The sequence below is a fragment of the Polycladidibacter stylochi genome, assembly GCF_001562055.1.
GTDB classification, from domain to species: Bacteria; Pseudomonadota; Alphaproteobacteria; order Rhizobiales; family Stappiaceae; genus Pseudovibrio; species Pseudovibrio stylochi.
In genome coordinates, this window is sequence record NZ_LLWE01000027.1 from 1 (window position 1) to 115343 (window position 115343).

The window sequence follows — 115343 nt, forward strand, 5'->3', positions numbered from 1 at the left end:
TCGATGCTTTCATATTCTGCTCCTTCCCAGCCAGGAAATTCGTCACAGAAAATTCTAACTCAAATCGAGGGACTTTTCAGGGAGCACATCAGCATAGATTCAACATGTCTCTGGTCTTATCAGAGACTTTAGCAAGACTAGATTTTACCATGCTATCATAACCAGTAAAATGAGTTGAGTATTCACAGGTCATATCAGCATGCAAAAGTGAAGACATTTTATCATTATATTTTATATATTGAACCGCACCATTAAAATGTTGCTTTCTTTGTGCTTCTACCCTGACCTTTTCAGCAAAATCATCAAAGTATTTAAAGTGTAATAATGGGCACCAATCTAATGCTAAATTATCAATGCTATAATTATCGCTTGCCTCTAGAAAGTGAGCTCCTGCGCTAATTTTGAAACCTTTTTTCCAGTAGACTAATGGAACTTTGTGCATCAAAAAAGAGCTAGCCCACTTCTTCTTCAAATAGAGTTTTGCTATTCTCTTTAGAGTTTTTGATCTGGGCTTAGGTGAAAGTGAATAAAAATACTCATGGATTTTTTTCTCAAAAGCCGATAACTTATTATAAGAATTGCCGAAAAATCGTTCTCTAGGCCCTCCATATAAACTAAAATTAGGGATCTTACTAAATTTTCTATTATTACGAATATCCAGTCTATATCCAAAATTATCAAATAAATCTGAGCATTGCCAGAATTCGTCACCTGACTGGTATTTAACTTCAGATAATGGTTTTGAAGAGTACATGTCAACCATTGGGGTGAAGATTACATACCAATCATTTGACTTCCACCATTGGCAGATTTTTGTAAGACTGATTTTACCTTGCCCTGGATAGATAAATAGCTCATCAATATCTGCGAAAAGTAACCACTGATTATCAAAATACTTATTTGCTAAATCAGTCCGCCATTTTGCTTCAAGATCCTTGTATTCTAATTCAGTATATATCCTTTGGACATCACCTTGGTTATCAAGATACTCGCCCATTCCATCATCAGAGCCATTATCGATGATAATGAAGTCTTTAACACCAATTCTTCTATAATACTCTAAGAAGAATGGCATACGTAGCATTTCATTTCTTGCTATTGCCAAAACGGTTATATCTTCTTTAGTTCCGTTTAGAAATATTTTTGAAGGTAAGTAATCCATTTTAATTACTTTCTTTTTGTGAATTGTTTAGTTCGTCTACGTATAATCCAGCCTTTTGCAATGACTTAACAAGGTGTTCATTACGTAAATGATTGGAATTATTAATAGGTATGAGTTTTGAGCGGTCTGATTTCCAACTAGTACTAATAGATCTGAAGTGAAAATGTTTGCACATCTTTGCAAAGGGCCTTAGTCGCGAGTATAAAGGATGCCAAAGTGCTTTAATTTTTGGCTCAGGCCGCATTCCATGAATTTTAAATTGTACGGCACGTGGTATTCTAGAAGGTTTTACAACCCATTTTCTTGCTGTTTTTGACGGCGGGTTATTTGTGTGTAGAAACATGCTATGTTGTAACTTATTAATATCTATAGGATTATCGATTTTTGTATTTGTGGCTGGTTCTACCCATACGCCCTGTATCAGAAGGTATCCTAACCAACATTTGTTTAGTTTTTCAAAGATTGTTTTATCATCTTCACAAACGACTAGTTCATCTATGTCACAAACAAGAAGACCCTGAGAATTTTGTACATATTTCCATCTCAGGAGCTGATGAAGTGATGGTTGTAAAAACATTAGGTTTGGAACGCAGTTAGGTCCGTATTTAAAAGGAACATGAACGACTTCGATTTCAATGTTCGGGAACTCATTTGTTAAATGACTAAATATTTGTTGCGCATATTTTGGGTCATCTGAATTCTCAAATAGGATAAGAGCGTCAACATTATGATTATCGACATGAAATCGCAGCCAGTCAGATATCCATGAAATGGGAGTATCCTTACATAAAGTAGAAATTACTCTTGCCCCTTTGAAGCGAGACGCTTGGTTTTGAGATATACTAATAACTGCGCTTTTCGAATTTATGTTTACTGTAATATTACTTATTTTTTCAGAAGTTGGCGCTTCTAACCAGATTTCATAGACTTTCTTTAATCTTCTATGGTGAGCAGAAAGTTTATTATTATCATAATAAAATGTTGCTTTGAGTAAATGGTCTTCGTATCCATATGGTGGGGCTGCCATTATAATAATATATTTATTGTCATGAGAATAGAAAGCGTCATAAAATAATGTTGTTTCATCGCAAATATCTTTATATTCAGATAATTTATACTTGTTTGTTAGATTTAAATTTCTTTCTAATTGAAATTTACTAAGCATTAGTGCACTATTTGCGAAACTTACTACCATTTTTTTCTCGTTTAATTTATTATTCATCCCTAATAATAATTATTATTGAATTCATTAATCTGCTACAATTTTTTTATAGTTTGTAGCCAAAAATATGATTTAAACCTGTGTATATAGTGTTGGGTATAGAACAAATAGTTCGGGTAATTAATGAATTTAATTACCATGGATTTTTTTGTAGAGGTTTGGTAGATTGCTAAATAGACCTTTAATGGACCCTAAAGAATAGGCCAATTTTTTACTTGAGTTAATTATTAGTTTGCTTGATTTTTCCTTCCTGATAGGGCTGAGAGTTATATATAAGGCTAGGAATATCATACCTAAAAAAAATCTTGTAATTACTTTAGGGAGCATTCTAGCAATAGCTTTACTTTTGCCATGTCGTTGTGTGGCAATATATGCGTGCACAGCAGCTACTGAATATGCGCGTTTAGCTTGATACCTAATGGTTAAGCGACTTTCAGGAATACGTTCTCGCGTAATAGCCTCAGGAACCCAAATAATCTGACCGCCTTGATCTGTTACCCTATAAAAGAATTCAATGTCCGTACCACCACTGAATTGCATTTTTTCGTTGAATTTCAAGTTGGATTTCTCACCATTTACCAAACAGGATTTAAATAAAACGTTATCTGTCCCCGCTGTTTTTAAGATGGAGCCACTTGGTCGCTTATTTTTTAATTTTATAGTTTGTACGTTTGTACTCGCTGCTGGTAAGGATTGTGTCCAACCGTGATAGACATCAGCATCCCATTGACTTATGGCCTTTGACATCTCTATCAACCATTGACTATCAATTCTTTCATCATCATCAATGAACGCTATCCAATGCGGTTGCTTATTTATCGCTGTAAGTAGCGCCTTATTTCTCGCAAAAGGGATACCAGGTATGGGTTGATGGACAAACTCTATAGGTAAGAAGGGCGGCACGCAGTTTTTTAATTCTGTGAGTACATCGCTATTAAGTGGTTCTGAATTGTTATCACAAACAATCAAGAATAATTCAAAATTATCAGGTACAATCAGCTCTGCAAAAGACTTTAGACAATTTTTGAGCATTTCAGGGCGCCCTTTGGTGCAAACAGCGAGCGCAAGCTTATTCAATTCACGACTATTATAACGAATATTCACTTTAATCGTTTGCTTTCTATTTGTTGCTCGAGCATTTTCAAAATTCGCATAAATCTAGAAAATGATTGTGTCGTTGCAAATGCAATTCCTTTCCAACCTGCAAAAATAAAGCGGCGTACAAAAAGATATTTTAGCATTTCAATTGGAATTTCAGTTAATAGACGCACCCTCAAAACCCAAATAGGTTTTTCCTTTTGAGTTTCTGCTGCAAGTTGAGAAGTGTAGTTTAATTTCGAAATTGTGTGTCCCCAATTTCTGAAAGAATAATGAAATTGGCGAGATTTCAAAAGTCCAATAGACTGCCCTTTGTCAACATCCATTCTATCATATGAAGGATCCAATTTTATTCTTGCAAATCTTAGGTTGTATAGCCTTGGTACCTTACGATAGTCAGCTAACAGGCGCGGCTTAGTATCTCCTGGTAAAACCATTGTGTTTTTTATTAGGTAGCAAGCATGCTGTGGCTCACCATTTTTAAATAATTCATGGATTTCTTTTTGAAGTTCGTTTGTAACTACCTCGTCAGCATCAATATAAAACACCCAATGATTTTGACAGTGTTTTTCGCCAAAACTTCTTTGTGGGCCAAAGCCTGACCAAGGATTAAAAATAACTTTTGCTCCATAGGTTTCTGCTATCTCAGTAGTTTCATCACTCGATCCAGAATCTATGATAATTATTTCATTACCAATATGCTTGACAGATTCTAATGTCCTGGACAAACGATCAGCTTCATTAAGTGTACGGATTAGAACTGTTATCGGGAATTTTCGTGCAAGCATGTTATCGGTTCACTACTAGAAAGCAATGTGCATAATAATCGCTTATTAGTCACATTGACTCAAGTATATTTTATTGATTTATGGTTAGTGAATGGGGAAAAAAACATGACGATTTCGAAGTCTATTGCGTTATGCATCACTAGCTGTGGCAGAAAAAATGTTTTAGAGAAGACTCTGGATAGCTTTATGCCATACCATTCAGGTTCTTTTTCTGAAAAATATCTAGTTGAAGATGCTGGGAGCGTTGATATCGCTCAATATATGAAAAAAGCATACCCTGATGTAAAAGTACTTCTGAACAATGAACAACTTGGCCAAATGAAGTCAATTGATAAAATGTACTCATTAGTGAAAAGCGAGTACATCTTTCATGGGGAAGATGATTGGTTATTTGAGGCTAAAAACACAATCAATGAATGCTTTGAGGTATTAGCTGCAGAACCTATGGTAAGTGTCGTTTGTGTGAGGAAACTCTCTGACTTACAAGAAAAATTCCAACGTAATTGCATCCGTAAAGAAGTGAATGGGGTAAAATATGCTCTAATGCCGCTTGATATACACCCTGAATGGTTAAGTTTTTCATTTAACCCTGGCCTCGTTCGAAAAAAACTATGGGATAAATACGGGCCGTATGAAAAGTATAAGACTGAAGAACGTATATCTATCGTAATGAAGCGAGAGGGGTTGATGGTGGCTTTTCTGGATCCAGGTTATTGCCATCATATTGGAGATGGAATGCATGTAAATGATCCTAATCAGCCAATTAGAGCTAAAACTTTTCTACAGAGGATGAAAAGGTCAATAATGAAACGTATTAAGCGATTCATCCGTAGATTCGGTTATGATATTTGATAGGAAGTAAGGTTAGTATATGACTATATTGGTAACAGGTGGTTGTGGTTACATCGGTAGCCATATGGTATGGCGATTACACGATGCTGGTGAACAGGTAATTGTACTCGATAATCTATCTACTGGATTTGATTGGGCTATTCCTGAATCTGTAAAACTAGTCGTGGGTGATATTTCCGATGGTGAGCTTTTAGAAAGAGTATTCTCCAATAATAGTATAGAGGCGGTAATTCACTTTGCTGGTTCAATTATTGTTCCAGAGTCTGTAAGTAACCCCATGAAGTATTACCGCAATAATACAGCAGCTTCTATGGCTTTGATTGAGGCATGCGTACAAAATAATATTGAAAACTTCATATTTTCATCAACAGCAGCTGTGTATGGTAATCCTGAGATAGTTCCAGTTACGGAAAATGCTGTTCTGGAGCCAGTTAGTCCTTATGGCACCTCAAAGCTAATGACTGAGCAAATGCTAAAAGATGCGGCTAATGCGCATAATTTTCGCTTTACAGCGCTTCGCTATTTTAATGTTGCTGGTGCTGATCCTTTAGGTCGCACAGGGCAATCGACTTTAAACGCAACACATTTGATTAAGGTTGCTTGTGAAGCTGTACTGGGATCGCGCTCCCACCTTAGTGTATTTGGTAGTGATTACAATACCCCAGATGGAACTGGCGTGCGCGATTATATTCATGTGAGCGATCTGGCCGATGCGCACTACCTCGCGCTAAAGCGGTTGTTAAATGGTGGCGATAGTTTGATAATGAACGTCGGTTATGGTGAAGGTTATTCTGTAAAGCAAGTAATTGAAGCCGTCAAAAAAGTATCTGATGTTGACTTTGAGGTACGTTTACAGCCTAGACGAGATGGCGATGCGGCAGAAATAATAGCTGATAATAGTCAAATTCAGGCAAACCTAAATTGGCAACCACAATTCGATGACTTAAAAACGATTGTTTCTCATGCATTGGAATGGGAGAGAAGCCTGCAGAAAAAAAATAGTCATTTTTAATCTACTAGCTAAAGTAAGTAGCGAGTAGTTCACTTTAAATGATTAAATATCACTCAAGTGAGTAGCTTTGTTTAGTTAGGGTGTACTATTAACTTATTGTAAGTCTTTAAGTTAATATTACTTGGGTAAACTATACGTAAGTGGTTATCTAATATAATAACTCTTATTGGTAATGTTAGATAACCACTCACCTTATACACCCTATTAAATGTGATGATGATGAGCGCCTGAAAAAATCATTATCAGGCCTAACAAGCAAATTAGAATAGCTGAGAGAAGAGGTGCTTTTTGTAGAGCTGAGTCAAGCCAAGGAGCACGATGCGCTGCAAATCGAATGCCCAATGCAGCAATGACACCTACAATTACTAGTGTAGCAGCGAGGCCGATACTAAACGCTGTGACGAGCGTTAAGCCAAGCGCCATTTTTTTCAATTGCAAACATAATAGCAGGACTGTTATTGCCGCAGGACAAGGGATCAGCCCCCCTGATAGACCAAAGAGAATGGTCTGCCAAGTGGATGTACCTCCGCTTTCTAAGCGGGTTTCAATTTCTTTTGCATGGGCTAATGCATGGGCATCCATATGAGCGTGCGAATGGACATGATCATCAGTGTGATGGGTATCGTGGTGGTGAGAATGGTTATGAGGGGCATCCCCATGTACATGGGGCTTGTGCGCGTTGGCGCCTGCTTCCTTATTTGTTTTGGTGGCTTGCCAGAGCACCCAAAGCCCGACGGCCAAGATGATTATGCCAGAGGCACTCATAAGGATAGGCTCTAAATCCTCGCCAATATACTCTTCCCCATATTGTAGCCCTATAATTGCCAATAGCCAGACGATTATGACGTGCGAGGTTGCAGCTGAGATGCCCAGAAGTGTGGCTTGAAAAGCTGAACCACGAATAGCAATGATATAGGCAGCCATCATAGTTTTGCTGTGTCCGGGCTCCAAGCCGTGTAATGCGCCCAAAACAAGTGCCATTACAAACAATAGTAAAGGGTTATTGGTACCGGCTGAAATTGCTGCCGTTATATCCATAATGAATGACTCCTAAAGGTATTTCGATATTTCACGAAATTCGGCGACAAGCTGCTTTTGCTCTTTGGGCTGCGCTGCACTGCCTTCGAGGCAATGGTCAATATGATCGTGAATGAATACCCGCTTTGCTTGCTCAATTGCTTTGCTGACAGCATGCAACTGCTGAGCAACGTCAACGCAAGAACGGCCATCCTCGATCATGGTGATGGTTTTTTGCAAGTGACCAGACGCCCGTTTCAGGCGCTTGACCACGTCATTGTGTGTTTCATGAGTCATGCCATAACCTAACCCCGGGGAGGGGATAGTAGCAAGTTTTAAAAAGCTGCAATAGTGCAGCACTCAATAATAAGTTATGAATGGGGAATGAGCAGTCCTTCTTGCAATTTAAGGGCCCTAGTACCAACATTTTGGCGAAAATCGGCATCATGTGAAACGATGATCATTGCTTGCGGTAAGCTGCAAAGAATTTCCAGTAGTCGGGCTTCATTTTTTTCATCAAGTGCGTTGGTTGGTTCATCAAGCAAAAGCACGTCGGGATCCATTGCAAGTACACATGCGAGTGAAACTAAGCGTTTTTCCCCCCCCGATAGTCGATAGGTGATACGGTCTTTTAAGAAAGTGAGATCCAGTTGCTGTAGAACTCTATCAACAATGGTGGCAGCCTCACGACGGCTTTTGCCAAGGTTTAATGGACCGAATGCAATGTCTTCTGCTACCGTTGGGCAAAAGAGCTGGTCGTCGGGGTCTTGAAAAACAAATCCTGCCCGGCGACGAACACTATGAAAATCTGCCTCCTTACTACAGCTTTGCCCAAAAGCAAGAACTTGCCCGCTTTGGGGCTTCAGTAGACCAACTATCATGCGCAGCAGTGTGCTCTTTCCTGCGCCATTATGACCGCTAATGGTTAGCTTCTCTTCTGGTGCAAGTGTGAGTGAAGCGCCTTTTAAAACGACGCTATGGGCCGGATATGCAAAATGCAAATCGCGAAGTTCAATAAGTGGTGTCAATCATCCACTCCATTACTATCAATAGGAGCGCAAAGAAAAGCACCATAAGTGCAAAGACCTTGTCTCTTTTTGTGAATTGCATTGTGTCGAGTAGTGGAATTGTGCCCGTAAAACCTCGGCACTTCATGGCAGCTAATATGCGTTCAGAACGGTCTAGCGAACGTACCAGCATCATACCCACCAAATAACCAACGCTTTTGTATGTATGCAAAGAATTTGACAGTTGGAAAGAGCGCACTTTCATTGCTGCCCTTAAGCGTAAGTACTCTTGGTGTAAAACGCTTATATATCGCACTGTGAACATGAGTAGGTGAACTAACACTTGTGGTGTGCGCAGGCGGTGCAAAGCGTGCCCAATGGTTACTGGCTCTAACGTCCCTACCAAAACCATAAGCATGAGAATAATGGCGTTGGCTTTAAGCGCAATATCAATGGCTTTCATCAGACCTTCTATAGAGAAACCATAACCAAAGAGCGAGAAGATAGGTGTTCCTGGCATGGTAAAAGGCAACAAGGCAAGCGTAAAGAGAATGAAGCCATCCATTGCCAGCATTCGACGTAGTGTTGCTTTAACAGGTGTGTTGGTAACTTGCATTGCTGCCAATGAGAGTGCTAACCCGCAACTTAACACAACAAGACTTTTAAACGAGACAATCAAGACTGCATACACACATGCTGTAATGATACGCGTTCTTGGGTCCAGCTTATCAAGAAGTCTGTTCCCTCCCGAAACCTGAGCGTTAACCAGCACTTGTGGGCCTGAAGTAACAATATGACCCATGGTTTACCTCTTGGCCAGTTTACGGCGTGTTGAGAAGTAAAACCAAAAGCCGAACAAACCAACAATATAGCCAATACCGCCGAGAATGGTTTGCAGGTTATTTTTTTCCTTATAGGCCGCTATTTCACGGCGCAAAGGCTTAACCTCTCTATGGATCATCTCGCGCATAACATTGCGGGTTTCTTCCAAAAGTGCCGCGTTAGCCTCTGTGAGTTCTGCCATGGTAATGTTAACAGAGCCGTTCGTTGCTATTGTTTGTGTTGGCAATACCTTGGCTGTTGAGCCTAACTCAGGTATTGGCGAGACCGACCTATCTGTATTGCTAGAGCCTACTTGCGGCATATCGGCTAATTCCAGCTTTACCTTCGCAATATGCCCAGAGCCTAAGTTCGCACTAAACACATGAGGTATGGCCTTTTTTGGGGTAAAGACAAAAAAGCCTTCTTCATCTGTTCTTGTTTCGCCAAGTTTGTTGCCGTCTTCATCAAACACTTCTACCAGCGTTTTCTTTGCCATCTCGCCATTGGAAAAACCGATTTCTCCTTCAATATCGGAGCCGCTGGCGAATACCGAGGCGATGACCTTGTGAGCGAGAGCTGGTGTTGTACTGCAGCTTATAACTAAGGCTATGACGGTGAGTAAAATGTGAGGCTTCATGATGTAGCCTCGGCAGAAACAGTTAATTCTGCAAATAACTCAGGCTTGACCTTGCGGGCAAGATAAACGGCAAATCCGGTTAAAAGACCTTCTATGATCATTACAGGTATATGTGTTACGAAAACCAGTTTTGCAGCTGGAATGAATTCATCACCGCTTAAAGCTAGCGATGCGCCGACTAATAAGGTGGTGAGGACAATAGAAAGTGTTCCCCCAATTCCGCCCCAAACGGCTGAGGTAATTGCAGAACGGGCTGCAACCCCTTGCCGGCATATATAAAAAACGAGAACCGCTGGAAGGGCGATGTTGAGTGTATTGACCCCCAATACAGTCAGCCCGCCAAAGCCGAAAAAGACAGCTTGTAGCAGTAGGCCAACAAATAGTGCCGGAAAGGCGGCCCAGCCGAGCATAAGCCCGGCCAAACCATTAAGGATCAAGTGCACACTGGAAGGCCCAATCGGGACATGAATCAAGGAGGCGACAAAGAAGGTTGCACTCAGCATGCCGGCTGCAGGTATCTTTTCGATATCCAGCTTTCGTAAGCCCAAAGCGATGCCACCAGCAGCCAAAACTGAGCCGGCGATGACAACCTCGTTTGATAGGGCGCCGTCAACAATATGCATCGGTTATTCCTTTATAGAAGACCTAGTTCATGTCAAAGGCGCGAATCCAGATGACTGCGTCTTGGCTTAATTCCTTACCCTCATGCTTTTTTGACGGACCAACACCAAGTGCGGCAAAACCCCAAAAGCCAGCTTTTGGAATACCAAAGGAGAAATAGCCGTTGTCATCGGAAATCGCGACAACAGCGCCGCCTGGCATTGGTGAAGCTGTTGGTTCTTGTGGCTTGTTTTCGGCCATATCTGGCTCGGCTGCCATGTACTCAATCTCTATTTCAGCACCTGCAACAGGTTTTCCAGCTGATAATACACGGCCTGTAAAGGTGGAGCCGGCGATGATGTTGGTCGGGCGGTTCAAGGGTAGAATTTCTGTAGCCAAACCTTGCGGTTCCATCCAGTCGGTGGGCATTTCGTTTTTGTTGATGTACGACTTGGTGATTTGCTGGATGTATATATCTTCACTCTCTTCATAGTAAGGAGCAGGCTCTACAACCAAAACATAATCACCACTACGTTTTACAGGTAATGTGATATCATAGGCAGCGGCTTTGTTACTGGCACCATTGAAGGTGATTGGCTTTAAACTGCTTTTCAGATCAATTTCTTTACCGCGATGTACAGCGTAAACCTTTTGCGGTTCACCCATGTCCATAACATGGCCGTTTTCAAAGGGATGCCAGAAAACAAGTTTCACCGGAACATTGGCAGCTTTTTCGTGGTTCACAACAGGCGTGTAGGCCAACTGAAAATGAGCCTGTGCTGTCAGTGGTGTCAATAGTAATGCAGTGCAAAGGGCTGTAAAGCCAAATCTACGAAATGTCATTGTCGTCTCTCTCAATGGCCGCCGGGTATTATCCGGTTAGCTCACGTGAAAGGACGGTCGGGGAAACAAGCGGAAGTGCATAAGAACAATTGTTTGCACTCTGTCGCGTGACGCTCACCCCGGCGTCCGGTTGCGGTGTCACACCAAATAAAAGCAGGCATGACAAACAATGGCAGGTCTCCTGGCTTATGGGTCATTGTTAGAACCGGCCTTCCCATCGCTTTCGCGTCAGTGGCATAGTTGATTCTAACTCTCCATATACAGTTGCGGGGGCAGCCACGGCTTCGGTCCCTGTTGGGTACGCCTTACCGTGTTCCCTTTTAATCCCAAACTCAGTCATGATTTTGGGAACCAATGATGGTGTTAGATGGACTCAATTTGTTTGGTTTGTCAATTCTCGGTTGCTTCGTTTTTTTTACGACTCTCGTATATGATCGGCGATTTTTAATAGGCTACGTAGAGATATATGATTTTGAAATTAGCTGGTTACTACATATGTTGTAAACATTCTAAAGTAAAATTTGGCTTCAATAGAATTAGCTAGGTTGTTTGAAGCCAAGCAGCGATTTTCAGGAAGTAACACTTAAGTAAATAACCTAATTGTGCTGTTTGGTATTTTATCGCTATTGCTTGTGAGAATAAGTTGCACAATTGCTATCAATGCGATTGGAAGTTTGCAACTTAAGCTAAAGTTGTGATCGTCCCATGATAAAAAAAATAAGAAATCTGATTTTGCATGCGGTTATTGCTCTATTTTTCTCAAGCTGTTTTGCGCAGGCCGCCCCGCATACAGCCACTGACTATAAAGATATGATTTCGCGTATAGTTAAGCTAGAGCAAAAGGCAGGTGCTTCATATGCAGTGGGTGATGCAGTTGCGGCCAAAAAATCATTGCAATCAGCCTATTTTGAAATCTTTGAAAACCTTGAAGGCCCTATAAGGGTTAATGTTTCGGCGGCGAAAAGCTATGAGCTGGAAAGTGAGTTTGCTGCGATTAGAGCCTTGATAAAACAGGGGGCTCCTGTCTCGCAAGTGCAACAACGTTTGCAAGCTCATAGTGAGGATATTCAGGCGGTGCTACCGCTTTTGGCGCAAACAGGGCATGTCATTGTTGCTGAAGATGCAACGCAGACGCGTAGTAAACCAAATGAGCCCATAGAACCGCGTTGGAACGAAGTGGTTACAGCACTCTCCGAGCAGCTGCACCAAGCAAGTGTGGCCTATCAAAATGGTGATGCTGAAAAGGCTGCGGCTCTAATCAAGTCTGCAAAATTTGATAATTATAAAAATGCTTTGTTGGAAACGGCCGTACGCCGCCATGTCAGTCAGCGTGTGGATGGTGAAATACAAAGTGAGATGGATCGAATTCGTCAACTTGTTCTGGATGGGCAACCTTCGCGGTTGGTGTTTGGCTCAACAGCTGTGTTGATTGATCGGCTACATAGCCTTTTGCCCGGATTGCCATTGCTGGAAGGTATGCAACCAGCAGTGCAACAAGAAACGACTGTTGCGGATAATAAAGACTGGGCAAAGGTGAAACGCTCGGTTATTGCGGAAATCAATGCCGCCAAAAAACTTTATTTACGCGGGCAAAAAGACGAAGCAGTCAATTCTGTTCAAGATGCCTACTTCGATGTGTTTGAGGCATCTGGAATGGAAAAGCTGCTTGCGACCCGTGATATGGACTTGATGGTGCAAGTTGAGGGGCATTTTTCGAAAATCATAAGTCTTATGAAGGCGGGGGCTGATGCGAGCCGGTTGGACCAGCAACTAAGCATTATGATCAGCGATTTGGATCGGGCGAGCTCGCTACTTGGTGGAAGCTCTCAAACACCTTGGGACCTATTGGTTTTCTCTCTCATGATTATCGTGCGCGAGGGGTTTGAGGCAATCTTGATCGTTACGGCGATGATGGCGTACCTCATCAAGACAGGGCATAAAGATAAGCTCTCCGTGATTTATAACAGTGTTGCGGTTGCGCTGGGATGTAGTTTTGTTACCGCGATTGCTTTGGAATGGGTTTTCGATATGTCCGGGGCCAGTCGGGAGCTGATTGAAGGCTTCACCATGCTGGTTGCTACAGTCGTTCTGTTCTCTATGAGTTACTGGCTAATTCCAAAAGCCTCAAAGCAAAAGTGGAACCAATTCATAAAACAAAGCGTAGGGAGCTCATTATCTAGTGGTTCTGTGAAAGCGCTTTGGTTTACCTGTTTCCTTGCTGTTTATCGTGAAGGTGCAGAGACGGTTCTCTTCTACCAAGCGCTTTATGCCGACGCGATAGGACGTGCTGCAAACCTTTATATTTCTGCTGGTTTCGCAAGTGGGTGTTGTTTGCTGGTGGTTTTGTACCTTGTACTAAAACTCGGGGCTATGCGATTGGCGATACGCCCATTCTTTCTTGTGACTGGTGGTCTCCTTTACTACATGGCGTTTGTATTTGCTGGCAAGGGCGTGATGGAGCTGGTTGAGGGCAAGATGTTTGTACCTAGCTTAATAGAAGGTGCGCCGCAAATTACTTGGCTTGGCATATATCCATATTGGGAAACAATGGTGCCTCAAGCTTTTCTGGTGCTGGCTGCACTGATTGCGGCATTCACACTCACACGTCGTTCATTACAAAATTCGCAAAATGAAAGCGGAATGAACTCAGGCTTGACCTGAGGAAAAGCTCTGAGGCGAGGTGTTGAAAAGGGTCTAAGTTTTGCAACACCTCGCCCACTGAGACAGGATTTTAAAAATCCTTAGAGGCTTTGTAGCGCACTTTTGGAATGCGCCGCAAATTGAAAGCTAACCTTTTTGGAAAGAAAAGAGACAATCATGAAAAAAGTACTCGCAGGCACCGTTGCTATTGTGGGGTTATGTGCGGCAAATGCAGCCTTGGCGCAAGAGTTCAAAGAATACCCGATTGGTGATGCGCAAACAGTTGCAGGCATGGAAATTGCGGCTGTGTATCTTTCACCCGTGGATATGGAACCACGTGGTATGGGCCTTCCTTCCTCCCAGTCTGATATTCACTTGGAAGCCGATATTCATGCCGTTAAAGGCAATGTGAATGGTTTTGGCGCAGGTGAGTGGATCCCTTACCTATCCATTTCCTACCGTTTGGAAAATGTTGATACGGGCAAAATTCAAACCGGTAACTTTATGCCAATGATCGCTGTTGATGGCCCGCATTACGGTGCGAACATTAAAATGCCGGGTGCTGGTAACTACAAGCTTTCCTATCATATTGAAAACCCTATGAAGCAGGGATTGATGCGCCATACGGACAAAGTTTCCGGCGTTGGTAAATGGTTCCAGCCTGTAGATGTTGACTATGACTTTACATATGTACCGTTGAAGTAAGAGCCACCAAAGCGCGGCCTTCTGCAAGAGGCTGCGCTTACTTCTTTTACCGCCAATTGCAGAAAAGCAATAGAAAGCGCCAAGCGCAATGTCGTTTTACCTTTCGGTTATCGCCCAATCTTTCATGCCTGTTTTTCTGGTAGTGGCTTGCTTAGCTGCCAGTTTGCAACTTCGGCTAACAAAAAAAACAACCGTGATTGGGCTTAGTGCAATAGCTGTTATTATTGTGGCAGCTGGCATACTTTATAGAACCTGTACAATTGCATCTGATCTCATTGAGCTAAAAATGCTCGTGCAGGTGTTGGCTCTTGGCGGTGCTATACTGTGTTTTCTTGTGCTTTTCTGGAGTTGGCGCTTTTCGGCCACTAAGAGGCAACCATCAAGCTATACAATTGCTATAACAATTCTTGTTGCTATTGGGCCTATGTTCTTGCAAGGTGCATTGATGTATTTTGATGTTACATCAGTGCATACGATGTCCGCTACGGCAGTATTGAATAGTGAACTTATTATAAATGGCTCCAGTATTATTCTGGGTGTGATTGCGTGCTTACTTACTTTTTTCTTTTGTTTTGTCTTTTGTAAAAAACAACCAAATTTCATTTTTCCTTTTGCGAGCATACTCCTAGTCATAATGAGCTTGTTTTGGTTGGCGCAACTGGGGTTATCTGCACTGCAAACCGGTAGTATAGAGATTACTGCAGAACGGGTGAGCTTCATTGCCAAACTGAGTGATTTGGAAGCGTATCGACTTTATATATTAATTGCGGTTCTGCTTGTATTTGCTGTTTGTTCCTATCGTTATAGTGTGTGGCAACAAAAACGCATACCTGCTGGCGTTACGAGGGCTCAAAAGCGCAAAGATCGAGCGGTTTATTTGCAAAGTCGCCGCCAGTTTAACCAATTATTACTAACTGGTGTTTTTTGGGGTGCCACTGCCAGTTACTATGATTTTTATGCCTCACTACCACCCCAGCGATCTGAGGCACTACCAGTAACACCAGATGCCAACGGCAATGTTATATTACCGATAGAAAAGGTTAAGGACGGGCGCTTACATCGCTTTTCATACATATCCTCTGATGGCCACCGTGTTCGTTTTTTCCTTATTAATCGCTTCGATGAGCAAAATGTCAAAATTGCAGTTGTCTTTGATGCCTGTATGATTTGTGGCGATGAGGGGTATATACAAGAAGGCAACGAGGTCTACTGCATTGCCTGCGGTGTAAGGGTATTTGTTCCTTCCATTGGTAAAGAGGGAGGTTGTAATCCCATTCCTCTTAAGCACCGTGAAGAAAACGGGCAGATCGTTATTAACCGCCGTGCCCTTGAAAAAGGGGCCACCTACTTTTCCGAGCAAATTGAAATAACCGTTGAGGATCCAGTCTCTAAGGCCGAACTCAGCAATATGAGTGCGCCTTATAGTTATGAACACGACGGTTTCAGCTACTTTTTTGCTTCAGAGCATAATTATGATTTGTTTCGCGAAAACCCCGAGCGCTATCTGCCTGTAAGCGGGGCAAAGCATCCTAAGCAACTATCTACGCGAGGCTAGGATATGTTTCTGACAATCATAAGTGAATCATTTAAGCAAAATATGCGTCGCAAACTCCTTGCGATAATAACGGTAGGGCTTGCTGCAGCACTGGTGACTACACTGCTTTCGCTTGTTGTTGGAGTGGGGGACAAAATGGCCGGCGAAATGAAGTCTTATGGCTCGAATATTCGCGTTGTTCCCCGTTCGGATACCATTAATCTCAATGTGGGTGGTGTGGAATATAACCCTCTGGAAGGGCGCGACTATTTAGAGGAAGATCAACTATCAACGATTAAAGAGATTTTCTGGTCTAATAATATTGTTGGGATTACACCTTTTTTGAAAGTGCCAGTTTTTCTCGAGGGGGCTACTTCGCATCAGTCCAACGCCCCCTACAAACTTAACTTTATTGGAACCTATTTTGACCATGTAATCCCCATTGAAGCCGATGCCTCTTATCGTAGCGGGGCAAAAATAACCCATAAATACTGGCGGATTAAAGGGGCTTGGCCTCTTGACGATAAAACCGATCAAGTACTGATTGGTGAGGCTTTAGCGCGTGCGATAAAGGCGAATATTGGCGACAAGCTTGCCTTAATAATTGATAATCCATCTCTCTCTAGCGCTGAGAAACAAAAGAATGCAGCTACTCTTGTAACCGTAAGCGGTATTGTGTCGACAGGAGAAGCGGAAGATGATGCTATCATAGGCAGCTTAGCGATGGCGCAGCAACTATCAGGCTTACAGGGCAAAGTTCAATCAATTAGTGTTAGCGCTCTGACAATCCCTGAAAATGAATTGTCAATGAAAGCGCTCAAAGATGAAGATTCTCTTAGCCCAAAAGAATATGACACATGGTATTGCAGTGCATTTGTTAGCGCTATTGTGCATCAAATTGAGGAGGCAATGCCAAACGCATCGGCTAAAGCTGTGTGGCAGGTCACTTCTGGTGAAGGGGCGGTTATTCAAAAGCTTCAAACACTATTGCTGGTCATTACCTGTGCTGCCTTCATATCAGCCTCACTAGGCATTTCATCTCTTATGAATACAACAATCATGGAGCGGGCAAAAGAAATTGGTCTTTTGAAGGCTCTTGGGGCCTCAAATTGGAAAGTCTATTCGATTTTCTGGAGCGAAGCGCTGATTATTGGTGCTGTTGGCGGTTTGTTGGGGCTCCTTTTGGGTGCAGGCATGGCCTATGAAGTAGGGCGCATGGCTTTCAGCTCGCCTTTAATTTTAGAGCCAATTATTCTCCCGCTTGTTGTTGTCCTGTCAATTCTGACCGCATTAATCGGGGTAATTTTACCAACGCGCGCTATTGCATCCTTACAGCCTGTGGAGGTGCTTTATGGACGGTAACTTCAAAAAACAGCTACGTTTTAAGGCACAGCTAATCTTTAAAGCGCTTAGTGTGCGGCGCACACGTTTGGCAGCGGCGGTTCTTTCAATAATGGTAGGCGCTGCAGTAGTTTCAGCTCTTGCAAATCTGTATCTGGATATCTCCATAAAAATGAGTGAGGAACTGCGCGCTTATGGAGCTAACTTTTATATCGGACCAGACCGGGCAAGTGGCTACAAAAGCCTCACTGATAATCAGGCGCAAGAAATACTTGAAGCTCTCGCACAAGAGAAACTTGCAGGTGCCACACCATATCTTTACGGCGTTGTGCCGTTAGATAGTACTGATGCGGTATTGGTGGGTGTGAATTTTAGTGGCCTCAAGAAAATGTCACCTTACTGGCAGATGGATGGGCGTTGGATTAATGCTGACTTCGATGATCGCAATGCTTTAGTCGGGAAAGTGCTGGCCGAAAAACTTGATGTTAAAGTGGGTAGTACTTTGCGTATTAATGCGCCTGACCAAGGTGTATATAAGCTTAGAATTAAAGGCATTATGGAAACAGGTGGAGCTGAAGACGAGCAAATTTTTGTCAGTATGGGGCTTGCCAGAGAGATATTGAAGGCACCACATCGTGTGGATATTGTTATGGCTTCAATCGTTACAGAAGGTGCACAAGCCACGAAATTTGCCAAAGGGTTATCTGAGAAGTTTACCGGTATACAAGCACGGCCGGTGCGGAAAATTGCACAGTCGGACGGTAAAATCCTAGATATAATTAAAGGGTTTATGGCTGTTGTTGTGGTGGTTATTACCATAATTACCAGCTTATGCGTCAATGCTGTGCTTACGGCTATGGTCTCGGAACGGGCAAAAGAAATTGGTCTTCAAAAAGCTATCGGGGCTGATAATTCCAGTATTATTGCACAATTCATTTCTGAAACTATTTTAATTTGCTTGGTTGGCGTCATTCTCGGGCTGGTTCTTGGTTTCTTTCTTGCGCAGCTCATGGGAATTTCTGTTTTTAATTCTACAGTTACTTTCCGGCCGATTGTTATTCCTGGCAGTATGGCACTATCGCTCTTTGCAGGGATTGTTGCTGCAATTGTACCCATCAAAAAAGCTTTGCGCGTGCTACCAGCCCGTGTATTGAAAGGAGAATAACGATGCTGGAAGTGGCAGTACAAGCACAAACGTCAGCAGCACAAACAGCGCCGGTACAAAGTGACCAAAAGGTTATAGAGGTGCAAGGGCTTTGTCGGTATTTTGGCTCTGTTAAAGCCCTTGATAATGCAGACTTTTCCATATCCAAGGGTGAGTTTGTTGCCATTATGGGGCCATCGGGCTCGGGCAAAACGACCCTGTTGAATATTCTCTCTTGCTTGGACAGCCCAACAGCAGGGCAGTATTATCTGGATGGCGTTGAAGTTTCGCAGCTTGAAGAGCAAAAGAGAGCTGTTATTCGCCGCGAAAAGATAGGTCTTGTGTTCCAGCAGTTCCATCTTATTCCATACTTGAGTGCTGTCGAGAATGTCATGTTGGCACAGCATTATCATTCGGTGCCAGACAAAGCTGAGGCGCTGCAAATGCTGGAGACCATTGGGCTGGGTGATCGGGCAACACACTTGCCCTCGCAATTATCCGGCGGTGAGCAGCAACGAGTTTGTATTGCTCGTGCACTTATCAACGATTGTGCCATTATTCTTGCAGATGAACCGACCGGCAACTTGGATGAAGAGAATGAACGGCTCGTTATTTCCCTGTTAAAAGAACTAAATGCGCAGGGCAGGACTATCGCCATGGTGACGCATAATCCCGAGTTGGGTATGGTTGCAGATCGTATTATCAAAGTACGGTACGGGCATATTGAATCTGAAGGGTTGGATGATGCTTGAACAAACCCGCAAAATACTGCCGATACTACTCATTAGTTTGGGAATTAGCGCTTGCCAGCCGCGGCAAGAAGTTAAAACAGGCCAAGTTGCGCCAAAAACCGTACTGCTGGATTTAGCCAATCAGGAGCGGAAGCTTACTGACTATCGAGGCGATGTGCTTTTTGTTAATTTCTGGTGGGCGGGTTGCGGACCCTGCTTGCGTGAGATGCCCGAGCTGGATGAAGTCTATCAAGCTCATAAAAGCGAAGGCTTTAAAGTTTTGGGCGTTAACATGGGGCAAACATCGAGCGTCATTCGCAATGTAAACAGGCGTATTGGTGTAACTTTCCCGCTTTTTGTTGATGAGTTGAAAATAACCTCTCAACAATACGGCGTAAAATTTGCCCCGACTTCTTTTTTGATAAACAGAGAAGGAGTAATAGTTGAGAAAATAATGGGCCCGGTATCGAAAGACGAACTGGAAGAAAAAATATCGCATTTACTTTAAAATGAAAGGCATGTTGCAAATCGGCTTTCCATAAAATGGAAGATACCTAGAGTTTGTGAACTGCGGTTATGTTTAGCCAACTTATTATTAAATTGTGTTTACGCTCGCTTTTGTTATGACTGTCGATTATAAGGGGCTGCCCAATTTTATATGAGTAGCTGAATGACCATCAAAAATGATCCGACTATTGTCTTTGATTCCGTATCAATCAAACGTGATGGGCGTATGGTTGTTGAGGACTTTTCGGTGACATTGGCAGGCCAGCGTATTGGAGTTATTGGCCGCAATGGCTCTGGTAAAAGTAGTTTGGTACGCACTCTAAATGGCTTGTTGGTACCAGCAGCCGGTAATGTGGTGGTACATGGGCAAGATGTTGCCAAGCTTAAATCGAAGGCAACTCAGCTAACCGGTTTTGTTTTTCAAAATCCGGATCATCAGATTATCTTTCCAACTGTTGTCGAGGAAGTAAGCTTTGCATTGAAGCAGCTAGGCTTTTCGAAAAAAGATGCTGAAGTGAAAGCGCTGGATTACTTGAAAGATAATGGCTTGGAAAACATGGCCGAAAAGCCTGTCCTCTCTTTATCCGAAGGGCAAAAACAGCTTGTTTGTATTCTGTCGGTTCTTATTGGTGAGCCGAAAGTTCTGGTGTTGGATGAGCCGTTCTCATCGCTTGATTTTCGCCGTACACGAATACTCGCTCGTGAAATTGATAGGCTGTCGCAACAGGTTGTTTTTATAAGCCATGATCTGGATTTGCTCGCGCATTATGATGAAGTCCTATGGATAGAAGCAGGCAAGCTCCGCCAGCATGGAGCACCTCGCGAGGTTATAGGCAATTATTTGGAATACGAAAAAAGCCAGCTTGAAATGTCATCGGTTGGGGGGAAAGGCCTATGATATCTATCTACTTTGAAGGTAATAGCTGGGCGCATCGTATGAATGCCCGCCTGAAACTTGGGATACTATTTATTTTAAGTACGGCCACAATTGTTTTCGATGGCATGCTGTTTCCTCTTTTTCTACTCGCGATATCATTAGGTGCCTATACATCGCTTGGACCGCGTGGCGTACAAGCTATGAAGGCGGCAGGCCCACTGTTACCGGTTTTGGCGATTATTATCGTTTTTCATTGGGTTTTAGGGAGCTTGGGGCTGGGGGTAACTGTTGCCATTCGTATGTTGTCTATGGTGCTTTTAGCAAATTTCATCAGTATAACAACGAATATGGATGCAATGATGCTTGCTGTTGAGCCATTATTTTATCCGTTACGTGCTTTGGGGCTTTCGTCGCGGAAAATGTCGCTTGCAGTTGCATTGGTCATTCGTTTCGTGCCTGTGCTGCTTTCTGTCTACAGCTCTTTGCAGGAGGCCTACTGGGCACGAACAGGAAAAAGAAATAGTTGGCGATTGATTGCGCCGTTTTTACTGCATGCCCTAGCCATGGCAACAAAGGTTGCCGAAGCCATATATGCGCGCGGTGGTGTTGACGGCTATCGCCATAGGCTTAAAGGCTAAACCGAGGATAGCAATATATGCAAAAAGAACTTTCACTAGTTTACATTTGTTTTTTTGCGGCTTTAACCGCCGCGCTGGGCCTAATGCCTAAATTTGATATAGCTTTTTTAGGGGGCGTACCCATTACAGCGCAAACACTTGGCATTATGCTTGCGGGTGCTATGCTGGGCCCATGGCGTGGTAGTTTGTCCATTGCCCTTTTGCTTTTGCTTGTTGCTGTCGGCCTGCCTTTGCTTGCTGGTGGCCGTGGGGGCATAGCCGTTTTTTACGGGCCATCCGGTGGTTTCTTGGTTGGTTGGATTTTTGGCGCTATGGTAACGGGCTTTATTATGCAGCTTACCAAAGGGTGGAATTTGATGTTGGGCACAGCCTTTGCGGCCATCATTGGCGGCATTGGTGTGGTATATTTGTTTGGTATTCCTTACCTTGCACTCAAGGCAAACTTGACAATGTGGCAAGCATTTACAGGCTCTTTGGTCTATATCCCAGGAGATTTGGTCAAGGTTGTTGCTAGTGTTGCGATTGTACAGACTGTGGCAAGGGGCATGCCTTCTGCCATTCTTACGCGTGCTCAGGCATGATTGTTGGTCAACAACTTGCTGACTATGCCAGCCAATGCCCTAGGGCATTGGCTGTTTGCATTTATGATCTGGAGTTGAATTGCCGAAAGTTTTCCTATGAGGATTTTTTGGGAAACGTTGTTCGGTGCGAGCGAGAACTAACCACGCATAGCCAAGTTGGTGACCCAATATCGCTTTGCAGTGCAGAGCCATTAGCCGTAATGGAGCAGTTTTTCGCCATTGCCAGAACAGAGCGTGTGGCCTGTGTTGTTGACCCGCGAATGTCAGCTGAAAATACGAGCAGGCTCTTAAATGAAGTTGGCGCTGCATTCGTTTGGGAGACGCAAGATAATAAGGCAAATGCCTTTTTACAAAGTTCTACAGTACCCTCTGATTTAGTTGATTTTGCAAGCCATCCAGGTGGTGACAGGGCATTTTATGTCGGCTTTACATCTGGCTCAACCGGTATGCCAAAAGGGTATTGTCGAAATCATAACTCATGGCTAGAGAGCTTTCGTGTTTCCAAGCAGTATTTTAAGTTGAGTGCAGGCGATGTTGTTGCGGTACCTGGCCCGTTTAGCCACTCTTTACACCTTTATGCTGCTGTTCAAGCATTGGAAATGGGCGCAAGTGTTGTTGCCATGAAGCAGTTTGCACCACGAAGTTTTCTAGCTGCAATGAGAGAGCAAAATGCAAGTGTATTGTACGTAACACCAACCCAACTAGAAATGCTGTGTCTTGAAAACGCGCAACTTCCAAGTCTACGCAAATTGCTGGTAACGGGGGCACGTTGGCAGCCGCATTTACTGGAGCGTGTTAGGCACTGTTTCCCCAATGCAATAACCTATGATTTTTACGGAGCCTCTGAGCTGAGTTTTGTTAGTGCTCGCGAAATTACTGGGAAAAACGTCAATAACCAAAGTGTTGGATTTGCACTGCCAGGTATTACAGTTTCAGTTCGCGAGCGTAGCGGAGCGCGTGTACCATACGGTGTGCGCGGTAAGATATTTGTCCATTCAAAGCAAATCATGCAAGGCTACGTTTGTGGAGAAGATCAGACATTTCAACGATACAAGTCGTGGGCAAGCGTGGGTGATTATGGCTATCAGAATGATGAGGGGGAGATATTCTTAGCGGGTCGTGAAAGCCGAATGCTTAATATCGGCGGCGTTAATGTTTATCCTGAAGAAATTGAAGTTCAGCTTGCTAAACTTGTCGCTCACCAGCCCGTTGCAGTTCTTGGTATGGCTGATCGGCAACGTGGTGAAGTTCCGGTTGCTGTGCTGTCGCAAAGTTGTTTAGAGGTATGCAGCCTTCAGCAAGTCGCAAGTGCAATGCGACAAAGGTTGGGAAGCCTTCGAGCACCCAGAAGGTACGGTGTTTATTGCGGGGAGTGGCCCTTAACCCGCTCTGGCAAAACAGATTACATGTATCTTGAACAGTGGCTGTCTGCAAAAATGGAGCCATAAGATGCCAAAGGCGGTAATTATTGGAGCAAAGCGCACACCGGTTGTGCCAAAGGGACAAGAGCTTGCATTTTACGATGCCTACGAGCTATGGGCCTTGGCTGCACGCAATGTGTTAAGCGAGGCTGGAGTTTTACCTCAAAAAGTAGATCAGGTGCTGGTTGGCAACGGCATAGGTGGTGGTGGCAATATGGCCCGACTTGCCTCCTTCGCTGCAGGCTTGGAAGCAAGCTGCCCAGCAATGACACTAGATAGCCAATGCTGTTCGGGCCTAGATAGCGTGGGGTTGGCGGCGTCGCTTATTGAAAGCGGAGCTGCGAAGATTGTGTTATGTGGCGGTGCGGAAAGTTACAGCCGTAGGCCCTTGCGGGCCACAGCAGACGCTGGAGCACATGGAGCACATGGAGCAAAGGGGCAGGAAATAAAATTCTACGAGCGCCCTCCCTTTTCTCCTGACCCCGAGCGTGACCCCGATATGCTCGAAGCGGCGGCCGAGTTAGCTTTAATGCGAGGCTATACAGAACAAGAGCTGGCAGCCTACGCGGTTTTATCGCACCATAAAGCCACCATAGCACAGGCTGAAGGCCGACATAACGATGAGTTGGTGACATTACCAAATGGTCAGCTCCTGCAAGATACGTATACGCGTGAACTGCGAGAGCGAGCTGCATTACGTTCACCCATTGTTGCGTATGGAGCAGCTGGAAGCAGTTTGCGAAGTGCTTTTTGTGCGGTTGAGGCCGACGGTGCTGCAGCTTTACTTGTTGTTGATGAGGAAACAGCACAGCTAATGAAATGCAAAAGTACTGTCCGTATTCGCGCACAATGTCGAATTGGCGGGGATAGTAAACAGCCAGGCTTAGTACCAATTCAAGCAATATCGCGTCTGTTGTGCGAAGACACAAACCCGGGTCAGAACTTTTATTGTATTGAGTTGATGGAGGCATTTGCGGCACAAGCATTGGCCTGCATTGCGCCCTTCTCATTTCAAATGGACAAAGTGAACGTCGGCGGCGGCGCATTGGCACGTGGGCATCCAATTGGCGCTTCAGGTGCGATATTAGCAACGCGGCTGTTTCATGAGCTTAAAACAGCTCCATACCAAGCTCAGGGATTGGCAGCGATTGCGGCGGCTGGTGGCCTTGCTACCGCAATGATTTTGGAGCGTAGCTAATCAGTTTAGCGCTTCGCCAATAGCTTTTTGTCTAACCGTTGCATTGCCTTGGCAACAATGCCGCGCTCGATCAAACTTTCGTCACCTTGTAAGACCTCTATCGACAACTCGTTGTCGAGTGAAGAAACTAGGGACTCATCTAAACTGTTTACCAATGAATCTTGCATAAGGTCATAGGCTGAGGTGGTTCTGCCTGTAAGGTAAATTTTCTTGATATCAAGAAGAGCGATCAGGCGCGTAATTCCGATACCAAGAGTTTTGCCTAGGTTTGAAAATACTTGTTTGGCCTTTTCATTTCCTGCTCTTGCAGCCTGGATTATTTCCTCGATATCCTTCCACTCTACGCCGACCTGTTGTGGGGCGCTATCAACAGGCATGTCGTTGTATTGCCGAATAATAGCATAATCACCCATGTATGCTTCCAGACAACCGCGGCGGCCACAGCTGCATAATGCGCCATCTGGTATATGTAATGAATGGCCGAATTCGGCTGCGGCACCGGTTTGCCCTGTATATAATTGCCCATCGATGATGAAGCCTGCACCGACACCTTGGTCCATATAGATAACCACGAAGTTTTCGCCATATTTATTGGGGTTAGCTCTATAAAGTGCTTCTGCAATCATATTTGTGTCATTGGACAGTAGACAGTTTACCCCAAAATGGGTTTTTATCGTCCTGACGATATCAATATCTCTATCTGTCAGCGCGGGGCTCCAGACTATGGTGCCTTTTTGTGTATCGACCACACCTTGTACAGCCAATCCAATTTCGGCCAAGTGTTTTGCCTCAATAGGGTTCTCGTCCAGAAAATCTTGGAGCTCTTCAATTAGTAGCTGGGTAAAGTGTTCACGTGTTGCTTTGCGAGATGAGAAATTTACGATCTTTTGCTGGGTGATTTGGCCGGCAAAGTTGCATAATAGAAATTGAATGTGATCAACAGATAGTTTTACGCTAACAATGCAAGCCACATTCGGTTGGAGGCCAAGCATACAGCGTGGGCGCCCCCTTCCTTTGGGTTCTTTATTGGCAATTTCATGATGTTCGACAATAAGGCCCAGTTCCAGAAGGTCGGCAGTAATGGAGGTAACAGTTGCTGGTGATAAGCCGGTTATCTGCCCGAGTTCAATTCTCGCAATGAGCTTTTCCTTTCGTAAGGTGCTCAGGATATAATCTCTGTTTTGCTGTCGTATTTGTTCTCGGCTGCCTTTTTCTGACATACCATCTCCCCAAAGTGATAGGTGAGAATTAAGTGATTCCCCAGTCATGTCTTTTTGAGCTGAAGAGAGAATAGAGGGAGTTTCGAAGGATCGCACCATTTTTTTTGTAACCAAAATAAATTTCTGAATTAAAAGGGCAAACTCGTACAATACGAGTAAGTTAAACTGCATTGCTAAAAGCCTATTAGATTGCTCTAATAAGTCTAGTATAAACAAAGTAAATAGAAAACCTATACGGCAGCCTGCTTAGGATATAAAACACCACCCTTACTTTGACAGGTGCCTTTACTTTCAAATAGTGCTTAATAATTGCCTTGGTTAATCCGATTTCCTGTTTGCAGTGAATGAGGTTTCAGAAAAAAGGAGGAGATGCGCTAAGGTGAAAACCGAATAATATCAATATTATATAGGGTTTTAAAAGGTGCATCCTCGTTTTTTCTAGTAAATTATTGTATAGGTCAAGAGGACATTGAATTGTTGAGACTACGGATATCTGAGCGCTTTTAATATATATTTAGTAAGGGTGATCTGAACCTTAGACCGTCTGGGCTGGGCGGATCTGTCGCATTAGAAATATCGCCAGTCGTTCTGGTTAAATGGTGTATTCAATTATAAAACCTGTGTCAGCCAACTGAGATAAGTAGTCCAGAGTCAGCCACAGGAAGGGGAATGATTGTTTTTTGTGAACTGCAAAGTTGTATTATGTGAAGCTAAAATTGTGAATTGAACGAGCGTTAATTGTAACTTGGATAAATTAGTAATGCTCGCTCAAGTTTAGCAATAGAAAATATGAAGAACGATAATATTTTACCGATTCATATGAGAGCGTAATTAATTCGCAAAACAAATGATTTATATGAATATTTTACTCCACAGGGATAATTATATTATTTTGGATTTATTTAAAACGCTGATTACTTAAAATATTACACTTGGATTCCTAATATTAGTATTTTGTCATATTGAAAGTATTAAAAATTGGTATGCATCGTTGCTTTATGGTCAGTGCACCATCTTCCTTAACGGCTTTCTAGTTTGAAAGAGAAAGGGCAGAAAAGTAAATATTAAAATCTATAGATACTTTAAAGATTTCAATCATTATATTCATCAATTGTAGACTAGCGCTAAGCTAGCAAGCTGATTAAAGCAAACCACTAATACAGCGATAAGCGTCATAATTATTTAACAAAATATGTTAGTTAAATAATAATTAGGCCAAGTTTCCTAATAATTTTTGACAGTTGTCGACTACGAAATAATATGTAATTTAGTTTTTCTTAATCATGACTAATGCATAGGGAAAGTAAAAAATGAGTAATTCATATTTATATCGAAATTTAATCGATTAATTGACTTGTGCTATTCAGTATAGCTGATGTAGTCTTACCGTGTTCATTTATTATCATCAGGTATCATAGAAGCCTTTCATGAATCGTTTGCCACCATTAAACGCATTAGTTGCATTTAGAGCTGTTATGGAGACCGGTAGTCTAGTAGCTGCTGCTTCAAAACTGGCCATTACAGCAAGTGCAGTTAGTCATAGACTGAAAGCCCTTGAAGATCATTTGGGGCTTGAGCTCTTCGAGAGGCGCTCGCGCGCTGTTTTTCCAACCGCTGCCGCGCATCGTTATGCCGCAGAAATTTCTGATGCTTTTGACCGAATTGCCGCTGCGACCAAAGCAGTAGAAACAGTTGGAAATAGAGATACTCTAACAATTTTTTGCCCGCCAAGCTTAGCGGAGTTATGGCTTATGAAACGTGTGCGCCAGTTTGCTGCAGCAAACGAGGGCCTCACGACAGTGGTTTCATGCCTTTCTGAAAAATCAGTTAAGCTTGATAACGGCCAGTACGATGTGTACTTTTTGCCCAAGCAAGACCTTGAGGAAGGATATGAGACGCTATCACTTGGCCGCGCTAAAGTGCGTCCGCTAATTTCTCCAGTATTGTTAGAGCGTCTTGGTTACCCGCGTAAGCCGCAGGAACTAATGGAGCTCCCTACAATTATGAGTGTAGACGCGCCCATGAGTTGGGAGACTTGGCTTGCTCACGCTGGTGTTCAAGATGCCGTAATGAAAGAAGTTATGGTTTCAGACAGTTCATCTTTTGCGATTAATGCTGCTATTGCTGGAGATGGAATTGTGCTTGAATCTAGCTTATTTAGTGCTGATGCAGAAGCAGGCGGTCAACTTGTTCCCCTCTTTCCAGAACATCAGCAAGAGGGTGTGAGCTTTGATATGATTTGGCGTGAAAAACGTCGAGATGAAGAAAAAATATCAAAATTTTGCAACTGGCTTGAGCGACAAATGGAGCTAGGTAGCGACCCGAAAGTTACAGCCGGTAAAAACCTCAAAGAACTAGTGGGCGCATAAAAGCCCACTATATTTTAAAGGGCGTGATGCTTCGTTTTAAATCACGCTCACTTTAATTCTGCGATGAAATTCTTTTGTTTTCTTCTATGGATCTGAGCAAAATGCTTAGTTTTCGTTTTTCTCTGTTCAAACTCTGTAAAATCGCTTAAAACCAACGACATGTTGGAATATGCCAGCGCAATATGAGCAATGCCATGAATTGCCTGCGCCACTTGGAGCCCACCGCTCTTGGCAGCTAAAAAAAAGCCTAGTGTCATGAAGAGAACATCTGAACTGCTTATGCCTGCGGGCAATTTGCAGAAATTGAAAACTGCTGTGCTTTACGGTGCTGATGCCATTTATCTTGGTACACCGGATATGTCTTTGCGTACCAAATCAGAATTCACACTTGAACAAGTGGTTGAGGGGATTGCCTTTGCCCATGCGCATGGCAAGCGAGTTTATCTGACTTTGAATCTGTTTTCACATAACAAAGACGTGCCAAAATTGGATGAATATGCCGAGACAATCCGCGAGATAAATCCTGATGGGCTGATTATCGCGGACCCTGGCGTCTTTCAGTATATGCGTAAAAAACTACCAGATGTCCCGCTTCATATTTCGACACAGGCGAACGTGTGCTCTTGGCTCTCTGTCGACTTTTGGAAAGAGCAGGGGGCAGATCTTGTTGTACTTGCGCGCGAGGTCTCCTTCCCCGAGTTGGAAGAAATTCGCGAGAAGTGCCCGGATATTCGCTTAGAGGCTTTTGTGCACGGTGCTATGTGTATGACTTACTCGGGGCGCTGTTTGCTTTCTAACTTTATGGCAGAACGAGGGGCAAACCAAGGGAACTGTGCCAATTCTTGTCGCTGGAACTATAAAGTTCGTATGCGTATGAAAGATGGCACAATCGAGGAACTAGAGCTTAACGAAAACAACATCGATATGTTCGAGTTTTTGCTCGAAGAAGGTTGTCGTCCTGGCGAGTTGATGCCAATTTTAGAAGATGGCCGTGGCTCTTATATTCTGAATTCAAAAGATTTATGCTTAATGCCCAAACTTAACGACTTCCTGCGAATTGGTGTCGATTCGCTAAAAGTCGAGGGGCGAGGCAAATCCATGTATTATGTGGGTGTGGTTGCGCGTGCCTACCGCATGGCGATTGACGATTACTACAAGGATCCGGAAAACTGGAATCCACAGCCATATATGGACGAGATGTATTCGGTTGCTAACCGCGGCTACACCACAGCGTTCCATGATGGCCGGTTAAACAATTTTGCGCATAATTATGAAGATACCCACTCAATTGGGGAATGGGAATTCGCCGGTATCATTGAAGATATTACCGATGATGCAATTTTAATGCAGGTAAAGAATAAGTTACAAGCTGGTGATGTGCTTGAGTTTTTACCGCCATTAGAACGAGATAGTGTTTTGCTGCGCATTTATGAATTTGAAAATGTGCGCAAAAATGGCGAAATTACCAGTGAAATTCATGCGGGTGCCCAACCGTTAATTCGCATCCCACTTTCTTTGTTCGATCATGAAGATGTGGAGAGCTTTAAAGCCCGCTTCCCACAAGGCACCTTGGTACGCAAGGAAAAATCACTCACTGCCCAGCAATGGAATCGCTTGAAGCTTGACCGCATTAGCGAGCGTATACAGGCACGTGGCAATGCAACCGAGGCGCAGCAAGGAAAGTATGAAGGCCAGCGTGAGAAGCTAGTTGAGGCGATAGCCGAAAAGAACGAGGACAAAAAACCGAAATCACCACGTTTAGGTATTGAAGGATGTTGCGGCCGAGGCTGTAATGGCTGCATGATTTTCTGGCAGGATCCAGAATTCGAAAAGGCCCGTGAAATTCTACTAACGAAAAAGCAAGGTGAAATGTTGGCGAAAAACGCGCGTAAGCATGAAGTGAGTTAAATAGCTCGATACGTGAGGCCTGCATTGTTAAGAGGTGCGACTAAGCACCCACTGTGGGCTGTTCACCTAAATATTCTAATGGATTTTGGCAGGCGATGGTTTTAAAAATGCCATCGCCAAGTTCAGCGCGTAGCCTCATCGAGAGAAATCGTTCTTCAAACTCTTCTTGCTCGGCCATATAGTAATCAGAACCAAACAGCGTGCGCTTGCGAAGTGTTTCGTCCCATAAAAAGACCTTGAGTGCCGGCATGTATTTAACCATGTAAAACACTGTGTATGATATGTCGGTGTATAGGTTGGGGTACTCACCAGACTTAATCATCTGCATGATTTTTGTCAGCCAATTCATGTGCCTGCGCTCATGGTCAGGTGCATGCAGAGCTGCCTCTTGTCGGCTCCGGACATCTTTAAAGTACATATCCCAGTCTTGCGCGCCGCCAAAGTGGGCTAAGCATAGCCTCATTTGGGGGTACTTTTTCAATAATTTCCTGTAGTGGTCCGGATCAGCGTAACTGGCGGCCACATCCTTTTGCAAATCTTTAGATTTAACACCACCTCGTGAGCAGTGCGTCATCACGGGTAATTGGTAATCGTTGCAAAGTTGCCATACCGCCTCAAGTGAGGGATCGTTAGGCAAATACCCCAGAGGTGGATAGAGTTTTATACCCCTGAAGATACGGGCCCCATCAAGATGCTGCTTTTCAAGTAGCTTGGTAATCATCTCTTCAAGGTTTTCTCCCCCGTGTGTTTCCCGGCGGGGGTCTACAGCGATAAATGGGATTAGCCTTTTAGGATACTTGAGGGCAAGTTCTGCCAGCTCGTGATGTTGCTGTGCCAGCGTTTTGGCAGGCGTGCCAGCACCCATATACGCCATATCCATGGGCAAAATGATAAAACGTGTATTTGCTGGATAGTAACCGTTCAGCTTTTCAAAAATCTCTTCTTGTGTGGCTTTCGCGCCAATATCAAGGAAATTGGCGTATCTGCTAAACAAATCATTGCCATCAAGCGGGCTGATAAGCCTTAAAGCCCAAGAAGTTGTACGGTGAAAGGGTAGAGTTCGAAGCAGCCTTGTAAGCCCAAGTGGCAGGAAGCCAGATGGTACGTGATCCATCGTGAAGCTGTGACAGTGACAATTAACTATTTCCAAGGGCAAGTTGCTAGGATGTGGCATCTTCAACCTTTCACTGTTAATCGCTGCGATTTCTATTTTACGGCGTATTCCAAACCGGCAGTTTGCATACAAGGTGAGTTCTTAGGCTCTCATAGTTTTTAACTTAAAGAACCCCCGATTTTCCCGATAATTATAGCTTTAGCTGCCACCCGACCAAGTCGTATGCGACTTTAGAAGAGTTACAAAATATTTGACATACTAATATATTTGTAACATATTAAAAACCAACCGCACGGTCGAAAGTGCGAAACTATCACCGGAATTGGGAGAAAACCGGGAATGGATGCTTTTATTTGCGATGGCATACGCACGCCGATAGGGCGATATGGGGGAGCTCTATCCAGCATTAGAGCGGATGATTTGGCAGCGCTGCCTTTGCAAGAGTTGGTCAAGCGAAACCCTGGCGTGGATTGGTCGCTGGTCGATGATGTGATTATGGGCTGTGCCAACCAAGCTGGTGAAGACAACCGCAATGTGGCCCGTATGGCAGCGCTTTTGGCCGAGCTGCCCGTTGATGTTCCGGGTACGACAATCAATCGTCTTTGCGGTTCTGGCCTAGATGCTGTGGGCATGGCTGCGCGTGGCATTAAAGCAGGTGATTACGAACTTGTGATCGCTGCAGGTGTTGAAAGTATGAGCCGGGCGCCCTTTGTAATGCCTAAGGCCGAAACAGCTTTTACACGGGCGAATGCAGTTTATGACACCACAATTGGATGGCGGTTTATAAATAAAAAAATGGATGCAGCTCATGGCACGCATTCCATGCCACAAACCGCAGACAATGTGGCTGCTGACTATAACATCTCGCGCTCCGATCAAGACGCATTTGCAGCGCGTTCGCAGGCACGTTGGCAGGCAGCTCAAGAAGCTGGGATCTATTCGGAAGAGACGTGTGCAGTCACGATCCCGCAGCGCAAAGGCGATCCGGTTGAGGTACGTGTCGATGAGCACCCGCGCCCAGGCACAAGTGCAGAAAAGCTTGGTGGTCTGCGCGGTGTAAACGGACCAGATCTGACAGTCACAGCCGGTAACGCCTCGGGCGTGAATGATGGTGCTGCTGCGTTGCTTTTGGCTAGTGAAAGCGCAGCCAAGTCTCATGGGTTAACACCCAAAGCGCGGGTTGTAGCCATGGCTGCTGCGGGTGTGCCTCCGCGTATCATGGGTATGGGGCCATTGCCGGCAACAAACAAGGTTTTGAAGCTTGCAGGTTTGACGTTGGATCAAATGGATTTGATCGAGTTGAATGAGGCGTTTGCAGCCCAAGGACTGGCAGTTATGCGTGAGCTGGGTTTGCCAGATGATGCGCCGCACGTGAACCCCAATGGCGGTGCAATAGCGCTTGGTCATCCTCTGGGTATGAGCGGGGCGCGTATGGCACTTACAGCAACGAACCAGCTGCAACGTACTGGTGGGCGTTATGCGCTGTGCACCATGTGTGTGGGTGTTGGTCAAGGTATCGCGATGATTATTGAGCGCGTTTGAGCGGAAAGGAAGAGCTATGTATGCACAAATGGTTAAGTCCACCGGTCATGCGGTGCGAGCATTAGAGGATATGGAACCGCAAGAGCGCGCCTTCCAAGAGCGGATTAATGCGGGCGAGAAAATAGAGCCCAAAGACTGGATGCCAGAGGGCTACCGCAAAACACTGGTGCGGCAAATATCGCAGCACGCCCATTCCGAAATTGTGGGCCAATTGCCAGAGGGAAACTGGATTACCCGCGCACCAACGTTGGAACGTAAAGCGATTTTGCTTGCTAAAGTGCAAGATGAAGCAGGACACGGGCTTTATCTTTATTGCGCTGCTGAGACGCTCGGTGTCAGCCGTGATGAGTTATACGAGCAGTTACATAGCGGCAAAGCAAAATACAGCTCGATCTTCAACTACCCAACGCTAAACTGGGCTGATATCGGTGCTGTTGGCTGGCTGGTTGATGGTGCGGCGATTATGAACCAAGTACCCTTGCAGCGTACATCGTTTGGACCCTACTCACGGGCGATGATCCGTATTTGTAAAGAGGAATCCTTCCACCAACGCCAAGGCTATGACATCATGATGAAAATGGCGTTTGGCAGTGAAGCACAAAAGCGCATGGCGCAAGATGCGCTTAACCGCTTTTGGTGGCCTTCGCTCATGATGTTTGGTCCATCCGATAAGGATTCAATCCACTCTGCTCAGTCAATGGCTTGGAAAATCAAACTGAACACCAACGATGAGCTACGCCAGAAATTCGTCGACCAGACAGTGCCGCAAGCCGAATATTTGGGACTGACCATTCCGGACGAAAACGTCAAGTGGAATGAAGAGCGCGGTCACTATGATTACACTGACCCAGACTGGAACGAGTTCTTTGAAGTTATCAAGGGCAACGGACCTTGTAACAAAGAGCGTATGGATGCGCGGGTCAAGGCATGGGAAGACGGCGCTTGGTTCCGCGAAGGTTTGATGGCTCATGCGGAAAAAGCAAACACTGCCGAAGCGGCGGAATAATAGGACAGGTTTAGGGAGAGAACCTATGAAAAATGAATGGCCTCTTTGGGAAGTCTTTATTCGTGGTCAACATGGTCTGGCACATCGCCACGTTGGTAGTTTACATGCACCTGATGCGGAAGTGGCGTTGAAAAGTGCCCGTGATGTTTATACACGCCGTAATGAAGGTTTAAGCATTTGGGTGGTGAAAGCTGAAGATATTACAGCCTCCAGCCCAAGCGAGAAAGGTCCACTATTTGACCCGTCTCAGGACAAGGTTTATCGCCATCCGACTTTCTTTCCAATGCCTGAGGAACTGAAAGGGCTTTAACATGAGCGACGATACATTAAATAAAGCCTTGTTTGAGTTCCTCTGCCGTATGGGTGACAACACACTGGTGCTTGGCCATCGGGTATCTGAATGGTGTGGCCACGCGCCTGTACTGGAAGAGGACATTGCGCTTGCCAATATGTCGCTGGATTTGATTGGCCAAACCCAGCTTTGGCTTGGACTTGCCGGAGAACTGGAAGGTGCCGGGCGTAGTGCCGATGACTTGGCATATCTGCGAGATGCTTTTGATTTTAGAAATCTGCTACTTGTCGAATTACCAAATGGTGACTTTGGCAAAACTTTAATGCGGCAGTTTTTGTTTGATGGCTTCCAAAGCTTGATCCTTACCGAGCTGACACGCTCTTCAAATGAGCGGGTTAAAGAGATTGCCCTAAAGGTAAAAAAAGAGGTGACTTACCATCTCGAGCGTTCTAGCGATTTGGTGGTACGCCTGGGGGACGGCAATGAAGAGAGCCATCGCCGGATGCAGCAAGCTTTAAATGAGCTGTGGCCTTATGTGGGTGAAATGTTCATTGATGAGCCAGAGGATAAATTGCTGAGTGAGGCTGCTATTGCACCTCTTCCTAGCAGTCTGAAAGCACGTTGGGAAACCTTGATGCGCCCCTATTTTGCACAGGCCAAGCTAAATGTACCCGATGAAGGCTATGCCCATAAGGGGGGTAAGCATGGCACGCATAGTGAACATCTCGGCTTCATTTTGGCTGAAATGCAATTCTTGCAACGGGCATATCCCGGTTCGACTTGGTAAGTTAGGCGGGAGAGTGTCATGAGTATGGTTCAAGCAAGTGCGGTAAATGAAAGCGAAATCCGCCAGTGGCTGGAAGAAGTTCCAGATCCCGAAATCCCCGTGGTTTCCCTCGTTGATTTGGGGGTGATCCGCGAGATCAAGCGCGATGGCGATACATGGCTTGTAAATGTTGCGCCCACCTATAGCGGTTGTCCGGCGACACGTATCATTCACGATGATGTTCGGGCTAAACTCTATGAAAAAGGGTTGCGCCCTAGTGATTTTCAAGTGGTCTCAGTGCTTTCGCCGCCCTGGTCTACGGATTGGATTTCTAAATCAGGCCGGCAAAAGCTCGCAGATTATGGCATTGCACCGCCGCAACCCAGTGGCAAGCCTAAAGCCTGTCCGCAATGCGGCAGCTCGGATTTGGAACTGGTGAGCCAGTTCGGTTCAACGCCTTGTAAAGCAAGCTGGCGTTGTCGCTCTTGTCTTGAACCCTTTGACTACTTCAAATGTATCTAGGATAGATGATGGCTAGATTTCATCGATTAACTGTTACAGGTTTGGAAAAAACCACGCGTGACGCGGTGGTTCTCACATTACAGCCCGAAGCAGCAGACACAACAGATTTTCATTTTACGCAAGGACAGTACCTCACTTTCAAAAAAGACTTTGATGGTGAAGAGGTCCGGCGTTCTTATTCCATTTGCTCTGGTGTGAATGAGGATAAGTTACAAGTAGGCATCAAAAGGGTGAGCGGGGGCTGCTTCTCTAGTTTTGCCAATGAGGAGCTAAAAGTTGGAGACACCTTGGAAGCCATGTCTCCGGCAGGTCGGTTTTATACCGAATTAGATGCTAAAAACGCTAAGGATTACATAGGGTTTGCGGTTGGTTCTGGTATTACGCCAATTCTTTCGATCTTAAAAAGCGTGTTGGCACGCGAACCACATTCATCGTTTACTTTGGTTTATGCAAACCGCTCTGTGAATTCGATTATGTTCCGCGAAGAACTTGAGGACTTGAAAAACCTCTATATGGGACGGCTTACGGTAATTCACATATTGAAGGCCGATGCGCAGGATATTGACCTGTTTACAGGGCGGCTTTCGCCAGAAAAACTAAAAGAACTATTTGCCCATTGGGTACCTGTTGATGCTGTTGACACCGCATTTATCTGTGGTCCTGAGCCTGTCATGCATATGATTAGCGATAGTCTGCAAGAGCACGGCATGGAGAAAGGGCAAATTAAATTCGAATTATTTGGCGCACCTCAACAAGGCCAGCTCAAGCAGGCGAAAGCAGCACATACCACGGGCGAAGCTGATGAGGAATGTGAAGCCGTCGTAAAACTCGATGGGACTTCTCGTAGTTTGAGTATCCCTAAAAGCGGCATGTCAATTCTGGAAGCAGCTTTGGCGGCGAATATGGATGCGCCATATTCTTGTAAGGGTGGTGTTTGCTCCACTTGTAAGGCCAAAGTGATTGAAGGTGAAACCGAAATGGTCGCCAATTATGCATTGGAAGACTACGAGGTTGAAGCAGGCTATGTGCTTTCTTGCCAATGTTACCCAGTGAGTGACAAGGTCGTTATTGACTTCGACCAATAGCTTAAGATTGCAGCTCTCTTAATTCCCGGAGAGCTGCACACTTACTGGTACTCCCGTGTATATCTTGTAGCCCAACAAGCATAACCAGCTAAGTGTGCTGAAGCCCGCTTCGTTATCGGAGCGGGCTTCAATGCAATTGTTTTACGTTAATAATACTGGATGCTGGTGATAGCGAAAAGCTAGACCCCTTTTATGCCGTTCATAATCAGGTTTGCGACTACGTTTGCATACTCTATACGGGCCTCTTCCCGAGCATCTTTGTTCCACATATAGAACCAGTTCAACATACCGAAAACCGACATGGTTGTGGCTTTGAGCTTACGCTTGTCACTCGTGAGCGTATCCGGTGATAATTCAATTAAGCAATCTGAAACCAGTTGAACGAGCGCGTGTTGATAGGATCTTAGTTGTGTTTGTTGTTCGGGTGGCAAATAGGCCATAGCATCAATTTGTACGCGGTGCTGAAAATCGGCACCGCGGTAAGCAAGAAGTATTTCCTCTAGAAGCTCTTGTAGGTATTTTTGTGGGTCACTGCCATTGCGCGGGACCGACAAAACGCGGTCCCTTAATGCTTTTAAATGATTATCGAGGATGTCAAATAATAGCGAATCTTTACTATCGTAATAGTGATAGATTGCTGCCTTTGATAATCCACATTCTTTAGCCAGTTGACTCATCGACGCCCGGTCAAAGCCGGTTTCGGCAAAAACGCGGGCGGCTGTATCTTGAATCAACTGGCGTTTCACATCGTGATCTTTTGCGATCGTACGAGCCAATTGTTACTCCTTAGCGCGATTATCGACGACGCGCTTTGCTTTCCCCTGGGAGCGTTCCACAACACCAGGATCTGCTACTACGACTTGGGCACTAATGCCAACAGTATCTTTTATGCGTTTGGAAAAATGATAGGCGGACGTGTCTTTCGCTTCTGAACTGGTGGCATTTGGCATTGCTTCAACATGAATCCGCATCGCATCCATTCGGCCCTTTTTATAAAGCTCGATTTGGAAGTGCGGCGATAGTCCATCAGTAGCAATCAGTTGTTCTTCGATTTGTGTTGGGAAAACATTTACACCACGAAGAATAATCATATCGTCCGAACGACCGGTGATTTTTTCCATACGCCGCATTGAGCGGGCAGTGCCAGGCAAAAGCCTTGTCAAGTCACGGGTTCGATAACGCACAATTGGTAGTGCCTCTTTAGTCAGCGAGGTGAATACCAGTTCACCTATTTCACCATCTGCGACAGGTTCACCTGTTTCCGGGTTGATAACTTCAGGGTAGAAGTGATCTTCCCAAATATGCAGGCCATCTTTTGTTTCGACGCATTCGTTGGCAACACCGGGCCCAATTACTTCCGATAGCCCGTAGATATCCACAGCATGCATATCAAAGGCTTCTTCAACTTCTTTACGCATGGCGTTGGTCCAAGGCTCAGCACCAAAAATGCCGACCTTCAAGGAGCTTTTGCGTGGATCTAGGCCTTCACGGTGATACTCTTCAAGAATATTGAGCATATATGAAGGTGTCACCATAATTGTACTTGGTTTAAAGTCTTCAATTAAAAGCACTTGGCGTGATGTCATACCACCGGAAACGGGTACGACAGTACAGCCAAGCTTTTCAGCGCCTGCATGTGCACCCATGCCACCGGTGAAAAGACCATAACCATAGGCGTTGTGTACGATGTCACCAGGGCGGGTTCCTGATGCTCGCAGCGAGCGAGCAACAACACTTGCCCAAACATCTAGGTCATTTTGTGTGTATCCAACAACAGTTGGTTTTCCTGTGGTGCCAGATGAGCCATGCAAGCGGACAATTTTATCTTGAGGGACTGCAAACATACCAAATGGATATGTGTCGCGCAGGTCCTGTTTATAAGTGAATGGAAACTTTGACAGATCACTAAGTGATTTCAAATCATCTGGATGCACGCCAGCTTCGTCAAAGCGCTGTTTGTAAAGCGGAACATTATCATAGGCATGTTGAAGCGATTGCTTCATACGCTTTAACTGTAATGTGCTTATTTCATCACGCGATGCAATTTCAATTGGGTCTAAATCTTCACGTCTTGGTGTTAAATCTTCCATATGTCCCTCCCAAGGTCATTAATAATTGTTGGCCGCCTTGTTATTCCTGAAAATGTTGGCCTTTGATAACGCGTGAAAAACCGCGGAATTCTGCAATCTTTATTCCGTCCTGATTGCAAACGGAGACATCAGTAATTCCTGAGCGCCCGGTTTTTGATAGTTCTTTTGCTGTCGCAGTAAGCGTATCGCCGAGCCTGCCGGGGCTAAGGTATGAAATGTTGGCGTGTTGGCCGACAACCTGCTCGTTGTAGCTGTTACAAGCAAACGCGAATGTGCTGTCAGCTAACGAGAAGATGACGCCGCCATGGCAAATTCCGTGCCCATTGGCGTGGTGACTTTCGATGGTCATTGATAGGGTTGCCTCTCCCGGAGCAACTCTTTCAATTTTCATACCAAGCCATTTTGAGGCTTCATCACTAGACCACATGGCTGTGGCGCTTTTTTCTGCCCTTTGCTGTGCAGTGAGAGCCATAATTTATACTCCCTTGAAATTTGCGGGGCGTTTTTCAAGAAAAGCACTTACGCCCTCTGCGTAATCTTGGCTGCGTCCTGCCTGTTGTTGGCTCGCGGCTTCCAACTCTGCTTGTTGTTCAAAACTATTTGTTGCTGCCTGGTGCATGGCTTTTTTAGTGAGAGCAAAGCCAACTGTTGGGCCACTAGCGAGCTGTTTTGTGAATGCTTGCGCAGTGGCTAGCAAAGCATCGTCAGCTGTGGCTTGCCAAATCATGCCCCACTCTTCGGCCTGCTTGGCGGAGATAGGTTGTGCTGTTAGTGCAATCGCCTTAGCTCTTTGCTCTCCGATAAGGCGAGGTAGCAACCAGGTTCCACCTGCATCTGGTACCAAGCCAATCTTGGCAAAAGACTGAATAAATTTCGCCGATTCGGCAGCAAAAGTTATGTCGCAACCAAAGGCGATATTGGCGCCGGCTCCAGCTGCAACACCATTAACAGCACAGATAACTGGCTTGGGCATATTACGGATGAGCGACACATTAGGATTGTAGAATTTGCTAAGTGTTTCTCCTAGGTTAGGTGGCTCCGTCATTTTGTTCGGGTCTCGATCTCCCAAATCTTGCCCCGCACAAAAACCTCGCCCTGAACCCGTCAGCAAAATTGCTCTACAATTTGCATCAGCTTGTGCATTTTGTAATGACTCGCGTAAAGCTAAATGCATTTCATCATTAAAAGCATTCAATCTTTCAGGTCGGTTTAATGTTATCTGAACCCAGTTTTCATGGGTTTCAGTAATAATAGTATCACTCATACTAATTATCCATTCCAAATGTTTCAAAATACGGTTGCATAACCCGACCGGTTGGTCAATAGTTCTTTGTGTTAGGGTTTCCTTTTAAAAAACCTGTGATAGGTATTTATGTGATATTTCTGGGATTGATGGAAGTGATGGCTGCTAAAGGCCAGCTAGGGCAGAGAGTGAATGGGATCGCAATCAGTAGTAACAGTTCGTTTTGAAGATGAAATCGCTTTCGTCGAGGTGAATAACCCTCCGGTTAATGTTACCTCACAGGCTGTACGTGCAGGACTGCTTCAGGCGGTAGAAACTGTGAATGCTCAGAGCGGTGTTAAGGCGGCTGTGCTGTTTTGCGCAGGCTCCACATTCATTGCGGGTGGCGATATTACAGAGTTTGGAACGATAGCCAAAGAGCCCCACTTGCCTGATGTTGTTTCAGCTATCGAGCGGTCGGTTATTCCGTTTATTGCTGCGATGCATGGGACTGTACTTGGGGGTGGTTTTGAAATTGCTCTGGGTTGTGCTTTTCGTATTGCTGATGCAAAAACGCGCTTCGGTTTTCCCGAGGTTAATATTGGCCTTATTCCTGGGGCTGGTGGAACGCAACGACTACCTCGCCTAATAGGCGCACTTCACGCTATCGATATGTGTGCTTTAGGTGTTCAGTTAAATGCTGAAAAGCTCTATGAGTTGGGCGGGCTAGATCTTGTCACAGGACGTGACTTGCTTGTTTGCGCAAAAGAATTTGTAGAGAATATGCCCGAGCGTCCGGTTGCTCTTTCGCAACAAGAAACGCCGTATTGTCTAACTGCCGATTTTGAGGGAAAGCGCACTCAAATCGAAGCACGCTCTAAAGGCGCGTCAGCCCCCTTTCATAATTATGAAGCAGTAAAGTGGTCCTGCGAGTTTTCATTTTCTGAAGCAACACAAAAGGAACGAGCTCTACACCTTGCTCTTCGTGATAGTGCAGAATCCCGCGCATTGCGTCATGCTTTCTTCGCAGAAAAAACGGCAGCCAAACCTGCAATATTGAAGGAAGTTGAAGCAAAAGAAATCAACGCTATTGCTGTGGTTGGTGGTGGGCTTATGGGTTCAGGAATTGCTCTATCCGCCTTAATGGCTGGGCTAGAAGTGATTATGCTTGAAAGGGATGCCCAAGCAGCTGAAGCGGGTGCAAAGCGTGTTGCAGGCTTAATTGAAGGGGCTGTAAAACGCGGCAAGGTCAGCGCCGAAAAATCAGCCAAAATGCTAGAGGCTTATCGCTCAAGTCATGATTATAGTGATGCTGCACATGTTGACTTGGCGGTTGAAGCTGTTTTTGAAGATTTAGAGGTGAAGCGGGCAGTTTTTGCAAAGCTTGCGCCTGTCGTTTCTGAGAAGACCATACTGGCGACGAATACCTCCTACATTGACCCGATGGATATCTTTGAAGGAATTGATGGTGCTGAGCGTTGTATTGGGATGCATTTCTTTTCCCCTGCACACATCATGAAGCTTCTTGAGGTTGTTCAGTTACCAACAACCGGTAAGCAGACGCTAGCCAGTGCTTTGCAACTGGGTAAGCGCCTGCGAAAAACTAGTGTGGTTTCAGGTATTTGTGACGGATTTATTGGTAATCGGATGTTGGCAGCGTTCCGCAGACAAGCCGATTACTTGTTGGCTGATGGCTGCTTACCCGAGCAAATTGATGCAGCATTACGACGGTTCGGTATGCCTATGGGGCCTTTTGAACTGCAAGATTTGACAGGCCTACAAATAGCATGGGCGAACCGTAAGCGGCAAGCTGCAACGCGGCCAACGCAAGAACGCTACATTCCATTTGGTGATCTACTTTGTGAAAAAGAGCATTTTGGACAACGCAGTGGTCGTGGCTGGTATCAGTACGTTGAGGGAGAGCGTAAGCCATTAGCTGACCCGGAAGTTGAAGACATGATTATGGCGTGGTCCGCTCGTCAAGGTGTTGTACGGCAAACATTTACTGGCGATGAAATTACCGAGCGCATGCTTGCGGTTTTGGTGAATGAAGGTTTCTGCATTCTAGAGGAGGGGATTGCTGAGCGGTCTCAGGATGTGGATTTGGTGCAATTGCATGGCTACGGCTTTCCACGTTGGCGCGGTGGTCCGATGCAGTATGCACAGGAAGTCGGCATTGAGCGAATTGCATCTGCAATGCAGCGCGTTGCCGAACAGAGCCCGCAATCTTGGGAGATTGCTAAGGCGCTGAGCTAAAAATACTTAAATCTCATTCAGGGAGGGAATGAAATGAAAACTAATCGGATTACATCTTTAATTATTGGTGCTGGTTTGGCTGTGGCAAGCTTTGGTGCATCTGCGGCCGAGTATACATTGCAAATATCTAGTTGGGCTCCACCAACACATAACATTAACGCCAAGATGTGGCCCACTTTTACCAAAATGGTGGAAGAGGCTACAGGCGGGCGCGTAACAACAGAATTGAAACTGGGCCTAGCGCCGCCACCAGCTCAAATGGATCTGGTTATGGATGGTGCCGCCGACCTTTCGATTATTTTCCATGGCTATCAGGCCGGACGGTTTACAACAACAAAGCTTATCGAATTGCCTGGTTACGAAGGCTCTGCCGAAGCAGCTTCAGTTGCGTATTGGCGTACCTACAAAAAATACCTTGAAAAAGCGAATGAACATCGTGGCGTGAAAGTGGTTGCGTTGCATACGCATGGTGCTGCACAACTCATGAGCCACGAGAAAATTACAAGCCTTAAACAAATTGCAGGCTTGAAGCTTCGTGTTCCAGGTGGTGTTGGCGGTGACATTGGTAAAGTTTTGGGCGCTACAGGTATTTCAGTACCAGCTCCAAAAGTTTATGAAACGCTTGCGTCGAAATCTGCGGATGGTGTTGTTATGCCTATAGATTCTCGGCTTGGCTTCAAGCTTACCGAAGTTGCAGAAAATGTTTACGATATGCCAGGCGGGCTTTACCGCGGTTCTTTTGCCTTCATTATGAACGAAGATACCTTTGCAAATTTGCCAAAGGATATCCAGGAGGCATTGGAAAGCAAAGTGTTTGGCGAACCTGCTAGCCGAGCAATTGGCAAAGTCTGGGATATGGGTGATGCAGCATCAATGGAAGCAACATTGAAGGCTGAAGGCAACAGCATTAACAAAGCAAGTCCACAAGACATTGAAGACTTTAAAGATTTAAGTGCAAGCGTTGTAGCAAGCGTTCTGGCTGAAGTTTCTAAAGAAGGCGTTGATGCAGAGGCAGCCTATCAAATGATCAAGGACGAAATGGCCAAGAATTAAAGGCTGTTAGAGGTCCTGGCGACAGGGCCTCTAAAACCCGGGAATTTTTTCATGTCACAACTACATAGTTTCTCGGAGCGGCTGATTAAAATGCCGGTCTGGCTGGCTTCGCTCGCTCTTTTTACGCTTATGGTCATGACATTTTGCGATGTGATGATGCGTTCACTTTTTAATGCTCCGTTTGAACCGGCAACAGAGTTGACGCGTATCTTAATGGCGATAATTGTTTTTGCTGTTATGCCGATAATTTCTGTTCGTGGGGGCCACATCAATGTGGATCTGCTGGACGGGTTTTTCCTGAGGTTACGGCTCCACCGGTGGCGTGATGCACTGATTAGCCTCGTATTTGGCGTTCTCATGTATTGGCCGGTTATGCGTGTATGGGTTTTAGCCGAGCGCGCGCGTTCTTACGGAGATGTAACCGAGTATGTGGCCATACCAGTTTATCTTATCGGATGGTTTATTGCATTTGCAGCAGGGCTGACTGGCATTGCAATGGTTGTGCAAGGCTTGGCACAGGTTGCCAATATTCTTCGGGGGAGGAGCTAGGTATGGTTGCTGCACTTATAGGGTTCGGGGCTGTCTTGCTCCTGGTATTATTGCGTGTACCTATCGTTTTTGCCATGGGGCTGGTTGGTACGTTAGGTTATATGAGCGAGCGGGGCTATAATGGCACCATGTCTATGGTTGGCCGACAGGTTATGGACATGTCGCAGGACTATGGCCTTTCTGTTGTTCCCCTGTTCATTTTGATGGGTTTATTCGTCAATAAAGGCGGGTTAAGCCGAGAGCTTTATGCAGCGTCAAACGCATTTCTTGGCCATATGCGCGGTGGTTTAGCCATGGCAACAGTTGTGGCTTGTGGCGGATTTTCTGCAATTTGTGGTTCTTCACTTGCAACAGCGGCAACAATGTCAAAAGTGGCAATGCCTGAAATGCGACGCTATAAATACGATGATGGCCTATCAACAGCGTCAATCGCAGCTGGTGGTACGCTTGGCATTCTTATTCCGCCCTCCGTGATTTTGGTGCTTTATGGTTTGCTGACAGAAACATCAATCGGCAAGCTGTTTATTGCCGGTATTATTCCAGGCACGCTTGGGATTTTGTTTTACCTTTTTGCTGTGCGCTGGACCGTTTATCGCAATCCTGAGGCAGGGCCTGCTGGTGAAAAGTCATCGTGGCGCGAGCGCTTGTTAGCGATTAAGGGCGTTTGGGCTGTCCTACTGTTATTCTTCATTGTTATTGGCGGGCTTTACGGGGCTTTTGATTTTGCACCGCTTAACCTGACGTTTTCTCCAACTGAAGCGGCTGGCATGGGGGCTATGGGAGCCTACTTGATCGCGCTTTCACGCGGGAATCTGAGCTTTAAAGATACATTGGATGTCTTGAAGGAAACGGCTTACACCACTGCTGCACTATTTGCTGTTCTTATTGGCGCGCAGATTTTTTCCAATTTCGTTAACCTTGCTGGTTTGCCCGAGGCTTTGATTGAAATTGTGACTGCTTACTCTGTCTCGCCTATGATCGTTATGCTGTTGATCATCGCGGTGTATATTGTGCTGGGTTGTGTTTTTGAAAGCATGTCCATGTTGCTACTCACAGTCCCGATTTTCTTCCCGCTTGTCACATCGCTGGGTTTTGATGCCGTTTGGTTTGGTATTGTTGTAGTTGTTGTTACGGAAATCAGCTTAATCACGCCGCCAGTTGGTCTGAATGTGTTTATCTTGAAAGGTGTTGTTGGCAACGTTTCGACAGCCACAATCTTTAAGGGTGTCACCCCGTTTTGGGTTGCTGACTTATTCCGCCTGGCCTTACTCGTCGGAGTGCCAGCGCTGACCTTGTTCTTACCGAACCAAATGTAGTTCGCAGATGGAGCACCTCATCGGTGCTCCCAACGATTGTTATTGTCCCAACGCCATGAGGTGATCTGTGATCGTCCTTTGAGAAAACTAGCTGGCGGTTGGGCCGTTTTGATATGGGATCTTCCCTAGAAATGAGGGTTTTGTTATGGGCGTAATGGAATTGCAAAGTTTTGCGGCAGGCAAATGGGTTGGTCCTGATGCCAGTGCACGTAAAATTCAATCTGCAATTACGGGTGAGGAAGTCGCGCTTGCAGGCAACAATGGAATAGACTTTGGTGCAATGCTTGCATTTGGCCGAAATGTTGGTGGTCCAGCGTTACGAGCCATGACGTTTCATCAACGTGCTCGTAAACTTAAAGAGCTGGCGACTTACCTGAGCGGGTATAAAGATAAGCTCTACGAGCTCTCATATCTTACTGGTGCCACCAAAGCAGATAGCATGATAGATATCGATGGCGGTATTGGCACCATGTTCGTTTTCGCCTCGAAGGGGCGCCGCGAATTGCCTGATGCGCATGTTTATCTTGATGGTGATGTTGAGCAGTTATCGCGTTCTGGCAGCTTTTTAGGTCAGCATATTTGCACGCCGCTCCAAGGTGTCGCTGTACATATTAATGCGTTTAATTTTCCTGTATGGGGTATGCTGGAAAAGCTCGCGCCAACACTGCTTGCTGGTGTTCCGGCCATTATAAAACCTGCAACGGCAACATCTTATGTTACCGAGGCATGCTTCCGGTTAATGGTTGAAAGTGGTATTTTTCCTGAAGGCTCATTTCAGCTGATTACTGGTGGCACTGGCGACTTGCTCGACCAGCTGGGCTGTCAGGATGTTGTAAGCTTTACCGGTTCCGCTTCAACAGCACTGATGCTGCGTCAAACCGAGAATTTACGGGTTAACTCTGTACGTTTCCATTCCGAGCAAGATAGCTTGAATGCCTCGATTCTTGGACCGGATGCTGTGGTTGGTACTCCTGAATTTGATTTGTTTATCAAGGAAGCTTCACGCGAGATTACCGTTAAGGCTGGGCAAAAATGTACAGCGATCCGCCGTATGATTGTGCCTCAATCACTTATAGATCCTGTGAGTGAAGCTTTGATTGCCCGCCTGCAAAAAACGGTGGTTGGTGATCCGCGGCTAGAAAACGTACGTATGGGTGCATTGGTTTCTGCTAGCCAAAAACGCGATGTTTTGGACAAGGCTGCTGCAATTGGGCAAGAAGCCAAACAGATATTCGGGGGCGACGGCAACTTCAAGCCTGAAGGGGAAGGGACCGAAAACGGTGCGTTCGTTTCTCCAATGCTGTTCCGCCTGGATGATCCGGACCACGCCACGACTGTGCATAGTGTCGAGGCTTTTGGGCCAGTATCCACCTTGATGGGGTATCGCGATATCGCTCATGCGGGTGAGTTGGCCAATCGCGGGGGGGGCTCGCTGGTGGCATCTGTTATCACGCATGACCCTGCTGTTGCTCGTCAAATGGCGCTGTCTTCTGCTGCATATCATGGGCGATTGTATTTCAATAACCGTGATAGCATGAAAGAAAGTACCGGTCATGGCTCTCCGTTACCCCACATGGTGCATGGCGGGCCGGGTCGCGCTGGCGGTGGTGAAGAGCTTGGCGGTGTGCGCGGGGTCATGCATTATATGCAGCGTACCGCTATTCAAGGAAGCGCAGATATACTTTCTGCGGTTGGTGAAACATGGATATCCGGAGCTGCAGAAAAAACACCACCTGCTCACCCATTCACACTAAGCTTTAATGCTCTGGAACTGGGAGAAACCCTATATACTCCGGAACGAGAGATAACACTGGAAGATATTGAAAAGTTTGCCCATTTTTCGGGTGATACTTTCTATGCCCACATGGATGAAGAAGCCGCTGCGGCAAATCCATTCTTCCCTGGTCGTGTAGCTCATGGCTATTTGTTGCTCAGCTTTGCTGCCGGACTTTTTGTGGAGCCAAACCCGGGGCCTGTACTTGCGAATACAGGGCTTGAGGGCTTGAGTTTCCAAAAGCCAGTGGTTGCAGGTGACAAAATTTCAGTTCGCTTAACCGTAAAACGTAAAACCAAGCGAACAGATGAATATGGAGAAGTCCGCTGGAATGTAACTTTATTCAACCAAGATAAAGAGCAGGTTGCCAATTACGAGTTGCATACGATGAATGCGTATGGTGATGAGGCCTAAAAACTTACAGGGGCAAGCCGAATTGGTTTGCCCCTTGTCTAGGCAATTAATGTTGGTGATAAGTAAAATATGACTGTACTTTCCTTTCGTCCTTTGGGCAATTGCGATGCGTGAGGAAGGACTTATAGTTCGCGTATGGTCGATCAAGAACAACCCGACCCTTGCCTTTCCCTGCTTATGGATAAAAGCGAGTGGAAAGTATGGTCGGTTATTATAAGTATTTTTGGAGATGCAGTGCTGCCGCGTGGTGGCGCTATCTCTAGTGGTGCATTGGCACAGCTAACAAGCGTTTTGGGTATAAAGTCTGAAGCGCAAAGGGTGGCGATTTCGCGGCTTGCTAAAGATGGCTGGTTGACGAGAAGCAAAGTTGGCCGTAGCAGTTTGTATCGTCTTTCGCCATTGGGGCTTGAAACCTTTGGCGGAGCGAGTAAACGGATTTATGCCACGCAGCCTGAAACAGCACCAAAGCAGTGGCGGCTGGTTATGTGTCCGCCGGTTAGGGCATCTGAGCGCGCGCAACTTGAACAAACACTGTCCAAGGCTTCTTATTTAAAACTATCCTCGGAAATCTACTTAGGCGGCTGTCACCTAGAAATTCCAGATTTAAAAGATATCTTGATAGTCGAGGGTGATTTAAAAACGATACCGGAATGGGTGAAACAAATATGCGGTAAGCCAGCGGTATTTGAAAGCTATGCAAATTTAGTTTGCCAGCTTGTAGAGCTCAAGTCATGCCTTGCAGAAAAGGCAGAATTGACCCCGCTATTGGCTATCGCACTTCGCACTTTATTAATCCACCGTTGGCGACGTATTCTTTTACGTCACCCGGATTTGCCGCCTCACTTTTTTCCATCCGGTTGGCAAGGGGAAACGAGCCGAAAAATGGTATTGGCACTTTATGCAAGGCTCAAACCTATGAGCGAATTGTGGTTAGACGAGAACGTACCTTAGGTGGGTATCGTCGCCCAGTAATCTAGTTCAAGTATAACGCCCTCGTCGTATTTGCCCTCTTGATCTTTATAGGGAAAATCTTCGCAGCTGCGATTTTTGGTGGCAATTGTGCGAATACGTAGAGCACCTATCTCATCTCTGTTTTTTAGTCGGGTGCTGTCGATTATCTCGGACCAGCTATAAACAGTATCACCAGCAAATAATGGGGCGATGTGCCTGCCTCCATTAATTGCTGTTATATTGCAAGCGTTGGCGAGACCGTTAAAGGACTGTGCGCGGGCTATGGAAATGACATGCCCGCCATAAATGAGTGGGCGGCCAAAGCGCGAGTTTGCAGTGTAGTGGGCATCGAAGTGAACTCTAGCGGTGTTTTGGTACAAGCGGGTGGCCATTTGGTGCTCGGCCTCTTGAACTGTTGCGCCATCAATATGGTTTATGCGCTCGCCAACATGATAATCGCCAAGAAGATACTCACTACCAGAGAGGGTTGAGTTCCAATGAACCGGCCCAAAGTGTGGGATAGCTAACCCTAATTCGTTCGTTGAAACAACTTTTGGCATTGGGGCAGGACTATGTTCTTTTGTACTTGCTGCTTCATCGCGCTTTTTCACCATTACCCAACGGTTGAATGATAATACAGTTTCATCCCGTTGGTTTTTCCCTGTTGTTTCAACATAAACAACACCTGTTTTGCCGTTGGAGTTTGGCTTTAAGCCAATCACTGTCGATTGAGCTGTGAGTGTGTCCCCCGAGTACACAGGTTTGATGAACCGGCAGTTGGCATACCCCAAGTTTGCAAGAGCATTGAGGGAGATATCAGGCACGCTTTTGCCAAAAATGACATGAAAAACCAGCAGGTCATCAAGTGGTGCCTGCGTGTGGCCCATGTGGCGTGCAAACTCGGCTGAAGATTGCAAAGCAAAGCGAGAACCATACAAAGCGGTATAAAGGGCTTGGTCTGCATTTGTTAGTGTGCGCGGGGTAGCATGTCCAATAACCATTCCTATTGTGAAGTCTTCGAAAAAGTTACCGGTTGTTGCTTTTTCCGATTTATCACGAGGCAATGTTGTGGTTTGGCAAGCCATGCTATGTCTCCTAAACACTTAAATTAGCGCGCAATTATATACTATTTGGTATATGTTATTGCGGTGCAATATATTTACACTGTTTTTGCAAAGTCTTTGAAAATGAGCAACTAGTACCTTTGGGGGGCGTATAAATGTCGAAACGTAAGCTAATTTCTTCTGGATCGCCATTTGAAAAGTCAGCCGGTTATTCGCGTGCTGTTGTGCAGGATAACTTTATTCACCTATCTGGAACAACTGGTTACGATTACAAAACCATGCAGATGCCAGAGGATGTGGCCGTTCAAACAGTGAATACCTTAGAGACTATAAAAAGTGTGCTGGAGCAAGAGGGCAGCTCTCTACGAGATATTGTGCGTTGCCGATATATTGTTACTGACAGAGCTTATGTTGCCGCAGTCTTTTCAGTTTTAGGGGAGTATTTTGGCGAAATTCGCCCGGCTGCTACAATGATTATTTGTGATTTAATTGAGCCGGAAATGAAAGTAGAAATTGAAGTTACCGCGCAAATACCTGAAAGGTAATTTCAAACAAAAGCAATGTGCACTTGATTTGCCAAGCAAACCACTTAATTTATAGGGGCATATGTAATTAACCGTGTGCTTGTGTTTGTTTGCTAACAGGAAAGCTATGACATTGTTTCCAGAGGAATTGCTTGCTGGCTACAGCCAATATCGCAAAAAAATGTACCGTAAGTATCAAGAGGATTACGAAAACCTTGCTATTTACGGTCAAGAACCCAAAACCATGGTGATTTCTTGCTGCGATAGCCGTGTGACGCCCGAGGCAATTTTCCACTCTGGTCCCGGTGAGCTGTTTGTGGTGCGTAACGTGGCCAATCTGGTGCCACCATTTGAAGATGACAAGGGCACACACGGAACAAGCGCTTCTATTGAGTATGCAGTTAATGGCCTAAAAGTGCAGAATATTGTTGTTCTTGGGCATTGTAAATGTGGTGGTGTCACCGCGTTTCGCAATAGTGGCGGTAATCTGGGCGGCACTGGCCAGTTTGTCGGGCCTTGGATTAAAATGCTGGAGCCTGCGGCGATCTCATTGGCATGTGATCCGGTTGAGCCGAATAACGATCCGCAATTGGGGTTGGAATATGCAGGTGTACGCCAGAGTCTAAAAAATTTGATGACCTTCCCGTTTGTTGAAAAAGCGGTCACTGAAGGGGCTTTGAAAATTCACGGTGCTTGGTTTGATATTGGCTCCGGTGAATTACGCGTGATGGACCCTAAAACCCGCATTTTTTCTCTGGTTAAAGATACAGAAGAAATTACCGGGGGTGCATAGAATTCAGCCCTGCCACGCAAGTTCGTGGCAGGGCTTTTAAAGTGGTTATTTTATCTAGTCCTTACTCGTCACTAAAGGTGGGCTTCGCACCTTTGTTCAGTTTCACACGCGTGATAATTTCTTTATCACGCTGTTGTTTAAAGGCCTTGCTATCGCGCTTGTGCCAATCGTAATAGCCTTGACCAGACTTCATGCCCGTATGCCCTTGCGCATTGAGCGCGCCTACGGATGACTGCGCGGGGTCAGTGTGGTTACAAATGTCAGCCCAAACAGCTTTCGCGCCTGCGCTGTTGAGCAAATCAAGGCCCGCCAAATCGGCATGCTCAAAGGGGCCCATGGCAGGTAAGCGTGCTGCATAGCCTTGACGCATGATTGTGTCGCAAGCCTCGGCACTCACCAGACCCTTCGATTGTAAATCGGCAAACTCACGTAAAATTACATGCTGGATTCGGGCGAACAGAAAGCCGGGAATATCCGGGCATTCAACGGGTGTTTTACCTGTTTCGGCAAGTATGGATTTAAGCTGTTCAACGGTGCCCTTTGATGTTTTCTGGCCCGCGACCACTTCAACCAGTGCCATGAGGTGGGCTGGCTGGATGTAATGCGCCACGCAAAACTGCTCGGGTCTTTTCAGGGCCTTTTGTAAATCACTGGCGCACAGGGCCGAGGTGGTTGAGGCGAGTATTGCCTGTTCGGGGCAAAGCGCCTCTACCCTTTGTAGCAGCTCTTGCTTTAGCGCCATATCTTCGGCAATCGCTTCAATTATAAACGAGGCACCATTAACACTTGTGGCAAGGTCATCACTATAACCAATCAAGGCCAGTGTATTTTCTTTGTCCTCTGCGCGTGCCAACTCTTCGGATACGAGGAAATCATAGGTATCCGCCATTGTTTGTTGCGCCTCTATAAGGGCCGCTTCACGTCGCGCCCAAAGCATTACTGGTTTTCCAGCAAACGCGTATGAAAATGCAATTTGGCACCCCATGGTACCAGCACCAAGTACGCAATAATTATCCGATTGAGACACAGCCATTCATGAAAGCCCTTTTTATTATTTTCTTGTGTGAGCTTACTATAGCAGAGTGCACACATAATGGTGTGATTACTCAAATCATAGGCCTATGACTTTTTGTCATAGTCATTTTTATAGGGAATGCTATAAAGTGTAAGATCGTTATATAGATTATTTATCGTTGAAATATCAATAGAGTAGGAATTTCCATGTCCAAAGCCATTCACATGATGGTGCGTGTTTTAGAAGAAGAACGTTCGCTTGCTTTTTACGAAACAGCGCTGGGCCTTAAAGTCGCTGATCGTTTTGATTTCGAAAGCTTTACCCTTATTTACCTACGCAATGAAGCGGCTGATTTTGAAGTTGAACTCACCGTGAACAAAGACCGCAGTGCTCCCTATGAACTGGGGGATGGTTATGGTCATATCGCGTTTTGTGTTGATGATGTTGCGGCAGAGCGCGAGCGTATGGCGGCGGCAGGTTTGGCTCCGGAAGAGGTGAAAGAATTCTTCCGTGAGGGCAATCTTATGGCACGTTTCTTCTTCATTACCGATCCCGATGGCTATCGTATCGAAATACTTGAGCGCCACGGGCGCTATCGTTGAGGACAATTGCCCGTTAATAGCCTTGCTCTCAAAGCGTTAAAGCGGCACAAAAGGCCACCTATTTTTTAACACTTGGAGCATTGAGAGCAATGGCAACCAACAAGCTACTTCTTCTGCCGGGCGATGGTATCGGTCCTGAAATCATGGTGGAAGTAAAGAAAGTGATCGCGTGGTTCAATGAGCGCGGCACAAATACTTTCGAGTATGACGAAGGGCTTGTGGGCGGTGCGGCCTATGATGCGCACCAAGTAGCCATCTCCGAAGAAGACATGGCCAAAGCAATGGCAGCAGACGCTGTTATTTTCGGTGCTGTTGGTGGCCCTAAGTGGGACAGCGTGCCTTATGACGCCCGTCCGGAAGCTGGCTTATTGCGTTTGCGTAAAGATTTGGGTCTGTTTGCCAACTTGCGTCCGGCTATTTGCTATCCGGCTTTGGCTGATGCCTCTTCGCTTAAATCCGATGTGATTGAAGGACTTGATATCCTGATTGTGCGCGAGTTGACTGGTGGTGTTTACTTTGGTGAGCCAAAGGAAATTACCGATCTGGAAAATGGTCAAAAGCGCGCGGTTGATACACAGGTTTACGACACCTATGAAATCGAGCGCATTGCCGAAGTTGCATTCGATTTGGCGCGTACCCGTGGCAACAAAGTTTGCTCCATGGAAAAACGCAATGTGATGGTTTCTGGCTTGCTGTGGAACGAAGTTGTGAGCGCAACCCACAAAGCCAAATTCTCCGATGTTACTTTGGAGCATATGTTGGCAGATGCGGGCGGTATGCAGCTGGTGCGTTGGCCAAAGCAGTTTGACGTTATTGTCACCGACAATTTGTTCGGCGATATGCTGTCTGATGTTGCTGCCATGTTGACTGGATCGCTTGGTATGTTGCCATCTGCTTCACTCGGTGCGCCAGATGCTGCCACCGGCAAGCGTAAAGCTATGTACGAGCCGGTACACGGTTCTGCACCTGACATCGCAGGCTCTGGCGCTGCAAACCCGATTGCCATGATTGCCAGCTTTGCCATGGCGCTGCGCTATTCTTTCCAGCTTATTGAAGAAGCGGATATGCTGGAAAAAGCCATTTCCAATGCACTGGATAAGGGCCTGCGCACTAAAGATATTGCGAAGGAAGGTGAAGCGACACTTTCTACCAGCGAAATGGGTGATGCGATTTTGGCCGAGCTGAAAGCTCTGGCGAGCTAATTCGCGCACGAATATTTTGTAAAAGGCGTGTCAGAAATACACTGGCACGCCTTTTTTTGTATTTTGAAAGGCTAAGGGTTGCGTAGTTCAAGCTGCTCCGGCATAAGCTGCTTTTCAATAAAACCGACACTGCCGCAGCGGAGAGATGATGATGGACCAACGGTTGGAGCCCTTCTTAGGCACATGGATTTTGGATCCCGATCAATCACAATACGAGCAAGGTGCAGCGCCACTTGGTGGCAGCTTGAGAATTGTCGCCAAAGATGAAGAAATCGGCTTCTTCATGAAAACTGTTGAAGCGGATGGGGAAACTTTGGAAGCGAATTTTTCGGCAATTGCAGATGGTGTGGATCGGCCCATGCCACAAAACCCATTTGCCGATACTATGTCGCTTACACTGGAACCGGGGCAGGTGCTTACAAGTGAAGCCAAGCGCGGCGGCTTGACAATTATGACCGCAAGGCGTGCATTAAATGAAAGCGGAACGGAGCTGACAATTAGTCAAACTGTACATTTGCTGGATGCTGGTTCGTTTACTAACGAAGCAGTTTATCTGCGCGGTTTAATCCATTAGTTTTTGAGACCTGCTAGTCTTGTGATGTGACAAGAAGAGGTAGGTCATGCGCTATTCACTATTTATCAAAACAGCTTGTCTTACGGCCGGAGTGAGCAGTTTATTGCTGTCACCAGCTGGAGCGATAGAGTTTCCCTCGGCCACCGGTCAGGGCAACATTGAGTACATGGATGATCGCAGCAGCCCGCAAGCTGTCATTGCCAGCTTTTATAATGCCATCAATAGCAGGCAATATCCCAGAGCCTATAGTTATTATGAGGGCGGCGTCGCACCCGCTGATTATTCTAAGTGGGCGCAAGGCTTTGCCCAAACAGCTCATGTGCGGGTGATCACAGGCTCTACTCAGCCATCACCCGGGGCTGGGCAAATTTACTGGTCGTTACCAGTGGCGATTGAAGCCACACAAAAAGATGGTCACAAGCAAGTGTTTGCTGGCTGCTATCAATTTCATATGGCCAATCCGGGCATGATAACCAGTCCGCCCTATAGCCCTATCGCAATTCAAAAAGGCAATTTGAAACCTGTTACAAAACCTCTTGATCAGGCATTGCCAACGCAATGTGATCCTTTATAGAACGGCAGCTAAATCCCATTGTATTGTGCTTATGCTAGCTGGCTAGCTGGTTAACTGGCTAGCAGGTGCTATTTTTGCATAATACATCGTACCTGAAAACTGTTGATTTGAGCTCAAATCTGATGGGGGGTGTTCTGTTGCTCCCTTAAGAAACAGTTGTGGAATTGTGGTATTTGCACCGTATTTTGCGGCCATTATTACATCATTTTGGTAGCCATTTTTTGATAACTCCTGACCGCTGATGGAGGCAAGCATTAACTCGGGTGCAGCGCTACAAGCTGCATTATATATGGCTAATGCACCTCTTGCCTCTGGGCTGAGTTGGCCTCCTATGGCTTTAATTATCGCACCTGCTGTAAAGTAATCTTCAAATGCAGGACGAAAACTACCATCAGACCACTGCTCGCCTGCTGCGATTATCAATACCCTCTCCAATGGACCAAGGTTTAATTTGGCAAAACTTGGGGCGTTGCGATAGCAGCCCAGTAAGACGCGCCCCTCTCTTGTTATGGTTGAAAGCTTTGCACCATTGGGTGAGGCCAATATAACCGGTTGTAGCTCTTGGCAAAGTGCAAACGATTTGGGAGATAAAGAAAGCCCACCTTGAGAGCGTTTTCCGGCCAGCTTTAGGCCTGTCTTTAAGGCGAGTTGCTGAGCTATTGATCTGTTGGAGACAGGTATTATCTCGATACCTTTCGATACTGCAATTGTGGCAGTGGTCGAAAAGCAAAGGCAGTCAACAATGATTGTTGTGTCAAAATTTTCAGTTGGGGCATTTGCGCCCCATTCAAGGTGTAGCTTGGGCAATGACTTCTCCATATAAGGCGCGAAAAAAGTAAATATATCTGGACAATCAGTTTTTGATAGTAAACTGATGTAGCTTGACTAAAAGTGAAATCACGGGGCACTTAAATGGAATTGACAGGTTTTTTAGCTGTGATTGAACAGCAAATTCACCAAAGTGGAGTTGCAGGTGTTTTTTCGCAAGGCACTTGGGTTCTGCCATTCCTTACGCTCGTTTTTCAAATGTCCTTAGCCTTATTATGGGGGAGTATTGTCCCCATGAACCTAAGGTTATTGGGGGTGTGGCGCTCTGTTCCACTGTATGAGTTGAAAAGAGTTCTGGTGCCTTGTTCCATAATTTCGTTTTTGTTGATTGCTTGTTGTGGAACTTTGCTAATTTCCCCAAGTCCTGGAAGTGTTTTGTACTCTAAAGCATTTCAAGTTGCTTGCAGTTTTATAATTGTTGCTTGGCTAAATGCGGTTTTGCTAAGGTTTGTGCCTGCTTGGCGGTATTTGGATAGGGTGGATTCACGCGGTACTATTCGCCGTTTTCGCTATGCTGGAGGGGTGTCACTTATATGTTGGAGTGGCGTATTTGTGTGCTATCATATGCCCACATTCGTCAATGATTTATGGTAAAGGTCATGAATAAATGCCTTGGCGGGAATAATTTTAGTGTAAAGCGTGCAACAGATTTTACTTTTTATAGCAATAAGAAGATTTGATAAATTTATGATTATATAAAAAATATGTAAAAATAGGTTTTTGTTTTTTTTTACTAAGTTGACGCGTATACCCTGTGAAATAATTTATAATTACATCACAGGGTAGCTATTTTTATTATAAAAATAAAGTGCAATCACTCGGCTTTAGGCATTTCAAAAGGTTCGTTCCAAGCGGCAGCCTCTATCTTATTCCCGTCCAGATCCCGTACAAAGCACCCATAGTATGGTTCACCATAATGGGGTCTTGGCCCAGGCTCTCCATCAGGGGTAGCACCTGCAGCAAGGGCTGCTTCCCAAAATGCATTTACAGCATCATTATTGGGGGCAATGAAGCCAAAGTGTGTGCCATTACCCACATTGGCTGGCTCGCCATTGAAGGGTACTTGTACCCAAAATTCAGGAAACATTTTGCCATAGGCTATGGCACCGGGATGCTCCAAAATCCGCTTTGCGCCGATGCTTGGCATTACTTTGTCATAAAATTCAATGGCCTTTTCGAAGTCGTTTGTACCAATAGAAACATGGGACATAATGCTGGGAATATCCATTTGCTTATCCTTTTAACTAATATAATTTGCAAAGAGTGCTCTAGCGAATCTAGCAATATTGAAAGTATAGATTAGGAACATATAGAGAACAAATGAAAATTATTCATAAAAGCTATACCTACTTAACCTATGGCGATAAGCTACTTATTTTTACTGAGCCTGAGAAACCCGAATATGGCGCTCAAACGCCTGGTGGAACGGTTGATGCGCATGAAAGCCACCTTATTGCTGCACATAGAGAATTTATTGAAGAAACCGGGCGGCCCTTATTGGGTGCAGTTATGCCTTTGATGGATCAAAAGATTAACTACTATGATAACAGGGAGCCAGAGGTTCATTACCGGCGCTTTTTCTACAGTGTACTCAAGCCGTGCCATTTGGAGGTATGGCAAGAGTTTCAGGAGTTTAATTGGTACGAGACAACACCAAACCAAGGTGGAGGGCCCATATTATTTCGTTTTGAGTGGATTAGCTTACTGGACCGGAAAATCGCAAAACCGGGCTTTTTCTATGAAGGTTTTGGGGAGCCGATCGAACGCCTTAAAGAAATTTGCCAGTTAAGCTAATAATTATACGGCTTGTAGGTGGAAAACTTGCCCCATGGCCTAAGAAAATTCTCATAATTGGGTTAAGCAAGACTCCTGTTTAAATGGGTGGGAGCGCAGTTCATGGCCAATTACAAGAATATCTGTGTTTTGGGTGGTGGCTCATGGGGCACGGCGTTGGCATTAACTGCGGCCAAGGCAGGGCGGCATGTTCAACTTTGGGCGCGCGATGAAGCTTGCGTTCACACCATAAATGAAACGCATCAAAACCCACGCTATCTTCCAGGTATTACATGGGATGTGGCGCTAAATGCCACGACAGAGCTGGCGAAGGCCGTTGCTGGATGCGATGCTGTGCTTATGGTAACGCCAGCGCAAACCACCCGCGAAATGGCGCGTCAACTCGAACCGTTCTTACCGGCCGGGACGCCGGTGTTGCTTTGTTCTAAGGGAATAGAAGCTACCAGCGGCCAGTTGCTTTCCAAAGTGATCGAGGAGGAACTGCCGCAAGCGGTCCCCTGTATGCTCTCGGGGCCAAGTTTTGCTGGCGATGTGGCACGGGGACTGCCAACGGCTGTAACCATTGCCGCAACAGATGGCGCTATTGCCGATAATCTGTGTAAAGCACTGGCCTATGAAAGCTTTCGACCTTATGCCTCGGAGGATCTGGTGGGTGTACAAATTGGCGGCGCTTTAAAGAACGTACTTGCTATAGCTTGTGGTGCAGCAATTGGTGCCGGACTGGGTGCCAGTGCGCAAGCAGCGCTTACAGCGCGTGGTTTTGCCGAACTCACCCGCCTTGGTAAGGCGCTTGGGGCGCAAGCAGAGACATTGACCGGTTTATCGGGGCTAGGTGACTTGGTGCTCACCTGTAGCTCGAGCCAATCGCGTAATTTTGCTTTTGGACATCAAATTGGTACGGGTAAGAAGCCGCAGGATTTGGTTGCGCCGGGGCAAAAACTTGCCGAAGGGGCATATTCGGCGCAAATAGCCGTGGAATTGGCTGCAAAGCATAATGTGGAAATGCCGATTGCGGCAGCAGTATCTGCTGTTATTACCGGAAAAATAAGCATAAATCAGGCTTTGAGCGACCTAATGACGCGCCCTCTTAAGAGAGAGGTTCACTAAAAATAGAATTGCTTTAATCTCGTGGATATCTGGTTGAGAGCCAGTCTTAAAATCTATAGGCTGCAGGCCGGAACAGGGAGATCTAATAGATGCTATATGCAATTATTTGTAGTGATAAACCGCATAGCGAGGAATTGCGCTTGGAACACCGTCCAGCGCACCGCGAATACCTTGCTGGCCTTGGGGATCGTGTTAAGATTGCCGGGCCTTTTCTTTGTGATAATCTGACAACATCCACCGGATCTCTTATTGTTATTGAAGCTGCCAACCGCGATGAAGCGCTCATGGTGGCTAATGAAGACCCTTACGCTCATGTATCCCTCTTCGAAACTGTCGAAATTCGGCCGTGGGACTGGGTGTTTAACAACCCGGAGAAGTAGAGCTTGCAATACTGGCTGTTTAAATCCGAACCCAATAAATGGTCTTGGGAACAACAGAAAGCCAAAGGCGCTGAAGGCGAAGAATGGGATGGTGTGCGCAATTACCAAGCACGCAATTTCATGCGCGCCATGAAGCTGGGAGATAGGGGCTTTTTCTATCATTCCAATATTGGCAAGGAAGTTGTTGGTATCATTGAGGTCTGTGCTTTGGCGCATCCCGATTCCAAGGCCGATGACCCGCGCTGGGAGTGTGTGGACATCAAAGCGGTTTGCGATGTACCCCAGCCAGTTACACTGGCGCAAGTGAAGGCGACGCCGGAGCTTGAAGAAATGGCGCTGGTGAAAAGCATGCGTTTGTCTGTCCAGCCGGTAACCGAAGCCGAATGGCGGCAGGTTTGCCAAATGGGCGGGCTGGATGCCGACAAAATATAAACAGGTACAAATCAAGCGCCGGGCATTGTCCGGCGTTTTGCATTAAATGGTGCAAGCGATGGTTAAATTCGCCCCGTTGGCCCTGCGTTGCACATCTGGTGGCGCTGGGTATTTAAGCACCCACTCTGGATCTCACGATAATTATAATGAGGCCTTCAGAGACTTCTTGAATTGAGTTGATAATATAAATGTTTCAGATTCTACCACGAATAACCCTTTGGCTGAGGGGATCGAGAGATCACGGCATACGTTACTAAGTGGAAACCCTCCCTTAAGAAATAATAATGGGGCTACTGTTGATGCTTGGAACAAAATCTTTAATAAGGTGGGACAATGATATTAGATTTTTTTCCGATACGAGATGAGTCAAAACGAGCAGACTTGCTCAAAATAGATGAGCTGATCCGCAGCGACGATTTTCTGCGCGGTGTCGGGGTTCATGCGCAAACATCAAGTGTTGCCCTAGATATACCTTTGGTTCGTGATGTGCCGAAAGCCTTTGACATGATGACATCACAAGAAATTTGGGATTTGCCTGAACCATGGCCCTATCAGTATTTTCCCGGGATCGTGGAGGATGAATCGGGCAGGATCCAATTCAAAGCGGGTCTCGATAATACTGAAAGACTAAGTATATCGCAGATATGCAGCGAAGGAATGGATCAGTTCGGTCAATATATAAATAGATGTATTGATGATGCTTGCGCTCGCCATAATATCGAAAAATTTCTCTTAAGTGCTCCTTTTGAAAAATCAACCGAGGAAGACTTAGAGTGGATGATTTCGAGTATTCTCCGTAATGAGGTCGTAAACTATCTGCAATATATGACCGAGGCAATTTGTTTTGTGGGTTTGAAAAGAACACCAATTTTTACAAGAGTGTACGAGGCATTTTTGACAGGTGGTATCCCTTGTGGCTGGGTGGGGGCCGAGCCCGAAGAAGGTGGTGACCCTATCAAGTGCATTCAACTCCTGCATTATGGCAAGCCTATGGGAACGTGAATGGCGGTATTGTGCATTAAATGGTGCAAGCGATGGTTAAATTCGCCCCGTTGGCCGATAGGCTGTAATAGGCGTTGGGTTCAACAAGTTGCCAATCGTCTTGTTCGCTTTTATCTTTTGAAACGTCACCGGTGACGGGTGCTTTGTCTTTATCCGCGCCTTTGGTCGCCGCACTGTTGCTAAAGGCTGCGACATTTCCATTTACACATACTGTAAAACTGTCAATTTTGCTGGAATCGAAGGCACAGACGAGTGTTGATTTATCAAAAGCCAAATCGGCATAATAAACTTGGACTTCTCCAAGTATTATCTGCCAGTTTTGAGTGGATTTTGCACTAGAACCATTTTGTATCATTACATTGTAAAGCCCCATGATGCCTCGCTTTTCGTTGCCTTGAACTTATGACGCGAGAACAGGATTTCTGTGAATTTTTTAGATACCGAAATAATATTGCCGGTTTGGTAAGTGATGAGGAAACCTCATCGGCTTTCTAGTAAAAATCATAGGTAATTAATTACAGATCACTTGCCTATGGACGTATTGCTTCGCACAATAAAGCAACTCTTTTTTAGCGGAGATTACTTTGCCTATACGTGATGATATTTTTGCCCTTCAAAATGAAGTGGCTTCGTGGCGACAGACAATACATGCCAACCCAGAAGTTTTATACGAAACGCACCAAACAGCCGATATGGTGGCGAAACTGCTGCAAAGCTTTGGCGCAGATTCGATTGAAACCTCTATTGGCAAAACCGGTGTAGCCGCAACAATTAAAGGTAAAAAGAGCGCTGAACCTCATGCTTGTGTGAAGTCTGTCGGCCTGCGGGCTGATATGGATGCATTGCCCTTGCAAGAGCAAAGTGGTGTTCCTTACAGTTCGCAAAATCCCGGTAAAATGCATGCTTGTGGCCATGATGGCCATACTGCTATCCTCTTGGGGGTGGCGAAGTATCTGACGCAAAACCGTAATTTTGCGGGTACTGTGCAGTTGTATTTTCAGCCAGCTGAAGAGGGAGGGGCTGGCGCTAAGGCAATGATTGAAGATGGGTTGCTTGAGCGTTTTCCCGCCGATGAAGTTTACGGGTTACACAATATGCCCGGCCTTGCTGTAGGCCAATACGCCACCCGTTCAGGTGCCATTATGGCAGCAACTGATGAGTTTGAAATAACTATTCACGGTAAGGGGGGGCATGCGGCTAAGCCACAAGAGACGATTGACCCGATTGTTATCGGAGCACAACTGGTATCATCAATACAATCTGTTGTCAGCCGAAACCGGCCACCACTTGATCCCGCCGTGGTTTCAATAACGGGTTTTCAATCGGGTGGGGCGTTTAATATTATACCCGAAACAGCTGTTTTACGCGGAACGGTGCGCACATTATCCAATGACAACCGATTACTGGCGGAGAAAACCATCAAATCATTGGTAGAAGGGGTTTGTAGTGGTTTTGGTGCCAATGTAGATATTCACTACATGCGTAACTATCCTGTTGTTGTGAACCATGAAAAACAAACTGACTTTGCCGGGAAAGTGGCTGCGGGTATTGTTGGCGAAGAAGCTGTTGATACTAATTGCACCCCAAGCATGGGCGGTGAGGACTTTGCCTACTTCCTAGAGGCGCGCCCAGGTTCCTTTATGTATATTGGTAATGGTGCAAGTGCCAAGCTGCATAACCCTGCCTATGATTATGATGATAATGCTAGCGCTTTTGGTATGGAGTGGTTTGTTAGCTTAGTTGAAAACCGATTAAAGTCTTAAAATATTTATGATAATTAGGGCCAGCCTAATGTCTTCTTCGCTGGCCCGATGGAGTTCCATCATAGGTGCACTAGTCATCCTGATCGATGATTAAAAGGGTTGGCTCTTCATCTTGGCAAGGGATGGGGGAGCGCAAAACACTGTCAAAAAAGGCTGCTTCGAGCTGACAAATATTAATAAAGCGCTCTGCAACTTCTGCCTGACGGCTTTGTGAGAGTAAAACACCATACTGGTTCATTTCGCTGATTAACCAGTTAACAAATGCCTCGAACTCATGGCCTGAATGCAAATCGATCCATTCACGGTAATAAAACTGTGGCGGACCATTTTTGCGTGCTTCGTGCACCCCCCATTCACGATAAATCCATTCCGCGCAAAGTAAACAAGCCAAGCCGTCTTCGTATGTGCCGTTCCCGCTGGCAGATAATAAGGCCCCTGTTAATTTGCGGAGCACGCTCCCCTCTTGTGCTTGGGAGACTTGCTCTTTTGTAACTCCAAGAGCTTCAAAGGAGCGTATGAAATAGTCATTCTCGCCACTTGTGAGCGCTGCACAAAACGCCGATAAGTGGCGTTTGGCTTCCATTGTTGGAGCCTTTGCAATGAGGTGTCCAAGCGCCGTTGCCAAATCTTGAATAAAGGCAAAGTCTTGTAATAAATAGCTTTTATAGTCTTCACAGTCTAAGGTGCCGTCGCCAAGCGCACAGGTAAATGGGTGTCTTGTTGCTTCTTCCCAGCTACTGGCACAGCATGCGACTAGCCAGTCTGTAAACGCTGCATCGGGGTTTAGGGCCTTGTAGTTTAAGTAGGATAACTTGGCTGTCATACGATATCTCCCCCGTGATTACGCGGCAAAACCAATTAGTAAGAGCATGCAACTGGATAGCAATGGTTACTAACGTACAAATACTTGTTTCCCTTTATAAATGCGGGAAATGTCCTTAACCTGACTTTCAGTGTTTGAGAGATTTTGAATTCGATAACAAGCTATGGCGCTTCAAATGCGCCGCTCGCTTCAGAGCGCACAATTGCATCAATTATGCGCATGTTTTGTATCGCATCATCAACGCCGTAGGGGAGGTTTTCCTCGCCGCGCACTGCTTGAGAAAATAATTCAGCCTGCCGCTGGTATTGATCGCAAGCCTCAATCCTTTCAATTTCAAGAGCTCTATCCCCGAGTATAGCGCCGTCATCCAGACGCAGAAAAACCTCAGCATTTTCAGGAGCATTGAATGGAATTAGTATCTCCAATCGCTTTTTGGTGCCGATGAGATTTAAACGCTGATAGGGGACAGATTGTGTCGACACCGAAAATTCGGCCCGCCGACCATCACCATAATCCAACAGGCAGCTGGTTCTGCGATCGGTACAAAAATGTGGATCACGATCAAAGAGACCAAGAACGCGAGCGGGCTCAGCTTCAAAAAAATATCTTGATGCAACAATAGGATAGCAGCCAATATCCATGAGGCCACCACCGCCGGTGTTTAGCTGGTTACGTATATTGGCTTGCTCTGTGTTGTTGTAACAAAAGGCGCCTTGTACCAGCCAGAGCTCACCCAATTCACCTGCACGGACAATTTCGCGTGCCCGCTGCCACTGGGGATGAGCGCGTACCATAAAGGCTTCCATGACCAGTCGTTCACGCGGAAGCTCTTGTAATTGTTTAGCTTCTTCAGCGTTCATCGCTATTGGTTTTTCGCAAAGAACGTGTTTTCCAGCGCGAACCGCTTCTATGGTCAGGGGGATATGTAAGTTGTTGGGGAGGGGATTATAAATAACATCGATATCAGGATCGGCGAGCAGCTCGGCGTATGTACCGTAGGTTTTTGGTATACCAAACTCCCCGGCAAAATCTTTGGCTGCCTGCAAGCTGCGCGAGGCGATGGCAGTAACTGAAACACCTTGTGCCTTTAAAAGCGCCGGGACAACCTTTTTACGGCCGATTTTGGCGGTTGAAAGGATGCCCCAGTTTATAGTTTGCTGTTCCATGTTGATTCCCCCGAGTTCACCCTGGGGGATATGCTGGGATGATTACAGCAATAATTCAAGCCCTTCTTGCTGTTCACTGAAGTTGCGCAGTTCGGCAATAGCACAAATAATATGGTAGAGAGTTGAGGCCGGTGCGGCTTCTTCGACAAATGTGCCTTCAGGGGTGAGCTTATCACGCCACAATCCTGCTGGAGCATCGGCAATGAAGTGCTTCAAAGCATCAAGCCCTTGAGCCAAGGATTTTTGATAGAGTTCAGCCTCTTCGGCGCTTTCGGCATGCAAGAGCAGGCTTAGCGATGCTTTCACCCATTCGGTTTGCCCCCAAAGACGCGCTAGAGGGTCGCGCATGTTAAAGTCAACATCAATGCCCATCACTGTCGCGTTCCGGTCAAAGTCAACACCATGTTCGTAGGCTATCGTAAACAAGCGCTTGGCTGCTGCAATTGCTGCTTTGTTTTGGTCGCGCTTACCGGCCCAACGCAACAACAGCCATGCCCATTCAAACAAGTGGCCAGGTTCTACCTCGCGGCCCAATTCGCCCTCAGCTGGTTGCCAATCAAGTGCAAAGAACTCGCGTAGAACGCCACTTTCGCTATCTAGCAGTTTCTCAAGGCAAACTTTAGCCAGCATATCGGCCAGTTCAGCCCATGGGCCTTCAGGGTCAATAGCTTCGAGAGCTTGTGAAGCTTCGAACATATGCATATGTGGGTTGGCGCAGAGCGGTGCGCTGGGGGGCATTGTGCTCTGGAAACCAATTTCCGGGTGCGCATAATTTGCTTTGATAAATGCGAAAAGTGCGCGTGCTTTTGCCAGTGCTTCGTCCTTATGCTCTGGCATCGTGTCGGCAACGCTGGCGTAGCTTAGAAGTGCAAAAGCCTGATTATAAAGGTCAAAGGTTTCATCTACCAACTTGCCTTCTACGTCGATCAGTGCACCGAAGCTGCCATTTTCCAACTGGAAAGCATCATGATAATGCTGATAACCATGTAATGCGGCCTCTTGCCATGGGCCTTGCCAGCCCAATCGGCCAGCTTCACAAAACACATAAACCATTCTGGGGTTGACGCGTGAGCGCAGTGGTACTTGACTTGCGGTGCCGTCCAACTCAATGGTTTCGGCAAAGCCACCACGCTCTTTCAGGCCGCCCACATTCCACCACAAGGGCAAACAGGATTGAAATAGCCATTCTTCCAGATATTTTCTATGTGCGACAACACTCACGGGTTCGTCTCCGGTTCATTATGTTCTAATCTAGCAAAAAACATGCACAGCAACCAATGGCAAGAATTTGGCATGGCGAAGTGCGTGAAGAGATTTCTAGGTCTTAAATAGAATCTAGCATTTTTTGGTGAAAAGAGTAGCTGTAAACAGACATAAAGAGATATTTTGTACTACAATTTCCACATACTGTCCAACAATGGTGCGAGCATCACCTTAATTAACGCGAATAGCTTTAATGGAACTGGATTGAAAAGCCGTACTCTTGCTAGTGCATTGCCTAGTATAAAAGGGGCGGATAACAAGAGGGTGGTGCCGCTGATAGGACTTGAACCTACGACCCACGCATTACGAATGCGTTGCTCTACCATCTGAGCTACAGCGGCACGAATTATGCCGAGCACAACTTCTTGAATACAAAAGCTACCGCTAAGTTTCAAGGGCAGATTTAAAATGACGCACAGCCTCAATTTTAACCAATTGCAAGAAGTTTATTGGCAACTTGAAAATGAAAATGAGGCCGATTAAGAACCGGCCCCATCCATAATAATTGATATATTTATCAGTTATTTGAAGAACTTATAGTTTCCTTCGTTTGGTGTTTTTTTCTCTTCCTCTTCGGTTCCCGGATCGTCTGGCATATGGCCTAAAGGAAACTCAACGAGGTTTTCAGCTCTAGGACTGTCGGAGCCTGTAGTTGTTTTTGCCGCAATATTTAATGTGCTTTTAAAGGGGACTTTTGCCCGTTTCTCGACTTCCAGTTTCTTAGCTTCGGCCAGCAATCCCTCGCCTTTGGCTAATGGTTGCTTGGGGTGCGAAGTTTGGTCTAAAATCGGTTCATTATCGTGCGAAACTGTGTGCAAATCGGCTCTTTGGGTTTCATCAGCACTTTTATCGGCGGCGTGATCGATATTAGGTGAAACAATTTCATCTACTGGAGGTTTTTCTTCAGTCTGTGGCGCTTGTTGTTGCTTTGAGGATAAGCCTTGAGCACCTGCCGGCACCGCTGTGGTATCGGTTTCAACTTCAATAGTAGAAGCGGTATCGACCTTGCCAGTGTTATCCTCTGGTTCGATCACCTTTTCCGGAGTTGCAGATTTTATTCCATTCGTATCTTGAGGCGTGGAAGCATGTGTGCCGCTTTGAATGAGCTGAGGAGCTTCCAACAAGCTATCGTCGATATGCTCGATTTGCGGTTGTTCGTTTTGGGCTTGTTCTGGATAGCCCCATTCGTAGGCGTCCAGGCGTCCTGTTTTGGGTGAGACAGGGCCCCAGTTGGCAGAAACAACACCGTCGGCAATCCAGACTTTATCTTGCGGTGCGCGTACAGCCCGCGCCAACCATTCGCGAACCCGTCCCTGATCACCGCTTTCCAGTTCGTCTAGGTCGGCCATCATTAAAAAGGCGCGTTGTGTTGGTTCCGAGCGCAGTACTTTTTTCAGTTGCTCGCGTGCTTCTTTAAACTGTTGGGCGTCCAGCGCTGCGGATGCAATTGCTAATGCGCCCTCATTTGAATGGGGGCGTAGTGATGCCAAGTGTTTAATGCGGGCCATGCGGTCGCTTACCGAATCGCCCATACGAACGTGGGCATAAGCCTCTGCCAAGTCAGGATGCGGATTAATTTTCCACGTTGTCTCCAGAGTTTTGGAAGCCTTACGAATGTTACCGTGACGGGTGAGCAACCGCGCGGCAACGAGAGAGGCGGCGATAAGGCTGGTGGCTAAGCCATGGGCTTCGACAGCAAGAGTGCGGGCGCGGTCCGGTTCTTGACTTTCCAACTCAAGCGCACGCGCGGTGAGAATAACCGCGCGGTGGCGACGCATGGTTGCTTTGTCGATGAGTTTGGCTGCATAGTTCTTTTCGAGTGTCTTTAAGGCCTGTTCCCAATCACCGGCAACGGCCTGATAGCCAAGTACTGCTTTACCAGCCCATGTCAGCCCCGTATTATCTGTCAAAGCTTCCTCGGCATAATGGCGGGCCGCTTCACCGGCATTGGCACGTTCTGCTTCTAAAAACAGCCCATGAAGACCAACGGACTTGGTGCGCGGGTCATCAAGCATGGCTTCAAACCGGTTGCGGCTTTCTTCCTGGTTGCCGCTAATTTGGCTGACTTGTGCAAGTAGCAGTTTAACCGCAGGTTCATTGCCCTTAAGTAGTTTGTCGGCCTCGCTACCAAATTTACGGGCAGTGCTTGTTTGCCCGGCTCCAAGCGCAAGCAGCCCTTTTGAGAGAGCCTCAAAGCCACGGTCCTGACGGCGACGGCGCATAAAGCGGGAAGCCAGTGCAGGCGAACGCCATATGAGCCGAATTATGCCCCAAACAATGAATAGGGCAACAATTCCCGCAGCGAGTGCCACTAAAGTAGTGAGCAAGCTTGCCTGAATGCGAAAGCCTTCCCAATCCAGTGTCACAACGCCGGGGCGGTCGGCAATCCAGGCACCGCCGAGGGCCAACACAAAAACTATGGCCATATAGATAAGAGCGCGGATCATCTTTGTGTTTCCTCCGGCATTACTGGGTTACGCTGCCAAGCGAAACCAAAACTTCATTGGTGATTTGTTTAACAAGCGCATCTGCTGCAAGGCGTGCTTGGGCATGGTCGGCCCAGTCGGCACCGGCTTCTTGCATGGCTTCTGGCAAGCGCTGATAAGCTGCGAGTGCAGCGGCTAAATCACCTTTTTCAACTTTCACTTCCATTTGCCCCAATATAGCGCCTGGGGTTGTTCCGGCTTCATCCGACGGGCGGCGAATAGAAACGAGTGACTGCGCACTTGTTAGCAGGCGGTCCACCACACCCTGATCGGGCTTTTGCAGTTGTGCCTTGCTCATTGCGCGGGCAGCCTCGCCAAAGCTGGCAATCAATTCGGCATTTGTGGGAATACCAAGGCGGGCAAATTCGTCCAGCTTGCTAAAATCGAACTGGCCTTGTGGTACAACAGCCTTAACGGCTGTAAGCTCGGCAGCATAAGGTTTGCCGCTCTCAACGCTTGCGCTGAGTGAGGATACGGCAATGGCGCGTGCAGCGCGTTCTTGTGCGCTGGCAGAACCGACTTTGCTTTCCACATTTGCCAAGCTGGCACTTAGCTTGCCAAGTGATTGCGTGTGGGCATCGACATCTTTTTGCTGCTGGCTCAATGTGCGCATCAACTCGGTGAGCTCGCCTTGCATGCTGGCAAGCGAGGTGGAAAGCGTTGCCCCTTGCTCACCTTGTTGTTTGGCAAGGGCTGTGCTGGAGACTTCCATATCTTGCAAACGGGTTTGTAGGGAAGCCAGCGTACCGATGCTTTTTTGCAGGCCCTGTTGTGTTTTTTCCAAGCTGTTTTGCTGGGCTTTTAACGTTTCAAAATCAACGCTAGCCTGTGTTTGTACCTTTGTAAGCTCACTCAGCTTGCTTTGAACCTTGGCAAGCGTTTCGTTAACATTTATCAGAGCCGGACCATCGCCCCCTTGCCCTTTGGCTATTGCCTGCTCAAGCTTTGTGAGCTGCTGTGTTAACTGGCTTACGGTTTGACTATCGTCGGTGCTGTTGCCGATTGCGGCATTGATTTCGTCAATGCGTTTTGTTTGCGCTGTTATTTTTTGTTCAAGGCCCGTAAGCTCTTGCTGGTTTGCGCCATCGTTACCCTTGTTTTGCAGGGCAGCAATTTTACCTTCCAAGTCCTGAAGGCGCTGTTCGTTCGCATCAAAGATACCGCGCATGAGCGCTATTTGGTCGGCTTGCGGTGCCGTGAGTACTTTTAAATAACCTGCCTGATGAGCACCATAGAGACCGCCCAAAACAAGCGCTGCCCCGAAAACGGAACCAAGAAGCGCACCAGTGAGTGCGCCGGAGCCTGATTTTTTGCTCGCCTGTGGTTGGTTGCCTGCAGTTGTTGTTTGTTGGGTAGACTGTGTGTTTTTGGCTCTCTCTTTGGCTTTTGTATCTGCTGCTTTTTCGCTTTTCGGCTTTTCTTGCGCCTTCACTGCTGCGTCTTTTGTCGCTTGCGCCGTGTTGGCAGCTTTGGTGCTTGCCGTCTTTGTTGGGGGAACTGCGCTTTTGTTGTTTGCGCGATCGTTGTCTTTAACGGCAGCCTTATTGTCTGTTGTTTTTGTTGCCGCTACAGGGGGTTCGCTTGTTTTACTATCTGGCTTGTCGTGAGCGGCCTTATTGGTACTTCTTGGTGCCGTTGTAGATGTCGACGTTTCTTTTGCAGGACTGTCCGAAGGCGTTGTAGCTTTTTCTGCTGCTGCTTCGGGTGCCGACTGGTTTTGAGGCGTAGGAATGTCTTTGCTCGCGACTTCTTTAGCGTCTAAATCAATCGTGATGTTTTTTGCATTATCACTTTGAGCGCTGCCAGTTTTACGCCTTTGCCCGCTCTTGGCGCTTGTTTGTCCTGCCCCAGAGGTTTTTCTTTCACCGGCCATACATGTCTCCCAAGACTATTTGCTCAAGCGTTGTGCGCCGCCATTTGTACTATGGCAGGTTCTACCCTATGCCAAAAGCACGACTTTATACGCTCTTTACAACAGAACCCTTAGCCGAACGTTGCCATAATACGTTAATGCAATGCTCTTAGGTTTTTGGTTCTCTTGTTAAAAGCGCAAATAGCGCTTGTTCTGTCGGTCTATCGGGCCAAGTACAAGGAGCAATGCCTTCCATGACTTGGGCCACTTGATGCGAGATACAAAACGCTTTTACAGAGTTAATGGGCAATGTGATTTTATCAAGGCAGACGAACTGCCTAAATATAATCGCTGTGCGTTTTGAATATAGTAGTACACAGCCAATTTGCCCTGCTCGTAGTAACCCTAGGGTGGAATTGGATAATTTCTCGCTGGCTGCCATTTGGTAAAGTGGGACTTCATGGCAGTGGATACCCGCCCGTTGTAAGGCTGCCCCCATATTAAAGGCGCGGTTTTGTGCACAAAGATAAAGCACATGGTGGTTATCAGCTTGCGGGTCCAGCTTTGTACTCAACAGTTGGGCAAGTTGCGGCGCAGTGCCCCCCCCGGCCGTGACGTTTGTAAAGCCCGCTTTACGGGCATGAAGTGCTGTTGCCTCGCCAACTGTATAAACGGGATGGTTTCGTAAGCTGCCCGTCAAACCGAGTTCGCAGGCGGCATCCACCGCCCTTGCACTGGTAAAGACCACAGGTGCATTTACAGCCGTACGCGGGAGCTTGGGTGGCTCCAGCAACTGAAAGTGCAGCAGCGGCTCTATGATCACCTCGTGCCCCAGCGCCCGCAGCATTTGCGCGGTTTTTTCCGCTTGCGGTTGGGCGCGGGTGACGAGAATACGCATCAAACCACCAGAAAGTCGGGTCCGGCTTTGGCTTTCAGCGCTTGCCCTGCTTGGCGGCCTAACGCCTCGGCCTCGCTTGCTGCGCCGGAGATGGTGATCTCGAAGCTCTCGCTACCATCGGGCTTAATCACCTCGCCGCGAAATGAAATGGTATCGCCTTCGATTTTCGACAGACCGCCAATGGGTGTGCGGCACGAGCCATCCATTTCGGCCAGAAACGCGCGTTCCAGTGTCAGGCGCTGCTCGGTTGGCATATCGTGAATGGCGCTGAGCAAGCCGTGAATAACCGCGTCACCTTCGCGGGTTTCGATGCAAATAGCCCCTTGGCCCACCGCTGGCAAAAACTGCTCTTCATCCAGCAGGCATGTGACATGCTCTGTCAGCTCAAGACGGCGCAGGCCCGCGTGAGCGAGCAAAGTGGCATCCACAGCCCCTTCTGCCAATTTGCGCAAACGGGTTTGTAAATTTCCGCGATACATAACCACATCAAGATCGGGACGCAGGCGCTTGAGCTGGGCCTGACGGCGCAATGATGACGAGCCGACTACCGCCCCTCTGGGCAAATCTTGCACGCTATTATATTTGGGCGATAAGAACGCATCGCGCACATCTTCACGCGGTAAGAACGTGGAAAGCACCAGCCCTTCTGGTAAAATTGTTGGCATGTCTTTTGAGGAGTGCACCGCAAGGTCGATGCGGCCATCAAGCAATGCCTCTTCGATTTCCTTGGTAAAAAGCCCCTTACCACCGGCTTCCGACAGAGGGCGGTCTTGAATCATATCGCCCGATGTCTTGATAATGACAATCTCGAACTGGTCCTCGGCCATATCATGGGCCGCCATCAGGCGGGCGCGGGTCTCATGAGCTTGTGCCAGCGCCAATGCACTGCCACGGGTACCGATTTTGATGAGTTTTGTTTGCAATGATCGCATCCTCTGGTAAAGGGGCATATGGCATTAGGCAATACCTGTCCCGTGGGCCAAAATCAACGCTTGAACCACATGGACGGCTAAATATCTAAGGAGAATAATGTGCTCACTGTCCTTGGGATCGAAACCAGTTGTGACGAGACCGCCGCGGCCGTTGTGCGGCTTGATGAAAACGGGCAGGGAGAGATTCTCTCCAACATTATTCATTCGCAAATTAGCGACCATGAAGCCTTTGGAGGTGTGGTGCCGGAAATCGCGGCCCGCGCCCATATTGCTATTTTGGATAGCCTGATAAAAAAAGCTATGACTGAGGCTGGTCTTGCCTATGATGATTTGAGCGCGATTGCCGCCACCGCCGGTCCCGGCCTGATTGGCGGGGTGATCGTGGGCTTGATGAGTGCCAAGGCCATTGCCATGGCCGCCAACAAGCCGCTATTGGCTATTAACCACCTTGAGGGCCACGCCTTAACCGCCCGGCTGACAAATAAAGTGGCGTTTCCCTATTTATTGCTGCTCGTTTCAGGTGGACACACCCAGTTCTTACTGGTGAAGGGCATGGGCGATTATGAGCGCCTTGGCACCACAATCGACGATGCTATTGGTGAAGCATTTGACAAAACCGCCAAGATGCTGGGGCTTTCCTACCCCGGCGGGCCTGCGGTGGAAAAAGCCGCTGCCCAAGGGGATGCCAAAGCCTACCCTTTACCCCGGCCACTGCTCGACCGACCGGGCCTTGATATGTCGTTTGCCGGGCTCAAAACCGCTGTGCGCACCGCCGCACTAAAAGAAGAGCCGGTGAGTGATTTGGTCGTCAATAACCTGTGTGCCTCGTTTCAGGCGGCGGTTGCCGATGTGATTGGCCAGCGCAGCGCTCGCGCCTTTGCGCTGTTTCAAGAGCGTTTCCCGCAAACACCGGCGAAAATGGTGATTGCTGGCGGGGTGGCTGCCAACAACGCTATCCGCAGCCGCTTGCAAGAGGTTGCCGCCGCACACAATGGCGAGCTTGTGGCTCCGCCCCATAAACTGTGTACTGATAACGCGGCCATGATCGCATGGGCAGGTATTGAACAGTTGCGCCACCAGCAGGCGCAAAACGGCACAATTCCAAGCGAGAACGGGGTTGATGATGATATGCAGGTAAGCCCGCGCCCGCGCTGGCCACTGGACCAGCTGTCGCAAAGTGTTTTCGGCTCGGGCAAAAAGGGTGCGAAGGTTTAGCCTATTCCCTTGAGAAAACCACAAGTACGCGCTGAGGCAATGCATGATTTTTGGGTTGGTTAGAGTTCAAGACAGGATATGAACCCCCAACCTTTATAGTACGGTTTGCCTAGCGTTTTTAGCTATAGCCGGTGCTCTCGGTCGTTGGCAGGGCAACCGTTTGGCTTTTATAAAGCGCTGGGCGGGTAAAATACATGATTGACATTGCGCGCAAGTGCGGGCAAAAAACTCCTGTTTTCAATTTAAGGAACTTTGAGACTTATGTTCTCTCGCGCACACAACATGCCAGCTTATAAAGCGCCCAAGCAATTGGGGTGCATGGCTTGTGCAGCGTCCATGACAATGAAAACAACATTCACGACAACGACGACTAAGACCACCGTTTAAGGTGCCTCTCTTTCCCGCGCGTCTCCCCGGGATGGAGGGCGCTAAAGAGTGAACCGGGTGCCGCAGCCTCCGGGGAACTTACGGGGGAGACGAAGAGGACATAACCGATGGGTTTTAAGGTTGCTATTGCAGGGGCTACCGGTAACGTGGGCCGGGAGATGCTGGATATTCTTGCCGAGCGCGGGTTTCCGGCTGATGAAGTTGTGCCGCTGGCCTCGCGCCGCTCGCAAGGGCTGGATATTTCTTACGGCGACAAGACACTTAAAGTGCAAGCGCTGGAAAACTATGACTTTTCCGATACCGATATTTGTTTGATGTCTGCTGGCGGTTCCATTGCCAAAGAATGGGCACCCAAAATCGGTAAGCAGGGCTGTGTGGTCATCGATAACTCCTCCGCATGGCGTTATGATGCCGAGGTGCCGCTGATTGTGCCGGAAGTAAACCCGGACGATATTGCCGATTTCACCAAGAAAAACATTATCGCCAACCCGAACTGCTCGACAGCCCAGCTGGTTGTGGCCCTTAAGCCGATTCACGAAGCAGCCGGTATCAAGCGTATTGTTGTCTCCACTTACCAGTCGGTTTCCGGCGGTGGTAAAGAAGCCATGGAAGAGCTTTTTGACCAGACCCGTGCGGTGTTCGTCAACGATCCGATTGAGCCGAAAAAGTTCACCAAGCGTATTGCCTTTAACGTAATCCCGCACATCGATGTGTTTATGGAAGACGGCTACACCAAAGAAGAATGGAAGGTGCTGGCTGAAACCAAAAAAATGCTAGACCCAACAATTAAGGTAAGCTGTACCGCTGTACGTGTACCGGTATTTGTGGGTCATGCGGAAAGCGTGAACATTGAGATGGAAAACCCGCTGAGCGCCGAAGAAACCCGCGATTTGCTGCGCGAAGCGCCCGGTTGCCTTGTGGTTGATAAGCACGAAGACGGCGGTTACGTCACCCCTTACGAGTGTGCCGGTGAAGATGCCACCTACATCTCGCGGATTCGCGAAGATGCGACCGTTGAAAACGGTTTGAACCTGTGGGTGGTTTCCGACAATCTGCGCAAGGGAGCTGCCCTGAACACCGTTCAGATTGCCGAATTGCTGGTGAATGGCAAACACATTACGCCAAAATCTGCGGCGTAACCAAGATTTGAGCGCGGGGAAGCCCCCGCGCCTTTTGGGGCGCACCAATGGGCAGCCTTAAGTAATGCTCAAATTCAGCTTACGGCCAACAGCCTGTGCTGCGCGGCTTAGCGTTGAGAGGGTAACACTTGTATTATTGGGATCGAGTAGGCGGTCAAGTTGGGAGCGACTCGTTTGCAAGCGCTCAGCCATAGCAGATTTTGTGATGTTTTGCTTCGCCATTGCTTGCTCTAGCTCGAAAGCGATAACCCGCTTTATTGCAACCTCACGAGCTTCTTCCAATAGATTTTCTTCTTGCAAAAAATCATCAAAACTTGAGCCAAGATGAGCAGATTCGACAGTTTTGTTTTGTTGGTTATGGGTCATATCAAAGCTCTTTCATTCTTTTCACTGCGGTTTCTATTTCCTTTTGTGGCGTTTTTTCGCTTTTCTTTTCAAACCCATGTAACAGCACGAGATAGCTGTCATAAATACAAAAGAAAACGCGTGCGATGCGTCCCCCCTCCAAATGGCAACGAATTTCCCATAGACCTTTATGTCCTTTAATCGCACGACATAACGGCATTCCTAATGGCCACCCATATTCCGCCGTTTTAATATCCATACCAATGGCTTTACGGTCTCTTACATCCAGACTTAATAACCAGTCACGGACAGGTTCCCTAGCATTTGCTGTTTTGTAAAACCTAGCAGAGAGTTTTTTATGGCTCATGGTCGACTTGTACCATTATTGGTACTATTGAGCAAGTAAGGTTACGACTCTATAAATAGGCAGCATTTACGTTTATTTTCTAAAGGCTTAAATAGCATGACATCATTATGATTATGTAGAAGACTTAAGATTAATTCTCGGAGATGGCCATGAAAATTTACATAACCAATGTTTTTGTCGAGGATCAGGCGCAGGCGCTTGAATTTTACCATAACAAACTCGGGTTTATAGTGAAGGACGATATTCCCATGGGGGTGGACCGCTGGTTGACCGTTGTGGCAAAAGACCAGCCCGACGGACCGCAGCTTTTGCTGGAACCAAGCTCCCACCCTGCCGTAAAACCCTACAAAAGCGCTTTAAAAGCGGATGGCCTGCCCGCAGCCTCTTTTCAGGTTGAAAATCTGGATAAGGAATACACCCGCCTTAACGGCCTAGGTGTTGAATTTACCCAACAACCGACCGATTTTGGTAATGTCCGTATTGCTGTGCTGGATGATACCTGCGGGAATCTGGTCCAGCTTGTTGAAATGAAAACAGGCCGTTCATGAAGTCAGTAGCTTATTGTTCATCCAATATTTTCACGGGTTTATCATCGTGATTTTTGATGGCAGCTGCACTCACATAGATACCTTATTGTATCTGATTGGAGCTGGTCACTGCCCCTTGAGAGAGCCAAGTGGTTACCGCGTAAGATTAGAGTATTGTCTTGATGGATTTTGTTTAATCGAATAAAATAATTGAATTGCTATTGATATTCATCGCTAGACTGTAAATAATAACAGAGTGCGGAGCGGGTAAACCTAATTTATTTTAAGTAATATAGGGTTCACGCCATATGTTGAATAGAAAATCGAATGCCGATAAAAGCTATTGGTATACATCTCCCATCGAAACTATTTTAGATGATTTGTATTCTTCTAAAAACGGGCTTCATCAAGCTGATATCGAACAAAGGCTTGAAGAATTCGGGCCAAATAGTTTGCCTAAAGCATCCCAAAAGAGTTCGTTTCTGCGATTTTTACTGCAATTCAATAATGTTTTAATTTATGTGTTGTTGGCTTCAGCCCTTGTCACCAGTTTAATCGGACACTGGATAGACACCAGCGTTATCATGGCGGTGGTTCTTGCCAATGCTGTTATTGGTTACTTGCAGGAGGGCAAAGCAGAAAAAGCCATGAATGCGATTCGTAATATGTTGGCGCCACTTGCCAACGTGTTACGCAATGGTGTTCGCGTTCGCGTTAAAAGTGAAGACATTGTTATTGGTGATGTGCTGTTGCTAGAAGCTGGCGATAAAGTACCAGCTGACGTGCGCTTGTTTTCTGCTCACGGTCTTGCGGTTCAAGAAGCGATTTTGACAGGTGAGTCTGTACCTATAGATAAAAACACCGCGCCCGTACATGAAGCGGCCTCTATTGGTGAGCGAACTTGTATGACTTACTCGGGTACGATGGTTGTGGCAGGCCAAGGGCGCGGCGTCGTTACCGCTACTGGCGGCGATACGGAAATAGGCCGTATTAGCGGACTATTAGCTGAAGTTGAAAAGCTGGAAACACCGCTGACGACGCAAATGGCCGTTTTTGCCAAATGGCTTACACTATTTATTCTTGGTGTGGCTGCCCTGCTCCTTTTAGGGGGCTATTTTTATTTGGGCTATGAATTCAAGGAGATTTTTCTCGCTGTCGTTGGTTTGTCCGTGGCGGCAATACCAGAGGGCCTTCCGGCAATTATGACAATCACGTTGGCTGTCGGTGTGCAAGCAATGGCACGTAATAGTGCAATTGTGCGTCATTTACCAGCTATTGAAACCATTGGCTCGGTCTCTGTTATCTGTAGCGATAAAACCGGCACATTAACACGTAATGAAATGATGGTGGCTAGTGTGCTTACTAGCGGGCATTTATTTCAGGTGGAGGGGCAGGGCTACCTGCCGGAAGGTGCTATCAAGCTGAATGGCCGCGAGATTGTGCATGAGCAACATGGGACGCTGAGTGTGCTCGCCTGTGCGGCGCAACAGTGCAATGACGCTGAATTACGGCTAAGCTCTGATAATTGGCAGGTAGAGGGCGACCCCATGGAAGGGGCTTTACTCGCCTTTTCGGGAAAAGTTGCTGGTTCCACGGGCTGGTCTGCAGAAGGCTGGGAGCGTATGGACGCTTTACCGTTTGATAGCCGGCATCGCTACATGGCTGTTCTTGCCAAAAATAAGGAACGCTCTGTCATTTTTGTAAAGGGTGCGCCTGAGCAAATACTGGCCATGTGTCACAATCAATTTGCTAATGAAAGTATGAGCGCACCTTTAGACGAGGCTTATTGGGAAGAGCAGGCAGAAGAAATTGCGGCCCGTGGACAGCGGGTGCTGGCTTTTGCCATGGCGTTTGTTCCCAATGAGTTGGAGCAACTCAAACATGCCGATATAGATGGAAAAATAACGATATTGGGCATGGTGGGGATGATTGATCCGCCGCGTGAAGAAGCATATGCGGGGGTGCGTGAGTGCCGAGAAGCTGGCATTGCGGTTAAAATGATTACCGGCGACCATGCAAAGACAGCAGCCGCCATTGGGGCGCAGATTGGGCTTGAAAATGCCGGGTATGTTTTGAAAGGTGCGGACCTTGAGAAAATGGATGACAGCCAACTGCGAAGCGCAGTTTTAAAATGCAATATTTTTGCCCGCACGAGTCCCGAGCAAAAGCTAAGAATAGTTATGGCTTTACAATCGAATAATATGATTGTTGCCATGACAGGGGACGGGGTGAATGATGCGCCTGCTTTAAAACGCGCCGATGCCGGCATTGCTATGGGGTTAAATGGCTCTGAGGCGGCGAAAGAAGCTGCCGAACTTGTGTTGGCGGATGATAACTTTGCATCCATTGTGGCGGCTGTTCGTGAGGGGCGAACCGTTTATGATAACCTCAAAAAGGTTATCAGCTGGACGCTACCCACCAATGCGGGTGAGGCAATGACAATAATTGTTGCACTTGTTCTTGGCATGACATTGCCGATTACTCCGGTGCAAATTCTTTGGGTGAATATGATTACTGCTGTGACTTTGGGCGTGGCGTTAGCTTTTGAGCCAACGGAAGCCAACAGCATGCGAAGACCACCACGAAAACAAGATGCCCCCTTGCTTGATGGGGCACTGCTTTGGCATATTACACTTGTTTCCAGCCTGTTACTGGCCGGTGTTTTCGGTATTTACCAGTATGCTTTAGCAGAAGGGCATTCGTTAGAACTGGCGCGAACACTTGCCATGAATACATTGGTTATTATGGAAATGTTCCACTTGTTCTTTATTCGAAATATCTTCAACCGCTCATGGAGCTGGCAGCACCTAAAAGGCACGAAAGTCCTTTGGTCGGTAATTTTGATCATCACGATTGCACAGATTCTAGTGACGTACCTGCCACCATTACAGTCTTTATTTGCGACCCAAGACATACCGCTTGAATTGGGGCTAATAATACTGGGCATAGGTATTGCTTTGCTGGTTATTATTGAAATAGAGAAGCAATTACGCCACATGTTGTTGGGTAAATAAAGCATAATGCGCAACTGGTAAGTTATTGGCTGGTTTGGTGAAAAGGGAGCTCTTGCCCCCTTCACCTCTTTTTCTGGCATACAAATGAAGCTATTGGGCTGCAAATGGATTGTGGTAGATATTTTGAGGACCAAGATTGGTCGCCAAGCGCTCGCCACAAAGCGCCATAGTGATATCCATTTCATTTTCCAAGATTTTTAAAGCAGTTGTCACGCCTGCTTTGCCACCGGCTCCCAGACCATATAGGAAGGGCCGGCCGATATATGTGCCTTTGGCTCCCAAACAAACTGCTTTTAAAATATCTTGGCCGCTGCGTATGCCGCCATCAATGTGCACTTCTACCTGGTCGCCAACGGCATCGACAATCTCTCCCAAGACTTCGATAGAGGAAGGGGCGCCATCCAGTTGGCGGCCGCCATGGTTGGAAACAATTATGGCATCGGCTCCGGCTTGCGCGGCAATTTTAGCGTCTTCTACATCTAAAATTCCCTTTAGGATTACAGGTCCGCCCCACATTTTCTTGATTTCTTCAACAGCTGACCAGTCTAGTTTGGGGTCAAACTGTTCGGCTGTCCATGAAGAAAGTGAGGATAGGTCGGAGACACCCTTCGCGTGGCCAACTATGTTACCAAAGCTTTGGTGTTTGGTTTGTAACATTTGCAAGCACCACAAAGGGCGCGTTGCCATTTGCCAAATGTGTTTGGGGGTAAACTTGGGCGGAGCAGACAAGCCGTTACGTAAATCTTTGTGGCGTTGCCCCAGTATTTGCAAATCAAGCGTGATGACAAGCGCTGAGCACTTGGCGGCTTTGGCCCGCTCGATGAGATTCTTGAGGAACTCCTTATCGCGCATGACATAAAGCTGAAACCAGAACGGCTTGGTTGTTTTGGCCGCTACAGCTTCGATGGAACATATGCTCATGGTTGATAGGGTAAAGGGTACGCCGAATTCTTCGGCGGCTTGTGCAGCCAGAATTTCACCATTCGCGTGCTGCATGCCAGTAAGGCCTGTGGGCGCAAGTGCAACAGGCATGCTAACGCTTTGGCCTACCATTTTTGTGGCCAGCGAGCGGTTGGTCATGTCGACTGCAATACGCTGACGTAATTTGATTTTGCTAAAGTCGTGCTCGTTTGCACGATATGTACTCTCTGTCCATGAGCCCGAATCAGCGTAGTCAAAGAACATCTTGGGCACACGTTTTTGTGCCTTCTTTTTTAAATCATTAATGACGAGTGTGGGTGACATAAAACCTCCCGTTATTTATGTACCCGTTCATTCAAAGTGAGGGAAAGTGATTATGTCAATCATAAATCCTATATATATCAGTAGGATGCCTAGGTATATCTAGGTTATATGAAGGTATATCAGAATTTTGCGAGGTAATTATACTAAAGTTTTATGATTTGTACTTTGATGCGGGCTGTAATTACTTGCAGGTTTGAATAGTCCTGTGAAGTATATTAGGTAAGATTGGCTGGTCCTAATAAGAGTCGTTTTGTTTGGCTATTTGTTGGGAAGGGCCGTAACTGCTCGCTGTCAGGCTAAGTCGAGATTTCTATAGTTTATAAGGTAGAAGAATTGGTGACCCCGACAGTCACTAAGCCAACTATTAATTGGTATATAAAACAATAATATGTGTAAAAGTGTTATCGATTTACCCCTCACTATACCCCACAAAATCAGCTTCAATATTTTGTTTTCTTCCTCACTTCTACAAAGTAAGTGGTTAAACTGGTAAGATTGACAACTATTAGAAGTTCATACTATGTTCTTTTTAGCTGGCATAAATGCTGGTGAGTGCGTCACACAAAGACGTGCGGGGATTAGGAACCCCTTCCAACCAAAAGGCGTTTCCACCACGCCACGTTTCCCTGTGAGCGTGGTTTTCTATGGTCGGGCGAATGAGAGCACGTAAGTGCGCCGCTTCCTTTTGGGCGGTAGTTCCTAATCTTGTTTTGCCCGATCACCAAAGATTAGGAACCTTTGTTGTCGGGTTTTCAAATCAAAAGGAAACAGACCATGCTTTTTATCAATCGATTTGATCTAAGCTCTAAGGAACTTGCTGATTTGTATGAATGCCTCAACTCCTTGGCCCATCATGCTGAAGCTCTAAGTGATTCACCTCGTGCACGAATTTACCGAAATACAGTTTTTCAAGAATTTAACGGGGTTGGGAGTTATTTGGATGGGCTTAGCGAACTTCTTTTTGATGAAATGGAAAAGCTTGCGAAAGTTGCAGAGGCTCCGAAACGCTGGTCATCTGAAAATAAAACGGAGTTAAGGCGATTGTCTATGCTCAAGGCGCTAATTGAAGGCAGGTACGAAGAATTTTCTGCTGCTTAGCGCTTTTGGACGTATATTAGCCCTGCTATAGAAGCGGGGCTTCCGCTTGAAAATGAGCTTTCACCCTACGCCTTGCCACAACAGAGAAATCATAAGCTATTGTTCTCCCCAGGTGCTATCGTATGAGCTTCTTGATGAGCTATCCTGTTGAATTTCGCAGCCGCGTAATCATGGAGGTCTATTAGGATGGCTTTAGAAGACTAATTAACCCTTTTTTGCCCGAATGGTGTTTGAGTTACAATATAACATATTGTAATTATTGTACTACTTTCATTTGATTTTTTGGAAACTAAGCAAGCAAAAATGTGTTTTTGTGGCTTGAAACTTGTCAAAATGTGGGCCTCGCGACCGTAAGTCTTCTGACATCACACAAAAGGTACCTAAATCGGGGGGTAACCCGTCGGTTTGCCTCTTGCTATTAGTGTATTCAAAGAATCTCTGAAAAGATGAGGCAATGAACATGGATGGGAGCATATAATTGTCAGACTCAAAGCATTCAAGTGCCAACAATGGAAAAAGGAATGGATTAATTCTAACTTCTCCTTGGGCATGGGGAATATTCGGGACCTTAACCTTGCTCGTTCTTTATCTTTGGCAAGCAAACGCTCATTACGCCGTTACCGGAGAGCTACCTTTTTATCTATCTTTTAACGAACCAGCTCCCCCGCAAACCTTTTGGGAATTGTTTCATCAATTCAAATCGCACCAATCAATAGCTAGTTATTCAGAAAGAGGGCCTATAGGAGATACGTTCGGAATTGCAAATTCTCTATTTTCTGGCCTTGCGTTATTGGGTTTGTTCTACGCAATTTTACTACAACATGAAGAGTTGGCACACGTTAAGCAAGAACGCAGAGAGACAAAAGTAATTTTAGACAAACAAGAAGAGAACATTGAAGCACACGCTGCGTTAAATGCAAAACAGTCTTTTGAAACCAGCCTATACAATGCGCTTGACTTATTACTCAAGCACCGAGGACAACTTATATTTGAAGGCGCAAGCCAATTCTCTGGAAAAATTGCCCTTTCTGAAATGGCAGCATCATTGCACAAAAACGGGAACACAGTCGAAAACCTTATACATAGCTTTGATAATTACTGGAGTGCACCTAATAATAAGGTACGCTCCAGAGGTACTAGTTACATTCGAGCCGTTATGATGATCTGTGAAATAATAGAAAAAACAACGCTAGAGAATAAAGAGTTTTATAGGCAAATACTGAGATCACAGCTCGATGAGCCCGATTTAGTTCTCATTTTATTTGCTGCTTGTTCAAAAAATAACATAAGCGGTAAGTGGCTTGAACTTGTAAAAAGCTCTAATATCTTAAAGTATATTACACTTCAGGATTGGGATAATAGCTGTAAACGTTATGTTGAAGAACTGCTAGATGAATGCGATTTTATCTTTCTTGGGAAAATATAATTTACTTAACCGCCAGCATCTTTCTGACTTCTTTTTCTACTTCGGGCTGTAAATGCTTGCTTTCGTTTTCGTACGTCTTGGCAGTATCGTCTGTGGTCATTTCTTCCGGTATCCGTACATCTGAGCGTGCTTTACGAAAGTCTGAGTTACCCCACTTGCGCTTACCTTCTGTTCGTGCCTCAAAGACAGTGCCCTTGAATTTTACAATCTCTTTACGGTTCGGGAACCTACCGCCCTTAATCCAAGCCTTTGGGTGTTTTTCCAACCCCCCACGGGGCTTCGCCCCTACACCGCCCCATTTATACTCTCTAGCTTTAAAGTGCTTTAGGCTTATGTACCCGCCTTTTGTTGTTAGAGTGTATTCTAGTTGAGCGCTATTGCCCTTAAATGCAGCTCGTGCCTTCTTAGGTTTGCCAAGGGCTTTTGTGATTATTTTCTTTTTAAGTCCGGTCTGCTTGGGTAGTGTTTTGATAACAGCGCGGCGGACTTTGGTTCCCGTACGGTTGATAGCCGCCCTATAAGCTTTCTCAGCTTCCTTCTTGCTTCCCAACCGCTCAGCGACTTTCCAGAATTCGGTGAGCTTGTTGTCGTCGATACTAAGCTTGATGTGTGCCATATGTTCCTCCCCCCAGTTTCTGACATAAGGCCGATCAGAAAAAGGAAAAGACACGGCACAAGGGTGTCGAGGCTTAAATAGATTATCATTTAAATTTTTTCTAAAGCTTTTCTGCCAATGTAGATGGGCACCATTCAGCTTCTTTATCAATGACACGAGACGAATATGGTAAAGACATATTACTTTCTTGGCTTAAGGGTGAGTTCTTAGCAATATCTTTCAAGGTATCGAACAAAGGTCCAAACTGCTCAACGACTTTCCAGAATTCGGTGAGTTTGTTATCATCGAAACTGAGTTTAATATCTACCATATTGTCCCATCTAACAGCTTATAGGCCCTTACGTGAAGTCACTTACATATCTAGCTGCAGCTTTGATTATTTGCTTAATCCTTATCTATGCAGCAATTGGGCTTGGCTATGCCTTTGGCCCTTACTTCATAAGCGAAAAAAATAACGTAACCGACTGGATAATGGCTTTTGGTAGTGTGGCTGGTCCCTGTGTAGCAGCTGGTGGCTTTTGGTTGATTCTTGACCAGCTGAAACAGCAACAGTTATCCAATAAGATAGCTGTTAGACAAGAACTATCAAATACCTTGCTTGAAGCTAGAAATGAGCAATTGATGGTCAAAACCATTGCTTCTGGTCACTCTTTAAGCGACATATTAGAAATATATACAAAAGTAAATTCACACTCAAAAGCACCTGAGTGTAATGAGATTATATATTTTGAGCCATTCAGAAACGCTATTTTGCTTATGAGCGACCCTACACGACCGACAATAAAAAACCTACAACTAAGATATGGTGGTTTGATTTTCGAAATAGCTGGCATCTGTCAGAGCTTAATCGACATTTTGCCATCTTTCTTTCATGAGGTGTCAGGTAGAAAATCTACACTGGCACAACCACTTTTCATTTCACGACCTAGGCGTTTGACGTTTGCTTTAGATAATATAAATGAAGCGGATTTTGAGAAGCTTGTTGCAATAGATAACTACCTAAAAAACTATCCAAAGATTACATGGCAGTTTTAGAAAAAGAGCAGAAAAGGCTGAGTGCTGCAGTTGAGAGTGTTTATACACAAATCACGACGATCTAGCCACGTCCTCACGTAATTAAAAGAAGTCAGGCTTAGTAACTGAGCGGGTGAGAGCCATCAATCCTTGCTGCAGGTTAGTCTCACCAATTGCCAGCCAACGTTTATCAATTTCATCTGCGACCGATAACTTCTCAACCAAATCGCCTATCTCTTTTCCTTTGAGCTTGATTTCATTCATCAAGTCAATTTCCGCCTGTGACAACTCACGATAACCTTTGATCTTGCGATGCTGATTATCCATTTACGCCTCGTTTTGTTAAACATAATGACAAGCGCCGGGAGGCCAGACCCGGCGGCCCCTGTTGGGGTCTTAAGGCTGGTTTTAGGCAGAGCCAGCTTGCCATTACATATCTTTATATCAATAATTTATAGTTGAGACTTCATTAACCAGACTTCTCCAGCCTCAATGATTTTGATCACAAAATATGATACTATTCACTTTAAAAGTAGCTTTTCAATGTTCACTTTCAAAGGAACTTAAAATGAGAAGGGTGAATATGCGTTTTCCGCCTAGGGAAAGGACAGCTCGCTTGATCAAAAGAAGGGATTTGCTACTGGAAAGAATAGCTCAATCAAATAACCGTGCTGAGCAAGGAGCTTACCGCAGGCAATTACGGATGGTTGAAAGACAATTATCGCAGCCAAGAGCACAGACCATTCAGCCCAAATCTGCCGACAGTCAAAAAGATAACCAAGGTAATAAATATAGTAAAAGAGACAGTAAAAGAGACAGTAAAAGAGTGATCATTAAAGCAAAGCCCAGAGAATCTACTAATGTGTCTGGCTAGATTTAAATGTAACCTCAATTTCCTCAACCAAATCAGCTGGAATATAAGTAAGATCAATAGTATCTACATTTCTCTCTGGATTTATTTCTTCCCATTCATCAATAATACATTTTTTATAATCGGTTACATACAAACCCACAGAACCATCATGCCCAAATAAACACGGTCCAAATGGTTTACATGAAAATCTAGAAAGAGGGTGTGACATCAGTCTTTCGCCACCCTTTTTTCGGACAACCAATTGTATCATGGGTATCTCATTTGAGGAGCATATGGTTTCTATAGTGTTCGTATGCACATGTGTGTAGGAAATTTTGAAATACCTTAACACCTGCGTACTCATATCTGCCCCCCATTTACGCCATATAACTGCGACTAATACCGATAGAGTGACTGACAAACACGCATTTACTACATCGTTCTCAGTGAAGCCTTCTGCGATAGTCCCGCCCAACTTAGCAATAAACCCAAACACTGAACTCAAGAACAATGTATCGATAGATTTGTGTGCCCTACTCCTACCAGTGTACGCGATCCTGTACCCAGTGTATCCTGCCGCAAATACAACTAAGGTTTCAAGCGGCAGATCTAAAAGAGGTTGGATTTGCATAACTTGCTCACTTATCGTTATATACCAATACCCTAGACCCAACGGGGGAGGAAGCACTAAGCCGCAAGTTTCCTCATTCTATCAGAATAACTACCCGATTTAGGCCGGTATTGTCCATCTATAACTTCACTTGCCAAAGAAAGAAAAACTCTATTTTTACATAGGCTTAACAAAACATTTTCAAGTGCATAGTTAAGGCGGTTGTAGCAGGTTTGCCGCGCTACTCCCAATTGATCCAAAAATTTATTCAAGCTTAGCTTATAGCCATAGCAAAAGGTCATGACTGCCAGTGCCTTACGGTCTTCGGGTCGTTTCACAGCTGCCATCCAGCTCCACGTTTCTTCCATACTTGCAATAGCGGCAACATCCGGCCTTGCATGGTGGCGTAGCTTTTTTTCACCTTCGCTTAGTTTTTTGGCACAGGCGTTGAGAGCTGCCTCCCATTGCTCTGCTGCGCTTGGTGTTACATCAGGCCAGAACGTTGCAGGCTGGCCGGGTCTTACCCCGCGCACCCGCATAAACCGCATGACAACCTGAGCCTCAATCAGCCGGTCTAAAATAACAGCTTCCGTAATTTGTAGCGGTGTCATGCGCTTCTACCTTTGTTTGCAAGTGCTGAAAATTTAGCACATCATATGATGTAGCAAATATTTCCACTCTTCATGGTATTTACTCAATCGGGTCTAACCCTGCTGTCACGGCTGCGCACGCTAGCGCAACATGCCGTGGTATGACCACAGTTTTACTTGGGGCTTCCCGCCTAATGCCTGTTTCATATAACCGCACGGTCTCGGGAGACATCCCGAGGGCTTCAGCCGCTAATGCTCTGCTTTTGAAGCCATTTTCTTTGCGCCATTTTTTGAAGCTCTCGGGGGTCATTAAAGCCAACCAAAATTTACGGCCAACAGGCCAAGGATTACGAGTGATAGAGCTATAGAGACGAGAGATAGTTTATCTTGCCTTGACATTTGTATGCTCCTATATTGAGGGAGGAGTGCACCCCCCTTGGCCTAGGGGGGTGCGTCGCTCATCTTACCAGTGGTGCAGGATGTTCACGAAGAGCATCACAACTACGATGATCTGAAGGAGAATTGCCAGAAGTTGTAGCTTCATTTTGCTTTTCTCCTTGTGGCGGGGATGGCCTATCCATCCCCCTCACCACACATTCAATATAGGCATACTGTGCCCGGCAACTTCTGTCAGAAGATCGGCCCAAATTTGAGCACATCTCAAGCCCCTTTCCGCCCTAACTCATAGCGCTGGACCTCTTGCACTACAGCTACTGAGAACTCAACGAGGTGCCGCTCAGCTACTTCAGGAGCAACACCTGCAGCCGCTGATTGCTTGCGCAAGGTCTCAAGTGTGCGCCGCCAATAGGCGTCCCGGTCCTTACCCCGCTTTTTTGCGAAAATTGCTGCTACATGCCTTATTTTCCCTTTTCGATGCTTCATTGGGAACAAAATCACACTGCTTTCTGGGAGTGAGCTGCCGGTAGTGCCTGCCATGGAATTCCTCCGCCTAGACCAAGATATATATAGTACCCCAACTTTGGGGGGTAAAAGGATTGGCTGTTTTCTGTGATTTCGATTTTACGCAACCTCGCTTTCACCCCAACTTTGGGGAGTGGGACACCCCAACTTTGAGGATTGAGTTTTTTTTCTTTTTTTGTTCTCATTGTCCGCTTGCCGCTTGGATTTTTTGTCATCACGTGCCTGTTCAGTCCAGCGCCTGACATCCACTGAGGTTTTGCCCTTCCACTCGTTTGTGGCGTACCCTCCGTCTTTGTCTCCAATCCATGTGAGTCGGAACTCATTGGGATGCCCAGTACCAACCCCCGCCCTACCGCGCCTAACTGCTATCAGCCCCATAAAGACTAACTCGTCTATTGCGTCTGCAATACGGTTTTTGCCAACGCCGTACTCTTCAAATTGGCGGTGTGTTACCTTCAATGCCCCGTTCTCTAGCCCCGCGTTATTGATGTGCTCAATCTTGATGCGGTCCAATACCTTCCGAGCGTTTATACTCAGCGCCCTATAAGCTGCAGACTCCAGCAACCCGCAGGTCTCCCAAATCCATTTTCCACCTTCAGGGGGCTTGTTCTTCGGCCCCTTGTTTCGCAGCATCTTGGATGTTGAGCGTCCTTTCTCATCATGCTTTAAATAGTTACCTGCCATTTCGCCTTCATCATCTTCAAGGAAAGAGAAGGCCGCTAACGCGGCCCTCAGTTAAGCTGCTTCGGTACTGCTGATTAGGCAGTCATAACCATCAGCTTTCTGCTCCAGAGCTATCTCCTTAGCCGTTGCTTCGGCCTCACTTTGGGATTGATGCACTGCTATTAAATCAAGGCACCTTTCGCCCCCCCCACTCAAGGAAACAAATACTCCATACCCCGGCGTCCGCAAATGTGGTGGTGAAGTTCTGTCAGAGCTGTACTCTATTGTTATCATGCATGTTTTACGTTCTGGAAACGCTTCACCGTACCGATAGATCAAATAGGGTGTTTCTTCTTCCTTGTACCTTTCCGCAAGCTTCTCCAAGAGCATTTCGGCGTCTGGCTGGCTGACCGTGGCGTGCTGAAAAAACACCGAAGCATCTGGACCAATTACCTTTTCTGGATACACAACCTCGATCACGTATAGCTCTTTTTGAGTATCGGCCAGAAGTTGCTTGCTGGACAGGGCGTCTTTAGCCAAATGCAAATGTATCTCTACAACCCGCCCAGCGCCGGATTTGTTAGGGTTTGGCTTTTTACGTGCACGGAAGCGAATAACATTGTCCATCTTTTCACCTCTTCAACTACGCAGGGGTTACGCTGCTGCTTTGCAAATACGGTCGTTTGCAGCGTGTAACGGCTGCTTAGCCTGGGCTTCTTGCTGACTATTTGTTGGTGACAGTACGATATTCTCATAGAGCAGCAGTAGTTTATGAGGCACACAGAGGCCAGAAAGGCGTGTCCAATTACGTAACAGAGCTTTTTTTGTGCAACAGTAGCTCTTGCCCCTCCACACCCTTCCATGTGAGCTTAAAACGCCTTTCTGGATAATCCACTGAATGCCGTCTCTGCAGGCAATCACACGCCAATTGTTACTATGGGCTATTATTGCGCCGTAGTTTTCATGACTTTCCTTCTGCGCTGAGCTAACTTTGCTGCGTTTGGGATAGTTTTTATTTGTCCTAACCAACTCTTCCACAGTGAAATCTCCGTTTTTAAATTGTTGCTGATGCCCATTACTTTGATTATGCGGCCCTCTTGCTATCTAACCACGCCTCTATTTCGCAAAGCCTCCAGCGTTGCCCACGTGGACCCTTGCTAATGTTCATTGGTGCTGGAAGGTCAAAGTCTGGATCTTGCCGTAAAGCCCATAGGCGGTTCAATGAAAATCCTAGTAATTCAGCTAACTCAGAAGTGTTTATAAGTACCAAGGTATTTTTATTATCATTCACTGGCTCGTTCATTCAGGTCCCTTTCATTTGCACAAAAAAAACACCATCGGTACAAGCATATTCCCAAACGCTTCTAGGCGAGCCCAATTGCACACGCTGGTCACAGCACGCGCCGATAGTAAGTTTTGAGTGATTCCAATGATTACAATGCTCAGAGTCATATCTCTGACCAAGGTTATAATATGCTATGAAATATTAGAGAGACAGGGCTGCTTACTTACAAACACCCCTTTAGAGCTTTTTTTTAAAATTTTAGTTACCCTTTAAGGCATTAAAAGGTTATATGACAGTGGATAAGTTTGCTCTTAGGGGTATGACATTCGCAGCTTCTTGCCCTGTGATAACTTTAGACCATTGCTCTACGATGATCGCTCTTTGTTCCAATAGGTCAGCGCGGTTGTATGATCGTTCTACTTTTCCTCTAACTTCGTGTCCTTGTTGTATCTCTGCTGCATCATAAGGCAGGCCCATTTCAGCAGCCCATGTTCTAAAAGATGCTCTGAAACCATGCGGGACATAACCTACATTTTGGGTTTTCATGATCTTTGATAGTGCGCTTTCGTTTAAATATAGTGTTTTAGCTCTTGGGTGTTTAGCTTGCCTTGGGAAGAGAAAACCATCTCTTGAGAATGGTTTTGAAAGTTCGATGATGCGAAGAGCCTCAGAACTCAAGGGTACTCGTTGAGCCTCTGTATGTTGGCCGACACGTCCTTTTAAGTCCTCAGGAGGCACATGCCACACGCATTCTGTAATGTCTTCTAATTTCATGCGCCGGACTTCGCCAGACCTACGAGCTGTAAGTATCACTAATTGTAAGGCCCTAGCTGCGACAGTACCTAACTCTTCCAATTTAAGGTAATAGTCTGCCACGTCTCTCCATGGCATAGAGGAGTAAGGTGCAGCGTTATTTATTTGTTTGCCAAGCAGCCGTTTTGCCTTGTCTGTAGTGTCTAGTTGAACCTCAAGCCCCATATCCAAGGCATGTTCAAAGCCGATCTTAAGGCGCTGAATAGCTTTCCTTGCAACTTCTTGCTTAACGTTCCATATAGGTTTCAAAGTTTTAACAATGTCTGCTGGACTAATTTCTTCAATTGGCGTGTCTCCAATTTTTGGTAGAACATGCGTATTTAGAGCTGACCACCAGCGCCCTGTTCGCCCCTCTTCTTTAAGGGACGCTTTTCTTGCTTCAAATGCTTTCTCTAATACTTTGCGTAATGAGGTATTTCGCTCTTGCGCTTGTTGCTGTTCTAGTTTTCTTATTGCAATAGGGTCCTTACCTTCATCGCGTATTGCTCGCCACTTTGAAACTGATTCTCGTGCTTGCTGAATTGAGCATGCCGGGAAAGAGCCTAATCCCATTTCACGCCTCTTCCCTGTTACTGGAGAAGTGTAGATAAATGCCCAACTTTTTCGCCCCGATGTGCTTACGATAAAATAAAGACCACCCCCATCGCTAATTTTCCTTGGCGTAGCGCTACGTAACTGAGTTGGTTTTAGCCGGTATATACTTGCCACAGAATATTCCTCCCCACATCCTACCCCACATTGCACCCCACATTTATTACGCAATGGCAGAAAAACTAATGGGTGCTAAAAGTGCTTTATAATGGCGTATTATGGGGGTTTTTGGAGATGTTGCAAGATGCTACAAAATACATGGAAAAGTTGGTTTGGTGACCCCGACAGGAATTGAACCTGTGACCTACCGCTTAGGAGGCGGTCGCTCTATCCAGCTGAGCTACGGGGCCATAGCACTATTGATAGCGGTAGCCTGCCATAGCATGTTTAGAAAACGGATGCGAGTATGAGTTGCTATGGAGCCCAAAACATCCCCAACCTGATCTGCGCTATTTGTAAACATAAGATGACGCTAAGGCGTTGTGGGCTGTTTCTGATGATTTCTCTTAGGGCGATGCTTGTAGGCGATATTGCACTTGGCGGGTGCGTTCGCGCGCACGATATATTGCTTGAGCGATCAAGCGAACCAAGTGCTGCCATGTTCTGGCAGCATCACAGACTTGCAGACTTACATTTGGTCGAGGGAGAGCATTATGCCGAGCAAAACTTGATGGCAAAATATTATCGGGAGTATTTAGAGGCACAGGCAAACAGCAAAGATATAAAGAGCCATCTGGTTGGCGAAAGCATTGAGTTGCGGTTACGTGCCGGTTTGCCAGCAGATCGCTGGGGGCGAAAGGTCATTACACTTTGTTTTGAAAAAGGTACTTGCTTTTCTAAGTGGCTTTTAACAAATGGTTTGGCTGTTGTTTCGCCACAAGAATTGGATACAGAGTGTATTGATCGTCTGCTAAGCTATGAAAAGGCAGGATTTGCGAAAATATCAAGGACTTGGCGTAAGACTTATATTGTTTCGACCGAAAAAAATAACCTAGAGGAATTACGTGGGAAATTTATAATAGCCGAAGGCAAAGTCGTGACAGTTGGAAAAAGGCGCAAATACACTTATCTGAACTTCGGTAAACGCTGGACAGAGGATTTTACAGGTATTATTCAGGTAAGGTCTATTGCGAAAAAATTTGGCAAGTCATGGCCAGCTGAAGCGCTTATTGGCAAGCGGGTGCAAATCCGAGGAATACTTCAAATGAATATGGGACCGGAAATAAAAATATTCCATCCCGGTCAGCTTGAAGTGCTAGGGGTGGAGCATACACAGTAAGAATGAATGTAGCCTGTTTTAAAAAGAGCGTACGCTTTTGGAGAATAACTGTTTGGCTTGTCGCCTTGCTGTTTGGGCTATCTGGTTGCCAGATGCTTCAAAATGCGGGTTACTCCCCGCGGCCAGGCACGCTCAGACCCGGCCTTGCAGCCGATATTGGCGCACGAGAGCACCCGCGTGTTGTGGCGACATATGGCGGCATTTACGAGGATGGGGGCACAGAACGTGCTATTGCCAAAGTTGTTGGCCGTTTGGTTGCGGTCTCTGATGATCCGGGCCTCAAGTACAGGATTACCATTTTAAACAGTCCGGCTGTGAATGCGTTTGCTTTGCCCGGCGGTTACTTATATGTAACGCGCGGTTTGCTGGCATTGGCAAATGACACTTCCGAGCTTGCCGCAGTTCTTGCCCATGAGATGGCGCATGTTACCGCGAACCATGCCATAAAACGCAAACAACAAGCAGATCAGGCAGAACTTGTAAACCGTGTGATGTCGAATGTGGGTAAAAGCCCGGAAGCTATTGAAAAAGCCATAAAAGAAACCCAGATGCAGTTTGCACGATTTTCGCAAGAGCAAGAGTTGCAGGCGGATGATATCGGCGTACGCACTTTAGGCGCTGCCGGTTATGACCCTTATGCGGCAGCTCGCTTTTTAAAAACAATGGGTGATTTTGCCCGTTTTCAAAGCTTACAGGGTGAGACAAGCCAAGTACCTGATTTCCTTTCGTCGCATCCCAATACGCCAGAGCGTGTTAAACGCGCTATATTAAGTGCCCGTAAAATTGGTGCCCCGGGTATTGGTCGGCGTGACAAAGCAAGCTATCTGGCAGATATTGATGGCATGCTTTATGGCGATGATCCTTTAGAAGGGTTCATCCGCGGACGTAGTTTTTTGCATAAAGCGCTTGGGATATCGTTCTATGTACCGCGCGGCTATGTTCCGGAAAACTCACCGGATGCTGTGCTGGCCAGTAATGGCCGAGGCACTGCTATGCGTTTTGACGGGGCCGACCTTTCCGGTTTTGAAGAGCTGGAAGATTACATGCGCAGTGGCTGGATCAATGGTTTGGTTGATAATAGTGTGCGCCCGGCAACAGTAAACGGATTGCCAGCAATGATTGGGTCAGCTGTTACCGATGGCTGGTCATTTAGAATTGGGGTGGTACGTATCGGGGCGACGGGTTACCGGTTTATCTTTGCCAGCCGGACGCCTAATCGCCGCTTTGTTGATGACTTTGAACGCACATTGCACAGTTTCAAGCAACTTAGCCCAGCAGAACAGGCGCGACTGCGCCCGTTACGCGTGAAGGTTGTTTATGCTCGCGAAGGGGATACTGCAAGCCGCCTTGCGGTTGGAATGAGTGGAGTTGAAGCAGAGCGACGCCTCCAGCTGTTTATGATTTTAAACCAGGTAAATAAAGCTACGCGCTTTCACAAGGGCGACCCTGTGAAGGTGATTGTTGATTGAGGGCCTGTTATTTGTTGGCATGGCTTGTCATGCAGGGCTAGCGTGTTGCTGCACGTAATTTATCAAGTGCTTTGCATTCGATTTGTCTCACCCGTTCTTTTGAAATGCCAAGGTTTTTACCTAGCTTGGCGAGGGTTGGGCTGTCATCCATGAGATGGCGCATTTTAATTATATGACGTTCGCGTTGATTAAGTGTCATCATTGCAGCTTCGAGCTGGTTTCTACGCCGTTCGCGGTCAATCCGTTTTGTTGTTATCGCCTCAGGAGATGGGGACGGGCAAACCAGTCGGTCTTGTTGCTCTCCACCTTGCTCTTCATCGTAGAGGGGCTGATTGAGCGAACTGTCTGGACCGGACAGGCGGGCTGTCATGCGTTGTATATCCTCCTGCTTACGACCTGTGCGTTTGCAAATGAGGGCCGATAACTCGCTATTGTTTAAATGCGGGTTGGCGCGTTCAATTTCGGCACGGATTCTACGCAATGAAAAGAAGAGGGTTTTTTGCCCCGAAGAGGTGCCGCCTCGCACGACGGACCAGTTTTTTAAAATGAAATCTTGCAGGGAAGCCTTAATCCACCAAGTTGCATAGGTTGCAAAGCGTACCTCCCTTGTGGGATCAAAGCGGGATGCGGCTTCCATGAGCCCCAAATGACCTTCTTGAATAAGATCGCTCATGGAAAGGCCATAGCCGCTATAGCGTAATGAATGGGCGATGACCATTCGTATGTGCGCTTCTGTTAGTTTGTGAAGGGCGTTCAGGTCTTTATTGTGTACCCATCTGGTGGCAAGCGCATGCTCTTCTTCTGAGGTCAGATATGGGGCTTTTCTTGCATATTTAGCAAGTGTGGCTTGCTTGCTTGGGTATGACATCGATCACTCTCCAATTGGCTTGAGATTGCTGCCGTTGTTGTTTTAAAAAGCTGAAAACAAAATTTAAAACCCTTTGTGTTGCTTTGTAATTTTCCAAATAGGAGATAACCTATTGAATTTACATAATTAAATTTATGGGGACATAATACTTGAAAAGATCAATAAAGCGCAGATTAGAATGATTACAATATTGATTGATATATGTGGCGTGATTAAGGCAGATTGAAGATGATAAAAAAGCAAAAGCCCGGACATGAGCCGGGCTTTTGCAAATTCTGAACTGTTATATTCTCCACACTATGTGGATGTGCTGGCTATGCAGCGGCTTCCTGACCATCTTCAGAAGATGCGGTAGGCTTAGGACCGCGGCCAGGCGACTTGGAAAGAATATCTTCAATCTGGCGAACGGCTTCGGTGTCGGGTTGCTGCTGTACGGCTGCAATTTCACGCGCCATACGGTCAAGGGCGGCTTCATAAAGCTGGCGCTCGGAGTATGATTGCTCTGGCTGTGTTTCGGAGCGATATAGATCGCGAACAACCTCGGCAATTGAAATCAGATCACCTGAATTGATTTTTGCTTCATATTCTTGAGCGCGGCGGCTCCACATCGTGCGTTTTACGCGTGGTTTACCCTTGATGGTTTCAAGACTTTTCTTAACGGTTGCAGCTTCCGACAGTTTGCGCATGCCAACCGATGCGATTTTAGCAACGGGTACGCGCAACGTCATCTTATCCTGTTCAAATTCAATGACTAGGAGTTCGAGCGAGAAGCCGGCAACATTTTGCTCTTCTATGGCAACAATCAAGCCAACGCCATGGGACGGGTAAATGATATGTTCACCGGTTTTGAACCCCTGGCGCTGCGCGGTCTTCTTTGCGGGTGTAACCATACGCTTTACTTCTCCTGCGCAGATGCCTAGTGTGTGCTAGGCCGAGTGCTTAATAACGCAAGCACTACAAATAAGGTAAACGCAAAAAATACGCCGAAAGCACATTGCATTTCGGCGATGCGTTCTGTTCAATTTCATTCAGTCGGTTAGGTCGTGGGCTTAATCCAAAAGGCAATCAGGCGATGCGACGCCATTGCAATTCTTCAGAAATTGCGGCCAAAAAAAATCTCCCTGAGGAGATGAACCAACCAGCGTGCCAAGCGACTATTGGGCACTATAGCACATTATCCACGGATTTCAAACCATTCTTGTCTATGAGATAAAACGGGTTGAAATACCATGATGAATACATTGTATAATGCTTGCTAAAAGCTTGTATATACTAGTAAATTAGTCAGAAATACAAAGCATGTATTTACCAAGACTATCTCAACCTAGTGCTGGTTGCTGGTGTGAAGCTTGAGTCGGACCATAAATATGACGCAGCTGCGTGCCCAATGACAGCTTGTTTATGGTGCGAACTGGATACTTCGCACCATATGCTGGTGGCTTAATCACCAGTGCCAGGGTTTGGCGAGAAGTATTTCGCCAGCTTGTCTTTAACGCCGTCAAATTCCGGAGCTTCCGGAAGCGCGTCTTTTTTCGCTGTAATGTTCGGCCACTTAGCGGAATATTCTGTATTGAGTTCAATCCAGCTTTCCAAGCCTGGCTCTGTATCTGGCAGAATGGCATCTGCTGGGCATTCCGGTTCACAGACGCCGCAGTCAATACATTCATCAGGGTTGATTACCAGAAAGTTCTCACCCTCATAGAAACAGTCAACCGGACAGACCTCTACACAGTCTGTGTACTTACATTTAATACAGTTGTCAGTTACGACGTATGTCATCGTATCCTCATTAATATCTTGGCGACAAGTTTGTTATGTGAACGTTTTGTTCTTTGTCTCTGGTTAATCCGCCCAACTAGGCAGGGATAGCTTTTTTGTTTGTTAGCTGCAAGGGGCTGTGTCTTATAGTTCCTACCAACTATGGAATCATAGCATTAATGCGCAGCTTTAAGAGGTATCAAATTGCTTGACCCGCTTTAACTGCAGCAATTGGCGTCGATCGCGCTTAGTTGGTCTGCCAGCGCCTGGTTCTCTTTGTTCGGCTTTGGCTTCTGGTTTTTCTGGTGGTGGCGGGGTTAAGTCTTCGTAAAGCGTTTGCGCTTCAGGTGCCGGGCCGCGCCTTGTTCCAGGTTGTAACACCTTCAAGATTTTTTGATGATTGCCTTTAGTGACAACCAGAACATCTCCTGGTTTCACCGTTTGGCTTGCAGCGCTCACCTTATCTTTATTGAGGCGAACATGTCCGGACACGGCGAGTTTTTGCGCCAGTGTCCGGGTTTTTGCCATGCGGGCGTACCAAAGCCATTTATCAATACGTTGAGACGCCTGCATGTTATCCTCTTCACATTCTGCTGGCGATCAGTTTTTACCATCTTTCATGTTTTGCTTTAAAGAAAGCAAAGCGGCAAATGGCGAGTTTGGATCGATAGGCTTGTTTTTGCTCGCTGGAGAAGAATGCGCCGATCGTTGCGGCTTGCCACCGCCAGATTTGCCCGCACTATGACGCTTGTTGGCGGCATTTTTGTGGGGCTTACGCTCACCGCGATCGCTGTCATGACGACGTGGTTTGCTTTGGCGTCGGTTGTTTTCGCTTGTGCTCCGGCGGCGGTCGTTGCGACCAGGGCGCCAGATTTCTAAAGTAACAGTCTCGGTTGCCTGTTCTTCAGCTGGAACCTCTTCAGAAGAAGCTTCCTCGGCTTGCGCTTCAACCGGCTTGGCGTCGCCTTCGCTTTGAGGGGGAGTACCTTCCTCAGCAGCTTCCTGAGTGGCTTCACTCTCAGCAGGTGCTTCGGTGTCTGCTTCTGCCTGTTCTGTTGGTTGTGTCACTGCCGCTTCAACCTGCACAGGGCGCTCGATCTCACGTGTTTCTAAGCGATATCCCAAAGACTTCAAGATATTCGAGAAATCTTCACCGGCACAACCAAGTAGCGATGTCATGGAAACGGTTACAGTAAAACCGCCGCCTTCTGTTAAGGCACCTTCAGGTGGCTCAACGCCTTCTTCTAAAGGCTTCCATGCCACTAGTGGGCGAATGATATCGGCCAGACGCTCCAGAATATCGATACGAACAGCACGTGGCCCGCAAACACGGAAACCACAGACGCGGTAGAGCGACAGTTCGATTTCTTTATCATTAGGAACAGAGGTGCGGCCAGAAGCGGAAAGCTGTGGCAGCTCTTCAAGGCCTTTAATGCCCTCTTTACCCTCTTTTAGGGCCCATAGCTGGGCTAGCAGCTGGCTGGGGGCAGGCTTGAGCAATGCAGGTACGAATATGTGATAGGCACCAAAACGCACGCCAATTTTACGCAGGGAGCCACGCATTTGCTGGTCAAGTTGGCGAATTTCGTCGGCAACTTCAAATCGCTCCAGAATGCCAAGCTTTTCTGAAAGGCGATAGGCAACACCGCGTGCAATGCCTTCGATATTTTCGGCTTGCTCAAGTTCGAATAAAGGCTTGAGTAGCGTTTCTACGTGCGCTTTCACCCACTGGTCCAGGCGTTGCTGCACTTTATCGCGTGCCGGGCCGGTCAGCTGCTCATCGGCCAGCAATAGCAAGCCAGGGCGCAGCGTTGTTTCGCCGGCAACCAACTTGGCGACAATATCGCCCTGCCATCTAATTGTGCCATCCGAAGAGAGGATGAAATCTTCGTTAGCAGAGCGAGAAAACCGGTCTGCCCGCGTTTCAATCTCACTAGCTAAAGCTTTTTGGGCAGCAGTACGCACAGCTTTTTCATCCTGGCCTTCTGCCGCTGAATCTGGGGCAAACCGGAAACCGTGAAGTTGGCCAATGTGCTGGCCCTCTACTAGTACGTCCCCGGTTACGGTGATCTCCGCTTCGAGCATCTTGTTCTCTCTCAGACGTCGCATCAATACGCTGGTTCGCCGATCCACAAACCGCTGTGTTAGCCGTTCGTGAAGGGCATCTGATAAACGATCTTCTATGCCGCGGGTAACGCCTTGCCAGTGGGCAGGGTCGTTAAGCCAATCGGCACGGTTGGCTACAAATGTCCAGGTCCGGATATGTGCTATCCGGTTGGCAAGTGTGTCGATATCCCCATCTGTTCTATCTGCGAAAGATACATGATTATGCATCCATTCGTCAGGAATAGCGCCCTTGTGGGCCAAATGGGAATAGATATCCAATACGAGGTCAGCATGGTTGGCTGGGGCTATCTTGCGATAGTCAGGCACCTGACATACATCCCATAGCATGGACACCTGGTCTTTGTTTGTCGCAAGTGAAGTGACTTCACTATTACGACTTGCAAATTCCAGTACACCGATATCCTCCGCCGGAGGGGCTTTGGTCAAGCCCTGTTCTTGCGGAGGACGCTCTAAAGAGCGTAAAAGTGCATTTATTGAACTGAAATCTAACTTTGAGTTGCGCCATTGCAGCACTTTTAAAGGTTCAAACTCGTGAGATTCGAGCTGGCGAACCAAATCATCTTCAAATCCGGAGACTCGCGCCGTGACCCCAAAAGTACCATCGCGCAGGTGTCTGCCAGCGCGTCCGGCAATTTGGCCTGTCTCTGCTGCGGTCAATTGGCGGTACTGATAACCATCAAATTTACGATGTCCTGCAAAGGCAATATGGTCCACATCCAGATTGAGCCCCATTCCAATGGCATCGGTGGCAACCAGCCAGTCAACGTCGCCATTTTGAAACAGCTCAACTTGCGCATTGCGCGTTCTTGGGGAGAGTGAGCCGAGTACAACAGCAGCGCCGCCATTTTGACGGCGAATGAGCTCTGCTATTGCGTAGACCTCGTCGGCAGAAAATGCCACGACGGCCGAACGTCTTGGTAGGCGTGTTACCTTTTTCGAGCCGGCATAGGTAAGTATCGACATGCGTGGCCGCGTGACGATATTCAAACCCGGTAGTAATTTTTCGAGCAGCGGGCGTATGGTTTGCGAGCCAAGGAGCAGGGTTTCTGAATGCCCCCTTAAATTCAATATACGATCCGTAAACACATGGCCGCGCTCTAAGTCACCCGCCAGCTGGACCTCATCAATGGCCACAAAATCCACATTAAGATCTTTAGGCATGGCCTCCACAGTCGAGACCCAATAGTGGGGCGTACGTGGAATAATTTTTTCTTCGCCGGTTATGAGTGCAACGACATTAGGCCCTTTGCGCTCTACCAACTTATCGTAGACTTCGCGTGCCAGTAGACGTAGCGGTAAACCTATCAAGCCGGAGCCATAACTGCACATGCGCTCAATAGCCATGTGGGTTTTACCTGTATTTGTAGGTCCCAAAATGGCTGTGACCGTTTTTGCGCGAATTGTACGAGGTAAAATTTCTGGTTTCATTAATTGCTAGCTAGCGCCCGTTCAGCTGCGGGGGCCTCCATATTCGGTGTTGCTTTAGCGTAAACAGGCATAGAAGATAAATGGCATCTACCTAAAGCAATGCAGGCGGTTGTAACGCCTATATAGATAACTGTGGCTCTGTGTAAAGGCTTCGTGGAAATTTGCAAGCTGAGATTTTAGCAACACTAGGTGGGCTTGATCTTAGATATTTGCTTTTGGGAATGGTCTGTCCTTAAAAGTATGGCAAGAGATGCGCATATGTGGCAGGGCGCTGGGGAAACCGCTATCCGTCAAAAATAACAGTCCAATAAATCACCTACTTATTTTTAAGTTCTCGTTTGTGACTGTGAAATGTTCTAGGGGATTTGAAACTAGGTCGAACGATCGTCCATGTAACATGTTAAAGAGCCTGTGACGTAGCGGATTGCTATAAAAAATAACCTAGATAGAGATTGAAAGTGGGGGTTAAATATACTGCGATTCGAGTGTATCATGGCTAAAACAGCAAGTGAAAATGCCAGTGCGCGATGTATTCAGTTCTCCTTGAAGAGTTATCCCCGATTTCCCCGAGTTGTTATAGTTAAGAAATTTACATCTATTATTCAATTATGACGATTGCATTCCTAGGGGGCATTATAAAACTAAGTGTATTTACTTACTGTTTTTCTTGCTTGCATACCAATCGAGCAAAATAAAAGGAAATTGCTTGTATTTGAGCACATTGCAAGCAGACCAGTGTAAATTTCACCCCTCATATATAACCAGTCCTTAGAAATTGAATTGCGCAGAAATTAGAGAATTTGATTGGATATTACTTATTGTCAATATCCGTGTAAGTGTAAATTTCAGTGATGAAGTCTAATTGAATAATTTTATTTTCCTATTGGCGTATTTCCGGTCGTGAATTGAAATTGGTTGGTTGAGACACCTTCTATCTTGATAAACCTTTTCGTAGGGTAATCTTCGTTGGGGCAAGATAAACAGGGGTGAATAAAATGAATCCATTAACTGTTGCACTGGAATTTGTTGACACAATTAGTATTGAAGAAACAACTGAAGGCATTTCACGTCGCCTTTCTGATGTTGCGCAAACTTTTGGCTTTAATAGCTTTTGCCTGGCATCCATGCCAGATTCAGGCGGAAGTTTTGATAGCTGTATCATGATTAGTGGATGGCGGCCGGATTGGCAGCAGCGCTATCTGGATAGGGACTATGTGAAACATGATCCAGTTATTCTACGGGCACGTACAGCTACGCGTCCATTTCTTTGGTCAAGTGTAGCTATTGATAGCAATATGAGCGGTGCAGCCCGACAAGTTTTAGAGGATGCACGTAACTTTGGAATGAATGATGGCGTTTGTGTACCCATACAGGGTTTGCAAGGCTTTCAAGGAATTTTGCTGTTTGGCGGTGGCGAAGTGCGGCTTACCGAACGGGATATTAGTGTTCTTCACCTTGTGGGTATTTACGCCACGAATAGGGTGCGGGAGCTAACAGGCAGCGGAAGTAGCCGTCCCCGTCATCGTTTGACACCAAGAGAACTTGAGTGCCTGAAATGGTCGGCTGCGGGAAAAACCAGTTGGGAAATCAGTCAGATATTGACTATTTCTCAACATACAGCAGACTGGTATTTGGCTTCTGCTGCCAGAAAACTACATGCTGCGAACCGAACCCATGCAGTTGCAGAGGGTTTTCGGCTAGGGCTTATTCGTTAAAATGTGACACTATTATGACTTAAATAACCTTTGCCACAACTGAGTTGCAATCGTAAAAACGGGTCGTCATATTGAGCGGCCTGTTTTTATATTAGTAGCGCATAGTATTGATTATCTACAATTAATCTAAGTAAGCATACTTATAATATATCAGTCGCAAGGTCTGGGGTGATGAAATATATCTCGGTAGGTTATTAAAATATAAGTTTAAGGTATGTTGCTGGACTACTATTATAAGTTACTAAAAAACTGATAGTGTTGAGATATTCTGATAATTTATCAAATATTGGATCTAAACTGGTAAATTTTTTCTTTCCTTATGATTGATTGCTCTGGTAGTAATTAGCAAGCATTCGACTTATTCTTTAGGGAGGAAATTGCTTGTCAATTCGTCGTATTCTTGTAGCTAACCGCTCAGAAATTGCTATTCGCGTTTTCCGGGCTGCAAATGAACTCGGGCTGGAAACTGTAGCAATTTTTGCAGAGCAAGATAAGCTCGCATTGCACCGCTTTAAAGCCGATGAGGCCTATCAGGTTGGCAAGGGTATGGGCCCGATTGAGGCGTATCTTTCTATTGATGAAATATTACGTGTGGCAAAAGAGCAGAATGTGGATGCGATCCACCCTGGCTACGGTTTTTTGTCGGAAAGCCCGGAATTTGCTGATGCTTGTGCCGAAAACGGCATAGTATTTATTGGCCCCTCTTCAACAACCATGCGTCGTTTGGGCAATAAGGTTAGTGCACGTGAACTTGCCATAGAAGCAGGTGTGCCGGTTATGCCTGCGACCAATCCGCTCCCTGATGATATGGATGAAGTGAAGCGGCTTGCTCTTGAAATCGGTTATCCGGTCATGCTGAAAGCCTCTTGGGGCGGCGGTGGCCGCGGTATGCGGGTTATCCGTGACGAATCTTCACTGGTAACCGAAGTGTTAGAGGCCAAACGTGAGGCTAAAGCAGCGTTTGGTAAAGACGAGGTTTACCTTGAAAAGCTCGTTGAACGGGCACGCCATGTTGAAGTGCAGATTCTTGGCGACAGCCATGGCAACATTGTTCACCTTTATGAACGTGACTGCTCCATTCAACGTCGCCATCAGAAAGTTGTCGAGCGGGCACCTGCTCCTTACCTGGATGAGAAACAACGACAAGAGCTTTGCGAATATGGCCTGAAAATCGGTCGCCAGGTTGGCTATTGCGGCGCTGGCACAGTTGAATTCCTGATGGATGCAGATAGCGGTAAGGTTTACTTTATCGAAGTCAATCCGCGCATTCAGGTCGAGCATACAGTGACCGAAGAGGTCACCGGTATTGATATTGTTAAAGCTCAAATCGCCATCGCCGAAGGGGCAAAAATTGGTGATGTGAAAACGACGGGTGTACCTGCTCAAGAATTGATCGAATTAAATGGTCATGCATTGCAGTGCCGTATTACCACAGAAGATCCTGAACAAAACTTCCTGCCAGATTATGGCCGTATCACCGCTTACCGTGGTGCAACCGGTTTTGGTATCCGCCTTGATGGTGGTACCGCATATGCGGGAGCGGTAATTACCCGTTTCTATGATCCTTTGTTGGAGAAGGTTACAGCTAAAGCGCCAAGTGCTGCAGAAGTATGTAAGCGTATGGACCGTGCTTTGCGCGAGTTTCGTATTCGCGGTGTGGCAACCAACCTGATTTTCCTTGAGCAGATCATCACCCACCCGAAATTCCTGAATAACGATTATACCACACGGTTTATTGATGACACGCCGGAGTTGTTTGAGAATATCCGTCGTGGTGACCGCGCAACCAAGCTGCTTGATTATATCGCCGATGTGAGTGTGAATGGTCATCCGGAAACCCGCGGTCGTCCGCGTCCGCCTGTCGATGCGCCGGCACCTGTTGCACCATATGTGGAAGGTGTCGTGCCCGATGGCAACAAGCAGCTTTTAGACCAGCTCGGACCCAAAGGTTTTGCCAACTGGGTGAAAGCGCAGCAGCAGGTATTGATTACCGATACCACCATGCGCGATGCCCACCAGTCATTGCTGGCAACAAGAATGCGGACCTTTGATATCGCGCAGGTTGCTGAAACCTACGCCAAGGGTTTTCCGCAATTATTCTCGCTTGAATGCTGGGGTGGGGCAACGTTTGACGTTTCGATGCGCTTCTTGACTGAAGACCCTTGGGAGCGGTTGCGTTTGGTGCGCGAAAAAGCGCCGAATATTTTGCTGCAAATGTTGCTGCGCGGCTCTAACGGTGTGGGTTATGCCAACTACCCTGACAACGTGGTCAAACACTTTGTCAAGCAAGCAGCGACGAACGGCATTGATGTTTTCCGGGTGTTCGATTGTTTGAACTGGGTTGAAAACATGCGCGTCTCGCTGGATGCGGTGCAGGAAGAGGGCAAGCTGTGTGAGGCGACGCTGTGTTATACCGGCGATATTTTAAACTCTGCCCGTCCTAAGTACGACCTTAAGTACTATGTGAATCTGGCTAAAGAGCTGGAAGCCGCCGGTGCTCATATTCTTGGTATCAAGGATATGGCCGGGCTGTTGAAGCCGCAGGCCGCTAAGGTTCTGATTAAAACCTTGAAAGAAGAGGTTGGTATTCCGCTGCACTTCCATACGCATGATACCTCGGGTATTGCGGCTTCAACCGTATTGGCTGCGGTCGAAAGCGGTGTTGATGTGGTGGACTTGGCAATGGACGCTTTGTCTGGTCTGACCTCGCAGCCTTGTCTTGGCTCTGTTGTGGAAGCCTTGAAAGGCACCACCCGCGATCCGAAACTGGATACGGAATTGATCCGCGAAACCTCTTTCTACTGGGAAGCGGTGCGTACGCAATATCGTGCCTTTGAAAGTGAAATGCGCTTTGGCGCTTCGGAAGTTTACCTACACGAAATGCCAGGTGGTCAGTTTACCAACCTTAAAGAGCAGGCACGCTCGCTTGGGTTGGAAATGCGCTGGCACGAAGTGGCCAAAGGTTATGCCGATGCCAACATGATGTTTGGTGATATCGTGAAGGTGACACCAAGCTCCAAGGTTGTGGGCGATATGGCCGTGATGATGGTGTCGCAAGGCATCACCCCTGAAGAGGTGCTGGATCCGAACAAGGAAGTTGCTTTCCCTGAGTCGGTTGTCAACATGCTGCATGGTGATTTGGGGCAACCGCCGCAAGGTTGGCCAAAAGCATTGCAAGAAAAGGTCCTGAAAGGGCAGGAGCCGATTACGGTTCGCCCAGGCTCCTTGTTAAGTGCTGAGGATATGGAGGCGCGCCGCGCAGAAGTGACGAAACTTCTTGGTCGTGAAGCGGGTGATAAAGAGCTTAGCGCTTATCTCATGTACCCCAAGGTGTACACCGAGTTTGTCAAAACCCAGGACAAGTATGGTCCAACAAGCGTATTGCCAACGCCTGTATATTTCTATGGCCTTGAAGTTGGCGATGAAATCATGGTGGAGCTGGAACCGGGTAAGGTGATGGTACTGTCTTGTTTGGCCATTGGTGATACGGATGAAAACGGCGAAAAGCGGGTCTTCTTCGAGCTAAACGGTCAACCACGGGTGATCCGCGTACTTGATCGTGCTCATGGCGCGACTGGTGGTGCCGGCCGCGACAAAGTGGAAGAGGGTAACCCGAACCAGTTTGGCTCTCCAGTACCTGGGGTTGTTTCTACCGTTGCTGTGAAGGCAGGGCAGCAAGTGAAAGCTGGTGATGTGCTGGTTTCGGTGGAAGCAATGAAAATGGAAACAACAGTACATGCAGATCGTGACGGGGTGATTGCCAAAGTAAATGTTACCCCTGGCGATGCTGTCGAAGCAAAAGATGTGCTTGTTGTTTTTGAAGCAGCATAATTAAGTATATCAATACAACAGGAAAGGCGGCTTGTTGATGCAAGTCGCCTTTTGTTTTAAGTGCTAAGTTCCCCTGCAATTAACCTACGGTTTTTGTTAAGCAACTTCCTAAGTCGGCTTAGTAGCTCTCTTTGTTGTTTTTCAAATCGGTCCTCGTGATGCATGACAAGCCATTGGTGGTGGGCGAGCTCTTCAATGGGTTTTGAAACCCTTAGGAGCCCAGAGCGCTGATCCCCGATAAAACACGGTAATACAACTTGTCCGATGCCCACGTTTGCCAGATCAAGAAGATTACGTATGGAACTGGCCGTCATTACAATGGGTTGTTTCGCTGTTTGTTCAAGCCATCGCGCGGAGGGGGTTGTGGGGTTGGCTGGTGCGATCCAAGGGAGTGCATCCACTCCATACCGTTCAACGAGCTGCGGACTGGCATAACTTGCAAATGCCACAGGCCCTAGTTTTTGCCCAGCCATTGAAGTGCTGCTGGGTGGTGCGTTCCTTATACCTATTTCTGCCTCACGGCGTCCTAAATCCAGTTTATGGTCTGCTTGTATAAAGGAAAGCAGGAACGGGTCTTTGACCTGCCAAATAAGATTGATATTTTGCGTAAGAAACAGTGTTGTCCAGCTGCCAGCGGTTAGGCGTATGGTTGGTTTGCTGTGATCTTTGGAGCGCCATTTCTCGATTTCACTCATTTCCGCTTCTGCGCGTTCGGCCATCTCCAACAGCTCAGTGCCATCGCGTGTAAGCTCATAGCCACGTGCATGCCGGTGAAAAAGTTGATGATTGGTTGCTTTTTCCAGCGCGAGCATGCGTCGCCCCAATGTGGCTGGGCTTTGTCCGCATTGGCGGCTGGCCTCGCTTAGGCTTTTGGTGCGGGCAACAATAATGAAAAGTTTCAGGTCTGACCAAAGGTGTTTCATTTTTGAAAAGTGGGCTGCAATTTCGAAGATTTTGTCACAAGTTAAAGCAGCATAGCATTGGTTAAAGCGAAAACACATAGGGAGCTTTACAATGCGTATTGCAGGCGTTGATTTACCTCGTATGGGAATGGGCTGTTGGGCTATTGGCGGCAAGCAAATGGCAGGAGATATGGTCTGTAACTATGGAGCGGAAGACATTGAAGAAAGTGTAGTGCTGGCAACGTTGGATGCAGCACGTTCGGCTGGCATTCGGGTGTTCGATAGTGCAGATGTATATGGCGCAGGTCGTTCTGAAACCTTGTTAGGCAAAGCATTTAAAGGGCGTCAGGATGTTTTTATCGTAACAAAGCTGGGCTATCTTTATAATGAAGAAAGCCGGCAAATGACAGGTTTTGCTAAAGACCCGGGTTATGTGCAGGTCGCTGTTGAGGCCAGCTTAAGGCGGTTACAGCGTGATCATATTGATTTACTGCTATTGCATGTGAATGATTTGGATATCGAAACAGCTTTGCCCATACTTGAAGCCATGCAGAGTATGGTAGCTAAGGGGCGTGTACGCTCGATTGGCTGGTCTACCGATTATTTAGATCGTGCCAAGGCTGCAAGTGTTTTAAATCATTTTACTGCTTTAGAGTTTGACCAAAATGTTTTGTGTGATCGGCCGGATATGCTGGAGTTGTGCGAAGCAAACGAACTTGCAGCTTTTTGCCGTTTGCCGCTTGCTATGGGGGTATTAACTGGCCGGTTCCGTCAGGGGCAGCTTATTGGGGAGCCTGGGATACGTACCAGCGGTGCGGATTGGGTGCGCTATTTCAAAGATGGCATGATTGAACCACAAACCAATAAGCAGCTTTCAGCAATTCGAGATTTACTGCAAGTTGGCGGGCGTACCTTGGCACAAGGCGCTTTATGTTGGCTTTTGGCGCGAAACCCAAGAAATGTTCCGATACCAGGCGCAAGTAAGCCATCGCAGGTTATTGAAAATGCAAAGGCGTTGACTTTTGGCCCACTTCCAAGTGAGGTGATGCTTGAGATAGACCAGCAACTTGGCTTATTGTCTACTGAAGTGGCATAGTATTTAAACATTAATTATCAGTGAGTTAGATGCGTTCTCATACTCACTGATAATGATAGTTTTTAGCTAGTGATTGGTTGTAGGTGGGGGTGCTGAACCACTTGATTGGTGCCATTTGCGTGCCCGATCCATAAATCCATAAAGTCTTGCAGCCATTTGAATAACGCTGGATCAAAAACAAAACGACCGGCAAAATGATCGCGGCGCGTTTGTGCTCCGGGGTCTTTAAGCCGCGCTGATCCTTTGGTGGTCCATCTGTTCATCATGGCGTGAGTGAGCTCGGGATGGAATTGGATGCCAAAAGTGTTGTCATTTACCTGCATTGCTTGGTTGGGAAAGCGCTCGCTGCCTGCCAAACGTGTTGCTCCACTAGGTATCGTGAAACCTTCATTGTGCCATTGGTATACTTTCTCGGGCCATTTCATGAGCTGCTTGCCCTCGGCTGTCGGTGTTATGGGATAATAACCGATTTCAACCTCACCATCTGGCCGCGGCGCAACTTTTGCCCCCAAATGACGGGCAAGCATTTGAGCACCAAGGCAAATACCCAATAGGGGCTTATTCTCCTTTAACGGGACTGCAAGCCAGTCTGTTTCCTTTGTAATAAAAGCATCGTGGTCATTGGCACTCATTGGACCACCAAAAACCACAGCGCCGGCATGATGCTCAAGAGTGGTTGGCAAACAGTCGCCAAACCGGGGCTTGCGAATGTCTAACTGAAAGCCACGTCGGCGAAGTTCTTGTCCCACACGTCCTGATGAAGAGTTTTCTTGATGTAATACGATGAGAATTTTGGGTATTGTGTGGGTCGCTGTCATTTAAATTCCGGTATATTAGTTATTGTGTTTGGGCTTATCTTTATATGTATTTGCAACTTTATGCTTCATTTCAAGTCGGTCTCTTGAAGAAACACCAAGTAATTCTGCGATACGCCATATTGCATTGTCTTCAAATTCGTGAAGTCGTCCATCAACATATCCAACTTCCCATAATAGTTTAACCAAATGAATGCGATCGTCAATTTCCAATTTTCTTTTAAGGACAGATGTAAAGCTATATAAGTCAACGGCTTCTTCATCCCTCACTTGCGCAAGCGCCATGAGTTCGCTCGCCTCGCTATTTGATAAATTATAGGTTGCACACAGTAGCTCGTGTAATTTGTCGCGTTCGTTTGCATCCACCTGACCGTCCACAGCAATAATGTGGAACATCAATGCTGCTGCTGCTAAACGTACATCGTCATCATCAAATGGGTGTTGGCTATTATTTTGTTTTGTTATTTCGCCCAGAAACGTTTTAAGAATATCAAGCATTTTTTGGTCCTTTGGATCAGATGGAGCGATTTGTTTTATGATAATGTCTATTATATGTGACTAAAGCCTTTTTATGGCTAGTGTGTCGCGGCTGATGCTTTTGGGCAATCGGATACCAAAGATTACGAGACTGTGAAAGCCTGATGCTGTTTGCTCGTTGCGCTTTTGCTACCCTTACGAAAGACATTGGGCGCGTGCACTTGGATAATATTATAAAAAGCTTATAGGCTTTATCTTAATTTTACCGTTTTCTAATCGTTAAACGGGTTTGTATTTTTGCTCGTCAGGCAGTGACCATACGCGTGGGATTTTATAGATGAACGAAGAGCTGGACAATTCGAAACCGCGTTCTGGCAAGAAGCGCTATAGACTTGCGCTTATTACTATTGGTATCGGGGCTTGTTTGGCCTTAGCTGCTTTTACTTTATTGCCCTCACTTATTTCTATTTCTACGGTCAAAGAAAAGCTGGCAAATTCTCTTTATGCCTCTAGTGGCTATCAACTTCGCCTGGATGGCCGAAGTACAGTGAGTTTGTTTCCTACTCCGGTTGTTTCTGTCGAGAATATTGGTGTTTCTCGTGAAGGTAGCCCAAACAAGTTGGAGTTTTTGCAAATTGGCCGTGCCGACTTTCAGCTCAGTTGGCTTTCTTTGCTGCAAGGTGATGTGAAAGTCCTTGATGCCGAGTTGGTTGAACCTCGATTCTTCTTGGAGGTGGGGGCAGACGGTAACGCAAACTGGTCAATAGCTGCCCCAAAAAGCGGTGATAGCGAGAAACCGTTACAGCTGGGTGTTCTCTTCGATCAATTAGGGCTGCGACGTCTCTCACTGATTGATGCACTGGTTGCCTATAGCAATAAACAGTCCTTATTCGATTTACGCATTGATCATTTAAAAATGGATGTTGCCCGTGAGGGAGGGGATGCGGCTTTAACGTTTAAAGGTGAAATGCCGCGCAAAGGAAAAATGCTGCGTGTTTCTGGCCGTTTGGGCTCTGGCATAGCGCTGTTAAATGGGGCATCTAGTGCTGTTGAAGTGGCTTTGAGTGGCCCGCATGGAGGCTCCATTAATCTTGCGGGGCAACTTACCGTATCTGACCGGCCTATCGGTTCGTTAAGTGTTGAGGCGAACATTCCTGATTCAGCTGGCTTTGCAGCTTTGTTCGGGCACCATAGCGCGGCAAAGTCTTTACCTGTTTCATTAAGCGGTCAGCTACGTTTTTCGAAAGATTCCATAGGAACGCAAGGGCTGGGGATTACAGCTGGACAAGCGCATATGTCGAGCGAAATTACGCTGGATTACTTGGAAGATGGTGTTGAGCTTTCAACCAAGGTGAGCGGGCGCTCAATACCGTTTGGCAGCCTTATGCAATACATGGGGTATGCGCAACCTGCTTCTGGTTTTGTTGATTTGGACGTGTCGGCATTGAGTATTGGGCTGGGTCCGGTACAGCTTATCAAGAATTTGCGTGTTGATGGTAGTGCCAAGCTCTCACACGGACGTATTGCCGATATTCCGTTGCCATGGAAAACGGAAGGGCTCAAGGAAGATGGTCGTACTCATCAAGCTGCTGAAACTCTTGAAGATATAGATGTTGCTATAAGCTTCTCCGATACTCATGCTCCCATGAGGTTTGACGGGCAGGGCCGGTGGCATGGCGAGCCGGTTTCGCTGAAAGGAGAACTAAGCCCAGAAGATATATTGGACTTGGAGGTGCGCGGAGAAGCGGGTCTTTTGGCTTTAACAGGGCCTTCAGGTTTGTTTTCTAGCGTGGATGATGGCGGAATATTAGCCCCTTCCTTCGCTGGGCATGTGGTTTTTGAAAGCGCCGATATACGCCGCTTTGGGAGTATATATCGAGTTCCCGTATCTGCAGGCTTGAAGGCTAAAAATATAAAAGCGTCAGGTGTGTTGGTTGAGGAAGGCCAACAACTTAAAATACGTGATCTAGATGCCCAAATAGCCAACACCCATATTAAGGGGAGTGGTTTATTTGCTTTTGGGAGCACGCCAAAATTATCGGGTGATTTTTGGATCGCCGATATGCACTTTGATGACTTGGCGTTGCCGCTTATGGGGGATTATGCGCAAAAGTCGATAAGGCTCGGCGGACTAAGAGATTTCGATTTTGACTTGGATTTGGAGCTCCTGCGACCTTCAATGGGGTTTTGGCATGCGGACCAAGCCTTTGTGCGGGCAGAGAATGAAGCAGGTAAGCTTAACCTAAACGTTTCCCACGCCAGTTTATACGGGGGGACTGGCGAGGGTACTTTTACAGCTAACATGGCGAGTGTTACCCCAAGTTACAAAAGCGAGTTTGTTTTAAATGGCCTTGATGTTGCTCCAATAACAAAGGCTCTTGAATATACACCACAAATGAAAGGCCGACTTTTTGCAACTGGCGTACTCGAGGCCAAAGGCGATAACTGGACAGCACTAAAAGAAAGCCTATCGGGAAATGCCAGCCTACAGATTGGGGAAGGGCACCTTTCGACGGTACATTTGGATGGTTTGATTGATACAATAGCAAGCCAGAATATAACGGGTTGGCCGCGTTATTCTGAAGTTGGCACCGACTTCAAAACATGGGGCTTGGATGTGGCGTTAGCTGATGGATTGGTTCGTGTTGAAGGGTTGACGATGCAAACGCCGCTCTCCTTTATTGAAGGGGGTGGAAAAATATCATTGAAGAACGGGGATATCGAGTTTGTTTTTAATCCCAGCCGATATGATCAGGAGCAGGTTCAACTTGGAAGTGGCGGTCACTCAGCCGGAAGGGAAGTCGCAGCCGCGGGTATTATTGTTTCGGGTAGTTTAACCAGACCTCAATTTGCCAAGCTAAGTGAAAAAAGTAAGCAGCAGCAAGAGTATACGGACCGATCGCGTGGTGGTGTTCTTGCTGGCAGCTCTGCGCGTAAACTGGCAGCCCAACTGGAAGCAAAAGCAGCTTTAAGGCGCGAGACGCAACAAACGACAAGCCAAGAGGTAGCGCGTGAAGATGGTACTCGCACAGATAAAGCAAATAGTGCGCCTATCACGGCACTTGATGCACCTAAAAAAGATGCGGAGCCTCAGGCCACGCCACAAAAGAGCCTGGCGGGCGGAGATGTTGATGATGAAATGATTTCACGGGTGGGGCCAGTGGTTCCTCTTTCGAAGCCAGCGGGGAACAAGAGGAACACCAGTGTTGCTAACAGCGAGCTGCCTCAAGAGCCAAAAGTGCAACCAGCAAAAACCGCGAGCGATATTAATGTGGTTGATGTGGCCAATGGCGATGCCGATGATGAGGCCACATTACGCGCAATTGAAGAAGGGTTTGGGCTGGATCCGGGTTTCTTATCGGATTGATTATCCGATATAATTTATTAGTTGGGTGTAGAGCTGGCGGATACTTTCTGTAGGTGTGCTACAATTATTAATAGTGATTAGGTTTTTGCAGTCGGGTAAAGACAAATTTGCCCGTTTCAGCCTATCGAGTATTTGCTCGTGGCTTTCGCGGCCACGCTGCGAGAGCCGCTTAGCTAATACTTCCAACGGTGCGGTTACGTGAACAACAACGACCGTTTGATATTTCTCTTGTGCTTGCAATAAAATTGCACGAGATCCATTAGCAATGACGGTGCCGCCCTGTCTTATATGCTGGTCTACTGCCAAAGGAAGCGCATAGGTTAAACCATGTGCCGGCCAGCTCAGGGCAACGCCATTATTAGCAATAAGTGCATTCATTTCATCTATGGTCAATGAAGCATGATCTTCACTGGTCATATCTGCTTTGCGGGTAATAAGGCGGCGGGCAAACATGACGTTTAATTCATGGCTCAAATTAGCTTTTAACCCATCAAGCAGCGTGTCTTTACCTGCGCCACTGGGCCCGACAACGATAACGAGTTTACCGGGCCCAACAGGAGAGCATTCTTTTTGAAGAGTAATGTTCATTCTTGTGGTTGCCTTAAAGCTGGCTGGGTCTGTAATTGGAGATATCGTTATTAAGCAACGCGGCGTCCGTTGCGCCAAACTCCACGTACTATTGGTACTTCACCAACCAACTTTACTTGCACAAGGTCTGCATTACGTCCGACTTCCAGTGCACCGCGATCTGTTAAGCCTACGGCTTCTGCGGGTGTTTTGCTAATCATTCTAATCGCTTGTGGCAGTGATATCTGATCGATAACACGATCAAGAGCAAAGGCGGCATGCAACATGGAAACGGGAATATAATCGGATGAAATGACATCCAGATAACCAGCTTCAGCCAGTTCTTTGGCAGCAATATTACCGGAATGAGAGTAGCCGCGCACAACATTCGGCCCGCCCATCAGCACGGCCATGCCTGCATTGTGTGAAGCTTTTGCCGCCTCCATGGTGGTGGGGAATTCGGCAACTGCTACATTTTGTGAAATTGCTTCTTCAACATGTGCTTGGGTGGCATCGTCGTGGCTGGCAAGCAAAATACCTGCTTCCGCTGCTTTTTTTGAAATGTAAGAGCGGTTGGGAGCAGAATATTTTTCGGCGCGCTTGGTGTATGTTTCGATGAATTCAGCCAGCTGTTCATCGTTAAAGCCGCGTTTTGTTTTATAGTAAGTGGCTAAAGCATCATAACTGGTAAACTGGCGTTGGCCGGGGGTATGATCCATGAGTGAAGCGAGGCGAACTCGTGAATCACCTTCAAACATATTGAAGCTTTCTATACAGTTATGGGCCGAAACCTCGCAGCGCAGATGAATGAAATGCTCTGCGCGTAAGCGGTCTTCTTCCTGTGCGGTTTCGATGGCCTTTGCCATGGTAATCATATGACCGGCGGTTAAGTCAGTATCGTCGTCCATGCCAACACGCAGGGCGTCAAATACCGTGGTAATTCCTGCACAAGCTATTTGCCCGTCGTGTGCTTGTACAGCAGAAACAGCGTTCCAGAATACACTTGGGCGCGGGTTGTAATGGTTCTCGAGGTGGTCCGTGTGAAGCTCTACAAGTCCGGGAATGAGATAATCGCCCTCACAATCTAAGCCTGTATAGCTGTTTCCACTATCAATACTTGCAATTTTTCCTTCCACGGCATGTAAGGTACCGTCTACTATGGTCGAAGGTAAAACCAGACGCGCATTGGTAAATGTGATTTCTTGGGCAGCTGAATGAGAACCGCTGGCAGGTATTATATTTTCGGCAGGGAGAAGGTCGGTCATTTTGTTTGTCCCTCTAGGGCGAATGTCGAAATGATTTTAAAGGGTTTGCCGCGCTCTTCTTCACAAGCGAGCACGAGTGTTTCGATTTTGTGAGGCTGGTTAATGTGCGCTGAAAAATGCTGAGTTGCAGCTTGATGGAGCGCTTTAGCCTCGTTTCCGTCTTCGAGTTTATTGCTTAACGTCATGTGAAAACGAAAGAATTCGAAAATGTAAGGGTAGCCCCAGTCAAGCAAATAGCGGTCTTGCGCCGGGCTCAGGCCCGCTTGTCGCCGACGTTCAATGTCTGCCTGGCTTTGAATGGCCCGCATGTGGTCAAACTCGCGAACACAATTGGCCGCAAGCTCTGAAAGTTGCGCGCTTGGAGTTGCGGGGGTGAGAGCCAAAAAACGACCGATTGTTGTTACTGCCAGTCCATCTATGAGAAACGGTGCAGTTTTACGTGCAAAATCTGCAAGTGCCGTACTCAAATCGGAGAGGTTGAAGCTTGGTTGCAGCGCAAACGGTGGCTTTAAAGTGCCGTGGAATCCGTAGCGCCTTGGCTCGGTTGTGAGCTGCAAAAAGCGTTCGTGAGTTATTGGCCCGATATGGATTGGCGGAAGAGTTTGCCCTGTAAAAGCATCTCGGGACAGCCAAGCGCTGCCGCACTGCTCTAGGGGGCTTTTATGTTCTGGGGAGTAATAAATTGCATAACGCATCAAAGTACCTCTGCGCTGTCTTTATTTGCTATGCGTGTCATTGCGATGACAGATTTTAAGTTGCTCAAGTTGCCTTAGGAGTTGTTCACATAATGGTTTTTGAAAGAGGTCAAGTGCTTCAAATAATGTAGCTTTTGGCCAATTCCACCATTGCAGTTCTTGCAAACGGGGTATAAGAGATTTTGGAAATCGTAGGCGTACAGGCTTTGCTGGAACGCCGGCGACTATGGTGTATGGCTCGACATCCTTTGTCACCACTGCACCTGCTGCAATGACCGCACCGTCACCAATCGTTACCCCAGGAAGTACTGTTACGGCATGGCCGATCCAGACATCATTGCCAATGGAGACGCGGTTTGCACGTCTCTTGGCAAAGAAATCGCTATCGCGTTGTTTGTTGGCTAAATAATACTCGGGGGTGTAGGTAAAACGGTGTTGGCTGGCACGCTCCATGGGATGGTTTGGAGGACAAACCCGCACATTTGCTGCAATTGCCGTGAATTTTCCGATAGTTGTATCGTGAATCATACAGCCCGGCCCAAAGTATGAATAATCGCCAATTTCACTGTATTCAATTGTACTGGGGCCAAGCAGCTCGCAAAAACGACCAACTGTTACTTCGCGCTGGCTGACACTCTCATCAATAACAGTCTCAGCAATTTTGGGCAGACGGGGGAGCGAATGAGATTGCATTTTGTTACCTATGCATTGGTTCGCGTTTGAAACTGGGTCACATCAATAGTGCGGTCGGCAATGCGCTCTCGTGTTTCCAGATCATGTAATATGCCAAGCATTGCAACGCCTTGCTTCTTCTTTTCGTTGACAAGATCAATCAGCACTTGGCTGTTTTTGGCATCTAGCGATGCCGTTGGCTCATCCAGTAACAAAATTGGGAAATGGGCGATAAAGCCTCTGGCAATGTTAACGCGTTGCTGCTCGCCGCCCGAGAACGTTGCTGGCGGCAATTGCCAAAGATGATCTGGCAGGTTGAGGCGGGAAAGCAACTCACTTGCTTTTTCAAGCGCCTGTTTTTCATTCGCACCCTGTGCGATGAGCGGTTCGGCCACAAGGTTTATGGCAGGAACACGAGGGATAGCACGTAAGAATTGCGATACATAACCAATTGTTTTTTCACGTAGTTTTATTATTTCTCTTGGGGAGGCTGTGGCTATGTTGATTATTTTATCTTCATCTGTAATGAGGATCTGGCCTTGATGACACCTGTAGTTTCCATAGAGCATCTTAATGATAGAGCTTTTGCCGGAGCCAGAGGGGCCCCCCAATATGGCGCATTCGCCTGCAGCGACTGAAAAGCTAACATTTTCTATGACTGGAATTTCCATTGCACCGCGTAAATGCATTGTGAAAGACTTGCCTAAGTCGGCAACACAGATTTTGGTTTGCATGTGAGGTAAGTCCTTAACTTATGGCTGCAAAATGGAGGAAACCAACAACTGGGTGTAACTTTGCTGAGGATCATCAAGGACTTGGTCGGTTAGTCCATGTTCAATGACATTGCCGTGCCGCATGACAAGGGTGCGATGGGAGAGAAGCCTTGCGACAGCAAGGTCATGGGTGACAATAATCACGGCAAGGCCCAAATCAGCCACGAGCGAGCGTAGTAAGTCCAGCAGGCGGGCTTGTACCGAAACATCAAGACCACCTGTAGGTTCGTCCATGAAAACAAGGCGGGGTGCTGTGACGAGGTTACGCGCAATCTGTAAGCGCTGGCGCATACCGCCAGAGAAGGCGCGAGGCTGGTCGTCAATACGATCGCAATCGATTTCTACCCTTTCTAGCCAATCAGTTGCGGTGGAACGAATGTTGGCATAATGGCGGTTGCCAACGGCCATAAGGCGCTCGCCCACATTGGCACCAGCCGAAACGGACATGCGCAAACCGTCTGACGGGTGTTGGTGTACGTACCCCCAGTCTGTGCGCATAAGTGTGCGTCTTTCGGCCTCGCTCATTTCATAGAGATTACGCATAACGCCATCGCGGCCGCGATATTCCACAGTGCCTGTCGTGGGTGCAAGGCGCGTGGATAAGCAGTTCAACAAAGTGG

Annotated in this window: 111 protein-coding genes, 2 tRNA genes and 1 riboswitch (1 of these 114 running past the window's edge); of the genes, 54 read left to right on the top strand and 59 right to left on the bottom strand. The window is 46.6% G+C overall.

Annotated features, from left to right (window positions below; genetic code table 11):
- Positions 1-88 precede the first annotated feature (88 nt).
- The 4 genes from AYK67_RS11220 to AYK67_RS11235 all read right to left on the bottom strand — a co-directional run bounded on the left by AYK67_RS11220 (position 89) and on the right by AYK67_RS11235 (position 4270).
- Entirely contained in the window at positions 89-1162 is a 1074-nt protein-coding gene (locus tag AYK67_RS11220) for a glycosyltransferase family 2 protein (RefSeq protein ID WP_068086542.1), read from the bottom strand.
- A gap of 1 nt (position 1163) precedes the next feature.
- A complete protein-coding gene (locus AYK67_RS11225) occupies positions 1164-2384 on the bottom strand; it encodes a hypothetical protein (RefSeq protein WP_068086545.1) in 1221 nt (406 codons plus the stop codon).
- A gap of 129 nt (positions 2385-2513) precedes the next feature.
- Complete coding sequence (locus tag AYK67_RS11230; RefSeq protein ID WP_068086547.1) at positions 2514-3488, bottom strand: glycosyltransferase family 2 protein; 975 nt, start codon at positions 3486-3488, stop codon at positions 2514-2516.
- Positions 3485-4270 carry a glycosyltransferase family 2 protein gene (locus AYK67_RS11235; protein ID WP_068086550.1) on the bottom strand — a complete coding sequence of 262 codons (786 nt, stop codon included), beginning with the start codon at positions 4268-4270 and terminating at the stop codon, positions 3485-3487. The genes AYK67_RS11230 and AYK67_RS11235 overlap by 4 nt, the downstream gene beginning before the upstream one ends.
- A gap of 105 nt (positions 4271-4375) precedes the next feature.
- Between AYK67_RS11235 and AYK67_RS11240 the strand changes: the two genes are divergently transcribed.
- Together AYK67_RS11240 and galE are read left to right on the top strand one after the other, a co-directional pair.
- Positions 4376-5122, top strand: coding sequence for a glycosyltransferase (locus AYK67_RS11240; RefSeq protein WP_068086553.1), 747 nt, complete (start codon positions 4376-4378; stop codon positions 5120-5122).
- A gap of 19 nt (positions 5123-5141) precedes the next feature.
- On the top strand, positions 5142-6134 hold the full coding sequence (gene galE / locus AYK67_RS11245) for a UDP-glucose 4-epimerase GalE (RefSeq protein WP_082735772.1): 993 nt from the start codon (positions 5142-5144) through the stop codon (positions 6132-6134).
- 204 nt (positions 6135-6338) lie between these two features.
- Here galE and AYK67_RS11250 read toward each other — a convergent pair whose 3' ends face one another.
- The 7 genes from AYK67_RS11250 to AYK67_RS11280 all read right to left on the bottom strand — a co-directional run bounded on the left by AYK67_RS11250 (position 6339) and on the right by AYK67_RS11280 (position 11060).
- On the bottom strand, positions 6339-7172 hold the full coding sequence (locus AYK67_RS11250) for a nickel/cobalt efflux transporter (RefSeq protein ID WP_082735773.1): 834 nt from the start codon (positions 7170-7172) through the stop codon (positions 6339-6341).
- A gap of 12 nt (positions 7173-7184) precedes the next feature.
- A complete protein-coding gene (locus AYK67_RS11255) occupies positions 7185-7448 on the bottom strand; it encodes a metal-sensing transcriptional repressor (protein WP_068086556.1) in 264 nt (87 codons plus the stop codon).
- A 74-nt stretch (positions 7449-7522) separates the two neighbouring features.
- Complete coding sequence (locus tag AYK67_RS11260; protein WP_068086559.1) at positions 7523-8179, bottom strand: energy-coupling factor ABC transporter ATP-binding protein; 657 nt, start codon at positions 8177-8179, stop codon at positions 7523-7525.
- A complete protein-coding gene (gene cbiQ / locus AYK67_RS11265; RefSeq protein ID WP_068086560.1) occupies positions 8163-8960 on the bottom strand; it encodes a cobalt ECF transporter T component CbiQ in 798 nt (265 codons plus the stop codon). Before cbiQ ends, AYK67_RS11260 begins: the two co-directional genes overlap by 17 nt.
- A gap of 3 nt (positions 8961-8963) precedes the next feature.
- Positions 8964-9617 carry a transthyretin-like family protein gene (locus tag AYK67_RS11270; protein ID WP_068086563.1) on the bottom strand — a complete coding sequence of 218 codons (654 nt, stop codon included), beginning with the start codon at positions 9615-9617 and terminating at the stop codon, positions 8964-8966.
- Entirely contained in the window at positions 9614-10240 is a 627-nt protein-coding gene (gene cbiM, locus AYK67_RS11275) for a cobalt transporter CbiM (protein WP_068086566.1), read from the bottom strand. The genes AYK67_RS11270 and cbiM overlap by 4 nt, the downstream gene beginning before the upstream one ends.
- Positions 10241-10262: 22 nt before the next feature.
- A complete protein-coding gene (locus AYK67_RS11280; RefSeq protein ID WP_068086569.1) occupies positions 10263-11060 on the bottom strand; it encodes a DUF4198 domain-containing protein in 798 nt (265 codons plus the stop codon).
- Between the two features lie 154 nt (positions 11061-11214).
- Positions 11215-11431, bottom strand: a riboswitch (cobalamin riboswitch).
- A 334-nt stretch (positions 11432-11765) separates the two neighbouring features.
- Here AYK67_RS11280 and AYK67_RS11285 point away from each other — a divergent pair.
- The 12 genes from AYK67_RS11285 to AYK67_RS11340 all read left to right on the top strand — a co-directional run bounded on the left by AYK67_RS11285 (position 11766) and on the right by AYK67_RS11340 (position 24377).
- Positions 11766-13721 carry an FTR1 family iron permease gene (locus tag AYK67_RS11285; protein ID WP_068086572.1) on the top strand — a complete coding sequence of 652 codons (1956 nt, stop codon included), beginning with the start codon at positions 11766-11768 and terminating at the stop codon, positions 13719-13721.
- A 156-nt stretch (positions 13722-13877) separates the two neighbouring features.
- The gene (locus AYK67_RS11290) at positions 13878-14405 is read left to right on the top strand and encodes an iron transporter (RefSeq protein ID WP_068086575.1); all 528 of its coding nucleotides are present in this window, start codon (positions 13878-13880) and stop codon (positions 14403-14405) included.
- Positions 14406-14493: 88 nt separating this feature from the next.
- Positions 14494-15960 carry a Fe-S-containing protein gene (locus tag AYK67_RS11295; protein WP_068086578.1) on the top strand — a complete coding sequence of 489 codons (1467 nt, stop codon included), beginning with the start codon at positions 14494-14496 and terminating at the stop codon, positions 15958-15960.
- A gap of 42 nt (positions 15961-16002) precedes the next feature.
- On the top strand, positions 16003-17301 hold the full coding sequence (locus AYK67_RS11300) for an ABC transporter permease (protein ID WP_206597535.1): 1299 nt from the start codon (positions 16003-16005) through the stop codon (positions 17299-17301).
- Entirely contained in the window at positions 17291-18445 is a 1155-nt protein-coding gene (locus AYK67_RS11305; RefSeq protein ID WP_068086584.1) for an ABC transporter permease, read from the top strand. The genes AYK67_RS11300 and AYK67_RS11305 overlap by 11 nt, the downstream gene beginning before the upstream one ends.
- Positions 18446-18447: 2 nt before the next feature.
- The gene (locus AYK67_RS11310; protein WP_068086588.1) at positions 18448-19176 is read left to right on the top strand and encodes an ABC transporter ATP-binding protein; all 729 of its coding nucleotides are present in this window, start codon (positions 18448-18450) and stop codon (positions 19174-19176) included.
- Positions 19166-19663 carry a TlpA family protein disulfide reductase gene (locus AYK67_RS11315; RefSeq protein WP_082735774.1) on the top strand — a complete coding sequence of 166 codons (498 nt, stop codon included), beginning with the start codon at positions 19166-19168 and terminating at the stop codon, positions 19661-19663. Before AYK67_RS11310 ends, AYK67_RS11315 begins: the two co-directional genes overlap by 11 nt.
- 162 nt (positions 19664-19825) lie before the next feature.
- Positions 19826-20560: an energy-coupling factor ABC transporter ATP-binding protein gene (locus AYK67_RS11320; protein ID WP_068086594.1), complete on the top strand. Its 735-nt coding sequence runs from the start codon at positions 19826-19828 to the stop codon at positions 20558-20560.
- Positions 20557-21177: an energy-coupling factor transporter transmembrane component T family protein gene (locus AYK67_RS11325; RefSeq protein ID WP_068086596.1), complete on the top strand. Its 621-nt coding sequence runs from the start codon at positions 20557-20559 to the stop codon at positions 21175-21177. The genes AYK67_RS11320 and AYK67_RS11325 overlap by 4 nt, the downstream gene beginning before the upstream one ends.
- A 17-nt stretch (positions 21178-21194) precedes the next feature.
- A complete protein-coding gene (locus tag AYK67_RS11330; protein WP_068086598.1) occupies positions 21195-21758 on the top strand; it encodes a biotin transporter BioY in 564 nt (187 codons plus the stop codon).
- Positions 21755-23206 (top strand): AMP-binding protein, encoded by a 1452-nt coding sequence (locus AYK67_RS11335; RefSeq protein ID WP_068086601.1) that lies wholly within the window; start codon positions 21755-21757, stop codon positions 23204-23206. The genes AYK67_RS11330 and AYK67_RS11335 overlap by 4 nt, the downstream gene beginning before the upstream one ends.
- A 1-nt stretch (position 23207) precedes the next feature.
- Positions 23208-24377, top strand: coding sequence for a thiolase family protein (locus AYK67_RS11340; RefSeq protein WP_068086604.1), 1170 nt, complete (start codon positions 23208-23210; stop codon positions 24375-24377).
- A gap of 5 nt (positions 24378-24382) precedes the next feature.
- Here AYK67_RS11340 and AYK67_RS11345 read toward each other — a convergent pair whose 3' ends face one another.
- The gene (locus AYK67_RS11345) at positions 24383-25597 is read right to left on the bottom strand and encodes an ROK family protein (protein ID WP_162265101.1); all 1215 of its coding nucleotides are present in this window, start codon (positions 25595-25597) and stop codon (positions 24383-24385) included.
- A gap of 1427 nt (positions 25598-27024) precedes the next feature.
- Between AYK67_RS11345 and AYK67_RS11350 the strand changes: the two genes are divergently transcribed.
- Positions 27025-27966: a LysR substrate-binding domain-containing protein gene (locus tag AYK67_RS11350; RefSeq protein ID WP_082735775.1), complete on the top strand. Its 942-nt coding sequence runs from the start codon at positions 27025-27027 to the stop codon at positions 27964-27966.
- A gap of 47 nt (positions 27967-28013) precedes the next feature.
- Here the strand turns inward: AYK67_RS11350 and AYK67_RS11355 are convergent, their stop codons facing one another.
- Entirely contained in the window at positions 28014-28223 is a 210-nt protein-coding gene (locus tag AYK67_RS11355) for a hypothetical protein (protein WP_068086609.1), read from the bottom strand.
- On the opposite strand from AYK67_RS11355, the gene AYK67_RS11360 reads away from it, so the two are divergent.
- Positions 28222-29874 (top strand): U32 family peptidase, encoded by a 1653-nt coding sequence (locus AYK67_RS11360; RefSeq protein ID WP_068086615.1) that lies wholly within the window; start codon positions 28222-28224, stop codon positions 29872-29874. The genes AYK67_RS11355 and AYK67_RS11360 overlap by 2 nt on opposite strands.
- Before the next feature lie 40 nt (positions 29875-29914).
- Here AYK67_RS11360 and AYK67_RS11365 read toward each other — a convergent pair whose 3' ends face one another.
- The gene (locus tag AYK67_RS11365) at positions 29915-30988 is read right to left on the bottom strand and encodes an amidohydrolase family protein (protein ID WP_068086618.1); all 1074 of its coding nucleotides are present in this window, start codon (positions 30986-30988) and stop codon (positions 29915-29917) included.
- 339 nt (positions 30989-31327) lie between these two features.
- On the opposite strand from AYK67_RS11365, the gene pcaF reads away from it, so the two are divergent.
- Genes pcaF through paaE form a run of 6 tightly spaced genes read left to right on the top strand, consistent with a single transcriptional unit; the run spans position 31328 to position 36201 of the window.
- A complete protein-coding gene (gene pcaF / locus AYK67_RS11370; protein WP_068086622.1) occupies positions 31328-32530 on the top strand; it encodes a 3-oxoadipyl-CoA thiolase in 1203 nt (400 codons plus the stop codon).
- Positions 32531-32546: 16 nt separating this feature from the next.
- Complete coding sequence (gene paaA, locus AYK67_RS11375; RefSeq protein WP_068086626.1) at positions 32547-33536, top strand: 1,2-phenylacetyl-CoA epoxidase subunit PaaA; 990 nt, start codon at positions 32547-32549, stop codon at positions 33534-33536.
- Between the two features lie 25 nt (positions 33537-33561).
- Positions 33562-33846 (top strand): 1,2-phenylacetyl-CoA epoxidase subunit PaaB, encoded by a 285-nt coding sequence (gene paaB, locus AYK67_RS11380; RefSeq protein WP_068086629.1) that lies wholly within the window; start codon positions 33562-33564, stop codon positions 33844-33846.
- Between the two features lies 1 nt (position 33847).
- The gene (gene paaC, locus AYK67_RS11385) at positions 33848-34615 is read left to right on the top strand and encodes a 1,2-phenylacetyl-CoA epoxidase subunit PaaC (RefSeq protein ID WP_068086631.1); all 768 of its coding nucleotides are present in this window, start codon (positions 33848-33850) and stop codon (positions 34613-34615) included.
- 24 nt (positions 34616-34639) lie between these two features.
- Positions 34640-35116 (top strand): 1,2-phenylacetyl-CoA epoxidase subunit PaaD, encoded by a 477-nt coding sequence (paaD, locus tag AYK67_RS11390; protein WP_068087264.1) that lies wholly within the window; start codon positions 34640-34642, stop codon positions 35114-35116.
- Positions 35117-35124: 8 nt separating this feature from the next.
- A complete protein-coding gene (gene paaE / locus AYK67_RS11395; RefSeq protein WP_068086633.1) occupies positions 35125-36201 on the top strand; it encodes a 1,2-phenylacetyl-CoA epoxidase subunit PaaE in 1077 nt (358 codons plus the stop codon).
- A gap of 179 nt (positions 36202-36380) precedes the next feature.
- Here paaE and AYK67_RS11400 read toward each other — a convergent pair whose 3' ends face one another.
- From AYK67_RS11400 to paaG, 4 genes are read right to left on the bottom strand one after another with little or no spacing between them, the layout of a single operon-like run.
- A complete protein-coding gene (locus AYK67_RS11400; RefSeq protein ID WP_068086635.1) occupies positions 36381-36977 on the bottom strand; it encodes a TetR/AcrR family transcriptional regulator in 597 nt (198 codons plus the stop codon).
- A gap of 3 nt (positions 36978-36980) precedes the next feature.
- A complete protein-coding gene (gene paaK / locus AYK67_RS11405) occupies positions 36981-38291 on the bottom strand; it encodes a phenylacetate--CoA ligase PaaK (protein WP_068086637.1) in 1311 nt (436 codons plus the stop codon).
- A 40-nt stretch (positions 38292-38331) separates the two neighbouring features.
- Positions 38332-38763 (bottom strand): hydroxyphenylacetyl-CoA thioesterase PaaI, encoded by a 432-nt coding sequence (paaI, locus tag AYK67_RS11410; RefSeq protein WP_068086640.1) that lies wholly within the window; start codon positions 38761-38763, stop codon positions 38332-38334.
- A gap of 3 nt (positions 38764-38766) precedes the next feature.
- Complete coding sequence (paaG, locus tag AYK67_RS11415; protein ID WP_208976292.1) at positions 38767-39561, bottom strand: 2-(1,2-epoxy-1,2-dihydrophenyl)acetyl-CoA isomerase PaaG; 795 nt, start codon at positions 39559-39561, stop codon at positions 38767-38769.
- Positions 39562-39726: 165 nt separating this feature from the next.
- On the opposite strand from paaG, the gene AYK67_RS11420 reads away from it, so the two are divergent.
- The 6 genes from AYK67_RS11420 to AYK67_RS11445 all read left to right on the top strand — a co-directional run bounded on the left by AYK67_RS11420 (position 39727) and on the right by AYK67_RS11445 (position 47826).
- The gene (locus AYK67_RS11420; RefSeq protein WP_068086648.1) at positions 39727-41769 is read left to right on the top strand and encodes an FAD-dependent oxidoreductase; all 2043 of its coding nucleotides are present in this window, start codon (positions 39727-39729) and stop codon (positions 41767-41769) included.
- 33 nt (positions 41770-41802) lie between these two features.
- On the top strand, positions 41803-42822 hold the full coding sequence (locus AYK67_RS11425; RefSeq protein WP_068086651.1) for a TRAP transporter substrate-binding protein: 1020 nt from the start codon (positions 41803-41805) through the stop codon (positions 42820-42822).
- A 51-nt stretch (positions 42823-42873) separates the two neighbouring features.
- On the top strand, positions 42874-43371 hold the full coding sequence (locus AYK67_RS11430; protein ID WP_068086654.1) for a TRAP transporter small permease: 498 nt from the start codon (positions 42874-42876) through the stop codon (positions 43369-43371).
- A gap of 2 nt (positions 43372-43373) precedes the next feature.
- Positions 43374-44687 (top strand): TRAP transporter large permease, encoded by a 1314-nt coding sequence (locus AYK67_RS11435; RefSeq protein WP_068086657.1) that lies wholly within the window; start codon positions 43374-43376, stop codon positions 44685-44687.
- A 145-nt stretch (positions 44688-44832) separates the two neighbouring features.
- Complete coding sequence (gene paaZ / locus AYK67_RS11440) at positions 44833-46875, top strand: phenylacetic acid degradation bifunctional protein PaaZ (protein WP_068086660.1); 2043 nt, start codon at positions 44833-44835, stop codon at positions 46873-46875.
- A 135-nt stretch (positions 46876-47010) separates the two neighbouring features.
- On the top strand, positions 47011-47826 hold the full coding sequence (locus AYK67_RS11445) for a PaaX family transcriptional regulator (protein WP_068086662.1): 816 nt from the start codon (positions 47011-47013) through the stop codon (positions 47824-47826).
- Here the strand turns inward: AYK67_RS11445 and AYK67_RS11450 are convergent.
- On the bottom strand, positions 47823-48911 hold the full coding sequence (locus AYK67_RS11450) for a MaoC family dehydratase (RefSeq protein ID WP_068086663.1): 1089 nt from the start codon (positions 48909-48911) through the stop codon (positions 47823-47825). The genes AYK67_RS11445 and AYK67_RS11450 overlap by 4 nt on opposite strands.
- A 134-nt stretch (positions 48912-49045) precedes the next feature.
- On the opposite strand from AYK67_RS11450, the gene AYK67_RS11455 reads away from it, so the two are divergent.
- Both AYK67_RS11455 and AYK67_RS11460 read left to right on the top strand, forming a co-directional pair.
- Positions 49046-49435: a RidA family protein gene (locus AYK67_RS11455; protein WP_068086665.1), complete on the top strand. Its 390-nt coding sequence runs from the start codon at positions 49046-49048 to the stop codon at positions 49433-49435.
- A gap of 106 nt (positions 49436-49541) precedes the next feature.
- Entirely contained in the window at positions 49542-50207 is a 666-nt protein-coding gene (locus tag AYK67_RS11460) for a carbonic anhydrase (RefSeq protein ID WP_068086668.1), read from the top strand.
- A 61-nt stretch (positions 50208-50268) separates the two neighbouring features.
- Here AYK67_RS11460 and AYK67_RS11465 read toward each other — a convergent pair whose 3' ends face one another.
- Positions 50269-51240: a 3-hydroxyacyl-CoA dehydrogenase family protein gene (locus AYK67_RS11465; protein ID WP_068086671.1), complete on the bottom strand. Its 972-nt coding sequence runs from the start codon at positions 51238-51240 to the stop codon at positions 50269-50271.
- A gap of 188 nt (positions 51241-51428) precedes the next feature.
- Between AYK67_RS11465 and AYK67_RS11470 the strand changes: the two genes are divergently transcribed.
- The 4 genes from AYK67_RS11470 (at position 51429) to AYK67_RS11485 (ending at position 54174) form a co-directional block, all read left to right on the top strand.
- On the top strand, positions 51429-51824 hold the full coding sequence (locus tag AYK67_RS11470) for a VOC family protein (protein ID WP_068086677.1): 396 nt from the start codon (positions 51429-51431) through the stop codon (positions 51822-51824).
- Positions 51825-51913: 89 nt separating this feature from the next.
- On the top strand, positions 51914-53026 hold the full coding sequence (gene leuB / locus AYK67_RS11475; protein WP_068086679.1) for a 3-isopropylmalate dehydrogenase: 1113 nt from the start codon (positions 51914-51916) through the stop codon (positions 53024-53026).
- Positions 53027-53174: 148 nt separating this feature from the next.
- A complete protein-coding gene (locus AYK67_RS11480; RefSeq protein ID WP_208976282.1) occupies positions 53175-53600 on the top strand; it encodes a hypothetical protein in 426 nt (141 codons plus the stop codon).
- A gap of 46 nt (positions 53601-53646) precedes the next feature.
- Positions 53647-54174: a hypothetical protein gene (locus AYK67_RS11485; RefSeq protein WP_068086684.1), complete on the top strand. Its 528-nt coding sequence runs from the start codon at positions 53647-53649 to the stop codon at positions 54172-54174.
- A gap of 42 nt (positions 54175-54216) precedes the next feature.
- Here the strand turns inward: AYK67_RS11485 and AYK67_RS11490 are convergent, their stop codons facing one another.
- A complete protein-coding gene (locus AYK67_RS11490) occupies positions 54217-54981 on the bottom strand; it encodes a 2-phosphosulfolactate phosphatase (RefSeq protein WP_068086685.1) in 765 nt (254 codons plus the stop codon).
- Positions 54982-55816: 835 nt separating this feature from the next.
- Entirely contained in the window at positions 55817-56230 is a 414-nt protein-coding gene (locus tag AYK67_RS11500; protein WP_068086687.1) for a VOC family protein, read from the bottom strand.
- Positions 56231-56322: 92 nt separating this feature from the next.
- Between AYK67_RS11500 and AYK67_RS11505 the strand changes: the two genes are divergently transcribed.
- The 5 genes from AYK67_RS11505 to AYK67_RS11525 all read left to right on the top strand — a co-directional run bounded on the left by AYK67_RS11505 (position 56323) and on the right by AYK67_RS11525 (position 59717).
- Positions 56323-56796 (top strand): NUDIX domain-containing protein, encoded by a 474-nt coding sequence (locus AYK67_RS11505; RefSeq protein ID WP_068086690.1) that lies wholly within the window; start codon positions 56323-56325, stop codon positions 56794-56796.
- 102 nt (positions 56797-56898) lie between these two features.
- Entirely contained in the window at positions 56899-57903 is a 1005-nt protein-coding gene (locus AYK67_RS11510) for an NAD(P)H-dependent glycerol-3-phosphate dehydrogenase (RefSeq protein ID WP_068086693.1), read from the top strand.
- Between the two features lie 89 nt (positions 57904-57992).
- Entirely contained in the window at positions 57993-58283 is a 291-nt protein-coding gene (locus AYK67_RS11515; protein ID WP_068086697.1) for a YciI family protein, read from the top strand.
- Between the two features lie 3 nt (positions 58284-58286).
- On the top strand, positions 58287-58715 hold the full coding sequence (locus AYK67_RS11520) for an EVE domain-containing protein (protein WP_068086702.1): 429 nt from the start codon (positions 58287-58289) through the stop codon (positions 58713-58715).
- Between the two features lie 333 nt (positions 58716-59048).
- Positions 59049-59717 (top strand): hypothetical protein, encoded by a 669-nt coding sequence (locus AYK67_RS11525; RefSeq protein WP_068086705.1) that lies wholly within the window; start codon positions 59049-59051, stop codon positions 59715-59717.
- 16 nt (positions 59718-59733) lie between these two features.
- Here AYK67_RS11525 and AYK67_RS11530 read toward each other — a convergent pair whose 3' ends face one another.
- Entirely contained in the window at positions 59734-60090 is a 357-nt protein-coding gene (locus AYK67_RS11530; protein WP_068086711.1) for a hypothetical protein, read from the bottom strand.
- Positions 60091-60301: 211 nt separating this feature from the next.
- Here AYK67_RS11530 and AYK67_RS11535 point away from each other — a divergent pair, with 211 nt between their 5' ends.
- Positions 60302-61480: a M20 aminoacylase family protein gene (locus AYK67_RS11535; protein WP_068086712.1), complete on the top strand. Its 1179-nt coding sequence runs from the start codon at positions 60302-60304 to the stop codon at positions 61478-61480.
- 70 nt (positions 61481-61550) lie between these two features.
- Here the strand turns inward: AYK67_RS11535 and AYK67_RS11540 are convergent, their stop codons facing one another.
- The 8 genes from AYK67_RS11540 to hemC all read right to left on the bottom strand — a co-directional run bounded on the left by AYK67_RS11540 (position 61551) and on the right by hemC (position 70891).
- A complete protein-coding gene (locus AYK67_RS11540) occupies positions 61551-62303 on the bottom strand; it encodes a TenA family protein (RefSeq protein ID WP_082735778.1) in 753 nt (250 codons plus the stop codon).
- Between the two features lie 161 nt (positions 62304-62464).
- A complete protein-coding gene (locus AYK67_RS11545) occupies positions 62465-63469 on the bottom strand; it encodes a Gfo/Idh/MocA family protein (RefSeq protein ID WP_068086715.1) in 1005 nt (334 codons plus the stop codon).
- Positions 63470-63511: 42 nt separating this feature from the next.
- Complete coding sequence (locus AYK67_RS11550; protein WP_068086718.1) at positions 63512-64690, bottom strand: AGE family epimerase/isomerase; 1179 nt, start codon at positions 64688-64690, stop codon at positions 63512-63514.
- Positions 64691-64997: 307 nt separating this feature from the next.
- A tRNA-Thr gene (locus tag AYK67_RS11555) sits at positions 64998-65073 on the bottom strand.
- Between the two features lie 180 nt (positions 65074-65253).
- Positions 65254-67179 (bottom strand): heme biosynthesis protein HemY, encoded by a 1926-nt coding sequence (locus AYK67_RS11560; RefSeq protein ID WP_068086721.1) that lies wholly within the window; start codon positions 67177-67179, stop codon positions 65254-65256.
- Between the two features lie 19 nt (positions 67180-67198).
- Entirely contained in the window at positions 67199-69091 is a 1893-nt protein-coding gene (locus AYK67_RS11565; protein WP_068086730.1) for a hypothetical protein, read from the bottom strand.
- Between the two features lie 148 nt (positions 69092-69239).
- Positions 69240-69968 (bottom strand): uroporphyrinogen-III synthase, encoded by a 729-nt coding sequence (locus tag AYK67_RS11570; protein ID WP_068086733.1) that lies wholly within the window; start codon positions 69966-69968, stop codon positions 69240-69242.
- Positions 69968-70891 carry a hydroxymethylbilane synthase gene (gene hemC / locus AYK67_RS11575; RefSeq protein ID WP_068086738.1) on the bottom strand — a complete coding sequence of 308 codons (924 nt, stop codon included), beginning with the start codon at positions 70889-70891 and terminating at the stop codon, positions 69968-69970. Before hemC ends, AYK67_RS11570 begins: the two co-directional genes overlap by 1 nt.
- A 108-nt stretch (positions 70892-70999) precedes the next feature.
- Here hemC and tsaD point away from each other — a divergent pair, with 108 nt between their 5' ends.
- Together tsaD and AYK67_RS11585 are read left to right on the top strand one after the other, a co-directional pair.
- Positions 71000-72115 carry a tRNA (adenosine(37)-N6)-threonylcarbamoyltransferase complex transferase subunit TsaD gene (gene tsaD / locus AYK67_RS11580; protein WP_068086741.1) on the top strand — a complete coding sequence of 372 codons (1116 nt, stop codon included), beginning with the start codon at positions 71000-71002 and terminating at the stop codon, positions 72113-72115.
- Between the two features lie 494 nt (positions 72116-72609).
- A complete protein-coding gene (locus AYK67_RS11585; RefSeq protein ID WP_068086742.1) occupies positions 72610-73641 on the top strand; it encodes an aspartate-semialdehyde dehydrogenase in 1032 nt (343 codons plus the stop codon).
- 57 nt (positions 73642-73698) lie between these two features.
- Here the strand turns inward: AYK67_RS11585 and AYK67_RS11590 are convergent, their stop codons facing one another.
- Together AYK67_RS11590 and AYK67_RS11595 are read right to left on the bottom strand one after the other, a co-directional pair.
- The gene (locus AYK67_RS11590) at positions 73699-74007 is read right to left on the bottom strand and encodes a helix-turn-helix domain-containing protein (RefSeq protein WP_068086743.1); all 309 of its coding nucleotides are present in this window, start codon (positions 74005-74007) and stop codon (positions 73699-73701) included.
- Position 74008: 1 nt separating this feature from the next.
- Positions 74009-74353 carry a type II toxin-antitoxin system RelE/ParE family toxin gene (locus AYK67_RS11595; RefSeq protein ID WP_068086746.1) on the bottom strand — a complete coding sequence of 115 codons (345 nt, stop codon included), beginning with the start codon at positions 74351-74353 and terminating at the stop codon, positions 74009-74011.
- A 149-nt stretch (positions 74354-74502) separates the two neighbouring features.
- Here AYK67_RS11595 and AYK67_RS11600 point away from each other — a divergent pair, with 149 nt between their 5' ends.
- Positions 74503-74901 carry a VOC family protein gene (locus AYK67_RS11600; RefSeq protein ID WP_068087267.1) on the top strand — a complete coding sequence of 133 codons (399 nt, stop codon included), beginning with the start codon at positions 74503-74505 and terminating at the stop codon, positions 74899-74901.
- Positions 74902-75188: 287 nt separating this feature from the next.
- The gene (locus AYK67_RS11605) at positions 75189-77894 is read left to right on the top strand and encodes an HAD-IC family P-type ATPase (RefSeq protein WP_068086749.1); all 2706 of its coding nucleotides are present in this window, start codon (positions 75189-75191) and stop codon (positions 77892-77894) included.
- Positions 77895-77984: 90 nt separating this feature from the next.
- On the opposite strand, the gene AYK67_RS11610 is transcribed toward AYK67_RS11605, so the two are convergent.
- Positions 77985-79139, bottom strand: coding sequence for an alpha-hydroxy acid oxidase (locus AYK67_RS11610; RefSeq protein WP_068086752.1), 1155 nt, complete (start codon positions 79137-79139; stop codon positions 77985-77987).
- Between the two features lie 741 nt (positions 79140-79880).
- On the opposite strand from AYK67_RS11610, the gene AYK67_RS11615 reads away from it, so the two are divergent.
- Both AYK67_RS11615 and AYK67_RS11620 read left to right on the top strand, forming a co-directional pair.
- Entirely contained in the window at positions 79881-80237 is a 357-nt protein-coding gene (locus tag AYK67_RS11615) for a hypothetical protein (protein ID WP_156453137.1), read from the top strand.
- A 478-nt stretch (positions 80238-80715) separates the two neighbouring features.
- Entirely contained in the window at positions 80716-81663 is a 948-nt protein-coding gene (locus AYK67_RS11620) for a putative phage abortive infection protein (protein WP_156453138.1), read from the top strand.
- A gap of 1 nt (position 81664) precedes the next feature.
- On the opposite strand, the gene AYK67_RS11625 is transcribed toward AYK67_RS11620, so the two are convergent.
- Together AYK67_RS11625 and AYK67_RS11630 are read right to left on the bottom strand one after the other, a co-directional pair.
- Complete coding sequence (locus tag AYK67_RS11625) at positions 81665-82279, bottom strand: hypothetical protein (protein ID WP_068086766.1); 615 nt, start codon at positions 82277-82279, stop codon at positions 81665-81667.
- Between the two features lie 100 nt (positions 82280-82379).
- The gene (locus AYK67_RS11630; RefSeq protein ID WP_068086769.1) at positions 82380-82589 is read right to left on the bottom strand and encodes a hypothetical protein; all 210 of its coding nucleotides are present in this window, start codon (positions 82587-82589) and stop codon (positions 82380-82382) included.
- A 32-nt stretch (positions 82590-82621) separates the two neighbouring features.
- On the opposite strand from AYK67_RS11630, the gene AYK67_RS11635 reads away from it, so the two are divergent.
- Positions 82622-83314 (top strand): hypothetical protein, encoded by a 693-nt coding sequence (locus AYK67_RS11635; RefSeq protein WP_068086772.1) that lies wholly within the window; start codon positions 82622-82624, stop codon positions 83312-83314.
- An 81-nt stretch (positions 83315-83395) separates the two neighbouring features.
- Here AYK67_RS11635 and AYK67_RS11640 read toward each other — a convergent pair whose 3' ends face one another.
- Positions 83396-83620, bottom strand: a complete 225-nt coding sequence (locus AYK67_RS11640; protein WP_068086778.1) for an Acb2/Tad1 domain-containing protein — start codon at positions 83618-83620, stop codon at positions 83396-83398.
- Positions 83621-83861: 241 nt separating this feature from the next.
- Between AYK67_RS11640 and AYK67_RS11645 the strand changes: the two genes are divergently transcribed.
- Positions 83862-84167: a hypothetical protein gene (locus tag AYK67_RS11645; RefSeq protein ID WP_068086779.1), complete on the top strand. Its 306-nt coding sequence runs from the start codon at positions 83862-83864 to the stop codon at positions 84165-84167.
- Here the strand turns inward: AYK67_RS11645 and AYK67_RS17150 are convergent.
- The 8 genes from AYK67_RS17150 to AYK67_RS11695 all read right to left on the bottom strand — a co-directional run bounded on the left by AYK67_RS17150 (position 84151) and on the right by AYK67_RS11695 (position 89969).
- Complete coding sequence (locus AYK67_RS17150) at positions 84151-84417, bottom strand: hypothetical protein (protein ID WP_156453139.1); 267 nt, start codon at positions 84415-84417, stop codon at positions 84151-84153. The two genes, AYK67_RS11645 and AYK67_RS17150, sit on opposite strands and share 17 nt — an antisense overlap.
- 416 nt (positions 84418-84833) lie before the next feature.
- Positions 84834-85367: a DUF6362 family protein gene (locus tag AYK67_RS11655; protein ID WP_068086782.1), complete on the bottom strand. Its 534-nt coding sequence runs from the start codon at positions 85365-85367 to the stop codon at positions 84834-84836.
- Positions 85368-86006: 639 nt separating this feature from the next.
- Positions 86007-86282 carry a DUF6074 family protein gene (locus AYK67_RS11665; RefSeq protein WP_068086788.1) on the bottom strand — a complete coding sequence of 92 codons (276 nt, stop codon included), beginning with the start codon at positions 86280-86282 and terminating at the stop codon, positions 86007-86009.
- 84 nt (positions 86283-86366) lie between these two features.
- On the bottom strand, positions 86367-86951 hold the full coding sequence (locus tag AYK67_RS11670) for a helix-turn-helix domain-containing protein (protein WP_068086793.1): 585 nt from the start codon (positions 86949-86951) through the stop codon (positions 86367-86369).
- Positions 86952-87002: 51 nt separating this feature from the next.
- A complete protein-coding gene (locus tag AYK67_RS11675) occupies positions 87003-87557 on the bottom strand; it encodes a hypothetical protein (protein ID WP_068086795.1) in 555 nt (184 codons plus the stop codon).
- Positions 87558-87584: 27 nt separating this feature from the next.
- Positions 87585-87968, bottom strand: coding sequence for a hypothetical protein (locus AYK67_RS11680; protein WP_068086799.1), 384 nt, complete (start codon positions 87966-87968; stop codon positions 87585-87587).
- A 532-nt stretch (positions 87969-88500) separates the two neighbouring features.
- A complete protein-coding gene (locus tag AYK67_RS11690) occupies positions 88501-89772 on the bottom strand; it encodes a tyrosine-type recombinase/integrase (RefSeq protein WP_338012336.1) in 1272 nt (423 codons plus the stop codon).
- 120 nt (positions 89773-89892) lie between these two features.
- A tRNA-Arg gene (locus AYK67_RS11695) sits at positions 89893-89969 on the bottom strand.
- Positions 89970-90115: 146 nt separating this feature from the next.
- Between AYK67_RS11695 and AYK67_RS11700 the strand changes: the two genes are divergently transcribed.
- Complete coding sequence (locus AYK67_RS11700; protein ID WP_156453140.1) at positions 90116-90898, top strand: hypothetical protein; 783 nt, start codon at positions 90116-90118, stop codon at positions 90896-90898.
- Between the two features lie 92 nt (positions 90899-90990).
- Positions 90991-92367 carry a M48 family metalloprotease gene (locus tag AYK67_RS11705; protein WP_208976283.1) on the top strand — a complete coding sequence of 459 codons (1377 nt, stop codon included), beginning with the start codon at positions 90991-90993 and terminating at the stop codon, positions 92365-92367.
- Between the two features lie 37 nt (positions 92368-92404).
- Here AYK67_RS11705 and AYK67_RS11710 read toward each other — a convergent pair whose 3' ends face one another.
- The 5 genes from AYK67_RS11710 to AYK67_RS11730 form a co-directional block, all read right to left on the bottom strand.
- A complete protein-coding gene (locus AYK67_RS11710; protein WP_068086807.1) occupies positions 92405-93235 on the bottom strand; it encodes an RNA polymerase factor sigma-32 in 831 nt (276 codons plus the stop codon).
- Positions 93236-93549: 314 nt separating this feature from the next.
- Positions 93550-94125, bottom strand: a complete 576-nt coding sequence (locus AYK67_RS11715) for a CarD family transcriptional regulator (protein ID WP_068086808.1) — start codon at positions 94123-94125, stop codon at positions 93550-93552.
- A gap of 550 nt (positions 94126-94675) precedes the next feature.
- Positions 94676-95014, bottom strand: a complete 339-nt coding sequence (gene fdxA, locus AYK67_RS11720) for a ferredoxin FdxA (RefSeq protein WP_068086816.1) — start codon at positions 95012-95014, stop codon at positions 94676-94678.
- A gap of 168 nt (positions 95015-95182) precedes the next feature.
- Positions 95183-95566 (bottom strand): RNA-binding S4 domain-containing protein, encoded by a 384-nt coding sequence (locus AYK67_RS11725; RefSeq protein WP_068086818.1) that lies wholly within the window; start codon positions 95564-95566, stop codon positions 95183-95185.
- 27 nt (positions 95567-95593) lie between these two features.
- Entirely contained in the window at positions 95594-98548 is a 2955-nt protein-coding gene (locus AYK67_RS11730; RefSeq protein WP_068086826.1) for a helicase-related protein, read from the bottom strand.
- A gap of 995 nt (positions 98549-99543) precedes the next feature.
- On the opposite strand from AYK67_RS11730, the gene AYK67_RS11735 reads away from it, so the two are divergent.
- Both AYK67_RS11735 and pyc read left to right on the top strand, forming a co-directional pair.
- On the top strand, positions 99544-100263 hold the full coding sequence (locus AYK67_RS11735; protein WP_068086828.1) for a LuxR family transcriptional regulator: 720 nt from the start codon (positions 99544-99546) through the stop codon (positions 100261-100263).
- A gap of 381 nt (positions 100264-100644) precedes the next feature.
- The gene (pyc, locus tag AYK67_RS11740; protein ID WP_068086830.1) at positions 100645-104094 is read left to right on the top strand and encodes a pyruvate carboxylase; all 3450 of its coding nucleotides are present in this window, start codon (positions 100645-100647) and stop codon (positions 104092-104094) included.
- A 56-nt stretch (positions 104095-104150) separates the two neighbouring features.
- Here the strand turns inward: pyc and AYK67_RS11745 are convergent, their stop codons facing one another.
- Positions 104151-105017: a LysR family transcriptional regulator gene (locus tag AYK67_RS11745; RefSeq protein ID WP_162265103.1), complete on the bottom strand. Its 867-nt coding sequence runs from the start codon at positions 105015-105017 to the stop codon at positions 104151-104153.
- A gap of 91 nt (positions 105018-105108) precedes the next feature.
- Here AYK67_RS11745 and AYK67_RS11750 point away from each other — a divergent pair, with 91 nt between their 5' ends.
- The gene (locus AYK67_RS11750) at positions 105109-106092 is read left to right on the top strand and encodes an aldo/keto reductase (RefSeq protein WP_068086834.1); all 984 of its coding nucleotides are present in this window, start codon (positions 105109-105111) and stop codon (positions 106090-106092) included.
- 62 nt (positions 106093-106154) lie between these two features.
- On the opposite strand, the gene AYK67_RS11755 is transcribed toward AYK67_RS11750, so the two are convergent.
- Together AYK67_RS11755 and AYK67_RS11760 are read right to left on the bottom strand one after the other, a co-directional pair.
- Positions 106155-106910, bottom strand: coding sequence for a glutamine amidotransferase (locus AYK67_RS11755; protein ID WP_068086837.1), 756 nt, complete (start codon positions 106908-106910; stop codon positions 106155-106157).
- A 15-nt stretch (positions 106911-106925) separates the two neighbouring features.
- The gene (locus AYK67_RS11760) at positions 106926-107405 is read right to left on the bottom strand and encodes a tellurite resistance TerB family protein (RefSeq protein ID WP_068086840.1); all 480 of its coding nucleotides are present in this window, start codon (positions 107403-107405) and stop codon (positions 106926-106928) included.
- Positions 107406-107721: 316 nt separating this feature from the next.
- On the opposite strand from AYK67_RS11760, the gene AYK67_RS11765 reads away from it, so the two are divergent.
- Positions 107722-110751, top strand: coding sequence for an AsmA family protein (locus AYK67_RS11765; protein WP_068086843.1), 3030 nt, complete (start codon positions 107722-107724; stop codon positions 110749-110751).
- On the opposite strand, the gene phnN is transcribed toward AYK67_RS11765, so the two are convergent.
- The 6 genes in view from phnN to phnK are tightly spaced (at most 50 nt apart) and all read right to left on the bottom strand, a layout consistent with a single transcriptional unit that may run on beyond the window.
- Positions 110752-111339: a phosphonate metabolism protein/1,5-bisphosphokinase (PRPP-forming) PhnN gene (phnN, locus tag AYK67_RS11770; protein ID WP_068086846.1), complete on the bottom strand. Its 588-nt coding sequence runs from the start codon at positions 111337-111339 to the stop codon at positions 110752-110754.
- Between the two features lie 50 nt (positions 111340-111389).
- Positions 111390-112583 carry an alpha-D-ribose 1-methylphosphonate 5-triphosphate diphosphatase gene (locus tag AYK67_RS11775; protein WP_082735780.1) on the bottom strand — a complete coding sequence of 398 codons (1194 nt, stop codon included), beginning with the start codon at positions 112581-112583 and terminating at the stop codon, positions 111390-111392.
- Complete coding sequence (locus AYK67_RS11780) at positions 112580-113278, bottom strand: DUF1045 domain-containing protein (RefSeq protein ID WP_068086849.1); 699 nt, start codon at positions 113276-113278, stop codon at positions 112580-112582. The genes AYK67_RS11775 and AYK67_RS11780 overlap by 4 nt, the downstream gene beginning before the upstream one ends.
- Before the next feature lie 21 nt (positions 113279-113299).
- Positions 113300-113971, bottom strand: coding sequence for a DapH/DapD/GlmU-related protein (locus AYK67_RS11785; protein WP_068086852.1), 672 nt, complete (start codon positions 113969-113971; stop codon positions 113300-113302).
- Between the two features lie 8 nt (positions 113972-113979).
- Positions 113980-114684: a phosphonate C-P lyase system protein PhnL gene (phnL, locus tag AYK67_RS11790; protein ID WP_068086855.1), complete on the bottom strand. Its 705-nt coding sequence runs from the start codon at positions 114682-114684 to the stop codon at positions 113980-113982.
- 18 nt (positions 114685-114702) lie between these two features.
- Positions 114703-115343 carry the 3' portion of a phosphonate C-P lyase system protein PhnK gene (gene phnK, locus AYK67_RS11795; RefSeq protein ID WP_068086858.1) on the bottom strand. Its footprint extends 154 nt past the window's final position, so the window shows 641 of its 795 coding nt (coding positions 155-795); its start codon lies off the right edge, out of view — the gene reads right to left on this strand; it ends in the stop codon at positions 114703-114705.

Bases quoted from the DNA above. Each gene is read 5' to 3' on its own strand.
- AYK67_RS11305 (WP_068086584.1), top strand. From the start codon at position 17,291: ATGGACGGTAACTTCAAAAAACAGCTACGTTTTAAGGCACAGCTAATC.
- paaC (WP_068086631.1), top strand. From the start codon at position 33,848: ATGAGCGACGATACATTAAATAAAGCCTTGTTTGAGTTCCTCTGCCGT.
- AYK67_RS11320 (WP_068086594.1), top strand. From the start codon at position 19,826: ATGACCATCAAAAATGATCCGACTATTGTCTTTGATTCCGTATCAATC.
- AYK67_RS11335 (WP_068086601.1), top strand. From the start codon at position 21,755: ATGATTGTTGGTCAACAACTTGCTGACTATGCCAGCCAATGCCCTAGG.
- paaB (WP_068086629.1), top strand. From the start codon at position 33,562: ATGAAAAATGAATGGCCTCTTTGGGAAGTCTTTATTCGTGGTCAACAT.
- AYK67_RS11430 (WP_068086654.1), top strand. From the start codon at position 42,874: ATGTCACAACTACATAGTTTCTCGGAGCGGCTGATTAAAATGCCGGTC.
- AYK67_RS11725 (WP_068086818.1), bottom strand. From the start codon at position 95,566: ATGCAGGCGTCTCAACGTATTGATAAATGGCTTTGGTACGCCCGCATG.
- AYK67_RS11715 (WP_068086808.1), bottom strand. From the start codon at position 94,125: ATGGTTACACCCGCAAAGAAGACCGCGCAGCGCCAGGGGTTCAAAACC.
- paaI (WP_068086640.1), bottom strand. From the start codon at position 38,763: ATGGCTCTCACTGCACAGCAAAGGGCAGAAAAAAGCGCCACAGCCATG.
- AYK67_RS11420 (WP_068086648.1), top strand. From the start codon at position 39,727: ATGGGATCGCAATCAGTAGTAACAGTTCGTTTTGAAGATGAAATCGCT.
- AYK67_RS11585 (WP_068086742.1), top strand. From the start codon at position 72,610: ATGGGTTTTAAGGTTGCTATTGCAGGGGCTACCGGTAACGTGGGCCGG.
- AYK67_RS11675 (WP_068086795.1), bottom strand. From the start codon at position 87,557: ATGGACAATGTTATTCGCTTCCGTGCACGTAAAAAGCCAAACCCTAAC.
- AYK67_RS11545 (WP_068086715.1), bottom strand. From the start codon at position 63,469: ATGGAACAGCAAACTATAAACTGGGGCATCCTTTCAACCGCCAAAATC.
- AYK67_RS11560 (WP_068086721.1), bottom strand. From the start codon at position 67,179: ATGATCCGCGCTCTTATCTATATGGCCATAGTTTTTGTGTTGGCCCTC.
- AYK67_RS11525 (WP_068086705.1), top strand. From the start codon at position 59,049: ATGATATTAGATTTTTTTCCGATACGAGATGAGTCAAAACGAGCAGAC.
- AYK67_RS11310 (WP_068086588.1), top strand. From the start codon at position 18,448: ATGCTGGAAGTGGCAGTACAAGCACAAACGTCAGCAGCACAAACAGCG.
- AYK67_RS11755 (WP_068086837.1), bottom strand. From the start codon at position 106,910: ATGACAGCGACCCACACAATACCCAAAATTCTCATCGTATTACATCAA.
- AYK67_RS11365 (WP_068086618.1), bottom strand. From the start codon at position 30,988: ATGGATCACGTACCATCTGGCTTCCTGCCACTTGGGCTTACAAGGCTG.
- paaZ (WP_068086660.1), top strand. From the start codon at position 44,833: ATGGGCGTAATGGAATTGCAAAGTTTTGCGGCAGGCAAATGGGTTGGT.
- AYK67_RS11730 (WP_068086826.1), bottom strand. From the start codon at position 98,548: ATGAAACCAGAAATTTTACCTCGTACAATTCGCGCAAAAACGGTCACA.
- AYK67_RS11225 (WP_068086545.1), bottom strand. From the start codon at position 2,384: ATGAATAATAAATTAAACGAGAAAAAAATGGTAGTAAGTTTCGCAAAT.
- AYK67_RS11460 (WP_068086668.1), top strand. From the start codon at position 49,542: ATGACATTGTTTCCAGAGGAATTGCTTGCTGGCTACAGCCAATATCGC.
- AYK67_RS11745 (WP_162265103.1), bottom strand. From the start codon at position 105,017: ATGAAACACCTTTGGTCAGACCTGAAACTTTTCATTATTGTTGCCCGC.
- AYK67_RS11780 (WP_068086849.1), bottom strand. From the start codon at position 113,278: ATGCGTTATGCAATTTATTACTCCCCAGAACATAAAAGCCCCCTAGAG.
- AYK67_RS11590 (WP_068086743.1), bottom strand. From the start codon at position 74,007: ATGACCCATAACCAACAAAACAAAACTGTCGAATCTGCTCATCTTGGC.
- AYK67_RS11570 (WP_068086733.1), bottom strand. From the start codon at position 69,968: ATGCGTATTCTCGTCACCCGCGCCCAACCGCAAGCGGAAAAAACCGCG.
- AYK67_RS11425 (WP_068086651.1), top strand. From the start codon at position 41,803: ATGAAAACTAATCGGATTACATCTTTAATTATTGGTGCTGGTTTGGCT.
- AYK67_RS11340 (WP_068086604.1), top strand. From the start codon at position 23,208: ATGCCAAAGGCGGTAATTATTGGAGCAAAGCGCACACCGGTTGTGCCA.
- AYK67_RS11355 (WP_068086609.1), bottom strand. From the start codon at position 28,223: ATGACACTAGGCTTTTTTTTAGCTGCCAAGAGCGGTGGGCTCCAAGTG.
- AYK67_RS11540 (WP_082735778.1), bottom strand. From the start codon at position 62,303: ATGACAGCCAAGTTATCCTACTTAAACTACAAGGCCCTAAACCCCGAT.
- AYK67_RS11290 (WP_068086575.1), top strand. From the start codon at position 13,878: ATGAAAAAAGTACTCGCAGGCACCGTTGCTATTGTGGGGTTATGTGCG.
- AYK67_RS11345 (WP_162265101.1), bottom strand. From the start codon at position 25,597: ATGTCAGAAAAAGGCAGCCGAGAACAAATACGACAGCAAAACAGAGAT.
- AYK67_RS11255 (WP_068086556.1), bottom strand. From the start codon at position 7,448: ATGACTCATGAAACACACAATGACGTGGTCAAGCGCCTGAAACGGGCG.
- AYK67_RS11485 (WP_068086684.1), top strand. From the start codon at position 53,647: ATGCGCTATTCACTATTTATCAAAACAGCTTGTCTTACGGCCGGAGTG.
- galE (WP_082735772.1), top strand. From the start codon at position 5,142: ATGACTATATTGGTAACAGGTGGTTGTGGTTACATCGGTAGCCATATG.
- AYK67_RS11220 (WP_068086542.1), bottom strand. From the start codon at position 1,162: ATGGATTACTTACCTTCAAAAATATTTCTAAACGGAACTAAAGAAGAT.
- AYK67_RS11665 (WP_068086788.1), bottom strand. From the start codon at position 86,282: ATGGCAGGCACTACCGGCAGCTCACTCCCAGAAAGCAGTGTGATTTTG.
- AYK67_RS11465 (WP_068086671.1), bottom strand. From the start codon at position 51,240: ATGGCTGTGTCTCAATCGGATAATTATTGCGTACTTGGTGCTGGTACC.
- AYK67_RS11330 (WP_068086598.1), top strand. From the start codon at position 21,195: ATGCAAAAAGAACTTTCACTAGTTTACATTTGTTTTTTTGCGGCTTTA.
- phnL (WP_068086855.1), bottom strand. From the start codon at position 114,684: ATGCAAACCAAAATCTGTGTTGCCGACTTAGGCAAGTCTTTCACAATG.
- AYK67_RS11700 (WP_156453140.1), top strand. From the start codon at position 90,116: ATGATTTCTCTTAGGGCGATGCTTGTAGGCGATATTGCACTTGGCGGG.
- AYK67_RS11605 (WP_068086749.1), top strand. From the start codon at position 75,189: ATGTTGAATAGAAAATCGAATGCCGATAAAAGCTATTGGTATACATCT.
- AYK67_RS11670 (WP_068086793.1), bottom strand. From the start codon at position 86,951: ATGGCAGGTAACTATTTAAAGCATGATGAGAAAGGACGCTCAACATCC.
- paaK (WP_068086637.1), bottom strand. From the start codon at position 38,291: ATGGAAGATTTAACACCAAGACGTGAAGATTTAGACCCAATTGAAATT.
- AYK67_RS11270 (WP_068086563.1), bottom strand. From the start codon at position 9,617: ATGAAGCCTCACATTTTACTCACCGTCATAGCCTTAGTTATAAGCTGC.
- AYK67_RS11445 (WP_068086662.1), top strand. From the start codon at position 47,011: ATGGTCGATCAAGAACAACCCGACCCTTGCCTTTCCCTGCTTATGGAT.
- AYK67_RS11595 (WP_068086746.1), bottom strand. From the start codon at position 74,353: ATGAGCCATAAAAAACTCTCTGCTAGGTTTTACAAAACAGCAAATGCT.
- AYK67_RS11240 (WP_068086553.1), top strand. From the start codon at position 4,376: ATGACGATTTCGAAGTCTATTGCGTTATGCATCACTAGCTGTGGCAGA.
- AYK67_RS11250 (WP_082735773.1), bottom strand. From the start codon at position 7,172: ATGGATATAACGGCAGCAATTTCAGCCGGTACCAATAACCCTTTACTA.
- pcaF (WP_068086622.1), top strand. From the start codon at position 31,328: ATGGATGCTTTTATTTGCGATGGCATACGCACGCCGATAGGGCGATAT.
- AYK67_RS11530 (WP_068086711.1), bottom strand. From the start codon at position 60,090: ATGGGGCTTTACAATGTAATGATACAAAATGGTTCTAGTGCAAAATCC.
- AYK67_RS11760 (WP_068086840.1), bottom strand. From the start codon at position 107,405: ATGCTTGATATTCTTAAAACGTTTCTGGGCGAAATAACAAAACAAAAT.
- AYK67_RS11705 (WP_208976283.1), top strand. From the start codon at position 90,991: ATGCTTCAAAATGCGGGTTACTCCCCGCGGCCAGGCACGCTCAGACCC.
- AYK67_RS11480 (WP_208976282.1), top strand. From the start codon at position 53,175: ATGATGGACCAACGGTTGGAGCCCTTCTTAGGCACATGGATTTTGGAT.
- phnN (WP_068086846.1), bottom strand. From the start codon at position 111,339: ATGAACATTACTCTTCAAAAAGAATGCTCTCCTGTTGGGCCCGGTAAA.
- AYK67_RS11750 (WP_068086834.1), top strand. From the start codon at position 105,109: ATGCGTATTGCAGGCGTTGATTTACCTCGTATGGGAATGGGCTGTTGG.
- AYK67_RS11435 (WP_068086657.1), top strand. From the start codon at position 43,374: ATGGTTGCTGCACTTATAGGGTTCGGGGCTGTCTTGCTCCTGGTATTA.
- AYK67_RS11295 (WP_068086578.1), top strand. From the start codon at position 14,494: ATGTCGTTTTACCTTTCGGTTATCGCCCAATCTTTCATGCCTGTTTTT.
- AYK67_RS11285 (WP_068086572.1), top strand. From the start codon at position 11,766: ATGATAAAAAAAATAAGAAATCTGATTTTGCATGCGGTTATTGCTCTA.
- fdxA (WP_068086816.1), bottom strand. From the start codon at position 95,014: ATGACATACGTCGTAACTGACAACTGTATTAAATGTAAGTACACAGAC.
- leuB (WP_068086679.1), top strand. From the start codon at position 51,914: ATGGCAACCAACAAGCTACTTCTTCTGCCGGGCGATGGTATCGGTCCT.
- AYK67_RS11610 (WP_068086752.1), bottom strand. From the start codon at position 79,139: ATGTCACCCACACTCGTCATTAATGATTTAAAAAAGAAGGCACAAAAA.
- paaE (WP_068086633.1), top strand. From the start codon at position 35,125: ATGGCTAGATTTCATCGATTAACTGTTACAGGTTTGGAAAAAACCACG.
- AYK67_RS11280 (WP_068086569.1), bottom strand. From the start codon at position 11,060: ATGACATTTCGTAGATTTGGCTTTACAGCCCTTTGCACTGCATTACTA.
- AYK67_RS11315 (WP_082735774.1), top strand. From the start codon at position 19,166: ATGATGCTTGAACAAACCCGCAAAATACTGCCGATACTACTCATTAGT.
- AYK67_RS11640 (WP_068086778.1), bottom strand. From the start codon at position 83,620: ATGGATAATCAGCATCGCAAGATCAAAGGTTATCGTGAGTTGTCACAG.
- cbiM (WP_068086566.1), bottom strand. From the start codon at position 10,240: ATGCATATTGTTGACGGCGCCCTATCAAACGAGGTTGTCATCGCCGGC.
- AYK67_RS11505 (WP_068086690.1), top strand. From the start codon at position 56,323: ATGAAAATTATTCATAAAAGCTATACCTACTTAACCTATGGCGATAAG.
- AYK67_RS11710 (WP_068086807.1), bottom strand. From the start codon at position 93,235: ATGTCATACCCAAGCAAGCAAGCCACACTTGCTAAATATGCAAGAAAA.
- paaA (WP_068086626.1), top strand. From the start codon at position 32,547: ATGTATGCACAAATGGTTAAGTCCACCGGTCATGCGGTGCGAGCATTA.
- paaD (WP_068087264.1), top strand. From the start codon at position 34,640: ATGGTTCAAGCAAGTGCGGTAAATGAAAGCGAAATCCGCCAGTGGCTG.
- AYK67_RS11625 (WP_068086766.1), bottom strand. From the start codon at position 82,279: ATGGCACACATCAAGCTTAGTATCGACGACAACAAGCTCACCGAATTC.
- AYK67_RS11565 (WP_068086730.1), bottom strand. From the start codon at position 69,091: ATGGCCGGTGAAAGAAAAACCTCTGGGGCAGGACAAACAAGCGCCAAG.
- AYK67_RS11500 (WP_068086687.1), bottom strand. From the start codon at position 56,230: ATGGATATTCCCAGCATTATGTCCCATGTTTCTATTGGTACAAACGAC.
- AYK67_RS11470 (WP_068086677.1), top strand. From the start codon at position 51,429: ATGTCCAAAGCCATTCACATGATGGTGCGTGTTTTAGAAGAAGAACGT.
- AYK67_RS11645 (WP_068086779.1), top strand. From the start codon at position 83,862: ATGAGAAGGGTGAATATGCGTTTTCCGCCTAGGGAAAGGACAGCTCGC.
- AYK67_RS11325 (WP_068086596.1), top strand. From the start codon at position 20,557: ATGATATCTATCTACTTTGAAGGTAATAGCTGGGCGCATCGTATGAAT.
- AYK67_RS11600 (WP_068087267.1), top strand. From the start codon at position 74,503: ATGAAAATTTACATAACCAATGTTTTTGTCGAGGATCAGGCGCAGGCG.
- AYK67_RS11300 (WP_206597535.1), top strand. From the start codon at position 16,003: ATGCGTCGCAAACTCCTTGCGATAATAACGGTAGGGCTTGCTGCAGCA.
- AYK67_RS11350 (WP_082735775.1), top strand. From the start codon at position 27,025: ATGAATCGTTTGCCACCATTAAACGCATTAGTTGCATTTAGAGCTGTT.
- AYK67_RS11455 (WP_068086665.1), top strand. From the start codon at position 49,046: ATGTCGAAACGTAAGCTAATTTCTTCTGGATCGCCATTTGAAAAGTCA.
- AYK67_RS11235 (WP_068086550.1), bottom strand. From the start codon at position 4,270: ATGCTTGCACGAAAATTCCCGATAACAGTTCTAATCCGTACACTTAAT.
- cbiQ (WP_068086560.1), bottom strand. From the start codon at position 8,960: ATGGGTCATATTGTTACTTCAGGCCCACAAGTGCTGGTTAACGCTCAG.
- AYK67_RS17150 (WP_156453139.1), bottom strand. From the start codon at position 84,417: ATGATACAATTGGTTGTCCGAAAAAAGGGTGGCGAAAGACTGATGTCA.
- AYK67_RS11630 (WP_068086769.1), bottom strand. From the start codon at position 82,589: ATGGTAGATATTAAACTCAGTTTCGATGATAACAAACTCACCGAATTC.
- AYK67_RS11775 (WP_082735780.1), bottom strand. From the start codon at position 112,583: ATGACCGACCTTCTCCCTGCCGAAAATATAATACCTGCCAGCGGTTCT.
- AYK67_RS11785 (WP_068086852.1), bottom strand. From the start codon at position 113,971: ATGCAATCTCATTCGCTCCCCCGTCTGCCCAAAATTGCTGAGACTGTT.
- AYK67_RS11360 (WP_068086615.1), top strand. From the start codon at position 28,222: ATGAAGAGAACATCTGAACTGCTTATGCCTGCGGGCAATTTGCAGAAA.
- AYK67_RS11765 (WP_068086843.1), top strand. From the start codon at position 107,722: ATGAACGAAGAGCTGGACAATTCGAAACCGCGTTCTGGCAAGAAGCGC.
- AYK67_RS11655 (WP_068086782.1), bottom strand. From the start codon at position 85,367: ATGACACCGCTACAAATTACGGAAGCTGTTATTTTAGACCGGCTGATT.
- AYK67_RS11510 (WP_068086693.1), top strand. From the start codon at position 56,899: ATGGCCAATTACAAGAATATCTGTGTTTTGGGTGGTGGCTCATGGGGC.
- AYK67_RS11515 (WP_068086697.1), top strand. From the start codon at position 57,993: ATGCTATATGCAATTATTTGTAGTGATAAACCGCATAGCGAGGAATTG.
- AYK67_RS11450 (WP_068086663.1), bottom strand. From the start codon at position 48,911: ATGGCTTGCCAAACCACAACATTGCCTCGTGATAAATCGGAAAAAGCA.
- AYK67_RS11735 (WP_068086828.1), top strand. From the start codon at position 99,544: ATGAATCCATTAACTGTTGCACTGGAATTTGTTGACACAATTAGTATT.